Annotated in this window: 105 protein-coding genes and 2 tRNA genes (1 of these 107 only partly in view); 64 read left to right on the top strand and 43 right to left on the bottom strand. The window is 55.5% G+C overall.

The window, feature by feature from the left end:
* Nucleotides 1-58: 58 nt before the first annotated feature.
* The 5 genes from QY332_02280 to QY332_02260 form a co-directional block, all read right to left on the bottom strand.
* Entirely contained in the window at nt 59-460 is a 402-nt protein-coding gene (locus QY332_02280) for a hypothetical protein (protein WKZ36754.1), read from the bottom strand.
* An 18-nt stretch (nt 461-478) separates the two neighbouring features.
* On the bottom strand, nt 479-931 hold the full coding sequence (locus tag QY332_02275) for an SRPBCC domain-containing protein (GenBank protein WKZ36753.1): 453 nt from the start codon (nt 929-931) through the stop codon (nt 479-481).
* A 115-nt stretch (nt 932-1,046) separates the two neighbouring features.
* On the bottom strand, nt 1,047-1,847 hold the full coding sequence (locus QY332_02270; protein ID WKZ36752.1) for a sigma-70 family RNA polymerase sigma factor: 801 nt from the start codon (nt 1,845-1,847) through the stop codon (nt 1,047-1,049).
* A gap of 25 nt (nt 1,848-1,872) precedes the next feature.
* Nucleotides 1,873-2,811 carry a lipoyl synthase gene (gene lipA / locus QY332_02265; protein WKZ36751.1) on the bottom strand — a complete coding sequence of 313 codons (939 nt, stop codon included), beginning with the start codon at nt 2,809-2,811 and terminating at the stop codon, nt 1,873-1,875.
* 100 nt (nt 2,812-2,911) lie between these two features.
* Nucleotides 2,912-4,231, bottom strand: a complete 1,320-nt coding sequence (locus QY332_02260) for a nodulation protein NfeD (protein WKZ36750.1) — start codon at nt 4,229-4,231, stop codon at nt 2,912-2,914.
* 48 nt (nt 4,232-4,279) lie between these two features.
* Between QY332_02260 and QY332_02255 the strand changes: the two genes are divergently transcribed.
* Nucleotides 4,280-4,978 carry an isoprenylcysteine carboxylmethyltransferase family protein gene (locus QY332_02255; GenBank protein ID WKZ36749.1) on the top strand — a complete coding sequence of 233 codons (699 nt, stop codon included), beginning with the start codon at nt 4,280-4,282 and terminating at the stop codon, nt 4,976-4,978.
* A gap of 40 nt (nt 4,979-5,018) precedes the next feature.
* On the opposite strand, the gene QY332_02250 is transcribed toward QY332_02255, so the two are convergent.
* Nucleotides 5,019-5,774, bottom strand: coding sequence for a sulfite exporter TauE/SafE family protein (locus tag QY332_02250; protein WKZ36748.1), 756 nt, complete (start codon nt 5,772-5,774; stop codon nt 5,019-5,021).
* A gap of 110 nt (nt 5,775-5,884) precedes the next feature.
* Complete coding sequence (locus tag QY332_02245; protein ID WKZ36747.1) at nt 5,885-6,340, bottom strand: Rrf2 family transcriptional regulator; 456 nt, start codon at nt 6,338-6,340, stop codon at nt 5,885-5,887.
* 154 nt (nt 6,341-6,494) lie between these two features.
* On the opposite strand from QY332_02245, the gene QY332_02240 reads away from it, so the two are divergent.
* On the top strand, nt 6,495-7,277 hold the full coding sequence (locus QY332_02240; protein ID WKZ36746.1) for an SH3 domain-containing protein: 783 nt from the start codon (nt 6,495-6,497) through the stop codon (nt 7,275-7,277).
* 8 nt (nt 7,278-7,285) lie between these two features.
* On the opposite strand, the gene QY332_02235 is transcribed toward QY332_02240, so the two are convergent.
* On the bottom strand, nt 7,286-8,257 hold the full coding sequence (locus tag QY332_02235) for a squalene/phytoene synthase family protein (GenBank protein ID WKZ36745.1): 972 nt from the start codon (nt 8,255-8,257) through the stop codon (nt 7,286-7,288).
* 167 nt (nt 8,258-8,424) lie between these two features.
* Between QY332_02235 and QY332_02230 the strand changes: the two genes are divergently transcribed.
* Complete coding sequence (locus tag QY332_02230; protein WKZ36744.1) at nt 8,425-9,153, top strand: hypothetical protein; 729 nt, start codon at nt 8,425-8,427, stop codon at nt 9,151-9,153.
* 88 nt (nt 9,154-9,241) lie between these two features.
* On the opposite strand, the gene QY332_02225 is transcribed toward QY332_02230, so the two are convergent.
* The 3 genes from QY332_02225 to QY332_02215 all read right to left on the bottom strand — a co-directional run bounded on the left by QY332_02225 (nt 9,242) and on the right by QY332_02215 (nt 11,215).
* Nucleotides 9,242-10,120 carry a hypothetical protein gene (locus tag QY332_02225; protein ID WKZ36743.1) on the bottom strand — a complete coding sequence of 293 codons (879 nt, stop codon included), beginning with the start codon at nt 10,118-10,120 and terminating at the stop codon, nt 9,242-9,244.
* Nucleotides 10,117-11,076, bottom strand: a complete 960-nt coding sequence (locus tag QY332_02220; GenBank protein WKZ36742.1) for an NAD(P)H-binding protein — start codon at nt 11,074-11,076, stop codon at nt 10,117-10,119. Before QY332_02220 ends, QY332_02225 begins: the two co-directional genes overlap by 4 nt.
* 65 nt (nt 11,077-11,141) lie before the next feature.
* A tRNA-Val gene (locus tag QY332_02215) sits at nt 11,142-11,215 on the bottom strand.
* Between the two features lie 92 nt (nt 11,216-11,307).
* On the opposite strand from QY332_02215, the gene QY332_02210 reads away from it, so the two are divergent.
* From QY332_02210 to QY332_02200, 3 genes are all read left to right on the top strand, one after another.
* Nucleotides 11,308-11,730 carry a hypothetical protein gene (locus QY332_02210; protein ID WKZ36741.1) on the top strand — a complete coding sequence of 141 codons (423 nt, stop codon included), beginning with the start codon at nt 11,308-11,310 and terminating at the stop codon, nt 11,728-11,730.
* Between the two features lie 172 nt (nt 11,731-11,902).
* Nucleotides 11,903-12,787, top strand: coding sequence for a dihydropteroate synthase (gene folP, locus QY332_02205; GenBank protein ID WKZ36740.1), 885 nt, complete (start codon nt 11,903-11,905; stop codon nt 12,785-12,787).
* Entirely contained in the window at nt 12,784-14,106 is a 1,323-nt protein-coding gene (locus QY332_02200) for a hypothetical protein (GenBank protein WKZ36739.1), read from the top strand. Before folP ends, QY332_02200 begins: the two co-directional genes overlap by 4 nt.
* 45 nt (nt 14,107-14,151) lie before the next feature.
* Here QY332_02200 and QY332_02195 read toward each other — a convergent pair whose 3' ends face one another.
* The 3 genes from QY332_02195 to QY332_02185 all read right to left on the bottom strand — a co-directional run bounded on the left by QY332_02195 (nt 14,152) and on the right by QY332_02185 (nt 15,544).
* Nucleotides 14,152-14,685 (bottom strand): hypothetical protein, encoded by a 534-nt coding sequence (locus QY332_02195; protein ID WKZ36738.1) that lies wholly within the window; start codon nt 14,683-14,685, stop codon nt 14,152-14,154.
* Entirely contained in the window at nt 14,682-15,011 is a 330-nt protein-coding gene (locus tag QY332_02190; protein WKZ36737.1) for a hypothetical protein, read from the bottom strand. The genes QY332_02195 and QY332_02190 overlap by 4 nt, the downstream gene beginning before the upstream one ends.
* 314 nt (nt 15,012-15,325) lie before the next feature.
* Entirely contained in the window at nt 15,326-15,544 is a 219-nt protein-coding gene (locus QY332_02185) for a hypothetical protein (GenBank protein ID WKZ36736.1), read from the bottom strand.
* Nucleotides 15,545-15,602: 58 nt separating this feature from the next.
* Between QY332_02185 and QY332_02180 the strand changes: the two genes are divergently transcribed.
* Nucleotides 15,603-17,579, top strand: coding sequence for a DUF2075 domain-containing protein (locus tag QY332_02180; GenBank protein ID WKZ36735.1), 1,977 nt, complete (start codon nt 15,603-15,605; stop codon nt 17,577-17,579).
* Nucleotides 17,580-17,606: 27 nt separating this feature from the next.
* Here the strand turns inward: QY332_02180 and QY332_02175 are convergent, their stop codons facing one another.
* On the bottom strand, nt 17,607-17,837 hold the full coding sequence (locus QY332_02175; protein WKZ36734.1) for an AbrB/MazE/SpoVT family DNA-binding domain-containing protein: 231 nt from the start codon (nt 17,835-17,837) through the stop codon (nt 17,607-17,609).
* Nucleotides 17,838-17,987: 150 nt separating this feature from the next.
* Here QY332_02175 and QY332_02170 point away from each other — a divergent pair, with 150 nt between their 5' ends.
* Nucleotides 17,988-20,543: a transglycosylase domain-containing protein gene (locus QY332_02170; protein ID WKZ36733.1), complete on the top strand. Its 2,556-nt coding sequence runs from the start codon at nt 17,988-17,990 to the stop codon at nt 20,541-20,543.
* Nucleotides 20,544-20,570: 27 nt separating this feature from the next.
* Here the strand turns inward: QY332_02170 and pfkA are convergent, their stop codons facing one another.
* Nucleotides 20,571-21,545 (bottom strand): 6-phosphofructokinase, encoded by a 975-nt coding sequence (gene pfkA, locus QY332_02165; GenBank protein ID WKZ36732.1) that lies wholly within the window; start codon nt 21,543-21,545, stop codon nt 20,571-20,573.
* A gap of 1 nt (nt 21,546) precedes the next feature.
* Nucleotides 21,547-22,467, bottom strand: coding sequence for a ribonuclease Z (locus tag QY332_02160; GenBank protein ID WKZ36731.1), 921 nt, complete (start codon nt 22,465-22,467; stop codon nt 21,547-21,549).
* Between the two features lie 459 nt (nt 22,468-22,926).
* Between QY332_02160 and QY332_02155 the strand changes: the two genes are divergently transcribed.
* The gene (locus tag QY332_02155; GenBank protein ID WKZ36730.1) at nt 22,927-25,236 is read left to right on the top strand and encodes a DNA translocase FtsK; all 2,310 of its coding nucleotides are present in this window, start codon (nt 22,927-22,929) and stop codon (nt 25,234-25,236) included.
* 44 nt (nt 25,237-25,280) lie between these two features.
* On the opposite strand, the gene QY332_02150 is transcribed toward QY332_02155, so the two are convergent.
* Nucleotides 25,281-27,590, bottom strand: coding sequence for a response regulator (locus QY332_02150; protein WKZ36729.1), 2,310 nt, complete (start codon nt 27,588-27,590; stop codon nt 25,281-25,283).
* Between the two features lie 236 nt (nt 27,591-27,826).
* On the opposite strand from QY332_02150, the gene QY332_02145 reads away from it, so the two are divergent.
* The 6 genes from QY332_02145 to QY332_02120 all read left to right on the top strand — a co-directional run bounded on the left by QY332_02145 (nt 27,827) and on the right by QY332_02120 (nt 32,440).
* Nucleotides 27,827-28,249: a cobalamin B12-binding domain-containing protein gene (locus QY332_02145; GenBank protein ID WKZ36728.1), complete on the top strand. Its 423-nt coding sequence runs from the start codon at nt 27,827-27,829 to the stop codon at nt 28,247-28,249.
* A gap of 52 nt (nt 28,250-28,301) precedes the next feature.
* On the top strand, nt 28,302-29,309 hold the full coding sequence (gene meaB / locus QY332_02140; GenBank protein WKZ36727.1) for a methylmalonyl Co-A mutase-associated GTPase MeaB: 1,008 nt from the start codon (nt 28,302-28,304) through the stop codon (nt 29,307-29,309).
* Nucleotides 29,306-29,860: a GNAT family protein gene (locus QY332_02135; protein ID WKZ36726.1), complete on the top strand. Its 555-nt coding sequence runs from the start codon at nt 29,306-29,308 to the stop codon at nt 29,858-29,860. The genes meaB and QY332_02135 overlap by 4 nt, the downstream gene beginning before the upstream one ends.
* Entirely contained in the window at nt 29,861-30,850 is a 990-nt protein-coding gene (locus tag QY332_02130) for a ribose-phosphate diphosphokinase (GenBank protein WKZ36725.1), read from the top strand.
* 62 nt (nt 30,851-30,912) lie between these two features.
* Nucleotides 30,913-31,716, top strand: coding sequence for a DNA-formamidopyrimidine glycosylase (gene mutM / locus QY332_02125; GenBank protein WKZ36724.1), 804 nt, complete (start codon nt 30,913-30,915; stop codon nt 31,714-31,716).
* A 4-nt stretch (nt 31,717-31,720) separates the two neighbouring features.
* The gene (locus tag QY332_02120; GenBank protein ID WKZ36723.1) at nt 31,721-32,440 is read left to right on the top strand and encodes a hypothetical protein; all 720 of its coding nucleotides are present in this window, start codon (nt 31,721-31,723) and stop codon (nt 32,438-32,440) included.
* A gap of 5 nt (nt 32,441-32,445) precedes the next feature.
* On the opposite strand, the gene QY332_02115 is transcribed toward QY332_02120, so the two are convergent.
* The 4 genes from QY332_02115 to QY332_02100 are packed head-to-tail and all read right to left on the bottom strand — an operon-like array spanning nt 32,446 to nt 34,961.
* On the bottom strand, nt 32,446-33,291 hold the full coding sequence (locus tag QY332_02115; GenBank protein WKZ36722.1) for a universal stress protein: 846 nt from the start codon (nt 33,289-33,291) through the stop codon (nt 32,446-32,448).
* Nucleotides 33,292-33,297: 6 nt separating this feature from the next.
* On the bottom strand, nt 33,298-33,879 hold the full coding sequence (locus tag QY332_02110; GenBank protein WKZ36721.1) for a chromate transporter: 582 nt from the start codon (nt 33,877-33,879) through the stop codon (nt 33,298-33,300).
* Entirely contained in the window at nt 33,876-34,391 is a 516-nt protein-coding gene (locus QY332_02105; GenBank protein WKZ36720.1) for a chromate transporter, read from the bottom strand. Before QY332_02105 ends, QY332_02110 begins: the two co-directional genes overlap by 4 nt.
* 42 nt (nt 34,392-34,433) lie before the next feature.
* Nucleotides 34,434-34,961: a methylated-DNA--[protein]-cysteine S-methyltransferase gene (locus QY332_02100; GenBank protein WKZ36719.1), complete on the bottom strand. Its 528-nt coding sequence runs from the start codon at nt 34,959-34,961 to the stop codon at nt 34,434-34,436.
* A 236-nt stretch (nt 34,962-35,197) separates the two neighbouring features.
* Between QY332_02100 and QY332_02095 the strand changes: the two genes are divergently transcribed.
* A complete protein-coding gene (locus QY332_02095; GenBank protein ID WKZ36718.1) occupies nt 35,198-36,187 on the top strand; it encodes a prephenate dehydrogenase in 990 nt (329 codons plus the stop codon).
* Nucleotides 36,184-36,423 (top strand): GIY-YIG nuclease family protein, encoded by a 240-nt coding sequence (locus QY332_02090; GenBank protein ID WKZ36717.1) that lies wholly within the window; start codon nt 36,184-36,186, stop codon nt 36,421-36,423. The genes QY332_02095 and QY332_02090 overlap by 4 nt, the downstream gene beginning before the upstream one ends.
* A 32-nt stretch (nt 36,424-36,455) precedes the next feature.
* On the opposite strand, the gene QY332_02085 is transcribed toward QY332_02090, so the two are convergent.
* Nucleotides 36,456-37,007, bottom strand: coding sequence for a phosphoribosyltransferase family protein (locus tag QY332_02085; protein WKZ36716.1), 552 nt, complete (start codon nt 37,005-37,007; stop codon nt 36,456-36,458).
* 87 nt (nt 37,008-37,094) lie between these two features.
* On the opposite strand from QY332_02085, the gene QY332_02080 reads away from it, so the two are divergent.
* The 6 genes from QY332_02080 to QY332_02055 all read left to right on the top strand — a co-directional run bounded on the left by QY332_02080 (nt 37,095) and on the right by QY332_02055 (nt 43,046).
* On the top strand, nt 37,095-37,331 hold the full coding sequence (locus QY332_02080; protein ID WKZ36715.1) for a hypothetical protein: 237 nt from the start codon (nt 37,095-37,097) through the stop codon (nt 37,329-37,331).
* Nucleotides 37,322-37,840 carry a CRISPR-associated protein Cas4 gene (cas4, locus tag QY332_02075; protein ID WKZ36714.1) on the top strand — a complete coding sequence of 173 codons (519 nt, stop codon included), beginning with the start codon at nt 37,322-37,324 and terminating at the stop codon, nt 37,838-37,840. The genes QY332_02080 and cas4 overlap by 10 nt, the downstream gene beginning before the upstream one ends.
* A gap of 29 nt (nt 37,841-37,869) precedes the next feature.
* Entirely contained in the window at nt 37,870-38,733 is an 864-nt protein-coding gene (locus tag QY332_02070) for an NAD(+)/NADH kinase (protein WKZ36713.1), read from the top strand.
* A complete protein-coding gene (locus tag QY332_02065) occupies nt 38,730-39,251 on the top strand; it encodes a hypothetical protein (protein ID WKZ36712.1) in 522 nt (173 codons plus the stop codon). The genes QY332_02070 and QY332_02065 overlap by 4 nt, the downstream gene beginning before the upstream one ends.
* Nucleotides 39,252-39,254: 3 nt before the next feature.
* Nucleotides 39,255-40,991 (top strand): DNA repair protein RecN, encoded by a 1,737-nt coding sequence (gene recN / locus QY332_02060; protein ID WKZ36711.1) that lies wholly within the window; start codon nt 39,255-39,257, stop codon nt 40,989-40,991.
* Between the two features lie 288 nt (nt 40,992-41,279).
* Nucleotides 41,280-43,046 (top strand): hypothetical protein, encoded by a 1,767-nt coding sequence (locus QY332_02055; GenBank protein WKZ36710.1) that lies wholly within the window; start codon nt 41,280-41,282, stop codon nt 43,044-43,046.
* 568 nt (nt 43,047-43,614) lie between these two features.
* Here QY332_02055 and QY332_02050 read toward each other — a convergent pair.
* Nucleotides 43,615-43,689: transfer RNA gene (locus QY332_02050), tRNA-Arg, on the bottom strand.
* A 269-nt stretch (nt 43,690-43,958) separates the two neighbouring features.
* On the opposite strand from QY332_02050, the gene QY332_02045 reads away from it, so the two are divergent.
* Entirely contained in the window at nt 43,959-44,555 is a 597-nt protein-coding gene (locus tag QY332_02045; GenBank protein ID WKZ36709.1) for a class I SAM-dependent methyltransferase, read from the top strand.
* Between the two features lie 96 nt (nt 44,556-44,651).
* Here the strand turns inward: QY332_02045 and QY332_02040 are convergent, their stop codons facing one another.
* The 15 genes from QY332_02040 to QY332_01970 all read right to left on the bottom strand — a co-directional run bounded on the left by QY332_02040 (nt 44,652) and on the right by QY332_01970 (nt 59,472).
* Complete coding sequence (locus QY332_02040; protein ID WKZ36708.1) at nt 44,652-45,740, bottom strand: endonuclease/exonuclease/phosphatase family protein; 1,089 nt, start codon at nt 45,738-45,740, stop codon at nt 44,652-44,654.
* A gap of 246 nt (nt 45,741-45,986) precedes the next feature.
* Nucleotides 45,987-46,382, bottom strand: coding sequence for an SdrD B-like domain-containing protein (locus QY332_02035; protein WKZ36707.1), 396 nt, complete (start codon nt 46,380-46,382; stop codon nt 45,987-45,989).
* A 31-nt stretch (nt 46,383-46,413) separates the two neighbouring features.
* Nucleotides 46,414-47,967, bottom strand: a complete 1,554-nt coding sequence (locus QY332_02030) for an NAD(P)/FAD-dependent oxidoreductase (protein WKZ36706.1) — start codon at nt 47,965-47,967, stop codon at nt 46,414-46,416.
* A gap of 102 nt (nt 47,968-48,069) precedes the next feature.
* Complete coding sequence (locus tag QY332_02025) at nt 48,070-49,032, bottom strand: NAD(P)-dependent alcohol dehydrogenase (GenBank protein WKZ36705.1); 963 nt, start codon at nt 49,030-49,032, stop codon at nt 48,070-48,072.
* A gap of 23 nt (nt 49,033-49,055) precedes the next feature.
* Nucleotides 49,056-49,451: a DUF6326 family protein gene (locus tag QY332_02020; GenBank protein ID WKZ36704.1), complete on the bottom strand. Its 396-nt coding sequence runs from the start codon at nt 49,449-49,451 to the stop codon at nt 49,056-49,058.
* A 2-nt stretch (nt 49,452-49,453) separates the two neighbouring features.
* Nucleotides 49,454-49,828: a hypothetical protein gene (locus tag QY332_02015; protein ID WKZ36703.1), complete on the bottom strand. Its 375-nt coding sequence runs from the start codon at nt 49,826-49,828 to the stop codon at nt 49,454-49,456.
* Between the two features lie 5 nt (nt 49,829-49,833).
* Complete coding sequence (locus QY332_02010; protein ID WKZ36702.1) at nt 49,834-50,481, bottom strand: hypothetical protein; 648 nt, start codon at nt 50,479-50,481, stop codon at nt 49,834-49,836.
* Nucleotides 50,482-50,729: 248 nt separating this feature from the next.
* Entirely contained in the window at nt 50,730-51,671 is a 942-nt protein-coding gene (locus tag QY332_02005; GenBank protein WKZ36701.1) for a hypothetical protein, read from the bottom strand.
* Between the two features lie 73 nt (nt 51,672-51,744).
* Nucleotides 51,745-54,426, bottom strand: a complete 2,682-nt coding sequence (locus QY332_02000; protein ID WKZ36700.1) for a LuxR C-terminal-related transcriptional regulator — start codon at nt 54,424-54,426, stop codon at nt 51,745-51,747.
* A gap of 138 nt (nt 54,427-54,564) precedes the next feature.
* Nucleotides 54,565-56,166, bottom strand: coding sequence for an NAD(P)/FAD-dependent oxidoreductase (locus QY332_01995; GenBank protein ID WKZ36699.1), 1,602 nt, complete (start codon nt 56,164-56,166; stop codon nt 54,565-54,567).
* A gap of 92 nt (nt 56,167-56,258) precedes the next feature.
* Complete coding sequence (locus QY332_01990) at nt 56,259-57,455, bottom strand: aminomethyltransferase family protein (GenBank protein WKZ36698.1); 1,197 nt, start codon at nt 57,453-57,455, stop codon at nt 56,259-56,261.
* Nucleotides 57,456-57,547: 92 nt separating this feature from the next.
* Nucleotides 57,548-57,874 (bottom strand): cupin domain-containing protein, encoded by a 327-nt coding sequence (locus tag QY332_01985; protein WKZ36697.1) that lies wholly within the window; start codon nt 57,872-57,874, stop codon nt 57,548-57,550.
* Nucleotides 57,875-57,993: 119 nt separating this feature from the next.
* Complete coding sequence (locus QY332_01980) at nt 57,994-58,581, bottom strand: DUF998 domain-containing protein (protein ID WKZ36696.1); 588 nt, start codon at nt 58,579-58,581, stop codon at nt 57,994-57,996.
* A gap of 71 nt (nt 58,582-58,652) precedes the next feature.
* A complete protein-coding gene (locus tag QY332_01975; protein ID WKZ36695.1) occupies nt 58,653-58,958 on the bottom strand; it encodes an RNA-binding protein in 306 nt (101 codons plus the stop codon).
* Nucleotides 58,959-59,073: 115 nt separating this feature from the next.
* Nucleotides 59,074-59,472: a hypothetical protein gene (locus QY332_01970; GenBank protein WKZ36694.1), complete on the bottom strand. Its 399-nt coding sequence runs from the start codon at nt 59,470-59,472 to the stop codon at nt 59,074-59,076.
* Between the two features lie 108 nt (nt 59,473-59,580).
* On the opposite strand from QY332_01970, the gene QY332_01965 reads away from it, so the two are divergent.
* The gene (locus QY332_01965; GenBank protein ID WKZ36693.1) at nt 59,581-60,354 is read left to right on the top strand and encodes an enoyl-CoA hydratase-related protein; all 774 of its coding nucleotides are present in this window, start codon (nt 59,581-59,583) and stop codon (nt 60,352-60,354) included.
* Nucleotides 60,355-60,356: 2 nt separating this feature from the next.
* Entirely contained in the window at nt 60,357-61,136 is a 780-nt protein-coding gene (locus QY332_01960; protein ID WKZ36692.1) for an AAC(3) family N-acetyltransferase, read from the top strand.
* A 3-nt stretch (nt 61,137-61,139) separates the two neighbouring features.
* Here QY332_01960 and QY332_01955 read toward each other — a convergent pair whose 3' ends face one another.
* Complete coding sequence (locus QY332_01955; protein ID WKZ36691.1) at nt 61,140-65,060, bottom strand: DNA polymerase III subunit alpha; 3,921 nt, start codon at nt 65,058-65,060, stop codon at nt 61,140-61,142.
* Between the two features lie 140 nt (nt 65,061-65,200).
* Between QY332_01955 and QY332_01950 the strand changes: the two genes are divergently transcribed.
* The 20 genes from QY332_01950 to acnA all read left to right on the top strand — a co-directional run bounded on the left by QY332_01950 (nt 65,201) and on the right by acnA (nt 87,200).
* Nucleotides 65,201-68,419, top strand: coding sequence for a tetratricopeptide repeat protein (locus QY332_01950; GenBank protein ID WKZ36690.1), 3,219 nt, complete (start codon nt 65,201-65,203; stop codon nt 68,417-68,419).
* A 274-nt stretch (nt 68,420-68,693) separates the two neighbouring features.
* Complete coding sequence (locus tag QY332_01945; GenBank protein WKZ36689.1) at nt 68,694-68,837, top strand: hypothetical protein; 144 nt, start codon at nt 68,694-68,696, stop codon at nt 68,835-68,837.
* Nucleotides 68,837-69,433 carry a DUF5317 domain-containing protein gene (locus tag QY332_01940; GenBank protein WKZ36688.1) on the top strand — a complete coding sequence of 199 codons (597 nt, stop codon included), beginning with the start codon at nt 68,837-68,839 and terminating at the stop codon, nt 69,431-69,433. Before QY332_01945 ends, QY332_01940 begins: the two co-directional genes overlap by 1 nt.
* Entirely contained in the window at nt 69,430-69,705 is a 276-nt protein-coding gene (locus QY332_01935) for a hypothetical protein (GenBank protein ID WKZ36687.1), read from the top strand. The genes QY332_01940 and QY332_01935 overlap by 4 nt, the downstream gene beginning before the upstream one ends.
* A gap of 189 nt (nt 69,706-69,894) precedes the next feature.
* On the top strand, nt 69,895-70,857 hold the full coding sequence (locus QY332_01930; protein WKZ36686.1) for an HD domain-containing protein: 963 nt from the start codon (nt 69,895-69,897) through the stop codon (nt 70,855-70,857).
* 28 nt (nt 70,858-70,885) lie between these two features.
* Nucleotides 70,886-71,278, top strand: coding sequence for a hypothetical protein (locus QY332_01925; protein WKZ36685.1), 393 nt, complete (start codon nt 70,886-70,888; stop codon nt 71,276-71,278).
* Nucleotides 71,279-71,530: 252 nt separating this feature from the next.
* Entirely contained in the window at nt 71,531-71,932 is a 402-nt protein-coding gene (locus QY332_01920; GenBank protein ID WKZ36684.1) for a hypothetical protein, read from the top strand.
* A 447-nt stretch (nt 71,933-72,379) separates the two neighbouring features.
* Nucleotides 72,380-73,084 (top strand): hypothetical protein, encoded by a 705-nt coding sequence (locus tag QY332_01915; protein ID WKZ36683.1) that lies wholly within the window; start codon nt 72,380-72,382, stop codon nt 73,082-73,084.
* Between the two features lie 212 nt (nt 73,085-73,296).
* Nucleotides 73,297-73,923, top strand: coding sequence for an ATP-binding protein (locus QY332_01910; protein ID WKZ36682.1), 627 nt, complete (start codon nt 73,297-73,299; stop codon nt 73,921-73,923).
* Nucleotides 73,924-74,070: 147 nt separating this feature from the next.
* Nucleotides 74,071-74,802 (top strand): hypothetical protein, encoded by a 732-nt coding sequence (locus tag QY332_01905; GenBank protein WKZ36681.1) that lies wholly within the window; start codon nt 74,071-74,073, stop codon nt 74,800-74,802.
* Nucleotides 74,803-75,002: 200 nt separating this feature from the next.
* Nucleotides 75,003-75,800, top strand: a complete 798-nt coding sequence (locus QY332_01900) for a helix-turn-helix transcriptional regulator (protein ID WKZ36680.1) — start codon at nt 75,003-75,005, stop codon at nt 75,798-75,800.
* A gap of 201 nt (nt 75,801-76,001) precedes the next feature.
* Nucleotides 76,002-76,196, top strand: a complete 195-nt coding sequence (locus tag QY332_01895; GenBank protein ID WKZ36679.1) for a hypothetical protein — start codon at nt 76,002-76,004, stop codon at nt 76,194-76,196.
* Between the two features lie 294 nt (nt 76,197-76,490).
* Nucleotides 76,491-76,775 carry a type II toxin-antitoxin system RelE/ParE family toxin gene (locus QY332_01890; GenBank protein ID WKZ36678.1) on the top strand — a complete coding sequence of 95 codons (285 nt, stop codon included), beginning with the start codon at nt 76,491-76,493 and terminating at the stop codon, nt 76,773-76,775.
* 8 nt (nt 76,776-76,783) lie between these two features.
* Nucleotides 76,784-77,098 (top strand): HigA family addiction module antitoxin, encoded by a 315-nt coding sequence (locus QY332_01885; GenBank protein WKZ36677.1) that lies wholly within the window; start codon nt 76,784-76,786, stop codon nt 77,096-77,098.
* 260 nt (nt 77,099-77,358) lie between these two features.
* On the top strand, nt 77,359-77,766 hold the full coding sequence (locus QY332_01880) for a hypothetical protein (GenBank protein ID WKZ36676.1): 408 nt from the start codon (nt 77,359-77,361) through the stop codon (nt 77,764-77,766).
* Between the two features lie 438 nt (nt 77,767-78,204).
* Nucleotides 78,205-78,645: a PIN domain-containing protein gene (locus QY332_01875; GenBank protein ID WKZ36675.1), complete on the top strand. Its 441-nt coding sequence runs from the start codon at nt 78,205-78,207 to the stop codon at nt 78,643-78,645.
* Entirely contained in the window at nt 78,642-78,851 is a 210-nt protein-coding gene (locus QY332_01870) for a hypothetical protein (protein ID WKZ36674.1), read from the top strand. Before QY332_01875 ends, QY332_01870 begins: the two co-directional genes overlap by 4 nt.
* 253 nt (nt 78,852-79,104) lie before the next feature.
* Complete coding sequence (locus tag QY332_01865; protein ID WKZ36673.1) at nt 79,105-83,115, top strand: hypothetical protein; 4,011 nt, start codon at nt 79,105-79,107, stop codon at nt 83,113-83,115.
* 13 nt (nt 83,116-83,128) lie between these two features.
* Nucleotides 83,129-84,169 (top strand): adenosine deaminase, encoded by a 1,041-nt coding sequence (gene add, locus QY332_01860; protein ID WKZ36672.1) that lies wholly within the window; start codon nt 83,129-83,131, stop codon nt 84,167-84,169.
* Nucleotides 84,170-84,503: 334 nt separating this feature from the next.
* Complete coding sequence (gene acnA, locus QY332_01855) at nt 84,504-87,200, top strand: aconitate hydratase AcnA (GenBank protein ID WKZ36671.1); 2,697 nt, start codon at nt 84,504-84,506, stop codon at nt 87,198-87,200.
* A 72-nt stretch (nt 87,201-87,272) separates the two neighbouring features.
* Here acnA and QY332_01850 read toward each other — a convergent pair whose 3' ends face one another.
* Nucleotides 87,273-88,190 (bottom strand): CPBP family intramembrane metalloprotease, encoded by a 918-nt coding sequence (locus tag QY332_01850; GenBank protein ID WKZ36670.1) that lies wholly within the window; start codon nt 88,188-88,190, stop codon nt 87,273-87,275.
* Between the two features lie 179 nt (nt 88,191-88,369).
* Between QY332_01850 and lepA the strand changes: the two genes are divergently transcribed.
* The 5 genes from lepA (at nt 88,370) to QY332_01825 (ending at nt 93,818) form a co-directional block, all read left to right on the top strand.
* A complete protein-coding gene (gene lepA / locus QY332_01845) occupies nt 88,370-90,169 on the top strand; it encodes a translation elongation factor 4 (GenBank protein ID WKZ36669.1) in 1,800 nt (599 codons plus the stop codon).
* Nucleotides 90,170-90,250: 81 nt separating this feature from the next.
* Nucleotides 90,251-91,258, top strand: a complete 1,008-nt coding sequence (locus QY332_01840) for a lysylphosphatidylglycerol synthase transmembrane domain-containing protein (GenBank protein ID WKZ36668.1) — start codon at nt 90,251-90,253, stop codon at nt 91,256-91,258.
* Nucleotides 91,259-91,912 (top strand): rhomboid family intramembrane serine protease, encoded by a 654-nt coding sequence (locus tag QY332_01835; protein WKZ36667.1) that lies wholly within the window; start codon nt 91,259-91,261, stop codon nt 91,910-91,912. It abuts the gene before it with no gap.
* Between the two features lie 25 nt (nt 91,913-91,937).
* Complete coding sequence (locus tag QY332_01830; GenBank protein ID WKZ36666.1) at nt 91,938-92,963, top strand: GDP-mannose 4,6-dehydratase; 1,026 nt, start codon at nt 91,938-91,940, stop codon at nt 92,961-92,963.
* Nucleotides 92,964-92,981: 18 nt separating this feature from the next.
* Nucleotides 92,982-93,818, top strand: a complete 837-nt coding sequence (locus QY332_01825; GenBank protein WKZ36665.1) for a mechanosensitive ion channel — start codon at nt 92,982-92,984, stop codon at nt 93,816-93,818.
* Between the two features lie 65 nt (nt 93,819-93,883).
* Here the strand turns inward: QY332_01825 and QY332_01820 are convergent, their stop codons facing one another.
* Together QY332_01820 and QY332_01815 are read right to left on the bottom strand one after the other, a co-directional pair.
* Nucleotides 93,884-94,291: a hypothetical protein gene (locus QY332_01820; GenBank protein WKZ36664.1), complete on the bottom strand. Its 408-nt coding sequence runs from the start codon at nt 94,289-94,291 to the stop codon at nt 93,884-93,886.
* Nucleotides 94,292-94,522: 231 nt separating this feature from the next.
* Nucleotides 94,523-94,933 carry a hypothetical protein gene (locus QY332_01815; protein ID WKZ36663.1) on the bottom strand — a complete coding sequence of 137 codons (411 nt, stop codon included), beginning with the start codon at nt 94,931-94,933 and terminating at the stop codon, nt 94,523-94,525.
* Between the two features lie 136 nt (nt 94,934-95,069).
* Here QY332_01815 and QY332_01810 point away from each other — a divergent pair, with 136 nt between their 5' ends.
* The 13 genes from QY332_01810 to QY332_01750 all read left to right on the top strand — a co-directional run.
* The gene (locus tag QY332_01810) at nt 95,070-96,230 is read left to right on the top strand and encodes a glycosyltransferase family 4 protein (GenBank protein ID WKZ36662.1); all 1,161 of its coding nucleotides are present in this window, start codon (nt 95,070-95,072) and stop codon (nt 96,228-96,230) included.
* Entirely contained in the window at nt 96,227-97,018 is a 792-nt protein-coding gene (locus QY332_01805) for a methyltransferase domain-containing protein (GenBank protein ID WKZ36661.1), read from the top strand. Before QY332_01810 ends, QY332_01805 begins: the two co-directional genes overlap by 4 nt.
* A 137-nt stretch (nt 97,019-97,155) precedes the next feature.
* Nucleotides 97,156-99,285, top strand: coding sequence for a glycosyltransferase family 39 protein (locus tag QY332_01800; protein WKZ36660.1), 2,130 nt, complete (start codon nt 97,156-97,158; stop codon nt 99,283-99,285).
* Nucleotides 99,286-99,324: 39 nt separating this feature from the next.
* Nucleotides 99,325-104,220, top strand: coding sequence for a DUF2298 domain-containing protein (locus tag QY332_01795; protein ID WKZ36659.1), 4,896 nt, complete (start codon nt 99,325-99,327; stop codon nt 104,218-104,220).
* On the top strand, nt 104,217-104,570 hold the full coding sequence (locus QY332_01790; GenBank protein ID WKZ36658.1) for a DUF952 domain-containing protein: 354 nt from the start codon (nt 104,217-104,219) through the stop codon (nt 104,568-104,570). The genes QY332_01795 and QY332_01790 overlap by 4 nt, the downstream gene beginning before the upstream one ends.
* A 2-nt stretch (nt 104,571-104,572) precedes the next feature.
* Entirely contained in the window at nt 104,573-105,178 is a 606-nt protein-coding gene (locus QY332_01785) for an N-acetyltransferase (GenBank protein ID WKZ36657.1), read from the top strand.
* A 38-nt stretch (nt 105,179-105,216) separates the two neighbouring features.
* Nucleotides 105,217-107,673: a DUF2298 domain-containing protein gene (locus tag QY332_01780; GenBank protein WKZ36656.1), complete on the top strand. Its 2,457-nt coding sequence runs from the start codon at nt 105,217-105,219 to the stop codon at nt 107,671-107,673.
* Nucleotides 107,674-107,694: 21 nt separating this feature from the next.
* Nucleotides 107,695-109,374 (top strand): hypothetical protein, encoded by a 1,680-nt coding sequence (locus QY332_01775; GenBank protein WKZ36655.1) that lies wholly within the window; start codon nt 107,695-107,697, stop codon nt 109,372-109,374.
* 4 nt (nt 109,375-109,378) lie between these two features.
* A complete protein-coding gene (gene cmk, locus QY332_01770; GenBank protein ID WKZ36654.1) occupies nt 109,379-110,062 on the top strand; it encodes a (d)CMP kinase in 684 nt (227 codons plus the stop codon).
* Complete coding sequence (locus QY332_01765) at nt 110,053-110,772, top strand: lysophospholipid acyltransferase family protein (protein WKZ36653.1); 720 nt, start codon at nt 110,053-110,055, stop codon at nt 110,770-110,772. Before cmk ends, QY332_01765 begins: the two co-directional genes overlap by 10 nt.
* On the top strand, nt 110,744-111,463 hold the full coding sequence (locus QY332_01760) for a lysophospholipid acyltransferase family protein (protein WKZ36652.1): 720 nt from the start codon (nt 110,744-110,746) through the stop codon (nt 111,461-111,463). Before QY332_01765 ends, QY332_01760 begins: the two co-directional genes overlap by 29 nt.
* A 109-nt stretch (nt 111,464-111,572) precedes the next feature.
* On the top strand, nt 111,573-114,884 hold the full coding sequence (locus QY332_01755) for an ATP-binding protein (protein WKZ36651.1): 3,312 nt from the start codon (nt 111,573-111,575) through the stop codon (nt 114,882-114,884).
* Nucleotides 114,885-114,958: 74 nt separating this feature from the next.
* Nucleotides 114,959-115,343, top strand: the 5' end (the start) of a protein-coding gene (locus QY332_01750; GenBank protein ID WKZ36650.1) for an APC family permease. It continues 1,586 nt past the right edge of the window; the window shows 385 of its 1,971 coding nt (coding positions 1-385); its start codon is at nt 114,959-114,961; the stop codon falls past the right edge of the window.

The raw sequence follows: 115,343 nt of genomic DNA, 5'->3' as shown, positions 1-115,343 counted from the left end.
CGGCTCGGCGTACAACTTGCGATGCGCCACACTCAACGCGCGGACTTGCTATGGATGCCTACTTCGCCCTCATTCGATTATTTCGCGGATTGTGCTCCACTTCAGCCAAGCCCAGCGCCTCCATCAAGGGCGGCATGTACATCGCAAATCTCCCGCGGAAGCCTTTCTTGAGTCCATACCACCCGCCAATTGGATTATTGGGCGAGCGTCCCCAATATTCCACGGTGCCCTGCACGGGTTCCTGTTTTTCGTCCTTGCTTCCCAACTCCATCCAATCGCCGTGTTTCTTCAGCATGGCATACAGGTCGGCGAGACAGCGATAATCGTAGTGCAGGACGGTTGAGCCAACTGTGCAGACAATGATCTCTCTGCCGTCCTTCATATCCACATACATTTCATAGTCCGATGTGAGCGGAGGTGTTTTCAACTTCCAGGGCTTGTCTTTCGTACGCTTTTCCATGTTCTTTCTCCTTAAACATTACTTCTTCGAACGTTGGATGGATTCAGCTTCCTTCTTCAGGTCGGCGGCGAATTTGTCGAACGACTTATCGAAGGAGGGAATCATCCCTGCAAACAGCGGGAACAACGGACCGCCGATTCTCTCGGTCATCGAAAAGTTCACACCGCTTGCCACTTTTTCGATGCTGTACACGCGGCTTCCCATGGCGTCGCCCCACACCAGTCGTTTCTGCGGCTCGAACTCCTTGACCTTCAATTTGAACGTCCGCTTCGCATCCAGCGTCGACTTGAGTTCGATGGTCGCACCTGCCTTGATCTCACCTTGAATAGAAGTGACGGTCGAGTTCCAGCGCGGGTAGTCCGCGGCGTGGGTGAGTAATGCCCATACGGTGGCGGGGTCAGCCGCAATGGACGCGCTGACCGAGGTCTCTCTGCTGAATGTCCTCTTTAAGGTTGTTGCTTTTTGGTTCACGGTTGATCTCCTTTTCTTATTTAGACGATTGGGGATCAGAAAATGATAGGGTGTAGGGCAACCTGTCCAGCAAACCAGCAAAGCAGTGAAGTGAACCAGCCCTGACGGGCGGCCCTTAAGCGTTTTCTTCGAGGTATTTCGCCATCACCTGGCGGTTGTGCTCAAGGTGGTGCAGTTGCAGTTCCGCCGCACCAGAAGTGAACGGATCGAGTTCACGCAGGATATTCATCCGCAAGTCGAGCAGTTCGTCCCGGCTTCGATGTTCTGCTTCCCTCACCAATTCAAGTTTGATCAATTCTTCCTGAGTTTTTTGCTTTGGGTTGAAGATGCCGTTCAACTCGGTGCACTGGTGGCAAATGCCCTCTTTGTTGATGAGTGAACAACGATGATCGAAAATGTCCATCATCTTGGTTCGGCTGGCGTGCAGGTGATATTTTGCCATGGCTTCGGAGAGTTGCAGTATCTGCGCGATCTCCTTGACCTTGAAGTCATAAACCTCTTTTAGCAAAATGACGAGATGTCCCTCCAGCGGAAGCGACTTGGAGATGCATGTAAAACAGAAAGCGATGTGTTCCTTGATTTCAAATTGTCCCTGCGGTGACGTTTGCCGAATGTGCATGGCTTCTTGAAAGAATTCGTGGTTGCCCAGGGATTCTTCCCTGCAAATATCGGTCACAGTTTCGGGCCAGCGTTTTTGTGAACGAAGCAAATCCTTGGCAAGATTGGATGCAATGCTGAATACCCACGTTTTCAACGACGACTCGCCATTGAACGTGTCAGATTTCAATTGGGCTTTGAGATAGGTTTCTTGAACGATATCCTCGGCATCCTGCATGCTTGCGGTGATGCGCAACAGGAAGGATTTTAGTTCCCGTTGAAAAGTTGGGAATTGGGTGGAGAGGTCGTCGATGGACATGGATTACCTGATTACCGTCCACTACTCACTGGGTTTCCCCATACAACTTGCGATGCACCACGCTCAATGCGCGGACCTGCTCCGCCGCATGATACGAAGACCGCACCAGCGGATTCGACTCCACCCACTTGAAGCCGATCTCTTTGCCATACTCGCGCAATTCGGCGAATTCCTCCATGGTGTAATAACGCTGCATGGCAAGGTGTTTCTTGCTCGGCTGTAGGTATTGACCGATGGTCAAAATGTCCACGCCCCAACTGCGCTGGTCGCGCATCACGGCTTTAACCTCGTCCATGGTTTCGCCCAAGCCGAGCATGATGCCGGACTTGGTTAACACCTCGGGGTCGAGTTTCTTTGCATTGGACAGGGTCGCCGCCGCCCATTCGTAGTTATCCTGCGGCTGGACGGCTTTGAACAAACGCGGCACGGTTTCCACGTTGTGATTCAGGATTTCGGGGCGGGCGTCCATGACGATCTTCAAGGCTTCGATGCTGCCCTTGAAATCGGGGATCAACACTTCGATGGAGCAGCCGGGCAGCAGCTCGCGGATGCGGCGGATGACCATCGCGAAGATGGGCGCGCCGCCGTCGCGGCGTTCATCGCGGTTCACGGACGTGATGACGGCGTGCTTCAATTCCATGGCTTTCACGGCCTGTGCCACGCGCTCGGCTTCGTTCCAGTCCAGCAAAGCGGGCTTGCCGTGTTTGATGTCGCAGAAGGCGCAGGTGCGCGTGCAAACGTCGCCGAGCATCAAAAACGTCGCGGTGCCGCTGCCCCAGCATTCGCCGAGGTTCGGGCACATGGCTTCCTCGCACACGGTGTGCAGTTCCTTCTTGCGCATGAGTCCGTGCAGCCATTCGTAGGTCTCGCCCGAAGGCGCGCGGACTTTGATCCAATCCGGGCGGCGCAGCGGACGCGAATCTGTTTGGGGGTTGACTCTGTCTCTCGTCGGGGTAACAGGCATGGGCTCCTCTTGAAGCGTTTATGTCATTGCGCGCGCAGCAAAGCAATCTCCGACTCAACGGGAGGTTGCTTCGGGCTGTCGCCCTCGCAACGACATGTAATTATTTCTTCCTCACAACCAATCTCAATCCTCGAACTTCGACAACCTCGACGGAATCGCCCTTGCGGATATTTTCCGAGTCTGCGGCTTTTTCCGCGCTCCACAATTCACTCCCCACCTGCACCTGTCCCGCGCCTCGCTTGAACAGGACGGCTGTTCCCGTCTGCCCAAGCATGGACTCCTGCCCGATGCGGACCGGCGAACGAAATGCGCGCACGGCGAACATGATGACGGCGAAGGAGATCAAGCCGAAGAAAACGCCCACGCCAACCACAAGTGGAACGGACACACGCTGGAACTCCGGCGTGCCGGGCGAGTTGAACAAGACCAGCGCGCCGACGATGAAGGACGCCGCGCCAGCCGCCGTGAGCGCGCCATACGTTGGCGTATTGAATTCGAGAACGAATAGGACGAAGGCAATTGCCATGAAGATAAGACCGAACCAGTTGATCGGCAGCACGCCCAGACCGTAGATCGCGAGCGTGAGCAATACCGCGCCGAGGAAGCCTGCGAACCATCCGCCGGGGCTGGAGAGTTCGATCAGTATCGCCTGAACGCCGATCGCAAGCAGAAGGAAGGCGATGTTCGGGTTGGTGAGCAGGAGCAGGATCCCCTCGATGAAGCTCATTTCCAGCGGGCGGACGCGGATGTTCTCCGTGTTCAGGGTGCGCGTCTCGCCGCGCACGTCCACCTGCATGCCATCCAATAATTGCAGCAGGCCTTCGGTATCGTCCGCGATGAAGTCGATCAAACCGATCTCCAGCGCTTCGGTTGCAGTGACCGCCACCGCCTCCTCGATCATCGCTTCGGCAAGCGCAACCACGTCGGCACCGCGACGTTCCACCAGTCCGCGCGCAACGGCTTTCAGGTCGTTCACGGCTTTTGCCCTTGCATCCGACCCCAGGTCCTCGCCCGAACCGCCGATGGGGCTTGCCGCGCCGATCACCGTGCGCGGAGCCATCGCGGAGGCGTCTCCCGCCATCGTGATCAACGCACCGGCGCTTGCCGCCTGCGCGTCGCGCGGTGAGACGTACACCACGACCGGCACCCGGCTGTTGCCCATCGCTTCGATGATCTCCAGCATGGTGGCGACACTGCCGCCGGGCGTGTTCAATTCGATGATGAGCAGTTCCGCATTATCGCGTTCCGCGGTTTGGATGCCGCGTTGGATGTATTCCCGCATGGGCGGCATGATCGGTCCCTCGGCAGTCAGCACGATGGCGAGCGGGTCTTCGTTTTGCGCCGCGGCAGGCTGGAAGACCAGCACGAACGAGGCAAAAATTATCAGTAACAAGCCGAATGTCCGGCGGATGTGTTTCATCACTTGTTCTCCGTCATGAGATTATTATAATGGCAGTGGAGGCGAATCATGTCCGATGCTAAGAAAACTATTGCGTTTCGCGTCATTTTCCAGTTGTTGCTGGTTGTGGTCATTGCGCCCTTGCTCCCGATGATCGTCTCCGGCGTGTGGAATTGGTGGCAGGCGTGGGCATATGCCCTTGTGAGCATTCTGTCCTTCGTGGTCAGCCGCGCCCTTGCCGGCCGCCGCCACCCGGATCTATTAAAGGAACGCGCCCGTTTCATGCAGGCAAAGGACACGAAACCATGGGACAAAGTCCTCGCCCCATTGCTTGGGATTGGCTCGATCTTGATTCCAGTCGTTGCGGGGGTGGATAAATATTACGCCCTCTCGCCCGTTTCTCACCCGACCCTACACCTGCTTGCGCTGACCGGCATTCTCCTTGGCTATGGTTTTTCCTCCTGGGCGCTGATCGAGAACCGCTTCTTCTCCGGCACCGTCCGCATCCAAACCGAGCGCGGACATCACGTCATCTCCACGGGACCGTACCGCATCCTCCGCCATCCCGGCTACGCCGGCGGCCTGCTTGGCTATATATGCATTCCCTTGTTGTTGGATTCGCTCTGGGCGTGGATTCCCACCATCCTGTTGATGACGGTCATGATCGTCCGCACCGCGTTGGAGGATAGAACCCTGCAAGCCGAACTGCCCGGCTACAAGGAATTCGCGCAGAAAACGCGGTATCGGTTAATCCCGGGAATTTGGTGAAACTCCCGCAGGGGCGGCCATGTGGCCGCCCCATTCTTTTTTATCTCAACGCAAGCACCAGCGTGCGGATGCTTAACCCAATGATCAAAACGCCGACAAAGATCATCAATACCTTCAAGGGCAATTTCTGCGTCAGTTTTGCCGCAATCGGCGCGGCAACCGCTCCTCCAATGAGCAAGCCAACAATGATCTGCCAGTATTGCCCGAGACTCAGCGTAAGTACGAACAAGATGGATTGTCCCAGGGTGACAAAAAATTCCGAAAAATTGACCGAGCCGATGGTCATGCGCGGATTCTTGCCGCGTGCCACCAGCGTGGATGTAACCACCGGTCCCCAACCACCGCCGCCGATGGCGTCACAGAATCCGCCAAAGAGACCGAGCAGGCTGATGCGCGGACCATGATACCCGTCCGGTTTGTGGCGCGGAACGATGGTGAAGGCTTTGTAGACGATCACGCCGCCCATGATCAGCAGGTATGCTGAGATATAGGGCTTGATGACATCCCCATCGATGGACGTGAGCACATATGCGCCCGCCACACCGCCGATCACACCGGGAATCAACAGCCGTTTTACAAGTTTCCAATCCACATTGCCCAATTTCCGATGCGCCAGGCCGGAAACGCCTGTGGTCACCACCTCCGACATGTGTACGCTGGCGGAAGCCGCCGCAGGGGGGATGCCCAGACTTAGCAGAAAGGTGTTTGAACTGACGCCGTACGCCATGCCCAGGGCGCCGTCGATGAGTTGTGCGATGAACCCCACCAGCACATACAGAAGGATGGAAAGTTCCATGAAGTTCTCCTTTTTGTAGTTTCTTACTCTGGATTGTCAAAGTGAAATATATTCTATAGAATTAGTAGTCTTTATGGATTCAAAAAAAGCGCATGGCATGCGTGCGCCTACTATAACCCCAGCTTTTTCCGGACTGCGCTCTGTCTTTTCGTTACATCCGCCAATGAGGTGTGATCGAGAATATCGACAATGGCATTGCGCACATCACCCATCACCAGCCGCAGGCCGCAGGTCGCTTCATCGGGGCAGCCGCAATGTTCATACGACATCTGGCTGACACACTTGATCGGGGCCACAGGACCATCCAGCACGCGAAAAACTTGCCCGAGCGTGATCTCTTTGGCAGACCTGGCCAGGTAGTATCCGCCGCCAACGCCCATCTTGCTGTGAAGCAGACCCGCGTTCTTGAGCGCCAGCAATATCTGCTCAAGGAACTTGGGGGAGATCTGCTCGCGAAGCGCGATCTCCTTGATCTGCAGCATCTGTGGGGCGCTGCTTTTTTCAGCGGGCTCCGCCAGCGCGATCATTGCCCGCAGGCCGTACTCGCCGCGTTTGGAAAGTCTCATTCCCGATCTAACTCCTAGTAATCCAATAGACTTTATTGGACGCAATCATAATTCAGAGGCTGAATTATGTCAAGGGCATTTTGTTTGGAAACCAGCCTGTTATTTTGTTACAATGTTGCCGATGTACCTTATCCCTGCGATCCATGGACAATATATGAAACTACGCACTCCCTTTTTCATCCTTTTATGTTTGCCGGTCCTGCTTGCGGCCTGCAGTGGAAAATCAACAGCTGCCGTCACTCCGCAACCACCGGTCTTCACCCCCACGCCAGACCTGTGTTCGGATGAAAATTTGCCGGCGGAAGCGGCAAAGGTCAATAAATTGATGCGTGAATTTGACGACTATTCCACACTGGCATCCAATACGCCGCAGGCTCAACTCGTCACGGTCATCCCCGAATTACAGCGTGTCCTGCGCGAGGCGCAGGACCAGTCCGTGCCGCTCTGTCTGGATGGGCTAAAAAAATTACAGATCTCGCACATGACAGTGGTTGTCCAGACTCTGATCGCGTTTATGGGCAGTTCGGATGTGAACCTGATCAATGCCGGCATTTCGCAGGCCCGTGACCTGCATTTACAGTATGACGTTGAGCTCGCACGTTTGCTCGGGGTGACATTGACGGTTCCTCCAGCGCCCACATCTGCCCCGCCAACACCGGGATCCAATCTTCCTCCGGAAATGCCGGCAGGCCCTCCCGTACACACCGTGATAAATCCAGGCCCCAATGTGGTGAACCTGCGCAGCGCGCCGGATTTTAATGCGCCTCAAGTGGGCGTCCTTGCAGTGCAGGGCTCTGTACTTGCGCTTGGAAAAACACAGGATGACCAATGGCTGCTGGTGGAGATGCCGGAACAGCCCGCACAAACCGCCTGGATATATGCCGGGCTATTACAGCTCTCAGCGCCGATCGAAGAACTTGCGGTGGTTACCCCATAGCAGGACGGTCAATCCCTGGCCATGTTCAACTTTTGATAATAACGATCCAGCCACTGGTTCGACCATCCCCACAGGGTTGAATCCAGCACGATTCTTTTTACTTCTTCGCGCGTGATCTTGGTTTCATTGCCAAACACATCCGCATTATTGCGGCTGACCGCCAGTGTGCGGATGGCGAACATCAATGGAAAGATGCAGCCCAGCCGGATGCCGTGCTGCCACCAGGGCAGGGCTTTTACATAGGTCAACGCGTGTCTTAAATGACGTTCGGCCTTCTCCGTCATTCGGTCCAGGACTTGAAGCGCCTGCTGGCGATAGTCCGGGTCGAAGAGCTGGTCGGCGGAGATGCCGGTTTCCGCGAGGAATTTTTTGGGGATGTAGATCCAGCCGCGGTCGTAATCCTCGCGCATGCCGCGGATGACGTTCACGGTCTGCAGGGCCAGCCCAAATTCGCGAGCGAGCGGCATGATCTCCTTTTCCCTGCGGCGGATGGTGACGGAATACCAGGCAAACAACTGCGTCACCAGATATCCAACGCGGCCCGCCACCTCGAACATGTAATCGTCCAGGTCTTTTTCGTCGTTCACCGTGGAGCCTTTTTGCGTCCAGCGCGCCATGCCCTGTGTGCTGTTGATGACGTGATGGACGATGATCTCCTGGACTTGATACGGCAGGGAGAGCAGATGCAGCAGGATCTCCCCTGAATGCTGCGCCACGATCGCATCCGGATTGCCGGTGGCAGAGTCCTTTAGTTGACTGGTGAGACGGATGACATCCTCCTGCTCACGCAGGATGTTGATCCATAAATTCAACAGTCTGACTTTTTGTTCGGCTTCCATCTCGTCATTATCTTCAAGATAGTCCGACACCCTCAGGAGCAGATAGGCGATGGTGGTCGCGTCACACAAAATACGGGGCAGGCGTTCGATGCCAAGCGCGAACGTTCGGCTGGTGATCCTCAGCAGGTCTCGTAGGTTCATCGTCTCTCCTTGAATTATTTATAACCCACTTTGGCGATTTTTGACCCAAATGGTACCGATGGGATGGGGGTTGGAAAGGGGACTGATCCCCTTGACAAATTAGAACATATGTTCTATATTAAGGGCAGACGGCTTTTCCCACCCAGGGTTCCAAAAGGAGAATTCCCATGAACCGTTCCCTTAATTTTCAATTGATCCCATTCCTCAGGGGCGTCTCCCTGAAGCGCGGCGCGATCTTTGGAACTATTCTTGTTGCCGCACTGCTGGCCTTCGAGGTGTCCAATTTTGGCATAACCTCGTACACCCTGCGGGATATCCTCGGCGATCTGCAGTTCGCGGGCATACGCTGGGCATCCATCCTGGCCTTTGCCTTTTGCGGCATCGACTTTGCCGGGATCGCCCGCATCTTCACCCCTGAACAGGGGCGCGACGAACCCGTCGAAGTGTACTATCTCTTTGGCGCGTGGCTGCTTGCGGCTGGGTTCAATGCCATCCTGACCTGGTGGGGTGTGTCTGTGGCCATTAATAACCATAACATCCAGGGCGGCGCCCTGCTGGGTCAGGCGACCATGACAAAGGCCGTGCCGATCTTTGTGGCGACGATGGTCTGGTTGATCCGCGTACTGATCATCGGTACCATCTCACTGGCTGGCGAACGACTCTTCAGTCTCGCGGATGCGCCTGTCCGATACTCCGCGTACCGCAATGAACCCGCCTATTCCGCGCCTCAACCGCGCGCCTCGAACCTGCCCTCCACGAATTATCCCCGTCCCGCGCCCAAGCCGCGGCCGGCTCCCGCTTCCAGCTATGGAGTGAACATTCCCGAGCCAACTTATCATCCCGTCGGCATGAGCGCGATGAACCGTACTCGAAACAATCCTTCCACGCGGAGGTAGTCCTTGTCCTGAACAAGGTTTCGTTTCCTCTCCTCCACGCCCTCTGGGCGAACCGCTGGGACGTCCGCAAGGGCGTCTCATGCGTTAATTATTCAAATTCATCCAGCGTGCTCTTGCCGTGGGTCAATACATACAGTCCGCGCGGACTGCCGTCGTTCTGATCGTGGATGAAATCGGTGACGATGTAGTCTGCCTTGAAGGCGGTTTCAAAGAGTTCGCGGGTGAAGAAGCGCCAGTCACGCGCCAGCGAAAAGTCCCTTGATTTCAAGTCGAGGAAATCGCCGGGGATTTCGGCTAGGAGCAGGCGGTCTTCGAAGGGCGGCACTTGCTCGGGCGGCCGAGGCAGGCCATCCTCCGCATGGTGAAGCGCGTAAAAGGGACGGAGTCCGCTGCGGGCGATGTGGGTCATTTTGAGGGTGGGGCGCGGGCGTTTGCCCAATCTGCTTTCGACGCGGCGTGTGTTGATCCACCAATCCACCTGAAAACGGTCGGAAGGCAGGCCGGCGTTGAGGCCGTCGCGCATTTCGCCGTATTCCGAGCGGCGATAGGTGGTGCAGACCGCGCCGAGTTTGGCGATGTTGAGATAGGCATTGCGGCTGAGCAGGGGATCGTATGTCCATGTGATGTGATCGAGTCCCTGATGCCGCACCATCTGCCATTGCGCACGTTTGAGCGCGAAGCCGATGCCGCCGCTGCGGTGATCGGGATGAATACCCATCATGTGCGAGCAATGTTTCAAGCGCGGACCGTCCGGCGTTTCCTCCAGTCCCGCAAAGCCAAACACAAAACCGGCGATTTTTTCCCCGCTGAAGGCGCCCAGCACAATGCCGCCGTTGTGTACGGCGGTGATGAGCATATGCAGCGGAACGACATCCGTTTCGGAGCCGGGCCAGACATCGCGCTGAAGCTCCTCCACAAGGCGCATCTCTTCGGGGCTTTCAATGAAACGAATGGTGAAATCTGTCATGGCTGGCGGGGACGCAGGGAGGCAACTCGCTTCGTGATGCCCTCCCATGCACGCTGATACCAGGGCCTGCGGATCAGGTAATCGAGGCGGTAGATGAAGCGCGCCGGCATCAGCCCAAAATGGCGCGGCATGGAATCGATGGCACAGGTGCGGTTCACGGCGAAGTAATCGAGCCAGAAGGAGGAGATCGGAAAATTGGGGATGATGCCCTCGAGGAAGACCGTCATGGCACGCAGGGTGACCGGTGATAACGTCAGAAGATAGCGGCGCCTGCGCGTCACATCCATGATGATCTCGATGATCTGCTGCAGGGTGAAAAATTCACTGCCGCCGATCTCATACACCTGGTTGAGCATCCCCTCATTTTCCAGCGACCACAACATGCAGGTCACCAGGTCCTCCACCCAGACGGGCTGTACCACCGCCCGCCCGCCGGACGGGATGGGAAAGACCCCAAAGGAAGATTGGATCAGCCGTGAAAGGTTGTTGGTGAAATGGTCTTCCGGTCCGTAGACGAGCGACGTCCGCAATATCGTGTAGGGCACCTTCCCGTTGCGGATGTGCTCCTCGGCCAGCCCTTTTGCCTTGAAGGCAGGATATGCCGAGGTGCCTGCCGCGCCGATGTGACTGAGATAGACGATCCGATCCACGCCCGCATCTGTTGCGGCTTCGACGAGGTTTTCCGTGCCGCGGATATCCGCTGTCAACAGGTCGCCGCGGCTGCCCTGGTTCTCCGCGCTGGCAAGATGGAAGATGGTTTCCACATCGCGCAATGCTGCGCGCAGACCGCGTGTATCCGCCAGGGAGACTACTGCCACCTCCACAGGGACGCCTTTGGGCAGGCGCGGTGTGCGCGGCGAAGGACGGATCAACGCGCGCAGCGGATGTCCAATGGACGATAACTGGCGCACGAGGGCACGACCGATGAAACCGGTCGCGCCGGTGACGAGAATCATGGGAAGGATTATAGCAGAGGGGGAAAGGCGGCCTGAAAATAAAAAAACGCTTGCGCAGGATTTTGTGGGCGCTGAGGGACTCGAACCCCCGACCCCTTCGGTGTAAACGAAGTGCTCTAACCAACTGAGCTAAGCGCCCGGGAGAACCGCATTATAGCATGCGATTCCAAAATTGAAAAATTACCTTCCCGCGCCTGCGTTATAATCACAGCCAATCAACAGGAGAAACCCATGACCGACTCAAAACCACTTAACTGGACTCCCGCGCCCGATGCGGGATATTCCGTCATCCGCCGCGGCGACGGCGGTATGACCCTGACCTTTACCGATTTATCAGATGCGACCATGGCGCACTGGCACAAGTTCGCACTGGAGCACCTGCTCGGCATGGACCGCCGCACGCGCAACCTGTATGACCTGCGGGCTGTGAAGGAGATCCCGGAGAAAGCCATCCGCATGGCGGTGGATGCGAACAGCGACCCGTCCGCGCGCAACATCCGCGTGGCGGTGGTGGTGGCGGATCAATCCATCGCGGAGGGCATCCGCAAGGTGGCGGCGCTCGCCGAGACGGGGCTGGCCTCCGCGCTGAAGATCTTCACCGATATCAACGAAGCCGAAGCCTGGCTGGCGCGCCCGTTGGATCAGATCCCTTGATGTCATTGCGAGGAGTGGCGCTCCGCGTCACGACGAAGTAATCTCCAACTCGGTGAGGAGATTGCTTCGGGCTGTGTGTGGTTTCGATACGTGGCGCCCAGGCGCCCCTACTCAACCACCAGCCCTCGCAACACTTGCACCTGACGCAAGTGCAGGTGTGACCTGATTGTTTATGAAATCCCCCACTCTTCCGATCGGGAGTTTTACATTCCACTGGGGTTCCCGCACGTATGTGATGGGAATCCTGAATGTGACTCCCGATTCGTTTTCGGGGGACGGCATCATTGCCAAAGGGGATGTGATTGAAATGGCCGTCAAACAGGCTGCGGATTTCCTCGAAGGCGGCGCGGATATTCTGGATGTTGGCGGCGAATCCACGCGGCCGGGCTCCGCACCCGTGAATGCGGAGGAAGAGACGGAGCGGGTCATCCCCGTCATCGAAGCGCTGCATAGTAATTTCCCCAATGCGATCATTTCAATAGATACCTATAAAGCCAGCGTGGCGGAGACGGCGATCCGTGCGGGGGCGCACATCGTCAATGATGTCTGGGGCTTTCGCGCGGATGAGAGAATCGCGTCTGTGGCTGCGAAATATAAAACGCCAGTGATTTTGATGCACAACCGCAGCAACCCTGCCAGCGTGGAGGTACGCGAGAAATTGGGCGGGACGTACCTCGGCGCGGAGTACGGGAATCTGCTCGAAGATGTGAAGCGCGAATTACTCGTCAGTGTGGAGATCGCGAAGAATGCCGGGGTGCGGGAAAATGTTATATTGCTTGACCCAGGCATCGGCTTTGGAAAGACGCGCGAGCATAACCTCGAGCTGATCAACCGACTCGGAGAGATCCGCTCGCTGGGATATCCCATCCTGTTGGGGACTTCGCGCAAATCATTTATCGGATTTACATTGGACCTGCCTCCAGATCAACGAATCGAAGGAACTGCTGCGACGGTGGCGGTGGGCATCACGCGCGGTGCAGACATCATCCGTGTGCATGATGTGAAGGCGATGGCGCGCGTGGCGAAGATGACGGATGCGATGGTGAGGATGAATTGAGCAACTCATACGCCAGGGAACTTCTCCGCACCGGCATCATCGAAGCGAAGACGGGCGACCGGGATGCCGCCCGCCGCTATCTCGACCGCGCCATTTACATGGCGGGTTCGCATGAGGTGCTTGCCGAGGCCTGGTTCTGGATGAGCGCGGCGCTCGACGATGCGGCGGAAAAACGAAAAGCCCTGGAGAACTGCCTTTCGCATGACCTGCATCACACCCGCGCGCGGCGTGCACTGGCAATCCTCGACGGCAAGATCAAAGCCGACGAGTTGGTGAATCCCGACAACCTGCCCCCTGCACCCGATGGATTGCGCAGCGCGGATGCCGAGCGCTTCATGTGCCCCAAGTGCGGCGGACGCATGTCGTTCGCGCCCGACGGCGGCTCACTGGTCTGTGATTATTGCACGCGCGCGCATGCGCTGGGCCTGGGCGCGAAGAAGGAAGATGAAAAGGATTTCATCGTTGCGATGGCAACGTTGAAAGGACACGGCAGGCCTTTGCAGGAGCAGGCCTTCCATTGCAACGGCTGCGGCGCGAAGTTCATCCTGCCGCCCAAACAAATTTCCGCGGACTGCGCGTACTGCGATTCGCCGCACGTCGTTCGGCTTGAAAACTCAAAAGACCTTCTCGCGCCAGACGCGCTCATCCCGCATGCCTTCAGCCAGAAACGCGCCGTGCAATTGCTCGTCGAATGGGTGGAAGGGAATGGCATCACGCCTGAAAAGCAGGTCGAACTTCCGCGCGGCTTGTACCTGCCGCTGTGGACCTTCGACATCGGCGGCACGCTGGATTACACGGCTGAGGTCGTCGAATATGAAGAGCAGGCGTTCGGCAGCCAGCGCGAGCGCAAGGTGAGACGCGTCACGGAAAAATATCCCGTGCTGGTGGACGACCTGCCGCTGCCGGCCTCCCGCAAACTGTCTGCTGTTTTCTCGAAGCTGATCCCCACCTTTGACCTGAAGCCGTTCCAGCCGTACGACCCGCGCTTCCTCGCCTCCTGGCCTGCGGAGATCTACGACGTCCCGATGGCGGATGCCTCGCTCGACGCGCGCAGTCAGGCGTACAACAAATTGAAGCGCGACCTGCCTTCCCTGTTGCGCGGACTCAACATCGTCCACACCTCCTCCGCGAACATGCTGGTGACCTCCTTCAAACTCAACCTGCTGCCCGTGTGGATGACCGAGATCCCCTTCGGCGGGCGCGAACATCTCGTGCTGATCAACGGTCAAAGCGGCATCGTCGCCAGCGACCTGCCCGAAAAGGACGATGACGAGGAAGGCGGCTTGTTCAGTTTTCTCGCAGATCTGTTGAAAGACTGACCGCGGACGATAGACGACAGATCGTCCCTTCCACTGCGTTAGCCATTATGTGGAAAGTCTTTTCTCAAACAAATCGTATTCTTTTTCCTTTCCTTCAACCTTTGACCAGCGCTTGATATCTTTTAACCTCACTGGCTGGTTTTTTGCCACCAGTACCGCTTGTTCCAATCCCTGCAAGTCGTTCCAGAAGTAAAAGGCGCACAGCCTGTCTTTGACACAATCCGTTGCAGACAATATTTTTAACGTCCCTGTTGACAGCGCGAACTCGCTGACTTCCGCCACAGGTTCTTCGCCCACTGAAAGCGGACCATCAGGGAACTCCACAAAATAATCTGTTTCAGGGTGGGTGAAGTACCGCCCCTTTTCCTGAAACGCCAAACTTTCCATCACTGCCTTGATTCTGCCGTGCCTTGCAAAGCCTGCGTTGACCAGGTCCAGATCTTTTGAAACATATTTATCCCCGCTGTAAAACGAGACCGCGCTCCCGCCTGAAAGCACCACATGGATTCCTTCCGCTTGCAGCGCATCCTGAATATATGCCGCCAATTCCGCCTGGCTCATGGACTTGATGCGCTTCATAACGTCTTGCCTCTTGCGCGCGGTCTGCGGCGGTTCATCATCAGTTCATCCCGCTCGGCGGCTGGATAGAACGAGAGCGCCTTCTCCAACAAGGCTTTCAATTCATTCAAAAACGGGTAACGCGGATTGAAAACGTACGGGCGCGTCCGCCCCACCTCGCGGCTGACCAGCACCCCGCCCGCCTCCAGTTTATCCAGTTGATTTTGAATGGATTTCAAATCAGCCTCGAAGAAACGCGCGATCCCCCGCGCATAGCCCTCTGCGCGCGCGAAGATATAGATCAGCACCCGTTCTGCGTTCTTTGAGCCAAGCAATACTTCGATCATGGGAAAGCCTTTCAGCGGCGACGGATAAAAGCCGTCATATGACGTATATTTTCCGTCATTGTATCACAACCTGACCGTGACGACATCGTACCCGGAGGGTATGGACGGTAGACCATAAACTGCGTGTAGATTAACGCCCGCTACCCTTCCCCTTCGTGACCTTGGTGTCCGTCGTGTTTAACGCTCTTTGCACCCTCGCCCCACCCGCGCTGGGACCTTCAACTCGTGTTCCCGCCCCCTCCGCCACTCCCTTCGGTCGGGCACCTACCCAAAGGGCACGCTGTCCCCCAAGTCCGACATGGGGATTGTTGTCTTCATTCAAAATCTAAATTGTCGGACTTGGGGGAGGACGGGAAGGGGCGCAATTGACGTGTGACCTGCCTGTCCCGCTCCACGTTACCCCCTAACTTCTTCTCCCAAAATGGACGGTTGTTCTTCGGCATGGTCGCATGCTGCGGACAGCCATGCCAGAAACAGCCATCCACGAACAGCGCGATTTTTTGTTTGGGGAAAACAAAATCAGGCTTGCCCATCTCGCCTTTTCACTGTATCCTTGTCGTACCAAGCAAATCCACTCAAATAGAGGGATTAATGAGACGAGAATATTATTCGGATACGATTTCAGATTTCCTAAAAAGAAATAACGATGAAATACTCGGCAAACTTGCGCAAGGCAATGATTTTGCTTTGGAACAGATGCAACGGGATGCTTGGTTAGAAGAAATCCGCATTCTGAAAAAGGTTTTACAATCCTATAACGGATCAATTTATTTCGAGTATTCGATTCCAAGAATGGGAAAACGAATTGACGTTGTTTTGGTTGTAAATTCGGTCATCTTTGTTCTTGAATTTAAGGTTGGAGAAAAAGAATTTCCTTCTTATGCGATTGACCAAGTTTGGGATTACGCACTTGATTTGAAAAATTTTCATGAAACAAGTCATGATTTATACATTGCTCCAGTTTTGATTGCTACCCATGCAAAAGCACAGGAAGCTATTATTTCAACTACTGCTCACAATGACAAATTGCTTGCACCAATCAAATGCAATGAAGAATTACTAAAACAGGTGATTTCGGATGTTTTAATTTTCTCTGATGGAGAGGAAATTAATCCAAATGACTGGGAATCGGGGCGTTATCAACCTACCCCAAATATCATTGAAGCAGCAATGGCTTTATACAACGGACACTCTGTTAGTGAAATATCTCGAAGTGACGCAAGTGCAATAAATCTCACTCAAACATCGGATGCGGTTTCTGAGATTATCGAATTCTCTAAACAAAATTCTGTAAAATCTATTTGTTTTGTTACGGGTGTGCCAGGCGCAGGTAAAACTTTGGTGGGTTTGAATATTGCTACAAATCACATAGATAAAGATAGCGACTTGTATAGTGTTTTTCTCTCAGGTAATGGCCCTCTTGTTGCTATTTTGCGTGAAGCTTTAACTCGCGACAAAGTTCGGCGTGAAAAAGAACTTGGAAATAAAGTGAAAAAAGGGGAGGTTATGAGTGAAGTAAAAATGTTCATTCAAAACGTTCATAACTTCCGCGACGAAGGTTTAATTGATAGCCAGAAGCCTCCAATTGAACATGTGACGCTGTTTGATGAAGCACAGCGTGCATGGGATTTACAACAAACAGTTAATTTCATGAGCCGTAAGAGGGGATATGTAAATTTCCATATGTCTGAACCAGAATTCTTGATTTCTTGTCTTGATCGTCATCCTGATTGGGCTGTAGTTGTTTGTCTTGTGGGTGGCGGACAAGAAATTAATACGGGTGAAGCTGGGATCAGTGAATGGATTGATGCTTTGGATCGCTCATTTCCTGACTGGCATGTTTATATTTCCCCACAACTAACAGATAGCGAATATGGTGCTGAAAAAATTCTGCATAAAATTAAGGCTCGAAAAAATGTAACTCACAAAGAAGAATTGCATCTAGCTGTTTCAATGCGTTCTTTCCGTGCCGAAAATGTATCACTGTTAATTAAGCAGATTTTAGATTTACAGCCTGAAGAAGCAAAAAAGACTTTATCGAATATAAGAGGAAAGTATCCAATTGTAATTACACGCGACCTTGCCAAAGCAAAACAATGGCTAAAAACTCAAGCGCGTGGTTCTGAAAGATACGGAATTGTCGTTTCATCGCAAGCCGAAAGATTAAAACCACATGCCATAGATGTTAAGTCTCCCGTTGATCCAATACATTGGTTTCTCGATAGAAAGGACGATGTTCGTTCTTCTTACTATCTTGAAGATGTTGTTACTGAGTTTCAAGTGCAAGGTCTCGAATTGGATTGGGCTTGTGTGACTTGGGATGCCGATTTCCGTTATACAAAGCAGGGTTGGGAACACTGTTCCTTTGTAGGTGATCGGTGGAACAGAATCAGAAAGCCAGAGAGACAAAACTACTTGAAGAATGCTTATCGTGTCCTTTTGACTCGTGCAAGACAAGGTATGGTAATTGTTGTTCCATCAGGAGATGCAGAAGATCACACACGTAAGAAAGAATATTACGATCCAATTTTTGAATATTTACAAGAGATTGGGTTTGATGTTATTTGACACAAAAAAAGAACTCCTAGAATTTCTTTAGGAGTTCTTTTCATATTTCTTCTCAACCATCAAAGCCTTCACCAACCCTTTGCCCTTGTATTTCCCGCGTAGACCATGAATGTACTCGCGTGTTATCGGCGTAAGGATGATCTTCTTTGCGACGGCATCCACTTCAACGTGAAGATACGTTCCATCCGTAATGCCCAACTGCTTACGAATTTTGGATGGAATACGTATCTGTCCCTTTGAATTGGCAATCGTTTCCATTTTGACTCTTTCAAAACCTGAAAGAATTCTACCATTCACCTTCAACCTGCGACTTTCGACCTTCAACCTTCACCCCCCAAACCTTCCAACCCTCCAACCTGCATCCCTTCCCAATCTACCAACTTCCCAAAATTCCTTTACAATCCCCCCATGCCCTCCACCCTGCCCATCCTCCGTGCCCGCCGCGAACGCCGGCTGGACAAACAAAAACGCGGCGAAGACCGTGCCCGCGGCGCGGTCCTCAGCGGGGGAATCGTCCTTTCGATCATTCTGGCAGCCGCCATCCTGCTCGGCGCCTTCGCCTACGCCGACGTCACCCGCGACCTGCCCTCCATCGAGATCCTGCCGCGCCTGCTCAACCCGCCGGATGGCTTGCTGCTCCAGCCCACGCGCATCTATGACCGCACAGGCACGCAGCTCCTCGCAACCTTTGCCCCCGAAGACACCCCGCGCCGTTACATCCCCGTCAGCGACCAGAACCCGCAGCACATCCCCGAAACCCTTGTCAACGCCGTCATCGCCGCCGCCGACCCGCACTTCTGGGATCATTCGGGCTTTACCCTGAATCAAGTTACGAGTTACGAGTTACACGCCACGCTTGCACAGCGGCTCGTTTTTGATTTGCTCCTTTTCGCCGAACCGCCCGACCTCCGCCGCGCCATCCGCGAACGGATTCTCGCCGCACAGATCACCGCGCAATTCGGGCGCACGCAGGTCATCGAGTGGTATCTCAACAGCGCCAACTTTGGAAGTCACGCCTACGGGGTCGAAGCCGCCGCGCAGTTGTACTTCGGCAAACCCGCCAGCGACCTGACCCTCGCCGAATCCGCCATCCTTGCCGCCGTCAGCCAATCGCCCGCGCTCAATCCGCTCGACGCCCCGCAAGTCGCCATTCAACGCGGACGCGAACTGCTGTATGTGATGAACGACCTCGGACTCGCTCCCACCTCCGAAGTGGAATCTGCGCTGTTGGCGACTCCCACCTTCCAAACAACGCCGCAGACTCCGCCCGTAGTTGCTCCTGCCTTTGTCAACCTCGTCATCGCCCAATTGGATTCCTCCATCCCGCGTGAACGCATCGAACGCGGCGGCATCGTCATCATCACCACATTGAGTTACGACCTGCAAAAACAAGCCGCCTGCGCAACCGAAGTCTACGCCGCGCGTTTGGCAGGGACTCCCGACCCCGCAATAGACTGCGACTCGGCGCGGCTGTTACCGTCCCTGCCGCCTGCGGTCACATTTACAGATTCATCCGCCAGCGCATTGATCCTCGACCCAAAGACAGGTCAGGTCCTGGCGTATGTCGGAGAAACCATCAGCGGAGAAGAAACTCCACTGGTCAGTGCACACAAGCCTGGGTCAAGCCTCGATGCGTTTGTTTATCTGACAGGATTCACGCGCGGCTTGAGTCCCGCCTCGTTGACGTGGGACATCCCCCCCTTCGGGGACTTCGCCAGTGAAGTAACCATCCAAAACTTTGACGGCATCTTCCACGGACCCGTCCGCTTGCGGATTGCATTGGCGAACGATTATCAAGTGCCTGTGGAAACGTTGAAGAGACAGATGGGGATCGGGAACGTGACGACCATCGCGTCGTCGTTCGGCCTGGATTTGAATTCGGATGTCTCGATGCTCGACCTCGCGGGCGCGTACGGTGTGTTTGCAAATCAGGGCGTGTATTTTGGCCGGGACTTGAATGATGATTTCACGCCGTCAACCGTCCTGCGTGTGGAAGGCGCCGACCGCGGCGTGCTGCTCGACTGGTCCATCCCGCAGGCGCGGACGGTGGTCACTTCCGCGATGGCCTACGTGATGACACATGTGCTCAGCGACGAACCCGCGCGCTGGGAAACGTGGGGCAGGCAGAACGCGCTGGAGATCGACAGGCCCGCCGGCGTCAAGGTCGGGCAGACGGTGGAGGGGAGTGATGCGTGGGTCATCGGATATACCCCCTCGCATGTGGTGGTTGCGTGGAGCGGTGTGCGTGCCCCCCTTGCATCCCCCCAACAAGTGGGGGGAGAAAAAATCACTCCCCGCTTCCCCGCTGCATTGTGGAATGCGCTGATGCAGGCCGCCTCCGCCGACAAACCCGCCGACGGCTGGGCGCTTCCGCAGGGCGTGGCGGTCATGACCGTCTGCGACCCCTCGGGCCTGCTGCCGACGCGCGAATGTCCGAACCTGGTGACGGAGGTTTTCCTCACCGGCAGTGAACCCACCCAGGCGGATACGATGTTCCGCGAGTTTGCGGTCAACCGTGAAACGGGCCTGCTCGCCACGGTCTTTACCCCGCCCGAATTGATCGATACCCGTGTGTATATGCTCGTCCCTGAGAACGCGCGGGAGTGGGCGCAAAGCGCAGGGCTTGCGGTTCCCCCGGCCACCTATGACGCCATCCAGCCGCCGCCGCTGAACCCGAATGTCAACATCGCCTCCCCGCAGCTCTTCGCAGATGTGAGCGGCACGGTCCGCATCAGCGGCACGGCTTCCGGGGATGATTTTCTCTATTATCGTGTGCAGGTGGGGAGGGGCTTGAATCCGCAGGAATGGATCCAGTTGGGAAGCGATTCGTTCGAACCCGTGGAGAGTGGTCAGCTGGCCGAGTGGGATACGACGGGATTAAGCGGGTTGTACGCCGTGCAGTTGGTGGTGGTACAGAACGACCAGCTGGTGGAGACAGCGGTAATCCAGGTGACGATAAAGTAGGGGCGACGCATGCGTCGCCCCTACGAATTACCTCGCCAAAATCTCCGCCATGTGCACGTATTCCATGTTCACTTTTCGTTTATTCGAGATCACATCCGTCAGCGGGATGAAATCGATGCCCTTGCCTTTGAGGCCGGTCATCACGCCGTGTTTGTCCTGCGCCAGCGCCTCCACGGCTTTGACTCCCATGCGGGCTGCCAGCAGGCGGTCGTAGGCGGTCGGCGAACCGCCGCGCTGGATGTGGCCGAGGATCGTCATGCGCGTCTTGAACCCGACGTCCATCCCGTCGATTTTTTCCGCCAGTTCGGTCGTGCGGATCGCCGACCCCTCCGCGTTGATGATGATGGCGTGCGTCTTGCCGCGCATGTAGGCTTCCTCTATCGCGGTTGCCACTTCATCCACGGTGGCCGGCACCTCGGGGATCAGGACGATCTCCGCGCCGCAGACAATGCCCGCCATCACGGCCAGATAGCCGCTGTTGCGTCCCATCGTTTCGACCAGGAACGCGCGCTGGTGGGAGGAGGCCGTATCGCGCAGTTTATCCACCGCGTCCATGATGGTGTTCATGGCGGTATCCGTGCCGATGGCGATGTTCGTGCCCCAGATGTCGTTGTCGATGCTGGCCGGGATGCCGATCACCTTCACGCCCTGCTGCGCGAGTGCGTACGCTCCGTTCATCGAACCCTCGCCGCCGATCACGATCAGGGCTTCCATGGCGGCTTCGTTCATCCTGCGGATCGCATCGCGCTGGCCGGCCGGTTCCATGAAGCGCTTGCTGCGGCTGGTCTGCAGCACGGTCCCGCCGCGCTGTAGAATGCTGCCCACGTCGCGCGCGCCGAGCGGCTTGAATTCGCCGTTGACCAGCCCCTCAAAGCCGTGCATCACGCCGAGCACATCCATGTTGTTCCCAAGCGCCGTCCGTACCACGGCGCGGATGGCCGCGTTCATGCCGGGTGCATCCCCGCCGGAGGTAAGCACCCCTATCTTGATCTTCTCTGCCATCTTAAATTTCTCTCTTGATTTGAAAGGTGTCGAAATCGCGTGCCACCACGGTGTCGGCAAAAACGGATTGCGCTTCCGCGGTCACGTCTTTTGCGCGGTAGCGGCGCGAAATATGTGTCAGGATCAACTTTTTAACCCCCGCTTTTTGGGCGAGTTCCGCGCTCATGCGCGCGGTGAGATGCGAGAACTGCCCTGCCATATCCTCTTCTTCATCCAGATAGGTGGATTCGATCACAAGCGCATCCGCATCCCTGCAGACCTCGAGCAGGTTGTCCGTCCGGCCGGCATCCCCCACAAGGACGAGCTTGCTGCCCCGTTCCCAGTCACCCAGCACATCGTCCGGACGGACGCGCTTGCCGTCCGCCAGGGTGATCTCCCGGCCGGCAACCAGCTCGCGGCGTTCAGGCCCGAACGGTACGCCAAGCGCATCCGCTCTTTCCGCAAGGAACGGCCGCCGTGCCTTCTCTTCAAATACATATCCAAGGCTGTCTGCCCTGCCATGCGAGACCTCGAAGGCCGTCACCGTAAAGTCATCCGCTTCGAAAATGATCCCGGGCTTGACCTCCACCAGACGCAGCGGCATCGGTGTTTGCTTTCCGCGCAGGACAACATCATAAAGAAGCACCCGCACACGCTCCAAAGCGCGTTTGCTTCCAAAAACCTCAAATTCCTCAATGGCCTCCCAGCGCAGGAACGTGGAAAGCAGACCGCCCAGGCCCAGGATGTGGTCCAGGTGTCCGTGTGTGAGCAGGGCGCGTGTCAGGCGTTTGAAGCCGATGCCGGATTGCAGGATCTGTCTTTGCGTGCCTTCGCCGCAGTCCACCAGGAAGCGATATTCGTTGTGGGATACGATTTGTGCGGATAACCCGCGCTTCGCGGAGGGCGCAGATGCAGATGTGCCAAGAAAAAGGATTTCGAACAATGGTTTGAGTCCTTGCAGCCGGATGATCGCAGAAGAAAAAAAATTCGCGGACGGGTTTAAAAAACCCGTCCCGATCGCATCTTCGGTTCATCGCAAAGAGCGCCGGGTTTTAATTACTTTCAGGTTCTTTGCGGTTGATTATGTGAAACAAAACTTAATAACCCTGTAATTGTACCTTATCGCCTGCCCAAAAAGCACTGATTTTTCCGCGAAATAGCGGGCGGTTTGACATCGTATGTTTGACAGGGACGCGAGAGAGTGACGAAAAGGATGGTCTTTCTTCATGGACCATAAAGGCTCGAAGACTCAAAGGGTTCCTGGTGGCTTTGTGCTTTAGTGCCTTTGTGGTTGGCCCACGAAAGCAGCCACTCCCGGATGCGATCCCCTGCGGGAAAAACAGACCATTTGTGCTATAATGACTTCGCTCTTTTGCGTATTGCGAATCGCGTATTCCGTACAATGCCTCTCCTTAAACCGTCCACCCCACCCGGAAAAAATGCAAAACCTGCGGGAAAAAGCCTGCCATCCAAAAAGGCGGGATCGCCGCGCAGTAAACCTGCGCCGCGAAGCAAGGCGCAGCCTCATGTGCCGCCGCGTGAACCTTCCTGGTGGGAAAGCCTCTCCGATGAACGCAAATTGGATGTGGTCGGCATCCTCCTTGCCTTCCTCGGCATCCTCATCCTTTTGGGTCTGGTCTCCGCCAACCGTTCCGCCTTCATTGGCGGCATCATCTTTTTCCTGACCCAGATCTTTGGCTGGGGCATGTACATCCTGCCCCTGGGCCTGCTGGTCTTTGGCCTCTGGCTGGTCTTCCGCAAGATCGAACGCATCCCCCCGCTTTCCGTTGAACGCGCGACCGGCAGCGTCATCCTTTTCCTCTGGCTTCTGACACTCCTGCATTCCCTCGTTGCCACCGTTGAAACCGCCGAAGTCGTTGCCCTGACAGGCGCGGGCGGCGGCTATTTTGGCGGACTTTTTCAACGCCTCCTGTGGGCCGGGTTTGGTCCCGGCGGGGCGGTTATCGCCATGCTTGCATGGTTTGTCATCGGTGTTGCGGTCATGCTGGATAAACCCGTCACGGATTTGTTCTTCTGGCTCGCGCCGTTGACATCCAGCCTGCGGAAGATGCTGAACATATCCATCCCGCCTCCCGCCCCGTTCGGGCCTGATTCTGTTTCCGAAAACGGGTTCACGCCGATAGATCCATCCGCCATGCCGCAGCTGACAACCTCCCCTGTTCCCGTCCAGCCGCTGCGGACGACGAGCGGTCCCGCCGTCATCCACTGGAAATTACCCGGCGTTGGCGACATTCTCGATTCGGGCAATGCGCCGTCGATCAATGAAGAGTTCATTCAACAGCGTGCGCGATTAATTGAAGATACGCTGGCTTCCTTTGGCGCGCCGGCGCAGGTGGTGGCGATCAGCCGCGGACCGACGATCACGCAATTCGGTGTCGAGCCGCTCTTCGTCGAGACCCGCGGCGGGGTGCGCACACGAGTCCGCGTGAACAAGATCGCCTCCCTGTCCGATGACCTTGCGCTTGCATTGGCCGCGCCGCGCATCCGCATTCAGGCGCCGGTGCCGGGACACAGCTACGTCGGCATTGAGGTGCCGAACGAAGAGATGACGATGGTGGCGCTGCGCGATATTCTGGAAGGCGAGGTGTATAAGAACAACCGGAAGCCGCTCAACTTCGCCCTGGGGCGCGACGTGGCCGGCCTGCCGGTCATCGCCAGCATTGAAAGCATGCCGCACCTGCTGATCGCCGGGACGACGGGCTCCGGCAAGTCGGTGTGTGTCAATTCCATCCTCACCTGCATGCTGCTGTTCAACACCCCCGATGATTTACGGCTTGTGCTGGTGGACCCGAAACGCGTCGAGTTGACCGGTTACAACGGCATTCCTCATTTGCTGGGCCCCGTCGTCGTCGAGATGGACCGTGTCATCGGCGCGCTGCAATGGATGACGCGTGAAATGGACAAACGGTATCACCTGTTTGCCCAGGCCGGCTCGCGCAACATCATTGATTACAACGCGAAGATGAAATTACAGGGACAAAAGAAACTGCCGTACCTCGTCATCATCATCGATGAGCTGGCGGATTTGATGATGATCGCGCCGGATGAAACGGAAAGGACGATCACGCGTCTCGCTCAGCTGGCGCGTGCCACCGGCATTCACATGATCCTGGCCACGCAGCGTCCCTCCGTGGATGTGGTCACCGGTCTGATCAAGGCGAACTTCCCCGCACGCATTGCCTTTGCCGTGGCGTCCAATACGGACAGCCGCGTTATTCTCGACCAGCCCGGTGCGGAACGATTGCTCGGGCGCGGTGACATGCTCTATCAGGCGCCGGATGCTCCCGCGCCTTCGCGTCTGCAGGGTGTCTTTGTTTCCGATAATGAGATCCAGAATTTGGTCGAATACTGGCGCACACAGGCGGGCGGCGCAAGTCCCTATGCGGTGGCGGGGATGCCTGCGGAAGCTGTCCCGCAGAACGTGCCGCTTAAGCAGACCCCATTATGGGAGGACATGGCAAAAGCGGAGGGGGATCCGCTGTTCGATGAGGCGGTGGAGATCGTCCGCAAGGAGGGACGCGCCTCCGTATCCATGCTGCAGAGAAGGCTGCGCATCGGGTATACGCGCGCCTCGCGCATCGTGGATATGATGGAGGATGGGAAGATCGTCAGTCCGCCGCAGGGCGGCACGCAAATGCGCCAGGTGTTGGATTACGGTCCCACAGCGCCGCCAAAGGATGACGGTATGTAATCGTAACGAAAACCGCCTCTTTTTACAGGCGGTTTTCGTTACGATTACAAAAAACGCTGGATTGTTTGCAGGAGTGCTTTCAGGCTGATCGGTTTGCTCATATATTCGTTTGCGCCTGCCTTGAGACAGCGCTCGCGGTCGCCGGGCATGGCAAAGGCCGTGATCGCAATAATGGGGATGGAAACAAAACGAGGGTCTGACCGCAGGCGGCGGGTTGCCTCCAGGCCATCCATGCCCGGCATTTGAATGTCCATCAGGACGACATCTGGAACGCTCTCTTCCATGATCTCCAGCACTTCCAATCCGTTGTGTGCAACGCTCACGTTGAATCCGCGGTCCTCCAGATAATCCTTTATCACGATCACATTGGTTTCATTATCCTCTGCAAGCAGGATGCTCCCCAGCCGGGCAGGCGTGACAGTGGAACCTGTTGCGATCCCGCCCGCATCTTCCTTCAACCGCACGTCAGGCAGGCCTGTGTCGGATGAGGGAATTACCCGGGTCTGCTTCCAGGGCAATACCAAGGTGAAGCGGCTGCCCCCGCCGAGCTTGCTTTCGGCTGCGACCTCTCCGCCGTGCATGTCCGCCAGTTTCCTGACCAGTGCCAGCCCCAGGCCTGAACCTTCGTGGTGGCGCGATAGACTGCTGTCCAATTGAACAAAGGGGTTGAATAATTTTTGCAGGTCCTCCGCTGAAATCCCAATGCCGGTGTCTAGAACCGAGAAACGGATCTGGTTTTGTTCGGTGTCGGTTTGAACCTCCAGTTTTATCTCCCCGTGTTGCGGCGTGAATTTGGCCGCATTATGCAACAGGTTGACCAGCATTTGTTTGAGCCGTTTTGGGTCCGCAACGATGCTTGGTTGTTCCGGCGCAGGTGAATATTCGACGGTGATGGATTTCCTCATGGTCAGTTCATGGATGAAATTCAGGCTTGCTCGGCAGATCTCGTCCACACCGACGGTCTGCGGGATGATGTCGAGTTTGCCGGCTTCGATCTTGGATATGTCCAGGATGTCGTTGATCAGGTCCAGCAGGTGCCTTCCGCTGGAGGCAATGATCTCGATACGGTTTTTCTGGTCATCGTTGAGCGGACCATGCATGCCCTCCAGCAGGGTTTCGGAGAATCCCAAAATGCTGTTGAGCGGCGTGCGCAATTCGTGACTCATGTTCGCCAGAAACTCATTCTTGACCCGGTTCGCGTACGTAAGTTCGGCCGTGCGCTCCTCCACCCGTCTTTCCAGATCACTGGCATGCTGCCTGACCATTCCCTCGGCTTCTTTCCGTTCTGTGACGTCGCGGTAATTGATGACGATTGCATTGACGCTCGGTTCATCCAGCAGGTTGGTCGCCACCACCTCAACCCAGCGCCATGCGCCGCTGGAATGTCTCATACGGAACAAGCCGCGTTCGACGTTATTGGGATTTTTGACAAGCTCCAAAAAGCGGACATGTGCGGTCTCCGCATCCTGCGGGTGCAGCAATTCAAAGATGCTTCGGCCTACGAATTCATCCGCGGCATATCCGAGGGTTCGCATCGTGGCGGGACTTTCCCACAACAGGGTGCCGTCCGCGGCGAGCAGTGAAATATTATCAAGACCATTTTCGATCAGCACGTGCAGGCGTCTCTCGCTGTTTTTCAGGACTTGCTCGGCTCGTTTTCGTTCGGTGACATTGGTGGTGGTGACAATGACTTTGGAGAAATCCTTTTCATGCCCGGGGACAACCGACCAGCCCAGGCTGATCTCAAGCGGCTCCCCCGTGAGCGTTTCATCCGTCCCCTCCCAATAGTTGCCGGTCCTTCCCTCGGCAATTGCAATAAAGTCCTCGTGGATGTGTTCCATTTCACCCCTGCCGAGGATCTGTTTCGTGTTGCGGATCAATTCGTCCTTGCTTTTTGCGCCGTACATGCGCACCGCGGCAATGTTGGCGTCCAGGATCTTGATCATCCCCAGACATTCCACGGCGGCGTTCGGAGCGGAGGTAAAGTGGGCATGGAAATCGGTGATCCCCTGATGCTTCAGGGAGTCGAGGTGTTTTTTGACCCGCGAAAAATCCTCCTCCCATATGGCGACAGGCGTACCTTCAAACAAGGTTCGATAGCGCTGTTCGCTTTTATTAAGCCGCGCGGTATGGCTGTGGATCAGCCAGTACAAAAGGATGGATGTGACGATGATGAATCCCCAGCCTTTGTATATGCTGATCAGGACAAGCGAAGCGCTGTCCGTTGCAACCGCGGCGGCAAACTGGTCGGAGTACAGGATCCACAGCCATCCCACCAGTAAATAGATCCCGGTTATCCTTAAAGCGCTTTGATCCCGTTTGAACAGCGTGATGATGCGGAAACGGTCAGTCATTTGCTGCCTCCGTCCATAAAAGAACATCAAACCTGGTGACCCTCGATCCTTCGCCAGCCGGTTATGCAATGGAATTAAGTATAGCATTTCCGCGTTGATAATTTTAGGCGCAAATACTTGCAAATGGGATACAAAAAAAGGATCCCCGCCGCATGCCTTCACCCTGTTTTCACTTATAAGTGAAGCGGCTTTATGATACATAGTATAATGTCAACGAAATTTCCCTCGGAGGAAAAATGACTGATAAGAAGACCAGTCCTGGGCAAGATCGAAGGATACGTGTGCTCGTGGCAAAACCCGGTTTGGACGGACACGACCGCGGCGCAAAGGTGGTTGCCCGCGCCCTGCGCGATGCCGGCATGGAGGTCATTTACACCGGCCTGCGCCAGACCCCTGAAATGATCGCCGAAGCCGCGCTTCAGGAGGATGTGGATGTGGTCGGGCTCTCCATCCTCTCCGGCGCGCACATGGCGTTGACCCCGCGGGTGATGGAATTGCTGAGAGCCAACGGGCAGACTCACGTGAAAGTCTTTATCGGAGGCATCATTCCGGATGAGGACCTGCATCGCTTGATCGAGATGGGAGTGGCCGGTGTCTTCGGTCCCGGCGCCTCCACCGAAGACATCGTCCGTGACGTGCGGATGGCAATGACAGGATGAAGTTTTCAATAACACAGAGTGCAGCAGGCTCTGTGTTTTGTTCTTAATGTTAATGACATATTCTCAGGCAGTTCTCAACGGTGACCGTCTCGCATTGGCGCGCCTGCTCACACAGGTGGAAAACAATGCGCCCGAAGGGCGCATTGCATTGATCGAACTTTTTCCACACACAGGCAGGGCGCATCTTATCGGCGTGACGGGCGCGCCGGGTACCGGCAAATCATCGCTCGTCAACCAGCTTGCTTTGCTGTACCGCAGAGCGGAGAACAGGCGTGTGGCGGTCGTTGCGGTGGATCCATCCAGCCCGTTCACAGGCGGGGCGGTGCTCGGCGACCGCGTGCGCATGCGCGACCTTTCCGGCGACCCCGGCGTGTTCATCCGTTCCATGGCAACGCGCGGTTCACTGGGCGGGCTGGCGCAGGCAACTGCAAACATTGTGCAAGTTTTCGATGCGGCAGGTTTTGATATTATCATGATTGAAACTGTCGGCGCCGGACAAAGCGAGGTGGATATAGCCCGCCTCGCGCATACCACGCTGGTTGTGGAGGCGCCCGGCCTTGGCGATGATATTCAAGCCATCAAAGCCGGCATTTTGGAAATTGCGGATATCCTTGTCATCAACAAGGCGGACAGGCCCGGCGTGGAAAATACCGAGAAGGCATTAAAGTCCATGCTGGATCTGGCACACCCGAGCGAGCGTGTCTTCCGGCATCACGGTTCCAGCATGCGGACGCCTGCCGCCAAACAGGATGCATCCGCCGCGCCGATGTGGATACCCCCCATTCAAAAAACGGTTTCCACGGAAAGCAAAGGGATTGTGGAACTGGCAGAGTCCATTGCGCGGCATGCGGCGCACCTCCGTCAGGGCGGAGATTGGGCTGTTCGTGAGCGGGCCAGGCTCGAGGTCGAGCTGGAGGCGTTGATCCGCGAATCGCTGCTGGAACGCTTCCATGAGGCTGTGCCTCAAAACGAGTATGAGGATGTGCTCGCGAAGGTCATCCAAAGAAATATTTCGCCGTGGGAAGCGGTAACGAGGTTGTTGAAGGAAAGGTCGAAATGAGCATCATGTATGGCGGACGGGTGCGTTTGCGCGCTGTGGAGCGCGAGGATATAAATAAGTTTCACGAATGGGTGAACGACCCCGAAGTGACCCGCGGACTGGCGTTGTATTTGCCGATGTCCATGACGGACGAGGAGGGCTGGTTCAATGCCCTTGGGCGGCGCGATCAAAAGGAGAAACCCCTGGCGATTGAAGTGCGCAGGGGCAGGAAGTGGAAGTTGATCGGCAATTGCGGTGTGTTTGACCTGGATCCTGTGAACCGTTCTGCTGAACTTGGGATTTTGATCGGTGATAAATCTGAATGGAATAAGGGATACGGTTCGGAAACGATGACCCTGCTTTTGCGTCACTGTTTTGAGACCCTGAACCTGAACCGCGCATTTTTGCGGGTCTATACGGATAATGTCCGGGCTGTGCGCTCCTATGAAAAAGCGGGCTTTGTTTTGGAGGGACGTTTGCGGGAGGCGGTATTTAAATTCGGAAAATATGAGGATGTCCTGATCATGAGCGTTTTACGCCCGGAGTGGACCTCCCGAAAGAAGGAGAAGTAGATGCACCATGTTCATCGCGACTTGAAGGTATATGGCGGGATCAAACTTTTTGCGGGCAGCGGCGCGCCGGAGCTGGCTCAAAAGATCGCGGATTATCTTGGCCAGCCTTTGAGCGGGCGCGAGGTGATCGAGTTCCCGAACGAAAACCTGTTCGTGAAATTGAGCGGCAGCGTGCGGGGACAGGATGTGTATTTGATCCAGACCACCTCCTCGCCTGTGCACCGCAATCTGATGGAACTATTGATCATGATTCAAACCCTGCGGCTGGATTCGGCGGCGCGCATTACGGCGGTTGTGCCGTATCTGTGTTACGGCCGTTCGGATAAAAAAGACCAGCCGCGTGTGCCGATCACCGCGCGTTTGATCGCAGACATGCTTGAAGTGGCCGGTGCAGACCGCTACATGACCCTTGATCCGCACGCAGGACAGGTGCAGGGCTTCTTTTCCATCCCCGGCGATGTGCTGACCGCATCCCACCTGCTGGTGGATCATATCAACACGACACTGCGTCCAAAGATGCAGGACCCGGTGGTCGTTTCCGTGGACCTGGGCTTTGCGAAAAAAGGGCGTAATTACGCGGCGGACATGGACATGCCGATTGCTTTCATTGAAAAGCGGCGTCTGGGAAATGAAGCCAAGGCTGAAGCGTTGACCCTGATCGGGGAGGTGAAAGACCGTGATGTCATCATCGTGGATGATGAGGTGGATACCGGCGGTTCCATTGCCCAGGCTGTGGATGTTGTGAAAAAGAACGGCGCGCGGGATGTGTACCTCGTGTTTGTCCATGCCATTCTCTCAAGTGACGGTGCGGAACGGCTGGCGTCGCTGCCCATCAAACAGATCATTACAACGGACTCCGCTCCGCTCTCGCCTGAAAAAATGAAGCACCTTAAAGGACGGATCACGGTGCTGTCGGTCGCCTCCCTGCTCGGCGAGGTGATCAAACGCGCGCACGAGGGGCGCTCTGTGGGTGAGATGTTCAATGAATAGAATGACTGTTGGCGGTTGGCAGGCAGCCTTTCGCCAACCGATGATGGCCAACCGCTAAAACCATGCCCGAACTTCCCGAAGTTGAAACCATTGCCCGTGCCATAGAACCGCAGATTACCGGAAGGACCATTGTTTCCGCCGATGTGTTCTGGGCGCGGACGCTCGCTGTGCCATCTGTAAAAAAATTCAAGGATCAGGTTAAAGGGCAGAGGATTATGGGGGTTTCACGGCGTGCAAAGTACCTTGTTCTCCAGCTCCAGGATTACAATCTCCTTGTACATTTGCGAATGAGCGGGGATATAATTATCAGGCAGGGTAAAACCAAACCGGAAAAGCACGACCGCCTCCTGCTGAACTTTTCGAACAGCAGGCAGCTTGCCTTCAACGATACCCGCAAATTCGGGCGTGTCTGGTTGACCGACCAGCCTGAAACGATCCTCGGCAGGCTGGGTCCCGAACCGCTGGAAAAGGGGTTCACGCCGCAGTGGCTGTATGAAAACCTGAGCAGTCGCAAACGTCAACTGAAACCGCTGCTCCTGGACCAGACCTTTCTTGCCGGTCTCGGAAACATTTACACGGACGAATGTCTGCACATCGCAAAACTGCATCCGCTGGCCCTGTCGAATGCGGTGACGAAGAGACAGGCTGGGGCTTTGCATGAAGCGATCCGCTCCGTGTTGAGGGAGGGCATCCGCCGCAACGGCGCCAGCATAGACTGGGTCTACCGCGGCGGGGATTATCAAAACCATTTCCGTGTGTATGACCGCGAAGGCAGCCCCTGCCCGGTCTGCGGCACGGAAATAAAAAAGGTCATAGTTGGCCAGCGCGGCACGCATATTTGTCCGAAGTGCCAAGGAGTGAGGTAACGCAATGATCATAGATTTTTCCCCTACGCCCGTTTTTTACATCATCATCGGCCTGCTGGTCGGCATGTTCGTCGGCTGGGTCGGCGGTTTCTTCGACGCCAATAACCGCACGGCCCAAAAAATAAAGACCGCGGAGACAAATGCGGAAATAAAAATGCAGGAAGCCGAATTGAAACTCAAACAGGCCGGGGAACAGCTTGCGCATGGATCCCCGTCTTCCGAGAGTGTGCAGGATGACCCCGGGCTTTTGCGGATAAAGAACAGGGATGGGCGCATCATGCTCGAGATGGACGGTGCACCCGTGACGGGAACCCTCTCTCCCGAGAAGAAGAAACGGCTGATCGAATTGATCACTTTCTTTCGCCCCTGGCTTGAAGGCGGCGGGACTTCCCCCCAGCTGCCGCAGACTCCGCCCATGCCTGCACCTGCTGTTCAGGAACCTGCATCCCGTCCTTTGCAACCCGTCAAGAAACCTGAAGCGGAAAAAAATATCCGTTCTCTCAGCATCGTCCAGCAAATAGATACGGTCCTGCAGGCGCGTCTTATGGATACATCCCTCGATAAAAGAGGGATTCGCCTGCAGGAATCTCCCGAAGGCGCGGTGGAAGTGTATGTCGGCCTGCAAAAATTCCACTCTGTCGACGATGTCCCCGATGAAGTCATCAAAGCGGTGATCCGCGGCGCAATTTCAGAGTGGGAAGACAAGTACACGCCGCGCTTATAGTTTTCTTATTTCCTCTTATACCTTGCCGTCAGTACCGGGCACGGCGCACCGTCGGCGATCTCTGCGGTGACGTTCGGGGAATATAACTGGCGCAATAAATTCGCGCTGTATTGTGAGCCCATGCACAGCAGGTCGTACCCCCCTTCTTTAACCTCAGCCAGGATCTCCTCCACCACATTGCCCTGACGCGCCCTGACCGCTGCGGTCAAGCCGTCTTCTTTTGCGATCTCCAGGGCCTGGCGCAGGCTTTTCCCGACCGGCGTGTCTGTTTCTTCCGGATGCTGCCAATTCTCGCGCAGTGTCCTTGTGGTCGGGTAATCCAAATTCATGGGTGGCATAATATGAAGCAGGGTGATCTCCGCGCGGCTCTTTAGTGCAATTTGCATGGCCAGATGCTCGGCGGTTACCTCGTAGCCGAGTCCGCCCACACAGATCAAAATATTCCTGGGCGGCAGTTTGGATACAGGCACATACAGGATCGGCTGTTCGATCTCTTCCAAAAGTTGACGAATGGAGCGCCCTGCCAGCAGGCGGCGGATTTGCGGACGCCCCAGTGGACCCAGCATGACGATGAAATTTCCCTGTCTTGCCTTGCGCGGAATGATCTCCTCCGCGCTTCCGTTCTGGACCTCGAGGCTGTACGCCGTCCCATTTTGCTGGAACAACCCGACAGCGCGTTCGAAGATATCCTCCAGCGGGTGGTGGTCGTCTATCGCAGCAGGACTCAGGGTTTCGGTCACACCGAGCAGCGAGATCTTCGAGTCAAGCGTCTTTGCCAGCCATGCGCCATATTCGATGGCCTGCCATGTCCCTTTGAATCCGTTGGTTGGAATGAGGATTTCAGGTTTCATTGTTTTCTACCGAAAGATGAATAATCCAAGAGTCCCTGCGCCGACCAGAACATATTGCGGAGGAATGTCCAGGAAGACGAGGGCGATGAAGCTCAAAACGGCGATTAGAATTACGCGCCACTTTATTGATTTTTGACCGGCAGCGCGGAATAACTGCCATGCCACAATCGTCAGCAGCACACCGACTGCGGGTCCCATGCCTTTGATGAAGCCTTTCATCCATTCCTGTCCCTCCATGCGGACGAGGACAAATGCCGCAGTGAACATTAGAAAGGTGGGGGGGATGATCGCGCCCAGGAGTGCCGCAAGCAGCCCGGGGATGCCCCCGCTGGAATAACCGATGAACATTGCCAGTTTGAGCGCTTCACTGCCCGGCACCAGGTTGGAAAAACCAACCGCCTCCACAAATTGCGCCTCGGTCATGATCTTCCCGACGGTTTCCTTGTATAGCAGGCCAACGGATGTGGGGCCGGCGGTGGTCAGCAGGTTGACCTTTAGAAAGATCCAGAACAGCCGCAGGTCCACAATGAACCAGGAGCGGGTTTTTGCCGCGGCTGTTTCCTCGTTGGATGCATGCGCCGGTTTCATCGAAATAAAAAAATCCCTGCAATGCCGCATGCCAGAAGCACCAATGGAGCAGGCGCATCGCGCAGTAATGCGATCAGGCTGATGCCTGCCAGTGTTAGCGCCTGCCAGCCGACCTCCCCGCTTCCGTTGAATATCTTCCATGCAACGGTCAGGATGAGCACCGCGACAGCCGGCGTCAACCCCTCCACAAAGCGGCTGACCCATGCCTCGCGCTGCATGCGGTGAAGCACCAATACCACGCCAAGCATTAACACCGTGGGCGGGAGGATGGCGGCCAGCAGGGATACCAGTCCGCCGGGGATGCCGGCCACGGTATAGCCGACGAACATGGCAAGTTGCAACGCGTCACTACCGGGCAGGAGCGTGGAAAGCCCGACCGCCTGTACGAATTGTTCATCGGTTAGAAACCGTCCCACGGCTTCGTTATAGAGCAGCCCGGTGGATGCCGAGCCGGAGGTGCTGAGCAGGTTGATCTTTAGGAAGATCCAGAAGAGGGTCAGGAGGATGTTCACGGAGAGGTTGGTTATGGATGCTGGTTTGGATGTCCAAGTCTATCATGCAATCACAGCCCCCTCCATTTTCAACAACCATTCCTTCGTGGGCAGGCCGTCCCCGCCGCCGTACCCGTGGAGTTTTCCGTCCCTGCCGATGACACGGTGGCAGGGAATGACAAGCGGCATGGGGTTTGTGGCATTTGCCCGCCCAACGGCGCGGTATGCATGCGGATGCCCAATCTGCGCGGCGATCCCGGCGTAGGTGCGCGTCTCACCGTAGGGGATTTCGTACACCGCTTTGAGCATTTTCTGCTGAAATGGGCGCAAGGTTGACCAGTCAATGGCGAAGGTGAAGCGGCGGCGTTTGCCTTTCAGGTACTCGCCGAGTTCCTTTGCGTAGGGGTGGATGTGTTTTTGGCTTTCCTCCACATTTCCTTTCAGACGGTGGAGCAGGTAGTCGATTAATTGGGGCTTTGCATCTGCCCACTCGACCGCAACCAGACCGAAAGCGGAGACAGCGAGGCGAAAATCGCCCAGTGGGGTGCCGTTTAGTTCGCCAAGATGGATTTTGGAGGAGAAAGATGCCATTTTGCCATCCTTTTTTAAGTGAAACCGATTACAAACTTGTTAATTGTTGGACAATCGTAGGGTAGTCGTAGGTTTTGCGTCAAGTTGTTTTGAGACAATCATGATAAATTTACTGGCGTAAGGTGATTTCTCTTCTCCTCCTTTCAAAGAGAACCGCGGTCGGCGTCCGCGGTTCTCGTACTTTAAGAGGGGACATCCGCAGTATAATCGCGTCATCAAACTCTTGCGAGGGTAACATGCCTGTACAAATCACAATTATTGGTCTGGGCCAAATTGGCGCGTCCCTGGGGTTGGCGCTTGCTTCCCATAAAGATCAGGTTATAACGACCGGTCACGACAAGGATTTCAGCATCGAGCGGCTGGCACAAAAAAACAGCGTTGTGGATAAAACCAGTCATAACCTGCCAGGCGCGGTGGAGAATGCGAACATTGTCGTGCTTGCCATCCCCGTCCATCAGGTTCGTGAAACTTTGAGATATATTTCACAGGATCTGAAAAGAGGCACGGTTGTGGTGGATACCACTCCGATCAAAACCGAGGTGGCAAAGTGGGCGCAGGAAATCCTGCCGGACGGTGTTCACTATGTGGGACTTGTCCCTGCGATCGGGCCTGAATATCTGCATGAGACGGGTACAGGCCTGGACTCAGCCCGGGCGGATCTATTCTCGAAGAGCCTTTTCCTGCTTTCAGCCCCTCGCGGCACGCCCAGCGACGCCCTGGAATTGATATCGGGGCTGGTCGGTTTAACGGGCGGCAACGTAATGATCACCGATTTTGTTGAATCGGATGGTTTGATGGCTTCCGCGCATTTGCTGCCACAATTGGTTTCTGCATCCCTGTTGAATGCGACCATCCCTCAGCCCGGCTGGCAGGAAGTCCGTAAGGCGGCCAGCCGAACTTACTTCGCCGCCACATCCGCCTTGGCAGATCAGGAGGATACCGAGGCATTGCACATGCTTGTCCTGCAAAACCGCGGGAATGTTCTGCAAAAACTGGATGCAATGATCACCGCCCTGCTTGAACTGCGCAATGATATCGAAGATGCCAATGAACAAGCCCTGAAGGACCGCCTGGAACAAGCGCAGGATGGACGCCGGACCTGGCTGAACGAACGTTTCGCGGCAAACTGGACGGGGGTGAAACGCGCGCCCATCGAGAAGATATCCATAAAGGAAAGATTGTTTGGCACGATGTTCAACAAGCCTGATGATAAAAAGACAAAATGACCTGCTATTGTTACATCCTCGAATGTGCGGATGGAACTTACTACACCGGCTGGACAACCGACCCCGAACGGCGCGTAAAACAACACAATAAAGGTGACGGCGCACGTTATACAAAAACAAGGCGGCCTGTGAAACTGGTGTACAGCGAAGCACAGCCGGATAAAAAGTCGGCCATGAAAAGAGAGAGGGCCATAAAAGCCCTGCCACGAAAAAAGAAAATGGAGTTGTTTACGTAGCAGGGGCGACGCATGCGTCGCCCCTGCAGGTTTTAATCGGTGAACAATGGCAGATGCCCCAGCGAGTGGATGTTCATCCACTGGGCGCGGTCGCCTTCAGTGAGGATCGCGGCCTCGCCCACGATCGCTGCGCCGGCTTTATCGAGGATCATGCGCATCCCCTGCAGGGTGGAGCCTGTGCTGATCACGTCGTCCAGGATTAAAGCCTTCTTGCCTTTAATGACCCCGCGGTCCTTTTCATCGAGGATCAGCACCTGCGGCTGGCCGGTGGTGATGGAAAGGGTTTCGGCCTTTAGCGCGTCACCCATGTACGGCTTGTACATTTTACGAAGGATGATATACGGCTTTTTTGTTTCCACGGAAAGCGCATACGCCAGCGGAATGGATTTGGCTTCCGCGGTAACGAGGATATCGTAATCAACAGCCTTTAGTTTTTTGGCAAGTTCATGCGCGCAGGCTTGTACCAATTCCGTATCGCCAAGGATGTTGAGGATGGCGATCCGCAGGCCGGGTTTGATCTTAAAAAGCGGCAGGTCACGTTTTATCCCTGCGATCTCAATGGAATAGACTTCACGTTCGGTCATGGGATTCCTCCATGGGAAATTTGCAGGGGTAGTTTATCACGATTTAACCGCATCCAAGAATTAGAAAATTTGTGCTATACTCTGCCCATGCGTCCGATCCGCTCTTCCGATATTGGCAGCTACCTGTATTGCCGCCGCGCCTGGTGGTATCGCAAGATTGGGACTCCCTCCGAAAACCAGACCGAACTCGCGGCTGGGACCGACCTCCACCGCCGCCACGGACGCCAGGTACTCGCCTCGCTTCTCACGCGGACCGTGGGCTGGGTCCTGTTTCTGGCGGCTGTCCTCACGCTGGTGGCGTACCTTTCCTTTCAATGGCTATGACCCACATTATTTTCCTCCTGTTCCTCCTGTCCATTCTCTTTTTCTGGCAGTCGAACCGCCAGCAGAAGGCCGCCGGTCTGCCCGGCGGGCGCGTCATCTACACCGATACGGACGGCTGGGGCAGGGTGGAGAAGCCTCTTTATTATGCGGTGCTTGGTCTGACGGGCAAACCCGACTATTTGATGGAAAAGAACGGACAGCTCATCCCTGTGGAGGTGAAGTCCGGGCGTGCGCCCGAGGCACCCTATGACTCGCATATTTTTCAACTGGCATCATATTGTCTGCTGGTTGAGAAAACCTACAATAAACGCCCGCCGTATGGGATCATCCATTACGAGAACCGTGATTTCTCGGTGGATTACACGCGGGAATTGGAGTCGGCTTTGATCAGCTTGTTAACGGACGTGCGGCATGATGAAGCGCGGAAAAATGTGCCTCGTTCGCATGAGCAGGCATCCCGTTGTAAGCGATGCGGATATCGTAATGTCTGTGATCAGAGACTGGCGTAACGCAGGCAGACAAAAGGTATAATTTCGGCATGTCTGCATCCTTCATCCCCAGGAGTCCGATTATCGCGGCATACCCAAAGATGCCGGAAGCCTTTGCGGAAGCGGAAGCCATGTCTGGCTTTCTGAAGGAAAGGGGCATGGAAGCGCCGTTCGGTTCCCTGTACGATGAGGCGCTCCGCAGGCGTGTCAAAAAAGGTGAGTTTGACATGCTCATTGCTGTCGGCGGGGATGGCAGCATGCTGCGGGCAGGTCATTTGTGTGCGCCTTCGCGTGTTCCGATTTTGGGTGTAAACCTCGGCAGGCTTGGGTTTTTGATCCAGATTGACCGTCAGGAATGGCGCGCGCATTTTGAAAAATTATTCAAGGGCGAGGCCTGGATCGAAAACCGTATGATGCTGCGCGCGGAGCATATCCGCGCAGGGGAAAGCCTGGGCAGTTCGAATGCGTTGAATGAAGTGGTCGTTGGGCGCGGTCAGAACCTGCGTCCCGTGCGTCTGACGGCTTCGGTGGATAATCGTCAACTGGCCAGTTACGTTGCCGACGGGTTGATTGCATCCACGGCGACAGGTTCCACCGCGTACGCCCTGGCTGCGGGCGGACCCATCCTGCCGCCGGAACTGCGGAATATTTTGCTCGTGCCGATCGCTCCCCACCTTTCCGTCGACCGCGCGGTCGTTTTGTCGGAAGGCTCCTCCGTGAGCATTGTTGTGAAAAGCGAGAACACGGTCTTAAGCGTGGACGGTCAGCCGCCGACACCTTTGATGGAGGATGATCAGGTGATGGTGACCGCCGCCGATGTGACCGCACAGTTCGTCCGCTTTGGAGACCCGGGTTATTTCTATAGGAACATCACTGCACATATGAATGAAAACTCAACAGGATTTCCACGATGACCGAAACTACAACGTTGTATTGTTATGCCCATCCCACACGCGAGACCTCCCTGCGCTGCAAGCGTTGTGATAACCCCATTTGCACATCCTGTGCGGTCCGTATGCCGACGGGCTACATCTGCAAGGATTGCTCCCGCGCCCATAAAAAGGTGTTCGATACGGCGCTCTGGCATGACTTTGTCCTGGGATTTGTGACCGCCGGTATTCTTTCAGCCCTGGCCTCCTTTTTGGTGACCCTGATCGGCGGGATTGGTTTCCTGGGCTGGTTCCTGATCCTGCTTGGCTCTCCCACGGCAGGCACGATCATTGCCGAGGGGGTGCGGCTGGTCACGGGCAGGCGCCGCTCGCGACCGCTTTTTCTTACCGTTGCGGCCGGTGTTGTGCTTGGTGTATTGCCCATTGTTTTGCTGCAGTTGGTCACCATGAATTTCTTCGGCATTCTTTTTCAGGCCATTTATCTAGTGATTGCCGTGCCGTTGGTGTATACCCGCCTTTCCGGAATTCAACTTTTTAGATAAACCATGCTTACCGAACTTCACATCCAGAATTTTGCAATCATAGATAAACTCGATCTGCGTTTCGGGCCGGGACTCATCATCCTGACCGGTGAAACAGGCGCGGGAAAATCCATCATCCTCGATGCGGTGGTCATGCTCATCGGCGGCAAGGCGGACACGACCTTTGTCCGCACCGAGTCGGATGCCGCGTTTGTCGAGGCTGTATTCCAGCTCAAAGGTCCCGAAAAAGAGGCGGTGCACGAGATCCTTGCCCGCGAGGAATTGATGGACGATCCCAATTATGTGGTCTTGATGCGCGAGGTCCGCAAGGAGGGACGCAGTGTGGCGCGTGTCAATGGGCGCACGGTGAATGTTGGCTTGTTGAAGGAGTTGGGTGCGTTGTTGATCGACATCCACGGCCAGGCGGAACATTTGTCCCTGCTGGATCCGCGCGCGCACCTCGGCCTGCTGGACCGTTACGCGGAAGTTGCCAAACCGTTGACAGAGTACCGCCAGACGTACCACGCCTTGTTGAACCTGCGGCGCGAGTTGGGCGACCTGCGCAAGGCGCAGGCGGATGCGGACCGACGCATCGAAACCCTCACCTATCAAGCCGAGGAGATCGAAGCCGCAAAATTGAAAGCCGGCGAGGACGAGCAACTTCGCAAGGAACGCGACAGACTGGCGAATGCCGAGTCGCTGGCGAAGAATGCGCAGGAAGCCCTTGCAGTGCTGGAGGAAGGCTCCCCGGAAACTCCCGCGGCAACGGACCTGGTGGGGCAGGCCGCGCAGGCGCTGGCGGCGCTCGCAAAAATAGATGAAGGCCAGGTTGAGCTGGCGAATCAGGCCGAGGTCATGCTGGATACGATGTCCGACATCATCCATGGTGTGCGGAATTATCTCGAAGAGATCGAGTTTAATCCAAAGAGATTGGATGAGGTGGAGGAGCGTCTGGACCTGATCCACTCGCTCACGCGCAAATACGGCGGGAATATCCCGGCCGTCAACGCGTACGGAGAGGACGCGCGCAAACAGCTGGAGACCATCACCGGTGCGGCAGACCGCATCGATGAGCTGGAAATGCAGGAGGCCAAACTGCTGGAGAAACTCGCCAGGCAGGGCGGCGCGCTTTCCGAAAAACGAAAATCCGCCGCCGCTGAAATGGGCAAGGGCATTGAACTTGAACTCGATGATTTGAAGATGGCATCCGCCCAATTTGGCGTCGACTTCCAGACCAGGCCGGATCTCAACGGCGCGCCTATTGCGGACGGGACGCGCATCGCCTTCGACCAGAACGGTTTCGACCGCGTGGAATTTCTCGTCGCACCCAACCCCGGCGAGGGGCTCAAGCCGCTGGCAAAGATCGCCTCCGGCGGCGAGACCTCGCGCCTGATGCTTGGTTTGAAAAACGTCATGGCGCGCGCCGACGAAGTGCCCGCCCTTATTTTCGATGAAATTGACCAGGGTATCGGTGGACGCGTGGGCATGGTGGTCGGGCAAAAACTCTGGAATCTCTCGCGCACCCATCAGGTGTTCTGCGTCACGCACCTCCCGCAGCTGGCCGTCTTTGGCGAACAGCACTATCAGGTCCAGAAACTGGTCGACAAGGGACGTACCCTCACCCGCGTCGAAGTGCTGGACGGCGAAGCCCGCCTGCTCGAACTCTCACAAATGCTCGGCGAAGTGGGCGAGGGCACGCTGCGCTCGGCACACGAGTTATTGCAGACTGCCCGCCAAATGATAAAAGAGACAAAAAAATAGAATCAAAAAAAAGCGGAGATATCAAACCTCCGCTTTTTTTGTTCGTGTTAGTTACCCCCCCCATGGTTTCGCCGGGACATCTGAAGGCACACTCTACAATAACCTCCACAAACCTGTGCGCTAATTCACGAACTTAAGGGGGATTTTATCGCGGGGCTGTTTGTAATAAATTAAGACCGATTCCAGTAAAACTTAATTTATTTGGGAGGTGACCGCCTGACCAATTTTCACTGCACTCACACCGGGGGAAGGGACCTGTCAGGAACGGAAACCTCAAGGAGGAACCTGATGCAGAAAAAACACGGCGCTCACCCGGTCTTTAAAATCTGTACCACCCCGCCTGCCTTAACGTTCATATTCATTATCGTTGCAGTAATTCTTATCGCTTGTAATTTACCGGCAAATCCACCCGATGGTACGCAGGAGTTCTCCGACCAGAACGCGCGCATGTACCAGATGTATTTCGACTCGTCTGCGGACCCGGCGCTGAACGAACTCCAAAAAAGGCGTTTCATCGGTCATTTGCATCTTACCGATATCGAAGACATCTTTGGCGACATTCAATCCCTGCCGATGGACGAGGACTGCAATTATTTCGGCGGACCGACATTGCATGAAGGTTTGATCTGGTATCTCACAGTCACCGCGGACTTGGTCGGCGTCAATCTGGTCAGTGTGTCTCCCGATGGCACCCGCAGTTCCGCCTTTGACCTGGACGGCGACCGGGTGGTTGACATCCTCGACGTGCGTCTCGGCGACAACCGCCGCTTCTCTTTCTTCACCGAACAGTTGGGGCTGGACGTTTTTAGAAATTGGCTGCAGGGACTGGATCCCTTCTGCAATTCCGAACTGATCCGACAACTTGGACTGCCGGAACTCGGCTGTGACGAGAGAGGCGACGGTTCTTCCGGCGGCGGAGATGGATTTGCGCCCGGCTCCGGCATCATCGATCCCTTTGATATGATTTGTTCCGAATATGATAGCGGGCCGGGGTCTCAGATTATGACCGGCGCAGTGCGCGCCAATATGATTTTTCATAGTGCAAGTAGTTTCGGGTATGGCAATGGATTTAGTCGAACCACTTACACCTATGTCCAAACCGGCAGTGACGGAGAAATAGTAGTGGTAAGCAGGATCATGGTAGATACGTTCGACGATGGTACGGGTGTAAGAACTGTTCAAATAATTTCAGAAACCGTCAATATGGATGGCTATGGTTCTCGCGTCATCACAAAGTTTCATGCCGATGGATCTGAAGCTCAGCGTACCGAAGCATTCACAGTTACTGAGGGAGACGAAGGCAATGCTGGTTACTCATCAGAGGCTACAACCCCACCGCCGCCAGATCCAGTACCGGAAGGCCCTCGAAGTGACCCTCCGCCAAGCAGCGGCGGGACCGAGGGTAACCCCGGCCCGGAAGGGGACGACTCGGCCATCGCAGAATTCTGCCAGCGCCGCGCCAACCACCGCAGCGGTGCGGAACAAGCCGCCAGCACCGACCCCTCCTCGATGAGCGTCAGTTGCGACGACCTGGTCGGCGCGCCAGCCGGCGGCAACTGCACGATCATCGAATGGGCAAGACCGGAGGACTTCCGCAGCGTGCTCCACCCATCCTCCGATAATGGTTGCGACACCTTCCAATCGCCTGATGATAGCCGCCATTGCGAACCGTCCAATATTCAGGAGCGCCTGCGCGGACTGACCTCCCATCTGTGGTCGCTCGATATACCGGAGGTCACCATCTGCCCGGCCGTTGTGTGCGACCCCGCTCAGTCGGCCGACCTTCGCACCTACACCGCAGGCGGGATCGAATTCTCCTGCCCCGTGCCCGTCTTGGAACCTTCTGTTGGGGAGACTCCCACCCTGGTACCTTCGGCCAACACCTGCCCGCCCGGGACCTATTTTGCGCCGGGCAGGGGGCTCTGCATCCAAAATCCCCAGGGCGACGGCGATGGCGGCAGCGCAGGAGGGGGATGCAACTTATCCATTGCAGCCTGCAGCGCCCAGGGACAGTCCTTTGATGGAAACAAATGTGAATGTGTGGATATCCAGTGATTGGATCATACGTTTTGTATGGAAAGATCTGAAAAAATAGAATCAAAAAGCGGACGTGTGAATTCGTCCGCTTTTTTGTTGGTTTTGTCACTTAACCCATAAGTTTGCCACGCCTGGAAGCATAAGTTTGCCGCGATTTACTCATAGCGAATCGTCAAAAATCATGAATTGAAAAAGGAATGGAAGGATAAGTTTGCCGCAAGTACATTCTGGAAGCATAATGTTGCCGAAAAAAAATTACGTATTTTCACACAAAATGGGTCCCAGCTGTGATTAATTGCCTCGAAAAGATCTGAGGCGAGACGCAACTTGATCAAATGCTAACGATTTTGTCCGGAAATCGGTAACTCGCGCTGTTGTGTCAGTTGCAATATCCCCAATCTGGAAGCATAAGTCTGCCAAAGCGGCAGACTTATGGGTTAAGTTACAGGTTTCAATTATAAGATTAAATGATGACCGCCAGGGTGAGGGGGGCACCCTAGCGGTCATCGTTTGCAATAATACTACCACTGCAGTAAATATGCAAGCCTATTTTAATAAGAGAATCATTAAAAGCCGGGGGAATTCATGGTGCCCTGAGTAGGAATCGAACCTACATCTAAGCCTTAGGAGTGCCTTGTTCTATCCATTGAACTATCAGGGCGACGCTGGGATTATACACAAAAGGCGGGAATCCATCCACCGCCTCTTGCAAAACGTTAACGTCCATAGTCCACGAACAATGCTAAAATATCCTCATGAACACCGCACGACCGCCCTGCTAAGCCGTACTCCCCTTAACTTCCAAAAAACCCACACCCGATGACCTCGACGGTGCCTGACGCAGCCGTCTATTCGTATTTAAGCGCGCCCGTGCTCCGCCCCGTTCCAATTTGTCGCACTCCCTCAACTTCGACAAATTGGAGGTTTCAAATGGAAACAATTCGGGGCCGAACGTCCCATACTTTGGATTTAACTGAATTACGCACGCGGCTCGCAAACTATAACCGCATCACACTCGACCTCGGAACGGGTGACGGAACATTTGCCTTCCACCATGCCCGAGCATTTCCCCGTCACTTCGTCATCGGCGTGGACTCGTGCCGCGAGAACCTGCGCGAACATTCGCGCGCCAAGTTGCCGAACCTGCTTTACGTCATCGCCAGCGCTCAATCCCTGCCTCACGAGTTGAGCGGACTGGTCTCGCACATCACCATCAACTTTCCCTGGGGCAGTCTGCTGGAAAGTTTGCTCAATGGCGATCCGCGGCTCCTGTGCGGGCTTGAATCCGCTTTGGGTGGGGCAGGCGGGCTCGAGGTCCGTTTGAACGGAGGCGCATTGGCAGAGGCGGGCTGGGGTCTGCAGGGCGGCGCGGAGCGGGTCCGATTGAGTCTTGAATCTGGGGGCTGGAAAACCAGTTTTCCCACGATGATGGATTCGCGCGTCTTGCGAAATTTCCCCAGCACCTGGGCAAAGCGCCTTGCCTTCGGGCGCGATCCCCGCGCGGTGCAGTTGAGCGTATGTATATAAAAATTGGGGCGCGTCTGGTGGTTTCGACGCCGTACTTGCGTTCGGTGCAAGTGTACGGATTTCGTCCTACTCAACCACCGGACGCGGCTCGAACATTTACGGAAGCGTCACTTCCATGATGACCGGCATGTGATCCGAGATGTGCAGCGTGTCCTCCAGGCGGACGTAGTGCGCGCCCAATTTCACCGAATCCGGCAGGAAAAAGTAATCGAGTATGCGGTCGGGACCGGGGATGGCGGGGTCGTTGGGCCAGCGCGTGAGCCATGCGGCGAAATCCGCGCCGCTGGCCTGCTCGAGGCTCGGCACGGCCTGGTAGCGGTCGAACAGATATTTAATTTCGCTTTGCGTGTTGTAATATTTTTGATGCTCGGGATGCAGGCGGCTGAACGACACGTCATCGGGAGGCAGCAGGTTGAAGTCGCCGCCCAACACCCAGGGAATCCCTGCCGCGCTCAACTCGACAAGGACAGCATCGATCTCGCGCAGTTGAACATCCTTGGTATCCGTGTCGTGGACGTACAGATCAAGGTGGACGGTCAATGCCGTAAATTCGCTTCCGTCCGAGACGGGCATGGTCGCTTTCAACAGCGCAGGCCTGATCTTGAACTGATCCGTGACAAAGTCGCTTTTTGCAAAGGACAGGGCGATGCGCTCTGCATCGGTGATCTTATATTTCGAGAGGATCGCATCCTCCCAGCCGACGCTGCCCTTGATGCGCGGATGCGGCACGTAAGCGGATTTCCAGCTGAAGGTGGATGTCACACACGCGTACTCCGGCAGCATGGCCATCAGGCGCGCAAGTTGATCTTCGTTGTAGGTCCGCCTGCCCCCGTTTTCGATCTCCTGGATCATGATGATATGCGGGTCCTCCGCGCGGATGACGCGCAAGGTCTCTTCGAAGGCCAGCGTAATGTCCTCCTGCGACGGCATGTCATCGGGGCCGTCATTGTTCGGCAGGTCGCTCCAGAAGACGTAATTCTTGCCAAACATGGTCTGGACGTTCCATGTCAACACCTTCAAGGATTGACCCGCCTCCAGCAGCGGCGCGGACTCAGGACACGCCACCGCCTCGGTCTCGACCGGGCCTGGGTGGTAATTCCCAAGCCACAGAAACCCGAGGGAGGCAAGCACAACCGCCAGAATGAAAACGCCAAGCCAACGCATGATCTTCACTGCAACTTTCATATCTCCTCCAAATTGGTCGATAAAACGGAACGATTTTGCATTGTAGCATGGCACTTGTTGATTTTCAACCGGGTAAAAAATTCGCAACGATTTCCTCCCACCAATACCCGGTTTTAATTTTATAACAAGGAGAAGGTCGCGCGGGAAGCGCGACCTTCTCCTTCCTCTACAAACCCTTCATCACATTATGTCCACTCACGCCGCTGACCCCGCCGTCGCCGTGGACACCGCTTCCGCAGATAGTGCCTATGGTTCTCTGATAACCCCAAAATATACCGTCGTTATCATGTCACTGCTTACATAAGCATCCAGGTTCAACTTGGTCGTCGTTCTGTATCCATTGTCAATGGCGACACAATACCTGCCAGGCTTCAGGTCGCTAAAGATCACAGCACCGTTCGAATCAGTGGGAACAAAGTTTAGGGTGCCAGTGCTGGATGTACATCCAACCTGATCAGCAAGTGCCAACCTGTGTGATGAGGCGCCTGTCTCGCCGCCATCCATGATTCCGTTTTGGTTATCATCAAAGAAAACAACAGCCTTGATCTGACCGGGATTTCCATTGTCAGTAAATGGTGGTTCGCTTTCGCCACACGCTGTGAGCAAAACTAGCATTAACCCAAATATCAATAAACGCTTCATTGGCTACTCCTCATGTTTGGTTTTGCCAATTTTACTGTAAAACCTTGACCACATTCCGTCCCGCCGCGCCGCTGACTCCGCCTCCGCCGTGGACACCGCTTCCGCATAGGTAGAGGTTGTCAATCGGTGTCTTGTGGTTGGACCAGCCCGGGATTGGACGCATGAACAGGAACTGGTCGAGCATGAGTTGACCGTGGTGGAGGTCGCCTTCGGTCAAGCCATAGGTTTCTTCAAGGTCTTGGGGAGTGAGCGATTTACGATTGACGATTGACGATTTCAGATTGGGGAAGTATTCCGCCAGAGTATCAACCGCCAGTTTTTCAACTTTCAAACCTTCAACCTGCCAACTGCTATTTTTCAACACGTACGGCGCAAATTGCAAATGGATGGAAACCGTATTACCCGAAGTCGTCACTTCGAGATAAGGCTTTTCGGAAATCTCGCCATACTTTGTCGTGTCGTAGGCTTTTTCCAAATATCGAATGGACGGGGCGACCGCCAATGTCCCTGCCGGGATGCCGTGATTGCCCTCTGTGAGCAGGTGAATCTTCGCCACCGAGCCGCGCATTTTGATGGACTGCGTGTGCCAGACGAATTCAGGCGGCAACTCCCGCGGACCAACGAGTTTGAGCAGGGTGTGTTTCGGGTCGGCGGAGGAGAGAACTGTTTTCGCGAAAATCTCTTCGCCGCTTGCAAGGACAACACCCTTTGCAATTTGATCTTCAACTTTGATGCTGGCAACTTCGGCGCCGGTTCTGATCACACCGCCGAAGGATTTCACGGCATTTGCCAGCGCCTGTGTGATTTCGCCTGCTTTGCCGACATTGACGTGTGCCAGTTCGCCGCGATTCATCCAGTTATGGATCAAGGTGTAGCCCGTGCCTGCGGACATCGGTCCCAGTGTGGAGCCGTGGATCGCAACCGAAGCAACCGCCGCTTTGACAACTTCGGATTCGAAGTATTCCTCCCCGAGTTCCTGCGCGGTCATCGGCAGGGCGCGGATGAAGTTGAGCATGTCCTTGCGCCCGGCGAGGCGCAGTTCGAGTCCGAGTTCGAGCAAGCCGTAGCCTTCGCGGATGTTCATGCTCTTTGGAAGTCGTGGCATGATCGTGGAGTAGGCGGCGTCAAGGATGTATGCCGCCTTGTCCATAAAGCGGACAAATTCGCTCCAGCGCGCTGCGTCCTTTGCGGAGATGCGTTTGATGGACTCGGTGTCGAGTGTAATGTGGTTGCCATCAGGTTGCAGGGATATAAACGCTGGTCTCGCGCCGAGCGGAGGGTTAAGTAGGCGGCGCTTGTCGACCGTATCGAAACCCGAAGTCGAAGCGGGGAGTGAGAGCTTCAAGTCTTTGACAATATCCGGGCGGAGATTTCCGCCGGTGAAGACCGAATCGACGGTGAAACCGTCGCCGAAGGATTCGGTCACGGCAGAACCGCCGACGATGGCGCGGCGTTCGAGTACCAGAACCTTTTTGCCCTGTTTGGCGAGATACGCGGCGGCGACCAGTCCATTGTGACCCGCGCCGATGATGATGGTGTCGTAGTGATTGGATGTCATTAATGATTCCTCTCCTTTTTTGCGCATTTTTCCTTTCTTCAGGTATGTTAACTTTCGTTCACATGATACCTTAGACGATGTACCGGGGCAACAATCCGTTTGCAACGGCAAGATCAAAGTCCATAATATCTATTTGATACGAATGATAATTTTTCCCGCAGCATGACCTGCGCCAACATGGCGGACCGCCTCCGCCGTGTTTTCAAGCGGATAGATTTGGTCAATAACCGGGGTGACCTTACCCGCCTCGATCAGGTCTTTGACAAAAGCCAGGTCAGCAGCATTTGGAGATGCGAAGAGATTCGTCACCGTCTGCCCGCCGCGCCGGGAGACAAGCGGGCCCATCATCAGCGACTCGAAAATTTGCCTGCCTTCTCCGCCAACCATAACATACGTCCCCTGCGGTTTGAGCGCGCGACGATAGTCCGCGAGCGGGCGATAGCCGTTGACCGCCAGAATCAAATCGTAACGCTGACCACTGCGAGTGAAATCTTCGTGGGTGTAGTCAATGACATGGTCAGCGCCCAAAGCACGCAGCCCTTCCATTTTTTTCGTGCTGGATATTGCTGTGACTTCCACACCGAAGGATTTGGCAATCTGCACCATAAACGTCCCCACGCCTCCAGACGCGCCGACAATTGCCACTCGGTTTCCAGGCTGGACGCCCCCCTTGCGCAGTCCCTGCAATGCCGTGACCGCCGCCATCGGCACCGCTGCCGCTTGCTCAAAGGTCAGGTTGGCGGGCTTCTTCACCAGCACAGACTCGCGCGCGCAGGCAAATTCTGCGAAGCCGCCAAAGCCCGTGGCAATATCACCGAAGACCTCGTCGCCCGGCTTGAAGCGGGTGACGTTTTTCCCCACAGCCTCGATGCGCCCGGCAATATCCGCGCCCATGATCTTGTCTTTCGGTCTCAAGAGACCAAAGCCCATCAGGCGTGGAACGGGTCCGCTCAACAGACGGCAATCGGCAGAGTTGACCGAGACAGCATACACTTTGACCAACACTTGGTCATCTTTCGGTGTGGGCACGGGAACCTCTGCCAGTTTCAAATGTTCGGGTCCGCCATATTGGGTTAATACAATTGCTTTCATTTCAGATTCCTTTTTTATACAGGTTAATTTTCGCTGTTCGACCATTTCAATGCATTCCAGAAAATGAACAAAAGACAGATCACTTCCACCGTTGCGAGAAAAATGTAATGCGGATACAACGTGCCTCCGCCCACAATGTAGAGTATGTAAAGAGGGCTGACGATCAGGTTCACCCGGCGATTCGCGCCATGTTCTAAGACACGGGAGAGGAAAATCATGGCGAATCCAACCGTCCCCATCACTGCGCCGAAAAGCATCAACTGCGGAATAGAAGCACCAGTGATGACTGAAGTCTGCGCCAGTTCCTCTGCTATACCGGGGATGAACAGGGAAAGGACATCTGTTTTGATGACGCTGAGCATGACCACGATCCACAAGGTAGAGAGCAGATCTCGGTTGTCGATTCTTTTGGTATTCATGCTTATTTCTCCTTCAACGTTTTGAATTGAATGACGATCAGTACAAAAATAATGATTATTTCACCTAACAGGTAGAGTGTGCCTAAAACGGTGGGTCGATATTCCGGATATAACTGTACAGTGGCGCTAATGAGCATAAACAAAGTGTTGAATACGATCAGAAATCCCACTTTGGGCTTCCTGTTAACATCTGCCATGCGCCGACAATGGATGTCGTACATCAGCAGGAAAGCCGCATACACGATCAGACCACCAATGCAGAGGGGATGAAAGCCGAACAAATTGTTCAAGGGTAGCAGCAGGACCAATGCCAGCACCAGAGAAATGCCCGTGCCAGTTCCATCCAGTTTGAAGAGCGATTTAGGGGACACTGACATGCGCTTTATGAAGCAGGATTCGGCAGGGTATTGGATAGCGCAACGATCAGGCTGCATGACAGCATGAGAAAAGCGACTGGCGCCCAAATGGCGCGTTCGCCAGCGCTGGGTGTAATGAGATTAAGAATCAGGCTCAGCGTCGAAAATGCAACAATGACCCACATCATCCACCGCGAAGCTTGTGCCCAAGCGGGCAGAATCAGGTCGGCGCGGGAGAGCGCGACCAGCGCAAAACCAACCAGCAGCACCGCTTGAAATAAGGCGGCGACGCGCAACGCAGGTGGGAATGTGCCGGGGTAGGCTCCGCCCATGGCGTATGCGCCCCAAGGCGCCCCGGCTGCCAAGGCGACCTGAAACGCGGCGGCGCCTGATGCGATGACCGCAAATCCGATTGCGGCGTACTGTGTGATTGACATAAGATTTCCTTTTGGTTTGAGGTTTGGTTTTGATTCTTCCACGCGGTTGACCGACACCAGCGGCAGACCGAGGTCACGCATCCGGCGCAGGATTCCGTACAGGGCGGGCTGATCAGTCACAGGTCCAGAAAGAAGCGTGGTTCCATCCTCTTCCAGCGTGATGGATATGCCGTCGAACCAGTCCTGCCAGCGATCATCCAAATGCCCTTCGAGCCGAATTTCGTAGAAGTGAGTCATCGTCAATGCACACAAATATACTGGCAGGGTTAGACTGTGTTCCTGACAGCAATAGATTGTTCAACGTAGTTTGTAGACTGTCGCTGTTCATAATTTACTTTCTCCTGTCTTTCTGCAATTAAATTAATTTTTGCGAAAAACAATATTTATAACGAGTAATTAGCAAAAGAAGCATTACTTCTACAACAGCCCCAATTGCAACCTCCTTCCTTTCGCTAACGAGCGCCACCTATAGGGCGATGTCAGCACTATCCACGAATGAGCCGTAGGCCGGTGACAACCAGCCAGACGAGCCACGTAGCCAGGCCCAGAACCCCAACGAACACCAGTGGCGACCCATTCGCGATGGCGAGGTTTCCGACCCCGGCCAAGATGGGCAAACTGCCGCCCACCACGCCTAACAGCCGCTGCCATGGTCGCGTCAAACCGCTGGCGTGGGTGGCTAACGCCGCGCCGATGAAGGTCGCCCCGAGCGCGGGCAACGCGAGCGCGAATGCCGCGGCATGGAGTTGCCACATCAACTCGAAGGCGGGGGGCGGCTCGGACAGGCCATCCGCGGCGAGCACGACCGCGATGTGCGTGGCAATGGTGAGGGCGAATAACGCCGAGAGCGCCGCTCCGGCTGCTACCGCGAGCCGCGACCAGTCCGCCCCTGCGCCGCCACGGCGTTGAATGAGCCCGTGCAGCGCCGTGACGAATAACAGGAGCAACACCATATTCACGGACTCCAGACCCGAAGTGACTGCCAAGGCGCCCTGGTTCTCGGCGTGGTAGGTGAGGACCACACCAAGAGGATCGCTGTAGTTAGGCGCACCAGTGACCGCAAACACCGCGTTCTGAAAAATCATTGACGCGGCGTAGGCGAGCGCGACGACGCCGACGATTCGCGTCGTGGACACCCTGTATTCCATTTCAGTGGTCGTGTTGTTTGTATTCATTTTTGTATTACTCCTTTTTTTATTTAGAATTTGTTGATTCAAAGTGACTGTTATCTGGTTCACCGAAACGAGCGGAAGACCGAGGTCACGTACCTTTCGCAGCAACCCATATAGGGCGGGCTGATCAGGCACAGGTCCAGAAAGAAGCGTGGTTCCATCTTCTTCCAGCGTGATGGACATGCCGTCGAACCAGTCTGCCCAATGGGCATCCAGATGCCCTGCGATCCGAATTTCGTAGAAGTGAGTCATCATCAACGTGCGCGAATATAACGGCAGGAGAGTATTGCCGTTAGGACCAAAAGTATTGTTTTGAGTATTGTTGGGGTTAGAGCAAGCCCAGTTCGCGGGCGCGAGCGACGGCTTCGGTGCGGCTTTTGGCTTGCAGTTTGGCGAAGATGCGCAGGTTGTGCCCCTTGACCGTGCTAAGCGCGACGACCAGTTTTTGGGTGATCTCCTGGTTGGAAAGCCCCTGCGCAATGAGGCGCAGCACTTCGAGTTCGCGGTCGCTCAAAGGGTCAATTAAAGGCTGAATGATGAATGATGAAGGATGAATAGAGGGGGTGAGTGCAGCCAAAATTCTGTTTGCGTATTGCTGTAACTTACTGCTCTTGAACTTGGACAACAACTCTGCCATGGGTTTGCCCTCATCGACAAAGAGGCGCAAATAACCTTCGGGTTCTGCCAGGGTCAGCGCTTGTTCAAGGGCAGCGAGGGCTTTGGCGGAATCCTTTGCAGAAAACGCCAGCGCTTGCGTGATCAGAATATCGATGCGGCTGCGCAGGCGGTTTTGACTCCCTGCCTGTTTCAAGAGAGACTCCAACATTTGCAGCATGGTCTGAAAATGTTGGTCGTTCTGATTTTCAGCGAGCATGATCCGGGCGAAGGTGAGATACCCGAACTCGTTCAGGAAGATGGGTGTATCTTGCAATGAAAGCCCGCTCTGGTGTGCCCAGGCCTGTGCTTTGTTCAAGTGGTTTTGCTTGATGTGAATACGAGCCTGCATGGCTTCCACCGGGCGCAGGTTGGGGATCGGCGTGCGGACGTAAAAACGCTGTGCGTCGTTCAGCAAGTCCAGAGCACTGCGCAGGTCGCCTTCTGATTCTTTGAGGTACGCCTGCGCCAGAGTCTTGCGATACATCCAATCCACGATGGTGGTTTGCCTGCCAAGTTCAAATGCTTTTTGCAAATGAGGCGCGGCGGGTTCATCTTCGCCCATTTCGTGATGCAGCAGCCCCAGCCCCAAATGATGGTGCGCTGTGTGCTGTTCTGCGCCGTGTTCTGCCGCCAAACTCAACGCCGTTTGATAGACCTGCATGGCATCGCGCAAGCGACCCTGGGTGATGAGAATATCCGCTTTGCCGAATGATGCCGCCACCGCAAACACAATATTGCCCGCTTGCTGAGCTGCATTCACCCAGTTGCTCATTAACTCGAAAGACTTATCCAACTCGCCGCTCGCCCAATACGTAGTGCCTAAGATCGACGATGCCTGCGCCTGCATGTACTGGTCTTCATGCGGGATGATATCCAGCGCCGTTTCGACGTATCTGACCACATCGTCAAAACGATTCTGCGTTTGCGCATTGTATGCGCGGGCGAACGCGATGCGCGCGGGCAGGGTGCGGAATTGCTCGGCTTCCACGATCACCAATTCTTCGCGAGGGCGCTTCAATGAATTTTCGGCATCCCGCAAACTGGACTCGCTCAGCATGACATTGCCCGCATCCATGTATGACCAGCCGATCTGAGTCAACAGAACGGGACGCACACGCCTCACATTCAACGGAAGTTGGTTTGCCCACCCAAGCCAGGTGCCCGTCTGAAAGGTTTCATCCATGCCAAGCCAACTGTTTTCCAGCAGGCGGGCGGCACGGTCAACATCCGCAGCGGACATGGCGTGCTGGAACGCCTCACCAATTTCGCCATGTTGCTCGAACCACTCACTGGCGCGGGTGTGCATCCCCGCGACTTCTTCCTTGCTGTGCTTTTGATTCAATCGATGACGAAGCAGATCGCGAAAAAGATGATGATAGCGATACCAGCGTCTCTCGGTATCGAGCGGAATGACAAATAAATTATTGTGTTCAAGGGTTTCCAGCGTTTCCTGCGCCGAAGTGTCTTCATCCTGCCGCAGGGCATCGCACAACCCGCCACTTAATCGCTCCAAGATGGATGTGTGCAGTAAAAATCCCTGCACATGCTCTGGCTGTTTGTGCAGCACTTCTTCCAGTAGATAATCCAACACAAAGACATGCGTTCCGCTAAATGAGCGGATGAACGCGGCAGAGTCTTGAAGTCCCTGCATGGAGAGCGCCGCCAATTGCAGCCCTGCCACCCAGCCTTCGGTGCGCTTATCCAACACGGCAACTTCTTCCGCGGAAAGCTTCAACCCCATAACCTGATTGAGAAATTCGGCGGCTTCACTTTCAGTAAAGCGCAAGTCCGCGGCGCGAATTTCGGTCAGTTGATTTCTGGCGCGCAAGCGGGCAAGCGGCAATGCGGGGTCTTCACGGGTGGTGATGACCAAATACATCTGTGGCGGCATGTGCTCCACTAGAAATGCGAGCAGTTCCTCCATCGCTTTGGAATCTATCGCGTGATAATCATCGAGAACAAGGATGAAATTATCTTCTGTTGAAGATAGTTCGTTGAGCAAGGTGGTGAGCAGTTCTTTGGCAGAGATGGGTTGCGATGATTGAAGCGCCGCCAATACACCGTCACCGACACCAGTGATCAGGGTTTGCAGAGCAGCTATGAGGTAGGTCAGGAAGCGGGAAGGGTCGCTGTCGCCCTCGTCCAGTGAGATCCACGCCGCAGGGATGTCGCCCGAATCGATCCATTCACTCACGAGGGTGGTTTTGCCAAACCCTGCAGGCGCGGAGACAAACGTTAATCTGTGCCCCTGCCTGATCCCATCGGATAACAGGATGATGAGGCGTTTGCGGGAAACCAGATCACGGCGAAGCGCTGGCGGGTTGATTTTTGTTTTGATGATTGGATTGGGCATAAGGGTTCTTCCAAAACGATCTTCCTGCCATTGGTCAGGCTGCATGTATGTACGTTTTGGACTCAACGCGGTTGTTTTGAAACTGGAACTATACCATTAAGGACGATGGGCGATAGTCTATCGCCCATCGTCTATCTTCTAAAACCCATCCTTCAACATTTCCTTCGCCGCCAACATGCCGGGCGCGCCCATCACACCGCCGCCGGGATGCGCGCCGCTCGCGCCGAAGTAGTAGCCTTTGAGCGGGGTGCGGAAGTCCGCCCATTGCGGTGCCGGACGCAGGAAGAAGATCTGGTGCAGCAGCAGTTCGCCGTGGAAGATATTGCCGCCGGTGATGCCGGCGATGCGTTCGATGTCTTTGGGTGAAATAACTTGCATGCCCACGATGCACTCGCGGATGTTCGGCGCGTATTCTTCGATGGTGGCAATGACCGCTTCGCCGAGTTCGTCGCGGCGCTGGTCGGTCCAACCGCCTTCTAGGTCGTACGGCGCGTATTGCACGAAGCAAGACATTACGTGATGTCCGGGCGGCGCCATGTCGGGGTCGATCATCGATGGGAAGATCATGTCGATGTAGGGGCGTTTGGAAATCTGCCCGTACTTTGCGTCGTCGTAGGCACGTTCGATGTAATCAATGCTCGGGCTGATCGAAACCGCGCCGCGATGCAAAACCGAGTTCGCGCCGTTGCCTGTATATGGCAGCGCGGTGAAGTTCGGCAGTTTGCTCAGAGCAATATTGACCTTACCCGACGAGCCGCGCGCGCGGAAATTTTGAATCGACGTGACGAAATCATCGGGCAGATGTTTACCCTCAACGAATTGCAGGAAGGTGCGCTTCGGGTCGGCGGCGGACATCACAACTTTGGATGTGAGTTCATCTCCGTTTTCGAGGATGACACCTACGGCGCGTCCACCCTTGACCTTGACCTGCTGCACGCTAGCGTTGACTCTGACCTCCACCCCGAGCGCTTGGGTCGCGTTAAAGATCGCGCCGCTGACTCCGCCAGAGCCGTTCTTGGCAAAACCCCACGCACGAAACGCGCCGTCAATTTCGCCCATGTAATGATGAAGCAAAACATACGCGGTCCCAGGCGAGCGCGGACCAAGGAAGGTGCCGATGATTCCGCTGGCGGCCTTGGTGCCTTTGAGTGCATCGGTCTCGAACCACTCTTCGAGCAAGTCCGCCGAGGATTGGGTGACGAGTTTGGCGACCATGTACAGTTCTTTTTCAGAAAGCCCTGCCGCATATTGACCGAGTTTGAGCAAGCCAAGCATGTCAGGCATGCTCAAAGAAGTTGGGTCAGGTGGAATCAAATTGATGATCGGCTTGATCGCCTTTGCCGCACGCGCCATGACGCGGGCATACCCGTCGTATGCTTCCGCATCCTTGGGCGAGTGACGGTAGATCTCGCGGCGGGTCAGGTCGTGGTCATCCCATGCAGCGAGATAATCGCCATTTTCCATGGGGGTGAAGGTGGAGGGCAGCGGAAGGATTTTCAATCCGTGTTTGGGCAGTTCCAAATCGCGGATGATCTCCGGGCGCAACAGGCTCACCACGTACGAAAACTCGGTGAATTTATAGCCGGGGAAGATCTCCTCAGTCACTGCCGCGCCGCCGACGATATGTCGGCGCTCGAGCACGACCACTTTTTTGCCAGCAAGAGCGAGATATGCGCCAGCCACAAGTCCGTTGTGACCGCCGCCGATGATAATTGCGTCGTACGTGTTGGATGATGTCATGGGTTTTCTCTGTTTGAAGGTTGACAAGTTTGAACGTTTGAAAGTTTCAGGTTGGCGGGTTCAACTTTCCAACCTTCTACCCTTTAAACTTGTCAACGTTTTTTCCATTCTGGTTCATAAAACGGAAGGTTGACCACCTTCGCAGGCGCGTGTTGACGGTGATGCTCCACCGTGATCTCCATTCTCACATCCGTGCCGATTTCATAATACGGTCTCTGCAAGTGCGCAAGGGCGATGTAGCGCTTCAACACGGGCGACCATGTGGAAGTGGAGGCATACCCAACCTGCACGTTGCCAAGGAAGATCGGCAGGCTTCCGCGCACTGCCATGCCGGGGATCTGCGGCGGCAAGCCGACCTTGCCGAATATTTTTTCCATGCCGACCCAATCCACTGCCAAACCGACCATCTTCCACGCGGATCCTTCGCGCTTTTCTTTTTCCAAGGCGCGGCGACCGACAAAATAGCCGGGTTTGTCGAGCGCGACCGTCCAATCAAGTCCCAATTCATAGGGAGAAGATTTCTGCGGCTCGATCCACGCATGGCTGGTGGAGGTGTAATCCACATCGAGCATGAACAGACCCGCTTCCACGCGCGCCATGTCCATTGCCAGAATGCCGACGGGCGTGATGCCGTAGTCCGCGCCTGCTTCCATGAGCGTGTCCCAAACGTTGAGCGCGTCTTTGGCATCCATCCAAATCTCGTAACCAAGGTCGCCTGTATAGCCCGTTCTTGAAATGGTGACTTCGATTCCATTGATTTTATTTTTCATCATGCGGAAATATTTCAATTCAGCCACTGGAGTTTCTGTCACTTTATTCAAAACTTTTCTGGTGTTTGGACCTTGAAAACTGAGCGCGGCAATTTCATCCGTCACTTCGGTGATGAAGACCTCCATGCCGACAGCGTTCATCGTCAGCCAGCGCAGATTCGGTTCCGCGGCAGTCAGGCGGAAGGTCTGCTCTTCGAGTCGCGAGACGGTGCCGTCGTCGATCAGCTTGCCTTCTTCATCGCACCAGCCGGTGTAAGCAACCTGTCCCACTTTCATTTTGTGAATGTCTCGCGTGGTGACGCGGTGCAGCAGCGCCGCCGCATCTTTTCCTTTGATGATGTATTTGATCAGCGGCGAGATATCGATCAACGCCGCCGAGTTGCGGATCGCCCAATACTCGCGGTCGAGCGTGTGCTCGTACGAGCCAGCGGCGAAATAACCCGCCCACTTGCGCCAGTTCTGCGGCTGGCACAACGCGGACGTCCGTTCGTGGAAGGGGGTGGTTTTTAGGTTGAGCATAACATTCCTTTTTGAACCGCCAAGCATGTGAAGATCGCTAAGAAAACCTTTTTAAATCTTCGCGTTCCTGGCGTTCTTCGCGGTAAATTTGTTTATTTGTTCGAATACTCCGCCGGCGCGAAGAAGACGATCACTGTCAGTTCTTCTTTAATCGAGTGGAATTTGTGCTCGACATTCTTTGCAACATAGACAATTGAGCCTGCCTGCACGGAGCGGTCTTCGTCCGCGACTTGAATCTTCGCCCGTCCGCTCACCACATAATAGACCTCATCCTCCGTGTGCGGTTGTTGTGGATCAACTCCGCCTGCGGGGAGGGCATACAGTCCCATGCTCAAGTCGGGGACGTTGAGGAATTCGACGTAGGGTTCGTCCGAGGCTTTTTGCCGGGAAATGAGTTGGGTCAGTTCGTAGGCTTGCATGAGACTCCTCCGATTGGCGCGGATTGTACATTATATATAATTTTATGACAACCAAGGTTTGGGATATTAAAGACAAAACGGGTCAGAAACTCTCTGACCCATCAAAATTGACTTCTTTCTCATTGACTTCTGTTCAACCGTATTGCCACGACCTCATTCCACACCAAAATCGCCAGCAGGAACATATAAAATGCCGCGCCTTTGAGCGCAAAGGCGGGAGCCGCGAGCGCGAGCGTTCCCCATGTGTAGAGCGAAAGGTTCTTCCATTTTTCATCGTTGCGGAAGGCGAAGCCGAGCACGATCATGGCGGGGAAGAGTGTCAGCCCGAGCGCCACGAATGACAGGTCGTGCAGACGTCCGTGCCTGGTGGCGGGAGTGTCGCGGATGGTCGGGTCGGTGGTAAAGGACAGGGCGGCGAGGGCGAGCCCGGCGAACATCATCAGCGTGGAACCCATCCTGGAGGCAGGAGCAGGGTTGAGGTCGAAAAAGAGGCGCACGGCAAGCGTCATCATGAGCATCCCGCTGATGATGAATGTCGCGGTCATGATCCAGCCATATCTGCCGAGGGCGAGGCCGCTGGGCCAGTCGAAGGTCGGGTCGTTAATGGGATGCCAGCCGAGGCTTTTTAGAAAATCGAATTTCACAAACGTGAGGATGGTTGTAACGCCTGCAAAAAGAACGGGGCCGAGCAGAAGGATTCGTTTCATCGCCTAATGATAACAGCCCCGCGCGTGCGGGGCTGTTGATTACCTTCAAGGTTCAGGGCTGGAGGTTTTTGCTAGTAGCGGTTCCGCCCGCCGCCGTCGCGATTTCTGTCGAAATTACGAGGGCGCTCTTCGCGAGGCTTGGCGACATTGACGGTGATGGCACGTCCCATGAAATCCTGTCCATTGAACATGCTGATGGCTTTTTGCGCCTCTTCATTGGTTTCCATTTCCACGAAACCAAATCCTTTGGCGCGTCCTGATGCGCGGTCCTTGATCAGCGCAACAGAGGTGACATTTCCGGCCTGGCTGAAGTGAGCTTTGAGATCATCCTCAGTGGCGGAGTAGGGCAGGTTGCCTACATATAACTTGTTTTCCATCTCTTCTCCAATGTATCCACGTTCCAGCCTTGAACGATATGGAAGTTTATCATGGATTAATATTTTCTGAGAAACAAAAAAGGGATGAAAAACCCGTCCGTTTCGCCCTGCGCCCCTACCGGCTCCACCCGCCGGGCAGGCGCATCACCCCGAGGTAGACCAGCAGCAGCGCGCCAAGGATGCAAAACAACCCGTTGCGAAAGCGGATGCCATCCGCGGCATGCTTCCAGCGCGCGGGCAGGTGCGCAACGGACGCGGCAATGAGCATCGTGACGGCGTGTTCGATGCGGTACATCGGGAAGCCCAAGCCTGTCACCCCCATCCAGATAAAGAGGATGAATCCAAGCGTGGCCTGCAGGTCCATCACGCCGCTGAAGGCGGAGGTCAGACCGCGGTCCATGCCTTTGAATTCCCCGCCGCGCAGCCAGCCGATCGCAAATTTGACCACAGCAATGGCGGCGACCAGCAGGACCAGCCAGCGCAGGTGAGAGTGACCGATAAATAGAATGTCCATGTTGTTCTCCAATTCCGCGAATTATACAGCATGGATGGCGCTATGCGCTGATCTCAATGGTTGAGTTTATAATCAATCAGAATTAATCGAAAATCCTTCGGAGGAAACATGACCCATACCACCATCCTGACGGAAATCCGCGGGCGCGTGGGGATCGTCACGCTCAATCGTCCGCAGGCGATGAACGCCTTCAATATCGCCATGCTCACCGAACTCTTTGACGCGCTCGAAGAGTTCGATACATCCGAAACCATTGGCGCGATCGTCGTGACCGGCAATGAAAAAGCCTTCGCGGCCGGCGCGGACATCAAGGAAATGGCGGATGCCTCCTATGTCCAAATGGTCACGCAGGGGCGCGTGGAGATCTGGGACCGCATCCGCGGCATCGGGAAACCGGTCATCGCGGCGGTCTCCGGCTGGGCATTGGGAGGCGGATGCGAGTTCGTGCTTTCGTGTGACATGGTCATCGCATCTGAATCTGCAAAATTTGGCCAGCCTGAAATTACGATTGGTGTCATCCCCGGCGCGGGCGGTACACAACGCCTTGCGCGCCTGCTCGGAAAACAGCTTGCCATGGAAATGGTCATCAACAACCGCACGCTGACCGCCGCCGAAGCGCTGCAGTTCGGCCTCGCCAACCGCGTCGTTGCGGTGGAAGGGTATCTCGATGCCGCAGTTGCCTTCGCGGAGGAGGTCGCCTCGCGCGCGCCGCTGGCGGTGCGCATGGCCAAGGATGCGGTCAATGCCGCCTTCGAGACCACGCTGACCGAAGGCCTCAAAACCGAGAAGCGTAATTTCTATCCGCTGTTTGCAACGCAGGATCAAAAGGAGGGGATGCAGGCCTTCATCGAAAAACGCAAAGCGGCCTGGAAGGGAAAATAGAGTTGCCCGCCTCGGCAGCCGGATTCAAAACTGCCTTTTCCAAATTGGGCTTGCGTAAAAATCCGGTCATTGCCCATGCTTCCCTGCGCGCCTTCGGTTCCGTGGATGCGGAGACCATGCTGTCGGCCCTGCTCGATTCCACGCGCGGGCTGATCATGCCGGCCTTCACCTACAAGACGATGTTAAACCCGGAGATCGGTCCGCCGCGCAACGGCCTGACCTACGGCAGTCAAACGGACCTGAATAAAATGGCGGAGCCCTATCACCCCGGCATGCCCGCGGATAAAACCATGGGTGTTTTGCCTGAAACATTGCGCAGGCACCCGAAGGCAAAACGATCGTCCCACCCCATTCAATCCTTTGTGGGCATCAATATGGATGCGATCCTCAACACACAGACCTTCTACGAGCCCTTCGCGCCCATCGCCGCGCTTGCCGAACAGGACGGCTGGGTCTTGCTGCTCGGTGTGGACCAGTGCGTCAACACCAGCATTCATTATGGGGAGAAACTGGCGGGACGCATGCAGTTCATCCGCTGGGCCTTGACGCGGGACAAGGTGGTCGAATGTCCCGGCTTTCCCGGGGACTCGGAGGGTTTCAATGCCATCGCCTCCGACCTGGAAATTTATACGCGCCGCGTGGAGATCAGCGGCGCGCCGGTGCAGGCGGTTCATTTAAAGAGTCTGCTAAAAGTTGTGGTGGAAAAGATCCACGAAAACCCCCATGCCCTGCTGTGCGGCAGGGCGGAGTGCGAAAGGTGTGAAGCGGTACGATGGGGGTGAGATTCACTGAAACGTGATCGGTTCCACGCGCCAGCTTTCCTCACCCATCAGTTTTTTAAGCCGCTCGAATAACTCGGGGCAGATGCGCGTGGTGTCGTTGGGGAAGTCGATCAGGTGTCCCTTGCCGTTCTCGAAGATCTGAAAACTGAACTTGTCGCGCCCGTGGTGCGAGATCAGCGTGCCGTACAACGTCTTGATGCGGCGCTTGTCACGCTCCTTGTCGCCCGTGTGACGGAGCATGACCGTGATCTGCTGCGGCGGATGGTCCTTGTCCCGGTCCTCCTTGACAAGGGGGACATACAGGGACGGGATGAGCGCTTCACGCGGCTCCCCGGCCTGCCCGGTCTCTTCGACATTCGCCAGCGCCTCAACAGCGCGGGTGACGAGAGGGGGAGTGACCTCTTCATTCTTCCTGAACTTCGGCTCCGGCTTGGACGCGATGGCCGCATCGTCAAAGGACGGCTGCCATTCACTGTCCCAGCCTTCAGGGAAGTTATCGGGCGGCGGCGGCATGTCACCATCCACATCATAGGCGGAGGCCTTTTCTGCAACCTGCGGCTGGGGCACAGGCTTGGGTGGAATCGGTGCAGGCGGGGGAGCCGCCTTTGAGGATGAGACAACTGCCGGCCTGGGCTGCGAGGCGGCCGGGCGGAGGGGGGCGGCCTCCTCTGTCCGCGCGAGGACGGGCTTGGGCGTTGAATCCTGTTTGGCGTACGGGTCATCCGCCGCCACGACCACCTTGATCTCGGTCTTGATCGTGTCCACCAGGATCTTGGGCGGGGTGTTGCTCTGGTCCACCTTGCCTTCGACGATGATGATCTGCCCGACGGTCAGTTGCGTGCGATAATTCTCCCAGGTCTTGGGGAAGAGCACGAGCTCGATGTTGCCCTGGATATCCTCCATGGTGACGAAACCCATAGCCTTGCCTGTTTTCGTGGTGTACGGGCGGACGAGTGTGACCAGCCCCGCAACGCGAACCCTTTCCTCGTGATCCGCTTCGGGCAGCTGCCCCGAAAAATAACTGACGATCTGTGCGAGCTGGATCTGGAATTCGTTGAGCGGATGGTCGGAGATGTACAGGCCGATCAGCTCGCGCTCCCAGTTGAGCATGTCTCTTTTTTCGACATCCTTTACTTCCGGCAGGCTGATCTCTTCGACGATGCCCGTGGATGAGCCGAAGAGACTCATCTGTCCCGCATCGGCTGCGCGGAAGTGATTACTGCTGATGGCGATGATGCGGTCGAGGGAGGCGAGCAGGGAGGCGCGGTTGCCGAACTGGTCGAGCGCACCGACCTTGATGAGGCATTCCAGCGAGCGTTTGCCGACCCCGCGCAGGTCCACGCGGCGGGCGAAATCGTTAAGGTCGGCGAATTTCCCGTCCCTGCGCGCTGCGACGATGACATCCACCGCGCCCTCGCTGACGTTCTTCACCGCGCCGAACCCGAAGCGGATGGAAGGTTTTCCGTCGATATCTTCGATCTCGAAATCCCAGCCCGGGGTGTTGATGTCCGGCGGGAGCACGGGCACGCCCATGGTGCGGGCGTCGGCAACATAGAGCGCCACCTTTTCGGTCTGTCCCGCCGAAGCGGACATGAGCGCCGCCATGTATTCGGCCGGGTAATGAGCTTTTAGAAACGCAGTTTGAACGGCGATAACGCCGTAATCCGCGGCATGGCTCTTGTTGAACCCGTATCTCGCAAACTCCTCCCAATCCGTGTAGATCGCGTCGGCGGTGGACCGCTCCATGCCTTTTTCCACCGCGCCTCTCACGAATTTGGCGCGATGCTTTTCAATATCGTCCTTGTTCTTCTTGGAGATGGCTTTACGCAGGTCATCGGATTCAGACGGCGTATACCCCGCCAGTTCCACCGCGGCGCGCATCAGTTGTTCCTGATAGACGGGGATGCCGTAGGTATCCTGAAAGATCGGCTGCATGGCGGGGTGGCGGTATTCCACCTGCGCCTTGCCGTGCATGCGCGCGATATAGGACGGGATGAATTGCATCGGGCCCGGCCGGTACAGCGCGACCATGGCGATGATGTTGTCCAGGTTCTTTGGTTTCATCTCCACAAGCCAGCGCGTCATGCCCCCGCCTTCCACCTGGAAGACCCCGGCCGTCTGTCCCGCGCCCATTAATTCGAACGACTTGGGATCGTCAATCGGGATGTTGCTCAGGTCATAGCGGATGCCGTGGCGTTTTTCGATCATGTCACAGGCGCGCGCCATGACGGTCAATGTGATCAGCCCGAGGAAATCCACCTTTAACATGCCGAGCGAATCGAGGATGCCCATTTCGAACTGGGTCACCGATTTGATGGGCGTATCCTCTGAATTCGAGGTCGGGCGGTGGAGCGGGAGATACTCCTCGATCGGCTTGTCTGAGATGACCACGCCCGCGGCGTGCGTGCCGGCGTTGCGGACCGTACCCTCCATCTTCGCGGCGATATCGATCACCTCGCGCATGCGCGGGTCGGTGTCGTAGATCTGTTTGAATTCCCTGATCGCCATCGCATCCCCCATGGAGGAGCCTTTGCCGGGTGAAAAGGGCACAAGCTTTGCAACGCGGTCCACTTCGGGCAGCGGCACTTCCATCACGCGCGCCACATCGCGGATGGCGGCTTTCGTCCCCATGGTGCCAAAGGTGATGATCTGCGCCACCTTGTCCGCACCGTATTTGTTCGCGCAATATTCCAGCATCTCGGAACGGCGGTCGTCGCGAAAGTCGAGGTCGATATCGGGCATCGAGATGCGCCCGGGATTCAAAAAGCGTTCGAAGATCAGGTCGTGTTCGAGCGGGTCGACGATCGTGATCTCGAGGGTGTAGGCGATGATCGAGCCGGCGGCCGAGCCGCGGGCGTTGTACCAGATCCCGTTCTCGCGGGCGAAGCGGCACAGGTCCCACACGATCAGGAAGTAGGCGTCGAATCCCATCTCGTGGACGACTCTCAGCTCATAGTCGAGTCTTTCACGGACCTCGGGCTTGTCTGCGTCATCCCCGTACTTTTTTCCCGCCCCGGCCCGGCACAACGAACGCAGATGGGTCTCTGCTGTGTATCCATCCGGCACGGGGAACTCGGGCAGGTGGTATTCCTTGAACTTGATGTTGACGTTGCAGCGCTCGGCGATCAGCAGGGTGTTGGATAACGCGCCCGGCACCTCGGCAAAGATGCGGTTCATTTCCTCGGGTGAGCGCAGGTAATACGAGTCGTCGCTCATGCGCATGCGGTTCGTGTCCGAGAGCACGGTCTGGGTCTGCATGGCGAGCAGGATCTCCTGCAAACGCGAATCATCCTGGTTGACGTAATGCACGTCGTTGGTGGCGATGTATTTTGCGGAATAGCGCGCGCCCAGCTCGAGCAGTTTTTTATTTAATTCCGTGATCTCCTTGATGTTGTGCTGCTGCAGTTCCACAAAGAAACGGTCGGGACCAAAGACATCGTAATACCAGTTCCATTTTTTGAGCGCTTCCTGCGGGTTTTCGGAGAGCAATGCGCGCGGGATCTCGGCGGACATGCAGCCCGAGGTGCAGATCAATCCGTCCGCATGGGCGGCGAGGAACTCGCGGTCGATGCGCGGGTAATAATAGAAGCCGTCCATTTGCGCGGCGGAGGCGATCTTGAGCAGGTTCCTATAGCCGGTTTCATTCTCGGCCAGCAGGAGCAGGTGATAGGACTGGCGGTCCAGCTTGGAGTCCTTGTCCTTCATGCCGCGCGCCGCCATGTAGGCTTCGAGCCCGATGATCGGCTTGACCCCCGCCTCATGCGCGGTTTTGTAAAAATCGATCACCCCGAACATCGTGCCGTGGTCGGTGATCGCCACCGCGGGCATGTTCATTTCCTTGACGCGCTGGACCAGCTTGCGGATGTTCGAGAAGCCGTCGAGCAGGGAATATTCGGTGTGGACGTGCAGGTGGGCGAAGGACATGGCTTAAAAAAGATTATAGCACGCATGTTCAAGAGTTCGCCCGCGGGATGCTTAAAAAATCGATTTACGGATAAAATACAGAACGCCCCATACTATTTTCCCTGCCCGGGCTTTATTTGTTGGATCGGTAGTGCAACACCATGTCACCCATCCCTGTCAGCAAAGCCAAGATCATCCCGCCGCGCCGCCGTGACGAGCTGCTTACGCGCCAGCGCCTGCTGGACATGTTGTTCGATGCGCTCGATAGAAAACTCGCGCTTGTTTCCGCGCCTGCGGGTTATGGAAAGACCTCGTTATTGATCGATTTGGTCGATCAGAGCGAACTGCCCTGCTGCTGGCTGGCTTTGGATGAGCTCGACCGCGACCCTCAACGCTTTGCCGCCTATTTCATTGCCGCACTGGCGGAGCGCTTCCCGAAATTTGGCAGCCAGTCGAAAAGCGCGCTGGAGGGCATGTCCTCCTTCGAGCAGGATATGGAGCGCCTGCTGGTGACCCTGTGCAACGAGATCTACGAAACGATCCACGAGCATTTTATTTTCGTGCTGGACGATTTCCACCTGCTGGACGGGGTCCAACCCATCCAGTATTTCATCAACCGTTTCCTTCAACTGGCGGATGAGAACTGTCACCTGGTGATCGCTTCGCGCATCCTGACCAGCCTGAACGACCTGCCCCTGCTGGTGGCGCGCGAGCAGGTCGGCGGCTTGAGCTTTTCCGACCTTGCCTTTCAACCGCATGAACTTCAGGCCCTGCTGGCGCAGAACAACAACCTGCAGATCTCCGATGAACAGGCGCAGCACCTGATCGAAGAGACGGAAGGCTGGATCACGGGCTTGCAGTTCTCCGGTGCGGACGTTTTGCGCAAGCATACCGCGCACGCACTGGTGGACGGCGGTGCGGGACTGTTCGACTACCTCGGCCAGCAGGTATTGGAGCGCCAGCCCGCCGACCTGCAGGAATTCATCCTGCGCACCGCCCTGTTCGATGAATTCGACTCCTCGCTTTGCGAGTCGGTCCTGGCTCCGTTCTATGCCGAAGCGCAGGACTGGCAGGATTGGATCAAGGTCATCTCGCGCAACAACCTCTTCGCCCTGCCGGTCGGCGCGGATGGGCGCTGGCTGAGATATCACCACCTCTTCCGCGATTTCCTGCGGGAGCGCTTTAAGCGCGAACGCCCGCAGGAGGTTGCGCCCGTGCTCACCCGCCTCGAGGCGGCCTATGAAGAACTGGGCGAATGGGAGAAGGCCCATCATATCTGCCGGCAGCTCAATGACATGGACCTGCTGGCCGCGATGATCGAGCGGGCAAGCACGCCCATGCTGCAGCACGCCATCCTCACGCTTGAATCCTGGCTGAACGACCTGCCGCCCTCCATGCTGCGGAGACGTTCCGGCCTGCTTTCGATTCGCGGCACGATCACATATACAAAGGGCGACCTGAAGGAGGGTTTGAGACTATTGTCGCAGGCGGTGCAGATCTGCCGCCAGGAAAATGACATCCACGGCCTTAACCTGACCCTGGTGCGGCGGGCGACAGCGTACCGCTTTCTTGGCGATTATGCCGCCTCCCTGCGCGACGCCGAGCAGGTCATCCAGTCCACGGAAGCCAGCGATGATATGCAGGCGATGCATGCCGAGGCGCTGCGCATCAAGGGACTGGCTTTCCATCGTTTGGGGAATACAAGACAGGCAGTCTCATTTTTGGAGCGTTCGCTGGAGCTGTTTCAGGCGGGCGATCCGTCCGGCGTCCCCATATTATTAATGGAAACCGGGATGGCATACCGCGCCATCGGGGATTTCACGCAAGCCCGAAACGCCTATGAAAAAGCCCTGCAGATCTGGCGGCAGGAGGGCAACCTCTCCTGGCAGGCAAGTTTGCTGAATAATCTGGGTGTTCTCCATCAATTTCTGGGAGAGTATTCAAAAGCCGCCCAGACTTTCGAGGAAGGCCTGCTGTGCGCCCAGCGCAGCCGCTATACGCGCCTTGATATTCTGATCTCCATCAGCCTGGGCGACCTGTATGCCGAGCTGGAAGATTTCAGCATGGCCGGGCAAAACTTTCAGCACGCCTCGGATGCCCTGCAGGGGATGGATGACCGCTTTGTGTCCCATTCCTTAAAGTTTGCGCAGGCGAACCTGGCGATCCTGCAGGCGGATGCGATAACCGCGCGTACCATCCTTGAGAGCATCGAGAAGGCGGTGCTGTCAGGCGATTCCAGTTACGAGAACGCGTTTTTGCATTTGTTATGCGGGCGTCTTTGCCTGCTGGAGGGGGACGCGCGCGAGGCGGTCCATAAATTGGAACAGGCGCAGGTCGATTTTTCGGAAGACGGGCGCGACCTGGAGGCGGCTGTGACCGATGTTTGGCTGGCGGCCTCCTTTAACCGCGCGGGGAAGCCCGAGGAAGCGGCGCAAAAGATCAAGCGGGTATATGGCGGTGGCAAACAGGTCCCGCATGCGCTTGTGGTTGCCATGCACCAGGCGCGGAAAGGCCTGGAAGGCATGCAGGCTGACGCGGGAATGGAACGCACGCTGGCGGACCTGTTCGCACAGGCGGAGCGCCTGTCTAACAGGCTGCCCGCCATCCGCCGCGAACTGCGCCGGCACGCGCGCGTGGTGCAGACGCCCGCACCGCACATAACCATCCAGGCATTCGGCGGGGCGGTTGTCAGCATTGGCGGCAGGACCTTGACCTCCTCAGACTGGCAGACCCAGTCGGTGCGCGACCTGTTCTTTTACTTTCTGGCAATCCCCAAACCGATGACCAAGGAACAGATCGGCGAGGTCCTGTGGCCCGATTTATACGATGCGTCCAAATTGAGACTGCGCTTCAAAAATGAGATCTACCGCCTGCGCAGGGCGGTCGGGCTGGAGGTGGTTGCCTTCAAGGATGTCACCTATACGTTCAACCGCCGCCTCGATTACGAGTATGACGTGGAGGCCTTCGAATCCTTCCTTGCCAGGGGGAAAGCGGCGCAGGACCCGCAGGAGCAAATCGCGCTGTACCAGAAAGCGGTCGACCTGGTGCACGGTCCCTACCTGCAGGACGTGTATGCCGATTGGGTGCGCCATGACCGGGAACGTTTAAGCCGCGAATTTCTGCATGCGCTGGTCAGCCTGGCCGACCTGTATCAAAAAAATGCACAGCCTGAAAACGCCATCGCCGCCTGCCGCCGCGCAATTGAATATGACCCGGCCCATGAGGCTGCCTATCGGCTTTCGATGCAGGCCTACAGCCGTCTCGGCGACCGCGCCTCCATCAAACGCATGTACGAAGCCTGCCATGAAGCCTTGAAACGCCTGCACAACCTGCCGCCTTCCATGGAGATCGAGGAGCTCTACAGCCGCCTGACGCGCTGAAAAAGCGCATACCACTGCCCGCGAGTACCATGAAACACGCTTCGGGCGGCACTGGGACTTCGCAGTTTGCGCCTTGCAGGGGGCAAAAAACACCAAAATGCTTTGCAAAGGGGCTCTGGGAGCCTGTACCATGATTTTTGCAATGAAATTGCAATGAAAACAGCCCCAAATCGGGCTGTTTTTTAATCTTTTGAAGCCTGTTTTGAAGCCTGGGGGTATGTATAGTAGGGGCATCGTACTTCAACCCGCAAAGCATTCAAAAAGGAGTTATCCCATGAAAACCAAACTTAACCTGATCGCCGCCTCCCTCTCCAGCCTCAACCGCCAGCACATCCAGCTCTTCTTCGTCCTGCTCACCCTGACCATGCTTGTGCTCGGCGCCGGCGCTCCGGAAGATGGCGGCGGGGTCGGCCGGTAGTGATCCTGCTGTTCGCCGTTGCCGCCGGGCTGCTGGCTGGCATCGGTTGGACGCGCCTGCGCGGCGAAACATACCAGCCGCCGGACCTGAAATATCTCTGGCTGGTCTTCATCGCCTTTCTGCCCCAGTTCCTGGCAGTCTATCTCCCCGCCACACGAGAGCGCGTCCCCGAGGCATGGGCGGCCCTGCTGCTGCCCGTCTCGCAAAGCCTGCTGCTCGGGTTCGCCTGGCTCAACCGCCGCCTGCCCGGCATGAAGGTCCTGCTCCTCGGCGTGGCGCTCAACCTCACGGTCATGGCAGCCAACGGCGGCTTCATGCCCATCAGTCCGCAGACTGCCAGCCGCCTGGTGCCGCAGGAAGTCTTGAATGACATCCAGCCCGGCGAGCGCTTCGGCACAAAGGACATCCTCCTGCACCCGCAGGAAACCCGCTTCGAGTGGCTTGCGGATCGTTTCCTGCCCCCGGCCGGGTCCGCCTACCAGGTGGCATTCAGCCTCGGTGACGTTTTCATCGCCCTTGGTGTATTCTGGCTGCTGGCCAGTCAAAAGATACCCGAACATCCATCCATTCCCATTAACAAAGGTGTTTCCATATGATCTCATCATTCGTAAGCTACCAGCCTCAAATCCAATTGAATATTGCGCCGATCCGCACCCCGGACGGATTGAGCCGCATCTTTGCCGCCGCGGTGGTCAACCGCCAGTTCTGCCAGATGCTCCTGCAGGACCCGCACAATGCCCTGCAAAAAGGGTATCTCGGCGAGACCTTCCCGCTCAGCAAGCAGGAGCGTGATGTGATCGTCTCCATCCGCGCCGAAACGCTCGCCGACTTTGCCCGGCAGTTGAACAGCGCCCTGCGCAATCATTAGACTTCATTATTGTGCCCGCGCCGGCCGCTCCCCGCACTTGCCTCACGTGCAAGTGCGGTTGCGTCCCTCGGGTGCGTGACGTTTCGAGAATCGACCCGCCCATTCAATGCGCAGGCCCGCCCGCCACGCAGGGAACCAAAGAAACAGCAATCGGAAAATTGCTGCATATCGGTACGCCTTGGAAATACAATGATTCTGGATATTAATTTGAAAACCCTACCCAATCCCGAACAAAGGCTGGAAGCCATGTTCCAGGCCTTTGACGATATCCTGCTTGTAATGGACCATCAGGGCAGGATCCTGGACTACAAGGCCGGCAATGGCTCCAAAATGAGCACCCCCGCCCGGAAAAAGACCGCGCTTAAGTTCCAGGATTTCGTGCCGGCCGAGGTGGGCAGAAAATATGAGAAGGCGCTCCAGGAGATCCTCAACGGAAGCAAGGTCGTCCTGTTCGAGTACATGCTGCCCCTGCTGACGGGCGAGTCATGGTATGAGTCCCGCCTTGTTTCGTTCAAAAGCGACCAGACCATCATGTTCGTCAGGAACATCACCCGCCATAAAGGGACCTCGGATTCCGAACTGACGCTGGCCTACGACAAGACCATCGAAGGCTGGTCGCGCGCGCTCTACCTGCGCGACCAGGAGACCGAGGACCACACCCGCCGCGTGACGGACATGGCCCTGCGGCTTGCCCGCCGCATCGGCATTCCCGAGACGGATTTGATCCATGTGCGCCGCGGAGCCGTCCTGCACGATATCGGCAAGGTCGCCATCCCGGACAGCATCCTGTTCAAGCCCGGCCCGTTGACGGATGAGGAATGGGTCGTCATGCGCCGCCACCCGTTGATCGCGGTGGAGATCCTCAGGTCGATCCCCTACCTGAGCCCGGCCCTGCCGATTCCCCGTTCGCACCATGAAAAATGGGACGGCAGCGGCTACCCGGACGGGCTGGCTGGCGAAGCCATCCCGCTCTTTGCGCGCATCTTCGCCTTTGCCGATGTCTACGACGCGCTGACCTCCGACCGTCCCTACCGCCGCGCCTGGACGCAGGGCGATGCGCTCGAATATATCCGCACCGAATCCGGCACGCATTTCGACCCGCGGCTCGCGCCGCTCTTCTTCAGTCTGTTCAATGGGCACTGTGAGCATTAATTCCCCGCATCGAAACAAGGATTTCGCAATGGCAAAAAAGATCGAAGCCTGGACGCAGTTCGGTCCACGGCTGGAGACCGCCGCGCCCATGACGCCGCGCCAGCTGGTGGACAAGATCAGCCTGGAATCGAACGAGAATGCAAGCTCGGTGTTGACCGTGCTGACCTTTTTGGACAGTGTGATCGAAGAAGCGCTCAAGGCGGGCCGCATCGTACAGCTGCCCAATGGCACGTATTACAAACCCGTCGGCATGCCGGACGGCTCCATCGAGATCAGCGTGCGCGTCAACCCCGAGGTGATCAAACGCCTGAACGCCGAATTCCGCGGCGGCTGGCAGAACGCGCAGAACATCGGCAAGAGCGAGGCCGAGATCATCGCCCTGTGGAACGCCGCCCACCCGGAAGAACCCATCGAAGCATAACCCGCACGCACCCGGTCTTTGGGTTTAATGTTACGCACCGTCCCGAAGGTGTTTTATCGCTCGAAAAAGCTCTTTTCAGAGAACCTTCGGGACGTTCTGTACAAGGTGAGTTAAGAGGAAAGAAGCCGGTTCATCCATCGGAACGAACGGGGGCGCCATGATGCGCATTTTGGAAGATTCAGCCTGGTTTGCAAGCCGCCTGAGCGGGCAGGGACGACCATCCACCAAACCATTTATAAGGAGGATTCGACCATGGCACAGAAAATCCAAGCGTGGGCTGCGTATGGCCCGAGGATCGCCCTCGGCGACCCGATGAAGAAGGAGGAATTGATCGAGAACATCGTTGCCGCCACCAACCAGAGCAAGGGCTCGGTGCTGGCGGTGCTGGCCGAACTGGACGTCCAGCTCGAGTCGGGCTTGAAGGCCGGGCGCATCGTGCACCTGCCCAACGGCACGCACTTCGAGCCCATCGGCAAGAAGGACGGTTCGATCAACATCGGCGTGCGCGTCAACCCGGAACTGGACAAGCAGGTGAACAACGGCTTTCGCGGGAACTGGGTGAATTCCGCGAATTTCAACAAGAGCGAGGCGGAGATCGTCGCCTTGTGGAACGCCGAACACCCCGAAGACCCGATCCCCCCTGACGGGGAATGACCCCTTTCCACCCTGCCCGCCAGCGCCGCTTTTTGGACGGCTCGACCCCGGTCGAGCCGTCTCTTTCCCGGCTTTTCTGGCTTAACCCGCGGGTTTGTCGGCTTAACGCGAAAGTTTGTTGGCTTAAAATCAAAGTTTGTTGGCTTAACCCGCGGGTTTGTTGGCTTAATTTTGCCCCCGCGCCGCTAGGACAGGCTCAGCCCCCCGCCCGGCGGGAGGCTGGCCGGAGACCCGCCGGGCGTTTTTGGGGCTGCCGGGTGGTTTTTCGGAGAGTCCCGGTTGGGCATGCTAAAATCAGGCAGGTAGGAACGCTGTTTTAACCCGCTGCCGTCTAGAATCCCATATTAATTTCGGCGATCAGGCGGCCGGTCACCGTCCATAAGCCGTTATCCAGCAAGCAGTCTATACACAAGTTGGCAAACCCCTTGCAAAGTATAGGTAAAAACCATGGCAGATGATAAATATCTTCCCCCAGAATCAGACAAAGGTGACGCAGCATATGCGACTGGACGTGCTTTGTTATCGGCAATTCCAGTTGCTGGTGGAGCTGCTGTTGAACTGTTTCAATTTATTATTACCCCTCCTCTTGAAAAACGCAGAAATGAGTGGATGAAGGAAATAGGTCAAGCCGTCCAAAATCTTGAGGAAAACAAAGGCATTGATGTTGAGCAATTAAAATCCAACGATGTATTTATAGATACGTTGCTTCAAGCAAGTCAAATTGCACTGCGGAATAGTCAACAAGATAAACTAACCGCGCTGAAAAACGCTGTAATCAATTCAGCACTTCCGCAGCCAATTGAGCAAACGCTTCAACAAATGTTTTTAGATTGGATTGACACTTTCACAGTATGGCATATTCGCATACTAAACCTTGTTCATAATCCTCCACAATGGGCGATTGACAATAACAAACCATTGCCACAAAATATTATGTCAGGCGGCTTAACAATAATCCTAGAACATGCTTTTCCTGAACTAGCAAAGGATTCAGCGCTTTACCACCAAATTTGGAGAGATTTACATCAAAGAGGACTTATAAATACAAGTTCAGATGGACTAAATACGATGATGACATGGAATGGAATAATAGCCCGCAGGACGACTGATTTAGGTCAGAAGTTCCTCGTGTTCATAAGCGAGCAAAAGTAAAGTTTATTCCATTCCAAAAAGCAAGCCAACAAAGCATGCGCCCCGTCTTCGCTGTGCTCCGCTCGCTTCGGGGATGATACGGCGTGCGCGATTTACAAGTATTTCGCGAAGCCTGGCTTTGAGTTTATACTGCTCCCAAGCACAGTCCACGCTCCGCGGACGCAATACCGTTGGGTTGCCAAATCGTAAAGAGTTAGACGCAAGGAGTTTCAATGATGATTAGAAAATTATCAATTGAGCAAATTCGGGAACTACTTATTGCAACACCCGAACAGGCAGTCTTCGATTGGAAAGTAGATTTTGTTCTTCCCTCCACAGCAGAAGCACAAGGCGAACTCATCAAAGATGTTACCGGGATTGCCAATGCATTGACTTCTGCACCAGGCTACATTTTTTATGGCGTCGACCCGCGACAGCCTGAACCTATTCGAGGGGTATCCAACACATATGACGATTCACGGTTACAGCAGCTTTTCGAGAACAAAGTTCGCCCTGCTGTCGAGTTTGTTTATTATGAGGTAGCTTCTACTGGCAATATCATATCTGTCATCCATATATCACCGACCCGAAAACGCCCTCACATAATTACGGTCAATCTTGGAAAGATGAAAGACGGGCAAATCCCAATTCGTCGCGGCTCATCAACAGACGGGGTGACCATCGAAGATCTTTTCCAGATGTTTTACGGACCGTTCAGTGGTTATTTCGAATCAGTTATCCAAAAAAAGCAACTCCAACTACAGCAACAACAAATCGAGCAGGAAGACCTGCGAATGCTTGATAAGCACGCTGATGAATTACAGCGTCAAATGAGGCGCAGTTTAGGATTACCAGATTGAATTATATGAATGAGAATCACTGTCAGTTCAACCAATAGGCAGCTTAACACCGCGTACACCTCGTCTTCGCGGGCCCAACAGCCTAGCGCCGGGGACGGTGGCACAAGCGGTTAGCTGGCTCTTAGAAAATAGGAATATTGAAGCGCTATGAATACCGACTCCTTGCAGCAACTCACAAAAGCTTATGGTCTAACACAGAGACACTTCACATTGCTGAATCTCGGCTTCTTCTTCGAAGATATCGCCCGCCGCGCTAATCTTTCACGTCTGGCACGAGAGGTTGCTGTCCGGACTCCCGACGGCAATTTGTATAAGCTGCCACCACATGTTGCGAGCGACTTTCTTCAACAAATGTATGACCTTCCGTCAGAACCAACGTTGATGTCACATCTGGTCTTTGTCGCCTCTCTACGTGCAATTACGATGTCAATAGTGACGGCAGTAGATAGTACAGTCGTCGACGGAACTAGTGAAATCGCCGCCGCGTATGAAGCAGATGTCTTTGCTGGCGATGGAGCCGTCACGGATTCATTTCTTGGTATCGCGCGATTTCTTCGGAACGTCCTTTCACATAACATTGAGGATAGACTGAATGTGCAATCTGCCGACTTCGAGGCGCTGAAGAACTACCGCAACAGCAAAGCCAATAAGTTTTCGCCCAGGATGCTCTTCAAGTACGATTACTCGGACGCGGCTTCCACCATACATATCCCAGGCTACGCGCCGAATTTTTCAATCGTGCTTGATTTGAACACAGTCCATGTCGGTCAAATACTTGATGATGTTTTGCCAACCTATCAGGCATTGCTATTCTTAGAATTCTGCTACAACTCGTTGTTCATGCTCAATCGCAAGTATGGCACATCAACTGCCAGCTAACACAGCGTCCCGTAAGAACATCGGGAAGAATTGCACTCCGTACTTTGCGGAGCGAACGGCTGGGCGCTGGGGACCGCCTACAAGTATTTCGTGATGCGTGGCTTTGAGTTTATACTGCTCCCAAGCACAGTCCACGCTCTGCCCGAGGGGCACGAGACCGTTGGGCGGTTAAATCCAAACAAAGAAAGCGTAAACAATCAATGAGCGATGAATTCCCCAAATTACTTAAAGAATTACGGACAAAAGCGCGAATCTCTCAAATGGATTTAGCAGATATGCTAAAGATTAGCCGGGCCCTGGTCAGTTCTTGGGAAGATGGGTCTGATTTACCATCACGAAATATAATAAAAAATATAAGTAAAGAACTAAGATTGAATACAGTTGACATCGACAAGTTATTGTCTTCGGCGGGATATGAAAAACTAACTGGGGAGGAAGTAGTAAACCTCATAAATGAAAATCTATCTTCGGTAGGTCTCGTCATGGGGGGACAATTGAGCGCATCGCATGATGAATTATCACGGCTCTTTAATAGCACTGGTGCAGTAATGGGAGGCACTATTAACTCACTTGATGAAAAAGTGAAATCAATTGAGACTAAATTGGATAGCATATTAGGTCTTGCGCCAAATAAGAATCCTGAAATCATGGAAGAAATTGAAAACAGGATGAGACCGATAATGCTTGAAGTGCAAGCGATTAGACAAGACGTTGTACCCCAACTTGAAACGACTAAAACACAATTATCAAAGACGGATGAGTTCTTACGCAAAAATGCGGATTTCTTCATTACAGCAGTTGAGGGCGAAGGTGCGGTAAAAGTTGTAAGCAAAGAAGTGGATTCGCTAGAAAAACGTTTGAGTAAAGTCGAAGACCAAATCAATGTAACCAGGAACAGGACAATTGCTATGGTTTCTGGCATAGTGGCAACTGTCTCCATGTGCATAGCCTGTATCAGTTTAGGATTATTCGCTTATGCTACATTTGTAACACCATAATGGCAGTTTCTTGGAAAGAAAACCGCCCAACAAAGCCCTCTGTGACTACAATGAATGGACCACACTGGTCTATAATGTAGTGTAGAAGGCGGAGTAGGATGGCCCGATGTGTGGGCGGGTATCCCACTCGCATCGGTCGGGGACGGTGGCGCACACCGTTAGCCCGCGGGGCCAGGACCCGCAATTGTTAAGGAGGCTTAGATGAAGACTTTCCGGTATCGGGTGATCGACGCCGCGGGTGGCGAGATTGGCATCATTAATGACTCTCGCCCGATGATCCAGGTGGGCGAGCGCGTGCAGTTGCCCGACGGCTCGACGGGCACGGTCCTCGACATTTATGACGACGAGGACGGCAAGGAAGGGGACGTGCAGGCGACACTCGCGGTGGAAGAGTAGGCGTCCTGGAACAGCAGTCAATCCCCCTTGCCTCGGGGCGCTTCTTCGGAGCTTTGATCTTGGAGCGGTGCGATTCTACCTGCAGGGGTTTCAGAGTAGGGTGGCGGCGGCCTAACAAAGCGTACCCCGCCTTCGCGGAGCGAACGGCTGGGCGCTGGGGACCGCCTACAAGTATTTCGTGATGCGTGGCTTTGAGTTTATACTGCTCCCAAGCACAGTCCACGCTCCGCCCGCAGATGCAAGCCGTTAGCTTGCCCCTTGCAAAACATTATCGCTTCGTGATATTATCGGGCTATGATTGAGTCCTTCGCCTCTGATGAAACCGAAAAAATCTTTCGTGGTCAAGTTTCAAAAAAGTTCCCGAAAGATATTCAACGAACCGCCCGCCGAAAGTTGATTTATCTGGATGACGCAGAAGGTTTGCAGGATTTACTTGCGCCTCCTGGAAATCGGCTTGAAAAACTAAAAGGTGACAGGGCTGGACAACACAGTATCCGCATTAATGACCAATGGCGAATTTGTTTCAAATGGTCAGCCAACAAGGCGAAAGATGTTGAGATTGTGGATTATCACGGATGAGAGAAAATATGATGGACAAAACTTTATCACCTATTCACCCTGGCGAAATTCTGCTTGAAGATTTTATGAAACCGCTTGGTTTGAGCCAGTATCGTTTGGCGCATGACATCGGCGTTACTCCAATTCGTATCAGTCAGATTGTCAATGGCGGGCGTTCAATTACTGTTGATACTGCCATGCGTCTCGCTCGTTATTTTGGCACAAGTGCAGCGGTTTGGCTTCGTATGCAAGTTCGCTATGATTTAGAAGTTGCAGAAAGCGAATTGAGTGGAAAAATCAATAAAGAGGTAAAAGTATTATCTCAAACGCCAAATCGCGTGTAAGCTGGCAGGCAAGCTAACAAAGCATGACTCCGTACTTCATCGGAACGAACGGCTGGGCCATTCGATACAGCTTCGCCAGTCAGGGCAGGCGCTGGGACTGCCTACAGGCATTTCGCGAAGCGCGGCTTCGAGTTTATACTGCTGCCAAGCAGAGTCCACGGTCCGCCCGAGGCGCAGGTAATGTAAGCCGTTGGGCAGACAAGAAATTGCCTTGAACCTAATCAATCCGTTGGTCTGCTAATAACTTCTGGAGTCTTGTAATGCAAATCATAAATTTACTCTCTGGGATGGTCATTTCATTCTTCTGTATATTCTTGATTGGATTAGCAATTATGATCGTAATCAAACCGCGACGTGCCGAACAATTTCTCGGTTCTTATGCCAGTTCAGCACGTGCACATTACATAGAACAGATTGCGCGCTTGATTGTTGGTACAGCAATGGTTGTTCTCGCTCCCTTCATGTGGTACTCGAATCTATTCAATCTTTTTGGCTGGATTCTCATTGTTACTACCATCGGGTTACTGCTCACCCCTTGGCAATGGCATCACAAACTTGGAGAACGGGTTATTCCGCTAACGCTCCAATATATGAAGTTTTATGCACTTGGTGCTTTCTTGCTTGGCATACTTGTCATCTATAGTTTATCCAGAGTTCTGGTCTCGTGATTAAATCGCAGATAAAATGTAGCCAAGTCGGAAGTACGATTTGTACCCAGCAGGAGAGTCTTGCACAAGCGATGTCTGCCCAACAAAGCATCCCGTAAGAACATCGGGATGATATGCACTCCGTACTTCGCCCCCTTTTGGGATGATACCGCGTGCGCGATTTAGGAGCATTTCGTGAAGCGTGGCTTCGGGTTTATACTGCTCCCAGGCACAGTCCACGCTCTGCCCGAGGGGCACGAGACCGTTGGGCGGGGCGAGTGGCTACTTTCGTGGGCTACCCACAAAGGCACTAAAACACAAAGCCACTAAAACACAAAGCCACCAGGAAACCTTTGAGTCTTCGAGCCTTTGTGGCTTCGTGATCTATGAAGAAAGCCCAGCCTTTTAGTCACTCCCTGGGCGGGTACTTTCCAAGTCAAAAAGTGTTAAAATAATAGTGTGAAAATCTACCTCGATTTATGCGCCATTCAGAGACCGCTCGACACCCAAAATCAGGTTCGGATTGTTCTGGAATCGGAAGCCGTCCTCGGGATCATTACCTTCTGTGATAGCGGGCAGGCAGAATTACTTTCATCAGAAGCCCTATTATATGAAGGTGAACAAAGCGCACTGCCAATTCGTCAAGAACATACTCGCTCAGTTCTCGCAAAGGCGAAAGCGAGTCTGAATGTTAGCGAAAAGGAAAAAACCAGAGCGGCAACTTTGATAACATTTGGAATTAGACCGCTTGATGCACTTCATATAGCATTGGCAGAAGCAGGCAGCGCTGATTATTTCTGTACATGCGATGATAAGTTGCTACGGAGTGCAAAGCGAGTCAAAGATTTAATGGTAAAAGTGGCAAATCCTGTTGATTTGGTTCAGGAGATTGAAAAATGATTACAGATGCGAGACCCCTGATCGAAATTAATCAACAAGCCATCAGCCTGCTTTACAAAGAGCTGGGCACTGTTGATGCTGTTCGTTTCCTTAAGCAATTTACGCAAGGGTATGGAAATTACACTCAGGAACGTGAAGCTCTTTTTGCCGACAAATCCCTCGATGATATTGTGAGTGAAATCGAAAAAAGGCGAACGGCAGAGTAACAAGAAGTTTGTGAGCGCAGGCTGATTTTCCAGGCTTGCGCTCTTTCTTAATAACTGAAAGCCTTACGGGTAAAACGCCGCCTAACACAGCGTCCCGTAAGAACATCGGGAGGAATTGCACTCCGTACTTTGCGGAGCGAACGGCTGGGCGCTTCGATACGGCTTCGCCAGTCAGGGCAGGCGCTGGGGAGCCCTGGCGTCACAGTCCCGCCTGTTTTCCCTCTGTTATAATCCCTTCCCTGAAAGGGATTGTATGCTTAAGAACTTCGTAAAACTATTCAGTGGCGACCCCACCCGCAAGACGGTCGAACAATACAGTGCGCTTGTCGAACAGGTCAATGCGCTGGAGGCGGGCTATGCGTCCCTCAGCGACGAGGCCCTGCGCGCCAAAACCGATGAATTCAAGGCGCGCATCGGCGATGCGCTCGAAGGACTGACCCCTCCGCTCGCGGAGCGGGAGGCGGGAGGCGATCAGGCCTATCACAAAGCCGGGCAGGACATATTAAATGAGATCATGCCGCAAGCCTTCGCGGTCGTGCGCGAGGCCTCCAAGCGCACCATCGGCCTGCGCCATTACGACGTGCAGATCATCGGCGGCGCGGCGCTGCACGGCGGGCAGATCGCCGAGATGCGCACCGGCGAGGGCAAGACCCTCGTGGCGACCCTGCCCATCTACCTCAACGCCCTGCTCGGACACGGCATCCACCTCATTACGGTCAACGATTACCTGGCGCGGCGCGATGCGCGCTGGATGGCTCCCATTTACCACGCGCTCGGGTTGAGCGTCGGCGTTCTGCAGATGGCGGCCGTCACCGAGAACGGCAAGAAAGCCTTTCTTGTGGATTTCGAGCGCGAGTCCCCGCATGAAGACCAGGAACACCTGCGCATGGTGGAACGCGTCGAAGCCTACAGCGCGGACGTCACCTTTGGCACCAACTCCGAGTTCGGTTTCGATTACCTGCGCGACAACATGGCCATGCGGCTCGAGAACCGCGTCCAGCGCGGCCACTATTTTGCCATCGTCGACGAAGTGGACAACGTGCTGATCGACGAGGCGCGCACGCCGCTCATTATCTCCGGTCCCGCCTCCGGCGACCTGGAATGGTACGGGCGCATGGCGCAGGTCGTGAAACAGATCAAGCCCGAGGACTGCGAGGTGGATGAAAAGAACCGCAGCGTGGCGCTGACCGAGATCGGCATCAGCCGTGTCGAATCCATTTTGGGCCTGCAGCTGCTCGACCCCGACCGCCCCGAAGACCTGACGCCGGAGCAGGCGCGCCTGACCGGCTATCTCGAACAGGCCCTGCGCGCGCAGTACCTCTTCCATCGCAACAAGGATTATCTCGTGCAGGGTGGCAAGGTCGTCATCGTGGATGAGTTCACGGGGCGTCTCATGCCCGGGCGCAGGTGGAGCGACGGTCTGCACCAAGCGGTGGAGGCCAAGGAAAATGTCAAGGTCGAGCCGGAGTCCGTCACCTACGCCACCATCACCCTGCAGAATTATTTCCGCATGTATCAAAAACTGGCGGGCATGACCGGCACCGCGCTCACCGAAGCCGAGGAGTTCAACAAGATCTACAAGCTTGAAGTCGCGCCGATTCCCCCGAACCTCGAATACCAGGCCTATGGCGCCGGCGCGCCGCTGGTCGAGATAAAAACAAAGGACGAGGAGGGTTATTCGTATTCGTATTTTGCAAAGGCGGGCGAGACCGGGCCTCTCTTCTATCGCAGGAAGGATTACCCGGATGTGATCTTCCGCACGGTGGAGGCGAAACTGCGCGCCATCGCAACCGAGATCATCCGCTATCATGCACTCGGGCGCCCGATGCTGGTGGGCACCACCTCCGTCGAATCATCCGACCGCCTCTCGAACCGGCTCAAGGCGGAACCTGTCCGCCGCCTGATGCAATACACGCTCGTCCGCAGCCAATACCTGCGCGCCAACGACCTGGAGGAGGACGGCCGCCTCATTACGGAGCTCGTGCCGTTCAATGAAGCGATAGACAAGCTCACCCCCGACGCATTGCGCAAGTTCATCGCGCCGCACGGGCTGACCAGCATCAGCCTGGACGACGAGAACAACCTCAACACCCTGCTGGAGATCCTGCAGCTGCCGGAAACGGCAAAGGGCCGCTTGAAGTCCATTTTCCAGGGCGGCGTGCCGCATCAGGTTCTGAATGCGCGCCGCCACACGGAGGAGTCGCAGATCATTGCCGGCGCGGGCGCATTCGGCGCCGTGACGATCGCCACCAACATGGCGGGCCGCGGTGTGGATATCAAACTCGGCGGCGAGATCGCCGAGGAGGTCACCTCGGCGGTCAACCGTGTATTGGGCAGGGCGGGCTACAAGGACGCCTTCGATATGCTCCTTCAGGAACGCCGCGAGGTCTTGAAAAGTACCGACCCCTCCGTGTATGGGATCTACGATGCGGAGGTCAGGCACTTCCTGCAATATTTCGATGACATGGAACGCGTGCGCGAACTGGGCGGTCTGCACGTCATCGGCTCGGAACGCCACGAAGCGCGCCGCATCGACAATCAGCTGCGCGGCCGTGCCGCCCGTCAGGGTGACCCCGGTTCCTCGCGCTTTTATCTCTCGCTCCAGGATGACCTGATGCGTTTGTTCGGCGGCGAGCAGGTCAGCGGCATGATGGAACGCCTCAAGGTGGACGATTCCCTTCCATTGGAAATGCGCATGGTCAGCAATATCATCGAAGGCTCGCAAACCCGCGTGGAAGGCGCCAACTTCGACGTCCGCAAACATTTGCTGGAATATGACGATGTGCTGAACAAACAGCGCTCGCAGATCTACAACCAGCGTGACCGCATCTTCGTCAAGGAGGATTTGAGCGGGGATGTCGCAGACATGCTCGAGTCGGAGGTGGTCAAACGCGTGGAAATGGCGCTCGCCGACGAAGAGGGTCCCTGGAAGCTGATCGCCTGGCTCGATCAGGTCCAGCCGCCGTTCGAGTCGAAGGACGGCCTGTTCCCTTCCTACGGCTTCAAACTGCTGTTGAATGAGATCAAGGATGACGTCCAACAATCCACCTTGAATGTCATCGAAAAATCCATCGAAGCCGAATATGCGCATGCCATGCGCGCCATCGAGTCGCTGATCAACAAGACCGAGGAGACTCTCAAACAGCAGATCAGCGACCGCCAGGATACGCTGGACGCCTACTTCCAGGGCTTGCGCGACCTGGAGGAGATCCCGCGTCCGCAGAAGATCCTGGAGGAGATCAACGGCCTGGTGCATTTGCCGCTGCGCTTTGGCAGTGATATTCAAAAGACCCTCGCGGACGACCCGGAAGATGCGGCGGATGATATTCAGGAACTGGTCGCCAGCCAGCTGACGGTGATCAGCGCGACGCGTGTGATCGGCGCGATCCAGAACCGCGTGGGCGAGCAGATCCAGTGGCAAAATCCCCTGCCTTCGGATTGGAACGATCTGGCGGATATTTTGTTGCATACGGCGCAGGAGGCGCTCGACAGGAAACGCGAGAGGCTGAATGCCCAGGTTGCGCGCGATATGGATGTCCTGTCCCAGCGCGAGAATGCATCCACGGAGGCGGGCAGACTGCGCCTGCTGCTCACGCTGTCACAGGGCGCGCGCACCGCGTTCGACCAGAAGACCCACAAACAGGTGAAGCAGGTCTTCAGCCGCTTTACCTACGTCTTTTTTGCGGCGCAATTGATCGAAGGCATGGAATCCGAGGCGCTTGTTGAAGAGGTGATGGATCATCTTGAGGCGGCGGAGGAGGCCTTGCGCGAGACGTGGGGACAGAGCGAGTTCAACCGTTTGAATCAGAACGCCGTGAAGCTGGCGGACTTCGGTCCCGCAGCGCGGATCGCCTTCGGGGAAGGCCGCCTCAACGAAGCAGTGGCAGGGTTGAGCGAGTCCGAGCGGACGGCGCTGGCCGCGTCAATCGGCAAATATGTATTGAATGAAGTCCATCGCCAGCTGCTGTTGGGCGCCTTCAGTGAGTTGTGGGTGGAATATCTCACAAAAGTGGAGGCTTTACGCGTTTCGATCGGCCTCGAGGCTTACGCACAGCGTGACCCGCTGGTACAATATAAAGGCCGCGCATCCGAAATGTTTTCACAACTTCTTGAGGATGTGCGCGGGCTGGTGATCAGCCGCGCATTTGCGGCGAGACCGCGCAGAGTGGAGATCACCCCGATCGAGACCACAGAGGCAGTCGTTGCGCCGGGCGAAGCCTCGGTGCAAATTGGCGGCAGCAGGAAAAAGAGAAAACGCCGCTGACCCAGAGGCAGAGTTGTTCAAAGACCAAACCGCCCCATTGAACAAGTATTTTGCGCTTCCAAAGGTGGATCTACACCGCCATCTGGAGGGGTCTTTGCGTTTGACGACCATGCTGGATATTGCGCGCCAGCACGGGGTCACGGTTCCCGTCAGCATGTTCAACCTAAGCGGGCTGGTGCAGGTACAGGACCAGGACCCGATGACGTTCACGAATTTCCTGGATAAGTTCAAGACCCTGCGCTTGTTTTACAAGTCGCCGGATGTGATCCATCGCGTCACCCGCGAGGCGGTGGAGGATGCGGCAAAGGACAATTGCCGTTATCTGGAGCTGCGCTTCACGCCTGTGGCGCTCAGCCGCGCGGAGGGATTCCCCCTGCACGATGTCATGGACTGGGTCATCACCAGTTCACAGGAAGCCGCGCAGAAATATAAGATTAAGGTCGGTTTGATCGCTTCGGTGAACCGTCATGAAAGCGCCGAACTTGCCGAGCAGGTGGCGTGGCTGGCGGCGGAGCATGTGAAGAACGGTCTGGTCGGCATGGACCTGGCCGGCAACGAGGCGGAGTTCAAGGCCGATCCCTTTTACGGCATTTTCAAGGAGGCCAAACAGGCCGGCCTGCATGTGACCATCCATGCGGGCGAGTGGGGACCCGCCGAAAACGTCCGCGATGCGATCGAGAATTTGGGCGCCGAGCGGATCGGTCACGGTGTGCGTGTGCTGGAGGATGAAAACGTGACCGCGCTGGCGAGGGAACGCGGCTCGGTTTTTGAAGTGTGCGTGACCAGTAATTTCCAGTCCGGTGTTGTCAATTCCCTCAAGGAACATCCCCTGCCGCGCATGATCGAGGCGGGCTTGAATGTGACGGTCAATACCGATGACCCGAGCGTCTCGCGCATAACATTGGCGCATGAATATCAGGATGTGTGCGAATCCCTGAACGTGCCCTCGGACGTGTTGAAGAAGTCCATTTTGCTTGCGGCACAGGCATCATTTTTGCGGGATGAGGAAAAGACGCAGCTGGTCGTATCGCTTCGGAAGGAATTGAAGTTATAGCACCCTGTCATTGCGAGGGCGTTCCTGTCCCTGGCCCGAAGCACTCTCTTATACAGCGTGAAGGCTGCCTTGCAGGGAGGCACCCTCCCCGCAGCCACAAATCTTTATAAACCCCACCACATGGAATCCCTGGAAATGCACCAGGACGGTGCAAGGATAACAAAAGCGCTCCTTTGCCGTCTCGCAGCGGCGTGCGCCGATGTTTCCGGAACGAACGGTGTGTTCTTCGCAAAGTTGTGGTGTGACACCCTCCCCCCACCCCCTGCTCCCTTCGGGAGTGCTTCGCGAGGAGAGGGGCAAAGCGGTGAGGGGAATCTCACCAAAGGAGTATCCTATGAAAGATCCATTTAAGTCCCGCGACGTATTGAAAGTGGGCAAGAGCAGGTACGTCATCTACCGGCTCGATGCGCTGGAGAAGGCAGGCTTGACGAAACTCAGCAAACTGCCTTATTCCATCCGCATCGTGCTTGAAGCCGCCCTGCGCCAATGCAATGACAGGGAGATCACGCAGAACGATGTGAAGAACATCGCCGCGTGGACTCCAAAAGGCGCGCGCCCCGGCATTCCATTTTTACCCGGCCGCGTGGTCATGCAGGATTTTACCGGTGTGCCGGCTGTTGTGGACCTGGCCGCCATGCGCGCGGCTGTTGCCCGTCTCGGCGGCGACCCAGGGAAGATCAACCCGCTTGTGCCCGTGGACCTGGTCATTGATCACTCCGTGCAGGTGGATTTCTTTGCCACAGCCGACGCGCTCAACCGCAATACGGAGGTTGAATTTCAGCGCAATCGTGAACGCTATGAGTTTTTGAAATGGGGGCAAAAGGCATTTGATAATTTCCGCGTGGTGCCCCCGATGACGGGCATCGTCCATCAGGTCAACCTTGAGAATCTTGCCGAAGTCGTGATGACGAAACGGAATGGCAAAGATGTGCTTGCCTTCCCCGATACCCTCGTCGGCACCGATTCGCACACCACCATGATCAATGGCCTCGGCGTGGTGGGTTGGGGCGTGGGCGGTATCGAAGCCGAAGCCGTCATGCTTGGTCAGCCGATGGACATGCTTCTTCCGGATGTCATCGGCTTCAAACTCAGCGGCAAGCTTAGGGAAGGCGTCACCGCCACCGACCTCGTGCTGACCGTTACCCAAATACTGCGCAAAAAAGGCGTGGTGGATAAATTCGTCGAGTTCTTCGGCGAAGGACTCAACAGCATGTCCCTGCCGGACCGCGCCACCATTGGCAACATGTCCCCCGAATACGGCGCAACCATGGGCTACTTCCCTGTGGATGAAGAGACGCTTCGCTATATGCGCCTGACGGGCCGTTCCGACGAGGTGATCGAACGCACCGAAGTCTACATGCGCGCGCAGGGGCTCTTCCGCGACTCGAACTCACCCGACCCGGAATTTACCGATACGCTCGAACTGGACCTCGGGTCTGTGGTGCCATCGTTGGCGGGACCCAAGCGTCCGCAGGACCGCGTCCCGCTGACCGAGATGAAGGATACCTTTCAAAAGGCATTGACCGCCCCTGTGAAGGAGCGCGGCTACGAACTCTCCGGCGAGGCATTAACCCGCGAAGCGACCTTTGGCACGAACGGCGGCACGCAGAAGATGAAGCACGGCGCGGTGGTCATCGCGGCGATCACCTCCTGCACGAACACATCCAACCCATCCGTGCTGGTCGCGGCGGGGCTGCTGGCAAGGAAAGCCGTGGAAAAGGGTTTGAACGTCAAGCCGTATGTCAAAACCTCCCTCGCGCCCGGCTCCCGCGTGGTGACGGAATATCTCAAGCAGGCCGGCCTGATCGACCCGCTCTCCAAACTCGGCTTCAATGTGATCGCCTATGGCTGCACGACCTGTATCGGGAACTCCGGTCCCCTGCCCGGCGAGGTTGCCAAGGCAGTCACAGGCTCGGACATCGTTGTGGCGGCGGTCATCTCCGGCAACCGCAACTTTGAGGGGCGTGTGCATCCGTTGGTGAAGGCGAACTTCCTCGCCTCGCCTCCGTTGGTGGTGGCGTACGCCCTGGCCGGCACAGTGGACATCGACCTGAATAACGAATCGCTTGGCACAGGGTCTGATGGGGCGGCGGTCTATCTCAGGGACTTGTGGCCCAGCCAGCAGGAGATCAACGAAGCGATTGCGGCAAGTGTCAAATCGGAAATGTTCAGGGATAAATACTCGGATGTGTTCTCCGGTTCCGATATGTGGAAGGAGATCAAGGTCAAAGAGGGCGACCTGTTCGAGTGGAGTGATGAATCCACCTATATTCATCACCCGCCCTACTTCCAGACGCTTACTTTGGACCTGCCTGCCATTCAGGAGATCAAAGAGGCGCGCGTGCTTGGCATCTTTGGCGATTCGATCACCACCGATCATATTTCCCCGGCGGGCAACATCGCCATTGATTCCCCGGCGGGCAGGTTCCTGCAGGAGCGTGGTGTTCAACCCAGGGATTTCAATCAGTATGGCACGCGCCGCGGTAATGACCTGGTGATGGCGCGTGGCACGTTTGCGAACATCCGCCTCAAGAACATCATGGTCGCTCCGAAGGAGGGGAATTGGACGAAACACCAGCCCTCCGGCGAAGTGATGGCCATTTTCGATGCCGCAATGAAATACAGGGATGCAAACATTCCCACCATCGTGCTGGCTGGAAAGGAATACGGCTCCGGCTCCAGCCGCGACTGGGCGGCAAAGGGACCCATGTTGCAGGGCGTGAAGGCCGTCATCGCTGAATCATTCGAACGCATCCACCGTTCGAACCTGGTCGGCATGGGTGTGCTTCCGCTGAGATTCACTCAGGGACAAAACGCCGAGTCCCTCGGGTTGGATGGAAGCGAAGTGTTTACCATCGAAGGCCTGAACGATCAGATCAGACCTCAGAGCGAGGTGACGGTCAAGGCGAAGAAATCCAATGGCAAGCTTGTTGAGTTCAAGGCGGCGTTGTTGTTGAATACCGATGTGGAAGTGAATTACTACCGCAACGGCGGCATCCTGCATACGGTGTTGCGGAATTTGATGAAGTAAGACATGTGTGTGACGTGTAAAGTACAAAAAGAGACCCGCCGCGCGGCGGGTCTCTTTTTCAATCCGTGAGGTTTATCCGCCGCCGGGGATGATCGAGCCGATTGCCAGGAACGAGAAGATCAGCACATCCTGCAAAAAATGGATGAACCACGCCCACCACAAGCCGCGTGTCTCCAGCATGGACTTGCCCAACAGCCAGCCGAGAAAACCAGCCATCAGCACGCCGATCACACCGTAGGGGACTCCATAAAAATGACCGAGCCCAAAATACGCCGCCATCAACCACAAGGCCTGGTGCCTGCCGAGCGGCTGCTCCAGCACGGACAGAAAGGATGCCTTGTAGGTCATCTCTTCGTTGAAGGCATTGAGTGCGGCGGCGATCAGGATGGCGGGCAGAAAAGGCAGGGTGCGCAGGACGATATCCAGCGGGGGACGACCTGCAAGTACAAGAAAAGTCAGCGTGCCAAGACTGATGGCGATCGCAAAGATTCTCCCAGCCTTGTTCCATGTCTCTCCCTCCTTGATCCCCAGCCAGCGGACAGGTTCGAGCGCTGCGTTTACATCCCCTTTGACGAGGAAGAACGCATCGCGCGTGCCTTTCAGCAGGAACAAAACTGCGATGATGACCAGCGTCACGATCAACCGCAGGGACTGCTCCGCCAGCATGAAGACATTGAAGGATGGATTTTTCAGCCATGCTTGGTAGAACGGCAGTTGATCCAATTTTGTGAAGACCAGCCACTCAACAATGATAAGCACGAGGAATAACACAAAGAACGGGCGCAGCGGGCGGATGGCGCTCCATGCAAAAGTCAAACCCAACCCTGTGAGAATGACGATGCCCGCCATTACAGTGCGCATATTGCCTGTAAAGGTTTGATGGAATATCTCCCGCATGACGATCATTGGCAGAATGGATGCCAGCAAAAGAAAGACCCAAGCGGTGATGATCAGCGGCTTGCGGGATAAAACTGGGGCGTTGTTTTTCATTTTTCTCCTTTTTGGATCAAGTCTTATTGTAACGATTCTTGTTGAGAACACAACTCGATGGATGTATGCAATTTTTGGTTTAACTGTCACGAGTCCATTTCCAAATCGGTTATACTTCGTTCGCTTACATGGCGGAATGACCGCCCTGCATGGAATTTACACGAGAAATTGAAAGCAGTATGACCGAACATATCCGTAATTTTTGCATCATTGCCCATGTTGACCATGGAAAATCCACGCTCGCAGACCGCCTGCTTCAATTGACAGGCTCCATCTCCGAGCGTGACATGACCGAACAGGCCCTCGACAGCATGGACCTCGAGCGCGAAAAAGGCGTCACCATCAAGGCCTCGGCGGTGCGCATGTTTTACAACGCCAAAGACGGTCAGCGCTACGAACTCAACCTGATCGACACGCCCGGCCACGTGGACTTCGGCTACGAAGTCAGCCGCGCGCTCAAGGCCTGCGAGGGCGCGATCCTCGTTGTGGATGCCACGCAGGGCATCGAAGCCCAGACGCTTGCCAATCTGTATCAGGCGCTAGATGCCGACCTGGTGATCGTCCCCGTCATCAACAAGATCGACCTGCCCTCCGCCCGTCCCGATGAAGTGGCTGAAGATGTAGGCTCCCTGCTCGGGGTCGATCCTGATGCGGTTTTGCGTATCTCTGCGAAGGAAGGCCTCAATGTCGAGGCGATCCTCGAAGCGATCGTCGAGCGTGTGCCCGCTCCAAAGGACGCGGATGATGAACCCGTGCGCGCGCTGATCTTTGACGCGCATTATGATTCATACAAAGGCGTGATCGCGTATGTGCGCATCATGGAGGGAAAAATCAACTCCACGGATGTGCTGCGCATGCTGGCCACCAAAGTGGATCTGCGTCCTGTTGAGATCGGCATCTTTGTGCCGGGGATGCAGCCGGTGAAATCGCTCGGCTCCGGTGAAGTTGGATACATTGCCACAGGATTCAAGACCGTGCATGAGTGCCGTGTCGGGGATACGCTGACAACTGCCTCTGCCCCTGCGGCAGAAGCCCTGCCCGGATATTTCACGCCCAAACCGATGGTCTTCGCCGGCATCTATCCTGTCGAGGCGGACGATTACACCATCCTGCGCGAATCTCTTGATAAACTGCAGCTCAACGATGCCTCATTAACCTTCCAGCCCGAAACCTCGCAGGCCTTGGGGTTTGGTTTCCGTGCGGGCTTTCTCGGCCTGTTCCACATGGAGATCATCCAGGAACGCATCGAGCGTGAATATGACCTGGATGTGCTTTTCACCGCTCCATCTGTGGAATACGAAGTATTGATGATCGATAATGAAGTGGTACAAGTGGACTCGCCCGCCGAACTCCCCGACCCCGGCAAGATCGTCGAAGTGCGCGAGCCGTGGATGAACATCGAGATCATCACGCCCACCGATTATTACGGCCCCATCATGGAACTGGTGACGAAGCGCCGCGGCATCTTCAAACAGCAGGAATATCCCGCGCCTCACCGCGTACAGCTGGATTTTGAGATCCCGCTCTCCGAGATCATCGTGGATTTCTTCGATCATTTGAAATCGCGCACCAAGGGCTATGCCTCGCTCGATTATCAGTTCCTCGAATACCGCGCCGACAAGTTGCAAAAACTCGAGATCCTCGTCAACGGCGAGCCCGTGGATGCGCTCGCAGCCATTGTCCATGAGAAGGATGCGTTCCACAAGGGACAGCGTCTCATCACCAAACTGAAGGATTTGATCCCGCGCCAGTTGTATGACGTGGCGGTGCAGGCTGCTTCCGGCGGACGCATCATCAGCCGCGCCAATGTCAAAGCCACGCGCAAGGACGTGCTGGCCAAATGTTACGGCGGGGATATTTCCCGCAAGAAGAAACTGCTCGAGAAACAAAAACGCGGCAAGAAACGCCTCAAGATGGTTGGCAATGTGGAGATCCCGCAGGAGGCGTTCATGGCGGTTCTCAAACTGGAAGACGAATAATTTTAACCACAAAGTACACGAAGGGACACAAAGGTTTATACTGTTTTCCTTCGTGACCCTTTGTGACCCTTTGGTGAGTTAATGAAAGATATCAAACGCTGGCTCCCCGGTGCGCTGATCAGCATTGTGCTGATCGCCGCCATTCTGTATTATGTCGATTTCCAAACCATGTGGAACTCGGTCCGCGCGGCAAATTACCGCATTCTGGCGGGCTCGATCATCCTGTCTTTTGTGTGGATGCTCGTGCGCGCCAGGGTTTGGAAAACCTTGTTGCGCGATAGACCAACCTACAAGGACGTCTTGTTCACCACCGCAGAAGGGTATTTGCTTAATAACTTTTTGCCCTTCCGCCTCGGCGAGCTCGGGCGTGCATTTCTTTTAAGTAGAAAGTCGGGCGGGATGAAATTCGGCGAAATTCTGCCGACCATCGTCATTGAACGCGCCGTGGATCTTGTCTTTTCAGCCATGATCTTCCTGTTTTCACTGCCCTATGTCGTCGGCGCAGATGGCTCGGAGCGCATTGGCTATATTGTCGGCGCTGTTGTCATTCTTGGGCTTGTGTTCATGTACATCCTTGCCCGCAATAATCAATGGGCGTTGGACCTCTTCCACAAGCTCAGCGCGCGCTGGCCCTCCCTGCAAAGGTTCGGCGGCAGGTTCCTCGAATCGTTTTTTCAGGGCCTCGGCGTGCTCACAGACGGCTGGCTCTTCCTGCGCTTTTTATTTTGGATGACCCTCAACTGGGCGATTGCGCTCCTCGCCTATTACCTGATCATGCTCGCATTCTTCCCGCAGGCGCAATGGATTTGGGGATTCTTCATCCTCGGTGCGGCGGCATTCGGCGGAGCCATTCCATCCCTGCCCGGCGCAGTCGGCACATTTGATGGCGCGATTGCAGGCGCATTAACCCTGCTCACCGGCGACCAGTCCACGGCCCTGGCGGTGGCCCTGACTGCACGCCTGTACAATTACATCAACAGCGGTGTGATCGGCGGACTCGGCCTCCTGAACGAAGGTCAAACACTTTCGGGCATTTATCAACAACTAATGAATTTAAGAAACAACGCGCAGATGGAAGAAAGCGGGTAAATGTTCCCGCTGTATGACACCCTGCGCTCGCGCAGATTCCCGCTCATCAACTGGCTGTTGATCATCCTAAACGGGATGGTGTTCTACTATGAATTAACGCTGGGTGAAGATGGACTCTTTCGCTTCATCCATGCCTGGGGGCTGGTTCCGCTCCAGTTGACATCCAGCCCGGCTGAGGCATGGCCTGCGATCTTCACCAGCATGTTCCTGCATGCCGGCTGGTTCCACTTCCTGAGCAACATGTGGATTCTCATCATCTTCGGCGATAATGTTGAAGACCGCATGGGAGGCGGACCCTACCTGATCTTTTATTTGTTGAGCGGAACCGCCGCCGCTTTACTGCAGGCTTATTTGTATCCTGCCAGCGTCATTCCCATGATCGGGGCAAGCGGCGCGATCGCCGGTGTGCTTGGCGCATATTTGATCCTGTTCCCTCGCGCGCGGGTTGCGAGCCTTGTGCCCATCTTCTTCATCTTTACGCTGATCGAAGTGCCCGCCCTTATTTTTCTCGGCTTTTGGTTCGTTTCGCAATTGTTTTCAGGCTGGCTGGCCTTGCAGGGCGCGGACATGAGCGGCGTGGCGTGGTGGGCGCACATCGGCGGGTTTGTTTTTGGATTACTGGCGGTCCGTTTGTTTGCACGAAGGCGATATTGAGCAATCACAAAAAGGTAAATGGATCATGGCGAAACAATATCTTGTTACAGGTGGTGCGGGGTTCATCGGTTCGAATTATGTCCAACGGCTGTTGAAACGCGGCGAGAACGTGACGATTTACGATAATTTTTCGCGTGCGGGTGCGCCGCGCAACCTCGACTGGTTGAAACAGGAATTTGGCGAAGGGGCTTTTGATGTAATCGCCGGGGATGTCCGCGATGCCGACAGGATCACAGAGGCAGCCAACAGTGCGGATGTGATCGTGCATCTGGCGGGTCAGGTGGCGGTGACAACATCGGTTGTCAATCCGCGTGGTGATTTTGAATCCAATGCTCTTGGCACGTTCAATGTGATGGAAGCCGCCCGTTTGTCGGGAAGAAATCCCATTGTGATCTATGCGTCCACGAACAAGGTCTATGGCGGCATGGAGGATGTGGAATTGACCGAGGAGCCCACGCGCTGGCGTTACAGGGATCTGGTGAATGGCTGCCCCGAAACGCAGCCGTTGGATTTTCATTCCCCGTACGGCTGTTCCAAGGGCGCGGGCGATCAATATGTGCGTGATTATGCGCGCATGTACGATCTGCCGACGGTTGTATTTCGTCAATCCTGCATTTATGGTCCGCGCCAGTTCGGCATCGAAGACCAGGGTTGGGTGGCATGGTTCATCATCGCCGCGGTGATGGAAAGACCGATCACGATCTATGGCGACGGCAAACAGGTCCGCGATATTTTGCACGTGCAGGATTTGATGAACGCCTATGATCTTGCTGTGGAAAAGAATGATATTGCGCGCGGCCAGGTCTACAACATGGGAGGAGGACCGCATAACGTGATGTCGGTGTGGGCAGAGTTCGGCCCGAAGTTGGAGAAATTGATCGGCACTGCCATTGAAGTTGCGCGCGGCGATTGGCGGCCCGGTGACCAGCGTGTGTTCTATGCGGATATCACAAAGGCGGAAAGGGAATTGGGCTGGAAACCCGCGCTTGGCGTGGAAGAGGGCGTGCAGATGTTGTTCGATTGGGTGAAGCAAAACAGGGCGTTGTTCTAAACTGATGGGAATGAGGTTATGATGCAGGAGTATTTTTCCTGGCTGCTTGATAATATTACGAAGTCCGTTCCAGATCTGTTTGCTGCGATTTTGATTCTGGCCATAAGTTATTATGGCGGTGCTCTATTAAGCCGTTTATTGCAGCGCGTATTGGAACGGCAGAATGCCGAACTGGGGATCACGCATCTTTTATCCCGAACGCTCAAATGGGCGATCATCTCCCTCGGTGTGGTTGCCGCCTTGCAGAGATTTTTCAACGTTACAGCGTTTCTAACGGGTTTGGGCATTATCGGGTTCACCGTTGCTTTTGCGCTTCAAAATATCATGCAAAATTTTGTATCGGGGGTTATTCTGCTTGTGCAGCGGCCCTTCAAGGTGGGGCATAGTGTCGGTATCGCAGGATATGATGGAACGGTGTTGAAGGTCGGTCTGCGCACCACGGAGATCAAAACGCTTGACGGGCGCATGGTTTTCCTGCCCAATGCGGATGTGCTTTCCCAGCCCATCATCAACTACACCCGTGCCCAGTTTCGCCGCGTGGAGCTGCCAATTGGGGTGGCTTATGAGGCCGATCCTGAAAAGGTTCGCATGGTCATCCTGCATGAGGTCACGAAAGTACCCGGCTATGTGGATGCCCCCGAACCGCTCGTCCTGTTCCACACGTTTGGCGACTCTGCCATTGACCTGAATGTATTGTTCTGGGTGGACACGGCGGTTAATTCACCCGTTGCAGCAAAGGACCGTGCCCTTGCCCGCATCAAACAGGCATTTGAAAAGGCAAACATCGAAATCCCCTATCCGATCCAGGTACAGGTGGTTCGGGAACAACCGGGCCGGCGGCGAAAACCAAAATAACCGCAGTCCCTGCATATGGCGAAACCGCCGCAGACTCTGCGGCGGTTTCTTGTCGGTACAGTGGATTAATGACTCAGGATGTATTTCTTTACAAAGTATGCAATTGCCAGGGTCAGCACGATCGGCCCAAGGTAGAAGGAAAAGCCCAGCAGGAAGGATGTGACCTGTAAGACGAGAACGAACTCTGTAGTGGTGGGCAGGGAGCGGGCGGCGGCGGCGAAGATCATGAATCGCAGGCCGATGTTGATCAGATCGTCCGAGTTGAAATAGAAAAGGCCGACGATGATGCCAATGACGACAAATATCCATATCAGATAATTCGGCATTGAAACATCCGGGTTGTTTGCAAGGACATTGGCTGTGCCTGTGGCTACGCCGCCAAGAATGAAGAGCCATTTAAGAAGGAAATTCCAGTTGTCTGCCGCAAGCACTTCCTTTTTTTCCTCGGGTTGAACTTTCTTTTTCTGTGCCATGTTTTTTCCTTTTGAGAATTTATTTTTTATGCAGGAGAATCCGCCCAATTAAACCACAAAGTTTCATTAAGTTGACCGCTTTGGATGCGGCAGCCTGAACCTGATTGGATAATCCGGATGCATGAGGATGGTGCAGACGGGCATAAAAAACAATGTCCGGATGTCCACACAAACCAGTTCAAACATAAAGGAGCCGTCATGAAAATGACGGCTCCTTTATGTTTGAACTGGTTACATGCTTCCGAAATACTTCTTCCAGAAGAACATGATTGCCATGGTGAGAACGATGGGACCGAGGAAGCCAACGAAGCCGCCAATGAAACCCGTAATAAAAGATCCAACGGCCGGGACGGCGTTTAAGGCGCCGGCTACCGCGCTAATGATCAAATAGCGCAAGCCGAAGTTCATCAGGTCGGCGGAGTCAAAATAAAATATGCCGAGTAAAACGCCAAGCAGGAGTAATATCCAGCCAAGATACGGTTCCGCGCCGGTGAAATTCAAGGCGGACACCAGACCTGCAACTACCACGCCTCCAACATAGAGCCACTTCCACATTGCGGTGTTGTCCGTCGCTGCTGCTTTGGGCTGTTCCTTTGGCTGCGACTTGGGCTGGGCTTTGGGTTGTGCTTTCTTTGTAGCCATTTTACTTTTCTCCTTTTAAATAACTGGTTTGGAACTACATACTTAACAACCCCTGAAATGAAGGGAAGGTTTCCAATTATTCGCCCAAATTCCGAAACGTCTATACAAATACCTGCGTTATAATACTCCCCGCCTTATGAAAATCCTGACAGTTCTCACCTATTATCGTCCGCACACCAGCGGACTCACCATCTATGCCGAGCGGCTTGCACGCGCTTTTGTCAAACGCGGGCACCATGTCACGGTGATGACCACGCAATACGATCCATCCCTTCCCAATGATGAAATGCTGGATGGCGTCAGAGTCATCCGCGTGCCTGTTGCGGCGCGGATCAGCAAGGGCGTGCTTGCGCCAACGTTTGGGCTTGTCGCTACCAAACTGGTCTGGCAGCATGATGTTGTGCAATTGCATCTCCCGCAGTTCGATGCGCCCGGCGTCGCATTTCGTGCGCGTCTCCTTGGCAGGCCCGCCATCCTCACCTATCACTGTGATGTGCAGCTTCCCCGCACATTTTTCAACCGCATCGTCAACCGTGTGGTGGATTTTCAGAACAATATGGCGGGATTTCTCGCGAACCACATCGTGACCTACACCCAGGACTATGCGGATCACTCGCCCTTTCTCTCGCGCTTCGCCTCAAAACTGACCCCGATCCTACCTCCCGTTGGACTGCCTGACCCCACGCCGCAAGCGGTTTCTGCCTTCTCAGAGACAAACCTCACCAGGGAGCGGAATCCCGTCATCGGCATGGCGGCGCGTTTTGCATCGGAGAAGGGCGTCGAAGTCCTGCTGGATGCCTTGCCCATAATTCTGAAAAAATACCCCAAGGCGCAGGTCCTTTTTGCAGGGACCTATGAAAACGTAATGGGTGAGCAGATGTATTCAGATAGACTCATGCCGCGCATCCGCACATATGAGATCAGCGGCAACTGGAAATTTCTTGGCAACCTCGATCCCGTGCAAATGGCGGCATTTTATCCCAACCTGGACGTGTTGACGGTTCCATCGCTCAATTCCACCGAAGCCTTTGGGCTTGTGCAAATTGAAGCGATGATGAACGGCGTGCCGTGCGTGCCGTCCGCTTTGCCGGGCGTGCGTCAGCCGGTAACCATGCATGGCATGGGCAGAGTCTCTCAGATTGGAGATCCCGCCTCTCTGGCGGAATCAATTTTGGGCGTATTGGATGAAGCGGAAAAGTATCGCGGTGATATGGACGCCATCAAAAAATCCTATGACCCCGATTCCATTGCGCAGGAATATGAAAAATTATTTGCGAAACTTAAGAGGAAGCAGTGAACAATCGTCCATTGTTAATCCAAAATCGGAAAGCGAAGGATTTTCTCTTTCCCCAGATCAGTTCACTGCCCTATTTTCGCGGTTTGTTGCGCGCGGTGGAGGCTTCCTATTACCAGGATTTGCCGCTGCCCTCCCCGGTGTATGACCTGGGTTGCGGTGACGGTCACTTCGCTTCGCTCACGTTCGCAAACAAACTGGATGTGGGGCTCGACCCCTGGCACAAACCCATTCATGAGGCAAAACGATACGGCGCGTACAGATCCCTGGTGGAGGCGGATGGAGCTAGCGCGCCGTTCCCATCCGATTATTTTTCCAGCGGGCTAAGCAATTCGGTGTTGGAGCACATCCCGCATATCGCTGATGTCTTGAAGGAGACCGCCCGTATTCTGAAGCCGAACGCCCCGTTTTATTTCTGCGTGCCAAACCCAAAACATTTCCATGCACTTTCATTAACAAGGGTTTTCGGCAAACCCTATGAAAACTGGTTCCGCAAAATATCCCGCGTCCATCACGCGGACGAACCGCATGTATGGGAACAGCGCCTTGGGCGCGCAGGCTTCAAGCTTGAGCGCTGGTGGCATTACTTTCCACCCGCATCCACGCGCGTGTTAGAATGGGGCCATTATTTTGGCCTGCCGTCACTGATATCCAGGGTGCTGACGGGCAAATGGATACTCTCCCCCACGAAATGGAATCTCTGGCTGACGGAGCGGTATGTCAGAAAATATGCTTCCACTGCGGCAGCGGAAGATGGTACGTACACGTTTTATGTTGCCGTTAAAAAATAGATGGATTTTGGCGAAACCGATCTTATACTTTGTTGAATTGCCTGCCCTTCCCCCACCTCCCTTTATGAAACCCATCCCATACATCACGGATCGATCATCCCGTACTCCGTAATTCATTAAACCTCGAGTTGAGCCGAATGACAAACGACAACCTTCAGCCACCAGCAGAAAAGGAACCCACAGTTCTGGACTTCTATAAATCCGTTACAAAGGACTGGCGTTCCTTCTTCAACTTTATCCGTTCACTGTGGGATGCGAGAAGGCGTGAAGAGATCAGCCAAACGCTTGCGCAGGAGGCAGCCCAGCCGCTTGAAGAACCGCCGCTCGAGCCTGCGCGTGCGACCTCCTTCCCCTGGCGTTCCCTTCTGGCCTTGTTCCTTGCGCTGGGTGCGCAGGCGCTTGTGGAGCCTCCAAATCGTCAGGGTATATTCGCGCTGGCGTTGTACCTTTTTGCGGTTGGACTGGCAGTCTGGGGAACGTTCAAGAATGAATGGCATTTGCCGGCCCTGCCTGCCGTAAAATACATTCCCGATCCTCTCACCACCCGTCTGCTCCCCCTGATCGTTGCGGTTATTTTGGCACTGATCGCCTTTGTGGATTTCGGCGGCGGGTTGTTCACGCTGACCAACACCCTGCTATGGATTTTATCCATCGGTTTGCTTGCTTATAGTTTGTGGCTCAAAACCCCAAAGAGTGGTGTTGTGGATGCGGAAACACGCCGTAAAAAAATGCTCTGGAACGGGATCGTGCTTGCCGTGTTTGGCGTGACCCTTTTTTTTCGCCTGCATCAACTCCAGTTTGTGCCGGCTGAGCCGTTCAGTGATCATGCTGAAAAGTTGCTGGATGTATATGGAATCACCGAAGGGAACACCTTCATCTTTTTTCAAGAGAACACGGGACGCGAAGCCTTTCAGTTTTATTGGACCCTGCTGGTGTCGAAAATATTCAACACGGGGTTTTCCTTCCTCAGTCTCAAACTTGGCACGGTTTTACTTGGCATATTAACCCTGCCCTTTGTTTATTTGCTTGGCAGGGAATATGGAAATGAGCGGGTTGCCCTCTTCGCCCTCTTTCTTTTCGGGATCGCCTATTGGCCCAACGTCATCTCGCGCATTGGACTTCGTTTTCCGCTCTACGCGCTCTTCCTCGCCCCCACGCTTCTTTACCTGACCCGCGGGCTGCGTTCCCGCAACCGAAACGATTTCATCCTCTGCGGCATTTTCCTGGGAATTGGTCTGCATGGGTACAGCCCGTTCCGCATTGTGCCGCTGTTTGTGGTTGCGGCATTTCTCATTTATTTTCTACACGTCAAGTCGAGGGAGAATCGTCAGCAGGCGCTCTGGTGGCTTGCCATTGTTGTTGTCGTTTCCATCTTTGTCTTTTTACCGCTTATGCGGTACTGGATGGAGCGCCCGGACCTGGTTGGATACCGCGCCCTGACCCGCCTGAGCAGTCTGGAAGCGCCCCTGCCCGGGCCGGCCTGGCAGATCTTCCTTTCCAACATGTATAAAGGTTTGTTGTTATTTAATTGGGATAACGGCAAGATATGGGTGCATTCGGTGCCAAGCCGCCCGGCATTGGACGTGGTGACAGCTGCATTATTTGTGCTAGGCGTCCTATTATTGCTCGTGCGTTATGTGCGGCAGCGGGATTGGCGCGACCTGCTCCTGTTGGTCTCCATTCCAATATTGATCCTGCCGTCGGTGTTTTCGCTGGCTTTTCCCGGTGAAAACCCCTCCTTGAATCGAACGGGCGGCGCGGGGGTGGTGGCCATCCTTGTCAGCGCGCTGGCTCTGGATGGGTTTATATCAAGTTTTGGCGCGGAAAAGAGGCGGCAGTTCATCGCCTATGGGTTGACGGGGGCCCTGTTCGCAGTTTCCGCTCATCAAAATTATGGCATCGTCTTTAACACATTTGGACCGGCCTTCAGGTCTGCCGTTTGGAATACGTCTGAATTGGGCAGGGTGATCACCGAGTTTAGAGAAAAATACGGGCAGACCGATACGGTCAGGATCATACCCTTCCCTCACTGGGTGGATACGCGTCTGCCGGGTGTCTGGGCGGGCATTCCCAACCGTGACTTTGCCATGTGGCAGGATCGCCTTGCAGAGAGCATAAGTATGCCGGCTCCCAAAATGTTCCTCTTTTGGAGCAATGACCCGGAAACTGAGAAGATTCTTAGGGAACTCTATCCAAATGGCAAACTGAGCCGATATACTTCAGCCGTTCCAGGCAAGGACTTTTATATCTTTTTAGTGGAAGATTGATCGCCTCATTCATCCGCGGGGCATGAGGCAGTAACCATTATGAGAAGCAAAAAACACGCATGGGTATACGATTTTCTTTTTATCCTCGTCCTGCTTTTGGCAGGCACGTTGCGGTTAACCGGTGTGAACTGGGGCGAAGGATACCATCAGCATCCGGACGAGCTCTTTCTGATGGGAGTGCTGGATAACCTGCGTACGCAGAGTTGCGAAGATTCGCTCATCCCTGTGGACGCCTGCCCTCCCGAACAAAAGCGCTGGTTGACCTTTCGTGAATATCTGGATGCGGGGACATCCCCCCTCAACCCGTATAACCGCGGGTATGGGTTCTTTGTCTACGGCAACCTGCCCATGACGCTGACGCGTTATGCCATGGACTTAAGCGGCAACGATGACATTGGGAAATCCAAGTTCTTTGCACGGCAGGTGTCTGCGCTGGCGGATCTGCTGACGATTTTCCTGCTTTATTTGATCGTTTCAAGCTTGTATGGACGGAAGGTCGGTCTGTTTGCCGCCGCGTTCTCCTCGCTGGCTGTGATGCAGATCCAGCAATCGCATTTTTTCACGTCGGACCTTTTTGTCAATCTGTTCATGTTTTTGACGCTGGCGTTTGCGGTAAAGATCGCGGGATACAAGGACAACCGCGGTGAGGCTGCGGTCGCTCAACAGGAAGCGGGAGGGGAAACACAGCAGACACCGCGCCGATCGCTGCTCGTCACTCAACTACTCAAAAACCCGATTTTCTATTTCAGCATCGGCTTTGGCCTCGCATTGGGCATGGCCATGGCATCCAAGATCAACGCGGCCGCGCTGGCATTTGCTTTGCCGTTTGTATTTGCCGTTCGCCATCTCATGTACGACCGTAAAAAAACACCCTCCGCCGATTCCTGGACGCTGATCGTTGCCTTCCTCATCGCCGGCGGACTTGCGACCATCCTCTCCTTCCGCATCTTCCAGCCGTATGCGTTCGACGGCATTGGCTTGAACCCGCAATGGGTGAATAACATTGCCGAACAACGGGTGCAGGCCACGGGCGAAGCCGACCTGCCGTGGAATTTGCAATGGGCGCGCCGTTCGCATTTGTATTCATTTGAAAACCTCACCCTCTGGGGACTTGGGCTTCCGCTTGGCATGCTTGCCTGGGCGGGGTTCCTGCTCATGGGCTGGCGAATTCTCAAAGGTGAATACCGCCATTTGTTGTTGTGGGGCTGGACCGCCTTTTATTTCCTCTGGCAATCGCTTCAATTCAACCCCACCATGCGTTATCAATTGCCGATTTATCCCCTCCTGTGCATGATGGCAGCCTGGTTTATCTTCGAACTGGCGGGATGGAAAACCTTAACATTCAAACGGTTTAACCTGCCGGCTGTTTTTGCGGGCCTTCTTGGAATAATCGTCCTATCCCTCACCGCCGTCTGGGCGTTTGCCTTCCATAGCATTTATCTGCGTGATGAGCCCCGCATTGCCGCTTCGCGCTGGCTCTTCCAGAATGCGCCGGGTCCCGTCAACCTGCGCATCGAAACGGAGAGCGACGGCATATACAACCAGCCGTTGCCTGTCCATGCCGATGTGCTGATTCAAGCCGGTGCACCCTTCAACCTGTCGTTTTCTCCGAACCGTGATGGACAGATTTCCGAAATTTTTCTCGGTCATGCGATGGACTCTGTTACATCCCCCTCGACGATTGTTCTGACTCTCTCTTCCGCCTCGCAGCCGGACGTTGTGCTTGCGCGCGCCTCCAGGGTGGTGGATTTCACACAGACGGAGGATCCGCGCGGACCGTCCGTCACGTTGACATTTGACCGCGTAGTGCCTATCACTGAAAACCAATCGTATGTCTTGAAGATGGAAACGCTGGGGACTGCGCTTTCCCTGAGCGGCTCCTACCTTGCCAATGAGACCGATTACGATTGGGGCCTGCCCTTCCGCATCGATGGATACGATGCCTTTGGCGGCATCTATCGCGGCGACCTGATTTTGCAGGTCTATTGGACGGACGACGAAAATAAACTCAACCGCTTTGTCGAGACGCTCTCGCAGGCGGACTACATCATCATCCCCACCAACCATCAATACGCCCAGATCACCCGCCTGCCCGAACGCTATCCGCTGACCACACAGTATTACCGCGAATTGCTCGGCTGTCCGGAGAATGAGAACATCATTGAATGTTACCGCGTGGCGAAGCCCGGACAATATACGGGCAGCCTGGGCTTTGAATTGGTGGAGGTCTTTGAGTCTTATCCGACGCTGGGTCCATTGGTCATCAACGATCAGGCCGCGGAGGAAGGGTTTACCTTCTACGACCATCCCAAGGTAATGATTTTCCAGAAAACCGCGGAGTTCGACCCGTCACAAGTCCATGAGATACTCGGCAGGGTGGATTTAAGCAAGGCTGTCCAACTTAAGCCGACGGAGTTCGCCGATTACAAGACGTTGATGCTGCCGGATACCCGTCTGGCTCAACAGCGCGCGGGCGGCACATGGTCTGATCTGTTTGATTACGACTGGATTCAAAACCAATATCCCATTCTCGGCGTGCTGCTCTGGTATTCATTTATTTTCGTGCTGGGACTCTTCGCCTATCCGATCGCGCGGTTGGCGTTGCCGGGCTTTGGACAATATGCCTATCCATTGGGCAGGGTTGTCGGGCTGGTCCTGCTTGCCTGGATTGCATGGATGGGCGGTTCTGTCGGCGTGCCGTACACACGGACGTCCATCAGTGTGGTGTTTGCCCTGGTGGCGGTGGCAGGCGTCGGGTTGTGGTTGAAGCGCAGAGATAAGTACCGGGATGATTGGAATGCGAATCGCAGATTCTTCGTCACCGTTGAGATCCTCTTTTTTGTCTTCTTCCTGATCGACCTGCTCATCCGCCTTGGCAACTCGGATATGTGGCATCCCGCCAAGGGCGGGGAAAGGCCGATGGATTTTTCGTATTTCAATGCGGTCTTGAAGAGCGAGAGTTTCCCGCCGTATGACCCCTGGTTTGCAGGCGGATACATCAATTATTACTATTATGGCTTTGTGCTGGCAGGCACGCCGGTGAAACTGCTTGGCATTGTGCCCTCGATTGCATACAACTTTATTTTACCGACGTGGTTTGCGCTGGTCGCGATCGGTGCGTTTGCGATTGGCTGGAATTTGATGGAAAGGAAGGATGCGGATCAATCGCCCCTGATCGCCGGTCTGGCCGCCTCCTTCATGACCGTTTTGCTGGGCAATCTTGGGACGATTCGACTTGTCTTTAACGGTTTCCAGCGGGTTGCCGCGCCGGGCGGTGTTGTGCCCGCGGATGCGACCTTCGTGCAGAAGTGGATCTGGGCGGTGCAGGGGCTGTTCATGTCGTTTGGCGGCGATTCCTTCCTGCCCATCGGGCGCGGTGACTGGTATTGGTTCCCCAGCCGGGTGATCCCGGCACCGAATGACGTGGAACCGATCACGGAATTCCCGTTGTTTACCTTCCTGTACAGTGACATGCACGCGCACATGCTGGTGATGCCCATTACCTTGTTCATCATTGCCTGGGCGGTGTCATTTATCAAATCCCGTGCGCACTTGACTCGCGGCGAGTGGATCGCCGTCCTTGGCATTGGGGCATTGATGACCGGCGCATTGAAACCGACGAACACATGGGACTTGTACACCTACTTCCCTCTCGCCGCGATAGCGCTGGCATACACGTTGTATCTTAATTTTGAATGGAGGGATTACCTTAATCTGCCCGCCTGGTTGGGACGCGCCGTCGTTGCGCTTGGCATGGTTGCAGTGCTGTATGGTCTCGGCACTCTGCTGTATTTACCGTTTTCATATTGGTACGGACAGGGGTACGGCGAGGTCAATCCATGGCAGGGCTCACATACGCCGATCTCGTCCTACATCACGCAATGGGGATTATTCCTTTTCATCATCGTAGCCTGGCTGGCGTGGGAAACCCGCAAGTGGATGGCGTCCACTCCGCTTTCACGTTTGGGCAAACTTCGTGATTACGTCCTGTGGATCGAAATTGCGCTGGCTGTGTTCATTGCCCTGCTCGTCTTCCTCGCAGTGGACGGGGTCCGCATTGGCTGGCTGGCGTTGCCGCTTGCCGCCTGGGCCGGGATACTCATCCTGCGCACAGGCATGCCCGATGTCAAACGCGGCGTGCTGTTGATGATCGGCACGGCGCTTGCGCTGACCATCGCTGTGGAGCTGGTTGTGCTGGTCGGCGACATCGGCCGCATGAACACGGTCTTCAAGCTGTATCTGCAGGCGTGGATGCTGCTGGCGGTCAGCGCCGCCGCTTCCTTCGGCTGGTTGGTGGATGCGGTCCCATTCTGGCGGCTGCGCTGGCGCACGGTCTATCAGGCGGGCGTTTACATGCTGTTTGCGGGTGCATTCATGTTCACCCTGACCGCCACCACCGACAAGATCAGTGACCGCATGACACCATCCGCACCGCGCACGCTCGACAGCATGGATTTCATGAAATACTCCTCGTATGCGGATTATGGGCACGACTTTTCCCTGGCGGAGGATTACCACGCGATCCTCTGGATGCAGAAAAACATCCAAGGTTCTCCTGTGCTTCTCGAAGCTGCGCCGGCAGGCGTGCAATACAGATGGCATTCGCGCTTTTCCACCTACACCGGCCTGCCCAATGTGGTTGGGTGGCAATGGCACCAGCAGCAGCAGCGCGCCTTTTTATCAAACGAAGCTGTCCAACAACGCGGCGCGGAAGTGGATGCCTTTTACATGACAACGGAAAAGGATGCGGCACGGGACTTTCTCCGCAAATATGGCGTGCGGTATATTGTCGTTGGACTCCTGGAACATGCAAAATACACGCCGCCTGACCCGAACGCCGCGAATGGGCTGTTGAAATTCGATCGGTTGAACGGTGTCCTATGGAATGAGGTGTATCTTAACGGGAATACGGTTATCTATGAGGTCCTGCCATGATTCTACATATCACCTCCCGCGCGGAATGGGATGATGCGCAGGCACGCGGCGAATACACGGCGCCAAGTCTGGAGAGCGAGGGCTTCATTCATTGCTCCACCGAAAGGCAGGTCCTGCATGTCGCCAACGCTTTTCAGCGCGGGAAAAATGACCTTGTGCTGCTCGTGCTCGACGAGACAAAACTCAAGCCCGGGCTTAAATGGGAGGCGCCCGCGGGACCTCCCGCTGCCGGCATTTCTGAATCTGATTCGTTCCCGCATATTTATGGTCCCATCAACTTAACGGCAGTCGTCTCTGTGCTGGACCTTGAGCCTGACCCTGCTGGAAATTTCATCCTCCCGCCTTTATGAATTTGACTGAGCTCAGTATCCATCCCGCGCGCCAAAAGGATGCCCCGTTCATCGCAGAGATGATAAAGCTTTCGATGGGCAGTCTGGCAGATCATCTCTTTGGCATGGATGATTGGTCCATAAAAAGACAAATTGAAAACCTTGTGCGCAGGAATGCCGGCCGGTTTGGTTTGCGCTTCTCATTCGTTGCGGAAGCCGGCGGGATTTCGAAGGGAGCCCTGCTTTCATATAAAGGCGGAAGCGTTGACTATTTGAATGCTGCCACTTGTCCGCATTTGTTTTCCGTCATGGGCGTTGGGCCAGCCTTGCGCTTTATGATGCGTGGGATCAGCCTGCCCGGCGGGCGAGAGGCCGTGAAGGATGAATACTATATAAGCAATCTGGGTGTCGATCCCGCTTCGCAGGGGCAGGGCATTGGCTCTGCGTTATTGAAGTTTGCTGAAGAATTGACCCGTGATCAAAAACTGGCGAAGTGTTCGCTGATCGTAGGCTTGTATAATCAGGATGCCTTTCGTTTCTACCAACGGCATGGTTATGAGGTCGTTGAGACGGTGCAGGATAAAAACAAAACCCTTGAATATCACCGCATGGTCAAAAAACTATCCTGAACCCCTTTTGACCACTGATCACGGATAACTGGACAATAATGACCGCCTTCTTCATCTGGTACATCCTCCTGACCCTGCTCGGCTGGCTGACTTTCCCGCTGGCATACACCCTGTTCCCTGCTTTGATAGATCGCGGCTATACGCTCGCGCGTGCGGCCGGTTTATTGATCTGGGGATATACCTTCTGGCTGCTGGCATCCCTCGGCGTTACCCAAAATGACACAGGCGGAATCATATTTGCCCTTGTCATTCTGGCCGGCTTGAGCGTCTGGTCCATCGCCCACGCTCGATCACCCGTTGTCGATTTCATAAAATCCAACAAGTCCCTCATCATTGCCACGGAAATCCTGTTCTTCCTTGCCTTTGCCTTTCTTGCCTTTGTCCGCTCCGCCAACCCGGATCTGACCGGCACCGAACGCCCGATGGAACTTGCCTTCATCAACGGCATTTTGCGTTCACCGGCGTTCCCTCCGCAGGACCCATGGCTTTCCGGTTATGCCATTTCCTATTATTACTTCGGCTATGTGATGACCGCCATGCTGACGCGGCTCTCCGGCATTAACGGGAGCATGGCGCACAACCTGATGACCGCGCTTATCTTTGCGCTTGGGGCGGTTGGGTCGTTTGGAATTCTCTATAATCTCCTGGACCGCAGACCGCAGGCTGAAGACGGTCCGCGGTCATCTGTCATCGGCCTTTCCTGCCTTGCCCCTCTTTTCCTCCTGCTGGTTTCCAACTTCGAGGCAGTGCTTGAGATCCTGCATCGCCGCGGGTTGTTTTGGACGAAAGATGCGGGCAGCGGTGAATTTACCAGCACGTTTTGGACATGGCTGGACATGAAGGAACTCTCCCAGCCGCCGCTGGAACCGCTTGCCTGGATCCCAGACCGTTATCTGTGGTGGTGGCGCGCCTCGCGTGTCATTCAGGATTACGACATGCTTGGCGGCCATCGCGAAGTGATCGACGAGTTTCCCTTCTTCTCCTTCCTGCTCGGTGACCTGCATCCACATGTGCTGGCGATTCCCTTCGGCCTGCTTGCGATTTCCGTGGCATTGAATCTCTTCCTCGGCGGCTGGCGCGGAGGGATCAATCTGTTGGGTGCCCGATTGCACATCACCCCCCAGGGCTTTTTATTTTCTGCTCTCGTTCTCGGCGGGCTTGCCTTCCTCAACACCTGGGATATTCTTGTTGCGGCGGCGTTGATCGTTTCATCCTATGTCTTTTGGCGTGCGAGGGAAGACGGCTGGAATTGGCCCCGCCTTGAGGATCTGTTCCTGCTGGGCCTGCCGCTTGGCCTGCTTTCCATTCTTTTGTATTTTCCGTTCTATCTTGGTTTTTCCTCACAGGCGGGCGGCGTGCTGCCGAACTTCATGTACATCACGCGTGGTGTCCATTTCTGGGTCATGTGGGGGACGTTGCTCATCCCCATTTTTTCATACCTGCTTTACCAATGGCTTGGTAAAAAGATTCAAGCAAATTGGAAGCTCGGATTTTCCATCGGACTTGGCTTGACCCTGCTCCTCTTTGCCTTCACTTTTTTGACCGGCTGGATCGCTTCCTTTGCGGATAGGGACTTTGTGGGATACTTCCTGGCCTCCCAGGGCATGACCGCCTCCCAATACCTCGCCGCCACCTCCCTGCGACGCTTGAATCACATTGGCAGTCTTATTACCCTGCTGGCGATCCTGATCCCTGGGCTTTCCTTCCTCTTCCCCAGAATCACGAACCACGAATCACGAAGTACGGATGACGAACCCGCCGTCCACCGTCCACCGTCCACCGTCCACTTCTCTCTCCTGCTGCTCTCCCTCGGTGCCATCCTGGTCCTCGCCCCTGAATTCGTTTATCTGAAAGACCAGTTCGGCTACCGCATCAACACGGTTTTCAAGTTCTATTATCAGGCTTGGATAGTATGGAGCCTGGCCGCGGCATTTGGCGCTGCCGTCCTTTTTCGGAATTTGCAGGGAAAAACGAATATCATCTTCCGCGTGTTGATGGGCGTCGTTATTTTTTCAGGTTTGTTATATCCAACCCTTGGCTTGCTGACGAAGACGAACAACTTCAAGCCCATGTACGGATTCACCCTCGACGACTTCGACCGCATTCTGCGCGAGAACCCGGATGAGGCGGCCGCTATAGACTTTCTGCGCGGTGTCCGCCACGGGGTCGTCGCGGAGGCGGTTGGAGATGGCTACAGCAACTATGCCCGCATCTCCACCCACACCGGCTTGCAGACCGTCCTCGGATGGCCCGGTCACGAAGCCCAATGGCGCGGGACGTTTCTGCCGCAAGGCTCCCGTCGCGAAGACATCATGAAACTATACAGCACCGCCCGCTGGGAGGAAGCGCAAGCCATCATCGAGCAATACAATATCCGCTATATTTACATCGGCATCCTCGAGCGCGTATCCATGCCGGTCAATGAAGAGAAGTTCCAGATCCATCTCAAGCCTGTTTTTCAGCAGGGCGGCACGGTCATTTACGAAGTGCCGTAACTCTTTGATACAATTGCGCCCATGACCTACCGACATTTCAAATACGAAGGCTGGCTGTATGGGCTGGCATTCCTCCTCGCCCTTGGCTTGCGCCTGATCCAGCTCGGTGCCATACCGCTTAACGACGCCGAAGCTGCGCCCGCACTGCAAGCCCTTCAGATTGCGCAAGGCTCCAGGCCTGCGCTTGCCCCCCATCCCCTTTATATTGTATCCACCTCGATCCTTTTCTTCCTCTACGGCGGCGGGACGAATTTCCTCGCCCGACTCATCCCCGCCCTCATCGGAAGCCTGCTGGTTTTTGTGCCGCGCCTCTTTGAGGACCGCCTCAAACCCCGCCCGGGTCTGCTGCTCGCCTTCTTCATTGCCCTGGACCCCGGCCTGACGGCGTTATCAAGACAGGCCGCCAGCCCGATCCTTGCGATTGCCTTTCTGTTCGCCGCCTGGGCATGTATCAGCAAAAACAAAATGCAGCATGCGGGCTTCTTCGCCGCCATCGCCCTGCTCAGCGGACCGTCCATCTGGCCTGGCCTGCTTGGGCTTGGCATCACCTGGGCGATCTTGCAGGGATTGAATTCACGCCGCCCAGCACAAACGAAAGTTGAACATTCAAACTTCGATGTAAAGGCGGCGCTTCCCGCCTTTACCATAACCTTCGTCACCGCCGGCACACTCTTCTTCATCGTTCCCAATGGATTGAGCGCTGTGCTTGCCTCCATCTCTGCATTTATCAATGCCTGGCTTATTCCCTCGGATGTGTCCGCAGGCAGGCTGTTCCTCTCGCTTCTGGTCTATCAACCGCTTGCCCTCCTGCTCGCGTTGATCGCCATCCTGCGCGGCCTGGTCAGGGGGAGTCCCAGAATCATTCCATTAAGTATCTGGCTGCTGGTTTCCCTGTTGCTGGCGGTCTTCCTGCCTTCGCGTCACGTGAGTGACCTGGCATGGACGCTCATCCCGCTTTGCGCCCTTGCCGCGTTGGAATTTGCACGGAGCTTCACCATCTTCCCCGAAGAGCGCAGCGAAGTGATCGGCGTTGCCCTGCTCACTGCGTTCATATGGACGTTTGCCTGGCTGGATTTTGCCGGTATGGTCTGGCTCCCATCAGATTCACAGCAGTATCTTGTGCGGCTCTGGCTTTTGATCGGCGCGCTGGTAATGCTTCTATTGAGCATCCTGCTGGTTGCGGCGGGCTGGTCCGTCCGCACCGCGCGGATCGGCGGCGTGTGGGGCATGGCGCTTGTGCTGGGGCTGCTCGGTTTCGGCGGGACGCTTGGCGCCGCAGGCTTGCGTGGATCGGCAAACCCGGAATTGTGGCGCTCTCCCTCCATTCCTGCGCAGGCGGAACTCCTGCAAAAAACAGTTTGGGATATTTCCGGATATGGGTTGGGGCACAAGACTGCCGCATCTGTCGTGATCGTTGGGTTGGATTCCCCGGCCCTCGAATGGGCATTACGCGGGCACGATGTGAGCGTCGTTGGATCTTTGAACATCTCCAGTTCGCCGCATCTTGTCATCACCCCGTTTCAAATGGACTCTGTCCTTGAAGCCGCCTATCGTGGCCAGGATTTCGGCTGGCGCGAAAACCCGCTTTGGAGCCCGGCCCTCCCGAATGACTGGAGACGCTGGGTTGTCTTGCGTCAAATGCCGCAAGCCGGCGAGACGATCATCCTCTGGGTGCGTGACGATCTTTTTCTCGACAGATAAATCCATGACAAAAACATCCCCTCCTTCCATCATCGCCCTGGACGGTCCGGCCGCATCGGGAAAATCCACCCTCGGAAGAAGACTAGCCGATTCGCTCGGCTATCTTTTTTTTGATACGGGCGTCATGTACCGTGCCATTACATGGATCGCATTACAACGTGACATGAACCTGCGCGACGAAGCGCTCATCACCGAACTGGCGCAGAAGGCAAACCTGGATATTCGCCCGCCCTCGAAAAATGACGGCCGCGCCTGTGACGTGGTCATCGGTGAAAAGGACGTCACCTGGGACATGCGCGACAGCGAAGTGGACGCGAATGTCTCCGTTGTCTCCGCCTATGCGGGGGTTCGTCAGGCGCTGTCCGAACAACAGCGGCGCATCGGCCTGCGTGGACGGGTGGTGATGGTCGGCCGCGATATCGGCACTGTTGTTTTGCCGGAAGCAGACCTGAAGGTCTATCTGGATGCGAGCGCGGAGGAACGCGCCAGACGCCGCTACGAGGAGATCATTGCGCGCGGTGATAAAGCCGACTACGACGAAATCCGGAAAAAAGTGATCGAGCGTGACCATATCGACTCGACACGTGCGGTCGCGCCGCTGCGTCCCGCCGAAGATGCGGTCATCATCCATTCCGACGAATTGGATGCAGACCAGGTCTTTGCGCGCATGCTGGAATTATGCAAATAAAAGAATATCGCATTCCTTTGCACATTCGATTCAACCGAATATTTCTACGTCCGGCATTTCGCGCCTTGTTCCATATGTTGGGACGCATCACGATTTTTGGCGGGGAACATGTCCCGTTTGGCAGGCCGTACGTGATCGCGATGAACCATATTTCGATCTTCGACCCGCCGCTGGTGATTTCCTTCTGGCCCGAACAGCCCGAAGTGATCGGCGCAGCGGATGTGTTCGAGAAAAGGGGACAGGGTCCACTGCTTTCGATGTACGGTGTCATCCCCGTCCATCGCGGCGATTATGACCGCGCCTTGCTTGAAAAGATTTTGGCGATCCTGGAAGCGGGGCGTCCACTGGCTATTGCGCCCGAAGGCGGACGTTCGCATCAGCCGGCCATGCGCCGTGCCAAAGCGGGCATAGGGTACATCATCGAACACGCGCAGGTACCCGTTCTGCCCGTCGGTTTGTTTGGCACCACCGATGATTTCTGGCAGCGTGCGAAATTGCACTGGCGTGGTTTGCCGGGAAAACGTGGCGAAAGACCGCAACTTGAAATGCGTATCGGCAAACCCATTCACTTACCGCCTGTGACCCAAAAGGGCGCGGAGCGCAGGGAGGCGCGCCAGCGCAACGCGGATCTGGTCATGCGTCATATTGCGGGGCTTTTACCTGAGGAATATCACGGTGTCTATGCCGGACAAGCCATCCCCCCCGCCTAAACCTGTCAGCGACATATGGAGGCCTGAACTGGTGCGCCTGCCGAAAATTACCCGCGCGCGCCGCATGTTTCGCGCCTTCTCTCATGCGGTATTGAAGCTTGTTTCAAGGATTTGCCTGGATGTAACCGTGGATGGGATTGAGAATTTCCCGCAAAAGGGGCCTTTGCTCGTCGTTATCAATCATATTGGCGATGCTGATACACCTGCGATCATTGCCGCCCTGCCCTTCCCCCCCGATGCGCTCGGCAAGATCGAATTACATGACCTGCCCATTCTTGGGAAATTAATGGACTGGTATGGCATTATCTGGCTGCATCGTGGACGTCCTGATATACGTGCCTTGCGCGCCGCTTTGGACGGCTTTGCAGAGGGACGCGTGATCGTCATTGCGCCGGAAGGCAGATATTCCGTCACCGGCGCGCTGGAGGTGGGCAGCGGCGGCGCGGCCTTCCTCGCGTATAAATCGCGCGCACCGATTTTGCCGATCTCCGTCACCGGTACGGAGAACGAAATTGTCTATGGTCAGCTCAAACGATTTCGCCGCGCACGGGTGCATGTCAAAGTCGGGAAAATGTTCCGGTTGGATGAGCAGGTTGCGGTGCGGCAGGAGGCGGTGATGCAGGGCACGCGTCGGATCATGGCTGCGCTGGCAGACCTGCTTCCGCAGAAATATCGCGGGGAATATTCCTGATACTCATCGCGTGTCAAACTTTGGGGCTATATAATGCCGTTGTCACAAATTGCGCTTCCCCGCCTCTAAAAAACGCAATTTGTGACAGCGCTGGGTATAATTCAGCGAAATGTATTTTATTCCGACACTCCTTGCAGGCATTTCGTTTCCTGCCCCGCCTACTCTTGCAGGCTGGTTTGTGTGGGTAACCCTGCTGGGATTTCTGGTGTATGCCTTGTCCCGCTGGCGGGTTTATCAGCCGGCATGGAAGGGGCGCGAGTGGGGAATTTTCATCCTTTTTTTTATCCTGATTCCAGGTACGGCTTTATTCATTGGATTAAGACTGACATCCGCTTCCGTCCGCCCTCTGCCGGGTCTCCCGGCCGATGCGCCGGGTTCTGCGCTGATGGTTTTTTCCGCCATCCCCTGGCTCCTGGGAGGCAGCTTGCTTGGACCCATCGGCGCGGCTTTGCTGGGCGCATTTGCAGGTCTTTTGCGCGGGGCATGGGACCTGTATTCGGTCTTTCCCATCCTTGAGTTTGCCTTGCTGGGCGCATGGTTCTCCACAAATACGCGCCAGCGATACCGTACACCAGCATACCGATTGATACGCCAGCCGCTGGTGGGCGCACTGTTGTTGATCCCCTTCCACACATTGTTCTACATCGTGAGCGCGTTGTTCACCCAATGGGGCGCAGACATATCCGGGCCGGCCACCGTGCGGTTGGATTTTGCCCTGAGCAATGCCGGCCCGGTTACGCTGGCGTTTGGCGGCGAGATGCTGGTTGCGGGAGTTGTCATGCAGGTTGTTTCCATGGCATTCCCTGCCATGTCGGGTGCAGAACAGCCCCTGCAACCTTCGCCGGGCGAGAAAAGCCTTGAATCGCGCTTTATCCTTGCAGTCGGTGCGTTCATTTCGCTTTTGTTTTTAACGTTGTTGATCGGGGATTGGGTGGTGGCCGGACGTGCCGCCCGCAATATGCTGGAAGACCGCCTCTCAAGTGCAGCGCGGTCCACTGCGCAGGGAGTGCCGTTTTTTCTTGAGACAGGACAGAACCTGGCGGCGCAGCTGGCTTCCGACCCGCGCCTGCTCGAATCGACCGGCGATGACTTGGATACGATCCTTGGCGCGCGGATGCAGGCTGTTCCCTATTTCGACCAATTCGTTGTGCTGGATGCAAACAACAGGGCTTTGCTGGCAGGTTATCCCAAGCATACAGCTGCAAACTTCCAATTATTCCCGGAGGAGGAATCCGGGATGGTACTGGCTTCCAATGGCGTGCGGACGCAGGTCTATTCCATCCCGCCCCCGGCAATTGGTGATGTTTCACGCGTCACCTTTCTGGCCGCCATTGTGGATTCGTCCGGGCAGGTGCAACGCATTCTGATCGGACGCACCACATTGAAGACCAATCCCCTCAGCCTGCCGCTGATCGAGAGTCTCGATAAGATGCGCAGCCTCAGCGGTACGGGAATGTTGTTGAATGAAAATCACCGCATTCTCCATCATTCGGATCCGTCGCAGGTACTGACCGTCTACACTGGTCAACGCGGCAATGAAGCCTTGTTTTACGACGACACCGCCGCGGACGGCACGCGCCAGATGGTGTATTACCAGCCTGTGACCGGGCGCCCGTGGGCGATTGTGTTAACCGTCCCCGCCCGGCAGGCGCAGCAGATCGCCTTGAATATTGCCATGCCGCTTTCGTTGATGATCATCTTCCTTGCATTGGTTGCGATGGTCTCCTTAAGGCTTGGTCTGCGCGTGGTGACCGGTTCCCTGCGCAGCCTTGCTGTGGAAGCCAACCGTATTGCCCAGGGCAATCTGGATAATCTGCTTGAGGTGGACGGCGTGGATGAGGTCGGGCAGTTGCGGCGGGCGTTCGAACAGATGCGTTCCAGTTTGCAGGCGCGCCTCGAAGAGATCAACCGTCTGTTGCTGGTGAGTCAGGGCGTGGCATCCAGCCTGGAGATGCAGGATGCGGTCAAACCGGTGCTGGAGGCGATCCTTTCCACAGGCGCAAACTCCGTCCGCGTGGTGCTCTCCCCAAACATCCTTCCGGATGCCTTTGTTGAGCTGCCCTCCCGTTTTTCATTGGACTCAACGCAGGATATCCATGCCCATCTTGATGACCAGATCCTCGCGCTGGCACAAAGCCAGGAAAAGATCGTTATTCCGAATCTCAGCCGCTCGCGCGAACTGGACCTGGACCCGTCCCTGCCCCAGCCGCTGGCAGTGCTGGCTGTCGCCCTGCGTGATGAGAACCGCTACTATGGCGTGGTGTGGGCGGGCTATGAACAGCCGCGCATATTCTCGGGTGCAGATATTCGCTTTGTGACCACGCTGGCTGGTCAGGCCGCGCTGGCGGTTGCGAATGCGCATCTGTATTTGAATGTGGAGGCCTCGCGCAGACAACTGGAAGCAGTGCTCAACTCCACGCCGGACCCCGTGCTCGTGACGGATCATCGCAACCGATTACTGCTTGCCAATCGAGCTGCCGCTTCTGCGCTCGGGCAGGCTGCGGATGATACCAGCAGCGGCATGGAGACCGAAAAGGTCGTAAAACTTAAACCCCTTCTGCACCTGTTGCAAAGCACAACCATGGAGAATCGGTCTGCTGAAGTTGTGCTTGCTGATAAAAAGACGTATCTCGCAACCGCCTCCTCGGTGATGTTGGAGGGGCGTCAGATCGGGCGTGTGTGCATCCTGCGTGACGTAACCCGCTTCAAGGAATTGGATTCGATGAAATCGGATTTCGTTTCCACCGTGAGCCACGACCTGCGTTCCCCCCTCACGCTGATGCGCGGGTATGCCAGCATGCTGGACATGGTCGGCGAGCTGAATGAGCAGCAGAACGGTTATGTGGGGAAGATCATTTCTGGCGTGGAGAATATGTCGCGCCTTGTTAACAATCTGCTCGACCTGGGACGCATCGAGATCGGTGTCGGCTTGCAGGTGGAGCGGGTCAATGTGCTGGATATCATCGAACGCGTCAGCAGCGCATTGCAATTGCAGGCTTCCCAGAAGAACATTAACTTGAGCATTGAACTTTCCAGGGATATGCCCCACGCAATCGAAGCGGATCAGGCGCTCCTGCATCAGGCGCTGTACAACCTCGTGGAAAACGCGGTCAAATATACACCTGCGAATGGGCGCGTGGTCATCCACACGCTGTCGCAGCCCGGTGATTTGATCTTTGCCATTGAAGATTCCGGCATCGGCATTGCCGCGGAAGACCTGCCGCATCTGTTCGAGAAGTTCTATCGCGGCAAACAGCGTGAGGCGCGTGCCCAGCCCGGCTCGGGGCTGGGACTTGCCATTGTCAGTTCGATCGCCGCCAATCACGGCGGACGCGTATGGGTGGAAAGCGTGGCCGGCAAAGGCAGCACGTTTTATTTACAGATCCCCCTCGCACAACCCAAAGAATCGAAGCCTGCCTGAAAAACGGATTTGTACTATAATCCACCCTTGTCCTGTTCCAGGGACTGTATGATTTTGCCGGCAGGCTGGTAACGATGATCAACCAAAAAGACAGTTCACAAACTCCCATTATCGAACGCACAACGGCATATAAACCCCGCAGAGGCTGGCGATCCTGGCTGATCGGGCGCCCGTTATCCACAGCAGATGCCCCGCATGAAACCATCGGAAAAATGGTTGGGCTGGCAGTCTTTGCCTCGGATGCGCTCTCGTCGAACGCGTACGCCACGCAGGAGATGATGGTCGTGCTGGCTGCTGCGGGAACGATCGCGTTTGGATATGTGTTTCCAATTTCTCTGGCAATTGTCATCCTGCTTGCCATCGTTTCCATTTCATATATTCAGGTCATTCATGCCTACCCAGATGGCGGGGGCGCCTATGTTGTTGCGCGCGATAACCTTGGTGAATTGGCGGGTCTTG

The organism is Anaerolineales bacterium (assembly GCA_030583885.1).
In the GTDB taxonomy this organism is placed as follows: domain Bacteria; phylum Chloroflexota; class Anaerolineae; order Anaerolineales; family Villigracilaceae; genus Villigracilis.
Note: the sequence above shows the minus strand (reverse complement) of the source record. Positions and strands in the feature narration are given on the sequence as shown.

Excerpts from the sequence above, each read along its gene's own strand:
- QY332_02280 (WKZ36754.1), bottom strand. The coding sequence starts at position 460 with ATGGAAAAGCGTACGAAAGACAAGCCCTGGAAGTTGAAAACACCTCCG.
- QY332_02270 (WKZ36752.1), bottom strand. The coding sequence starts at position 1,847 with ATGTCCATCGACGACCTCTCCACCCAATTCCCAACTTTTCAACGGGAA.
- lipA (WKZ36751.1), bottom strand. The coding sequence starts at position 2,811 with ATGCCTGTTACCCCGACGAGAGACAGAGTCAACCCCCAAACAGATTCG.
- QY332_02260 (WKZ36750.1), bottom strand. The coding sequence starts at position 4,231 with ATGAAACACATCCGCCGGACATTCGGCTTGTTACTGATAATTTTTGCC.
- QY332_02255 (WKZ36749.1), top strand. The coding sequence starts at position 4,280 with ATGTCCGATGCTAAGAAAACTATTGCGTTTCGCGTCATTTTCCAGTTG.
- QY332_02250 (WKZ36748.1), bottom strand. The coding sequence starts at position 5,774 with ATGGAACTTTCCATCCTTCTGTATGTGCTGGTGGGGTTCATCGCACAA.
- QY332_02245 (WKZ36747.1), bottom strand. The coding sequence starts at position 6,340 with ATGAGACTTTCCAAACGCGGCGAGTACGGCCTGCGGGCAATGATCGCG.
- QY332_02240 (WKZ36746.1), top strand. The coding sequence starts at position 6,495 with ATGAAACTACGCACTCCCTTTTTCATCCTTTTATGTTTGCCGGTCCTG.
- QY332_02235 (WKZ36745.1), bottom strand. The coding sequence starts at position 8,257 with ATGAACCTACGAGACCTGCTGAGGATCACCAGCCGAACGTTCGCGCTT.
- QY332_02230 (WKZ36744.1), top strand. The coding sequence starts at position 8,425 with ATGAACCGTTCCCTTAATTTTCAATTGATCCCATTCCTCAGGGGCGTC.
- QY332_02225 (WKZ36743.1), bottom strand. The coding sequence starts at position 10,120 with ATGACAGATTTCACCATTCGTTTCATTGAAAGCCCCGAAGAGATGCGC.
- QY332_02220 (WKZ36742.1), bottom strand. The coding sequence starts at position 11,076 with ATGATTCTCGTCACCGGCGCGACCGGTTTCATCGGTCGTGCCCTCGTG.
- QY332_02210 (WKZ36741.1), top strand. The coding sequence starts at position 11,308 with ATGACCGACTCAAAACCACTTAACTGGACTCCCGCGCCCGATGCGGGA.
- folP (WKZ36740.1), top strand. The coding sequence starts at position 11,903 with ATGAAATCCCCCACTCTTCCGATCGGGAGTTTTACATTCCACTGGGGT.
- QY332_02195 (WKZ36738.1), bottom strand. The coding sequence starts at position 14,685 with ATGAAGCGCATCAAGTCCATGAGCCAGGCGGAATTGGCGGCATATATT.
- QY332_02190 (WKZ36737.1), bottom strand. The coding sequence starts at position 15,011 with ATGATCGAAGTATTGCTTGGCTCAAAGAACGCAGAACGGGTGCTGATC.
- QY332_02185 (WKZ36736.1), bottom strand. The coding sequence starts at position 15,544 with ATGGGCAAGCCTGATTTTGTTTTCCCCAAACAAAAAATCGCGCTGTTC.
- QY332_02180 (WKZ36735.1), top strand. The coding sequence starts at position 15,603 with ATGAGACGAGAATATTATTCGGATACGATTTCAGATTTCCTAAAAAGA.
- QY332_02175 (WKZ36734.1), bottom strand. The coding sequence starts at position 17,837 with ATGGAAACGATTGCCAATTCAAAGGGACAGATACGTATTCCATCCAAA.
- QY332_02170 (WKZ36733.1), top strand. The coding sequence starts at position 17,988 with ATGCCCTCCACCCTGCCCATCCTCCGTGCCCGCCGCGAACGCCGGCTG.
- pfkA (WKZ36732.1), bottom strand. The coding sequence starts at position 21,545 with ATGGCAGAGAAGATCAAGATAGGGGTGCTTACCTCCGGCGGGGATGCA.
- QY332_02155 (WKZ36730.1), top strand. The coding sequence starts at position 22,927 with ATGCCTCTCCTTAAACCGTCCACCCCACCCGGAAAAAATGCAAAACCT.
- QY332_02150 (WKZ36729.1), bottom strand. The coding sequence starts at position 27,590 with ATGACTGACCGTTTCCGCATCATCACGCTGTTCAAACGGGATCAAAGC.
- QY332_02145 (WKZ36728.1), top strand. The coding sequence starts at position 27,827 with ATGACTGATAAGAAGACCAGTCCTGGGCAAGATCGAAGGATACGTGTG.
- meaB (WKZ36727.1), top strand. The coding sequence starts at position 28,302 with ATGACATATTCTCAGGCAGTTCTCAACGGTGACCGTCTCGCATTGGCG.
- QY332_02135 (WKZ36726.1), top strand. The coding sequence starts at position 29,306 with ATGAGCATCATGTATGGCGGACGGGTGCGTTTGCGCGCTGTGGAGCGC.
- QY332_02130 (WKZ36725.1), top strand. The coding sequence starts at position 29,861 with ATGCACCATGTTCATCGCGACTTGAAGGTATATGGCGGGATCAAACTT.
- mutM (WKZ36724.1), top strand. The coding sequence starts at position 30,913 with ATGCCCGAACTTCCCGAAGTTGAAACCATTGCCCGTGCCATAGAACCG.
- QY332_02120 (WKZ36723.1), top strand. The coding sequence starts at position 31,721 with ATGATCATAGATTTTTCCCCTACGCCCGTTTTTTACATCATCATCGGC.
- QY332_02115 (WKZ36722.1), bottom strand. The coding sequence starts at position 33,291 with ATGAAACCTGAAATCCTCATTCCAACCAACGGATTCAAAGGGACATGG.
- QY332_02110 (WKZ36721.1), bottom strand. The coding sequence starts at position 33,879 with ATGAAACCGGCGCATGCATCCAACGAGGAAACAGCCGCGGCAAAAACC.
- QY332_02100 (WKZ36719.1), bottom strand. The coding sequence starts at position 34,961 with ATGGCATCTTTCTCCTCCAAAATCCATCTTGGCGAACTAAACGGCACC.
- QY332_02095 (WKZ36718.1), top strand. The coding sequence starts at position 35,198 with ATGCCTGTACAAATCACAATTATTGGTCTGGGCCAAATTGGCGCGTCC.
- QY332_02090 (WKZ36717.1), top strand. The coding sequence starts at position 36,184 with ATGACCTGCTATTGTTACATCCTCGAATGTGCGGATGGAACTTACTAC.
- QY332_02085 (WKZ36716.1), bottom strand. The coding sequence starts at position 37,007 with ATGACCGAACGTGAAGTCTATTCCATTGAGATCGCAGGGATAAAACGT.
- QY332_02080 (WKZ36715.1), top strand. The coding sequence starts at position 37,095 with ATGCGTCCGATCCGCTCTTCCGATATTGGCAGCTACCTGTATTGCCGC.
- cas4 (WKZ36714.1), top strand. The coding sequence starts at position 37,322 with ATGGCTATGACCCACATTATTTTCCTCCTGTTCCTCCTGTCCATTCTC.
- QY332_02070 (WKZ36713.1), top strand. The coding sequence starts at position 37,870 with ATGTCTGCATCCTTCATCCCCAGGAGTCCGATTATCGCGGCATACCCA.
- QY332_02065 (WKZ36712.1), top strand. The coding sequence starts at position 38,730 with ATGACCGAAACTACAACGTTGTATTGTTATGCCCATCCCACACGCGAG.
- recN (WKZ36711.1), top strand. The coding sequence starts at position 39,255 with ATGCTTACCGAACTTCACATCCAGAATTTTGCAATCATAGATAAACTC.
- QY332_02055 (WKZ36710.1), top strand. The coding sequence starts at position 41,280 with ATGCAGAAAAAACACGGCGCTCACCCGGTCTTTAAAATCTGTACCACC.
- QY332_02045 (WKZ36709.1), top strand. The coding sequence starts at position 43,959 with ATGGAAACAATTCGGGGCCGAACGTCCCATACTTTGGATTTAACTGAA.
- QY332_02040 (WKZ36708.1), bottom strand. The coding sequence starts at position 45,740 with ATGAAAGTTGCAGTGAAGATCATGCGTTGGCTTGGCGTTTTCATTCTG.
- QY332_02035 (WKZ36707.1), bottom strand. The coding sequence starts at position 46,382 with ATGAAGCGTTTATTGATATTTGGGTTAATGCTAGTTTTGCTCACAGCG.
- QY332_02030 (WKZ36706.1), bottom strand. The coding sequence starts at position 47,967 with ATGCGCAAAAAAGGAGAGGAATCATTAATGACATCCAATCACTACGAC.
- QY332_02025 (WKZ36705.1), bottom strand. The coding sequence starts at position 49,032 with ATGAAAGCAATTGTATTAACCCAATATGGCGGACCCGAACATTTGAAA.
- QY332_02020 (WKZ36704.1), bottom strand. The coding sequence starts at position 49,451 with ATGAATACCAAAAGAATCGACAACCGAGATCTGCTCTCTACCTTGTGG.
- QY332_02015 (WKZ36703.1), bottom strand. The coding sequence starts at position 49,828 with ATGTCAGTGTCCCCTAAATCGCTCTTCAAACTGGATGGAACTGGCACG.
- QY332_02010 (WKZ36702.1), bottom strand. The coding sequence starts at position 50,481 with ATGACTCACTTCTACGAAATTCGGCTCGAAGGGCATTTGGATGATCGC.
- QY332_02005 (WKZ36701.1), bottom strand. The coding sequence starts at position 51,671 with ATGATGACTCACTTCTACGAAATTCGGATCGCAGGGCATCTGGATGCC.
- QY332_02000 (WKZ36700.1), bottom strand. The coding sequence starts at position 54,426 with ATGCCCAATCCAATCATCAAAACAAAAATCAACCCGCCAGCGCTTCGC.
- QY332_01995 (WKZ36699.1), bottom strand. The coding sequence starts at position 56,166 with ATGACATCATCCAACACGTACGACGCAATTATCATCGGCGGCGGTCAC.
- QY332_01990 (WKZ36698.1), bottom strand. The coding sequence starts at position 57,455 with ATGCTCAACCTAAAAACCACCCCCTTCCACGAACGGACGTCCGCGTTG.
- QY332_01985 (WKZ36697.1), bottom strand. The coding sequence starts at position 57,874 with ATGCAAGCCTACGAACTGACCCAACTCATTTCCCGGCAAAAAGCCTCG.
- QY332_01980 (WKZ36696.1), bottom strand. The coding sequence starts at position 58,581 with ATGAAACGAATCCTTCTGCTCGGCCCCGTTCTTTTTGCAGGCGTTACA.
- QY332_01975 (WKZ36695.1), bottom strand. The coding sequence starts at position 58,958 with ATGGAAAACAAGTTATATGTAGGCAACCTGCCCTACTCCGCCACTGAG.
- QY332_01970 (WKZ36694.1), bottom strand. The coding sequence starts at position 59,472 with ATGGACATTCTATTTATCGGTCACTCTCACCTGCGCTGGCTGGTCCTG.
- QY332_01965 (WKZ36693.1), top strand. The coding sequence starts at position 59,581 with ATGACCCATACCACCATCCTGACGGAAATCCGCGGGCGCGTGGGGATC.
- QY332_01955 (WKZ36691.1), bottom strand. The coding sequence starts at position 65,060 with ATGTCCTTCGCCCACCTGCACGTCCACACCGAATATTCCCTGCTCGAC.
- QY332_01950 (WKZ36690.1), top strand. The coding sequence starts at position 65,201 with ATGTCACCCATCCCTGTCAGCAAAGCCAAGATCATCCCGCCGCGCCGC.
- QY332_01945 (WKZ36689.1), top strand. The coding sequence starts at position 68,694 with ATGAAAACCAAACTTAACCTGATCGCCGCCTCCCTCTCCAGCCTCAAC.
- QY332_01935 (WKZ36687.1), top strand. The coding sequence starts at position 69,430 with ATGATCTCATCATTCGTAAGCTACCAGCCTCAAATCCAATTGAATATT.
- QY332_01930 (WKZ36686.1), top strand. The coding sequence starts at position 69,895 with ATGATTCTGGATATTAATTTGAAAACCCTACCCAATCCCGAACAAAGG.
- QY332_01925 (WKZ36685.1), top strand. The coding sequence starts at position 70,886 with ATGGCAAAAAAGATCGAAGCCTGGACGCAGTTCGGTCCACGGCTGGAG.
- QY332_01920 (WKZ36684.1), top strand. The coding sequence starts at position 71,531 with ATGGCACAGAAAATCCAAGCGTGGGCTGCGTATGGCCCGAGGATCGCC.
- QY332_01915 (WKZ36683.1), top strand. The coding sequence starts at position 72,380 with ATGGCAGATGATAAATATCTTCCCCCAGAATCAGACAAAGGTGACGCA.
- QY332_01910 (WKZ36682.1), top strand. The coding sequence starts at position 73,297 with ATGATGATTAGAAAATTATCAATTGAGCAAATTCGGGAACTACTTATT.
- QY332_01905 (WKZ36681.1), top strand. The coding sequence starts at position 74,071 with ATGAATACCGACTCCTTGCAGCAACTCACAAAAGCTTATGGTCTAACA.
- QY332_01900 (WKZ36680.1), top strand. The coding sequence starts at position 75,003 with ATGAGCGATGAATTCCCCAAATTACTTAAAGAATTACGGACAAAAGCG.
- QY332_01895 (WKZ36679.1), top strand. The coding sequence starts at position 76,002 with ATGAAGACTTTCCGGTATCGGGTGATCGACGCCGCGGGTGGCGAGATT.
- QY332_01890 (WKZ36678.1), top strand. The coding sequence starts at position 76,491 with ATGATTGAGTCCTTCGCCTCTGATGAAACCGAAAAAATCTTTCGTGGT.
- QY332_01885 (WKZ36677.1), top strand. The coding sequence starts at position 76,784 with ATGATGGACAAAACTTTATCACCTATTCACCCTGGCGAAATTCTGCTT.
- QY332_01880 (WKZ36676.1), top strand. The coding sequence starts at position 77,359 with ATGCAAATCATAAATTTACTCTCTGGGATGGTCATTTCATTCTTCTGT.
- QY332_01870 (WKZ36674.1), top strand. The coding sequence starts at position 78,642 with ATGATTACAGATGCGAGACCCCTGATCGAAATTAATCAACAAGCCATC.
- QY332_01865 (WKZ36673.1), top strand. The coding sequence starts at position 79,105 with ATGCTTAAGAACTTCGTAAAACTATTCAGTGGCGACCCCACCCGCAAG.
- acnA (WKZ36671.1), top strand. The coding sequence starts at position 84,504 with ATGAAAGATCCATTTAAGTCCCGCGACGTATTGAAAGTGGGCAAGAGC.
- QY332_01850 (WKZ36670.1), bottom strand. The coding sequence starts at position 88,190 with ATGAAAAACAACGCCCCAGTTTTATCCCGCAAGCCGCTGATCATCACC.
- lepA (WKZ36669.1), top strand. The coding sequence starts at position 88,370 with ATGACCGAACATATCCGTAATTTTTGCATCATTGCCCATGTTGACCAT.
- QY332_01840 (WKZ36668.1), top strand. The coding sequence starts at position 90,251 with ATGAAAGATATCAAACGCTGGCTCCCCGGTGCGCTGATCAGCATTGTG.
- QY332_01835 (WKZ36667.1), top strand. The coding sequence starts at position 91,259 with ATGTTCCCGCTGTATGACACCCTGCGCTCGCGCAGATTCCCGCTCATC.
- QY332_01830 (WKZ36666.1), top strand. The coding sequence starts at position 91,938 with ATGGCGAAACAATATCTTGTTACAGGTGGTGCGGGGTTCATCGGTTCG.
- QY332_01825 (WKZ36665.1), top strand. The coding sequence starts at position 92,982 with ATGATGCAGGAGTATTTTTCCTGGCTGCTTGATAATATTACGAAGTCC.
- QY332_01820 (WKZ36664.1), bottom strand. The coding sequence starts at position 94,291 with ATGGCACAGAAAAAGAAAGTTCAACCCGAGGAAAAAAAGGAAGTGCTT.
- QY332_01815 (WKZ36663.1), bottom strand. The coding sequence starts at position 94,933 with ATGGCTACAAAGAAAGCACAACCCAAAGCCCAGCCCAAGTCGCAGCCA.
- QY332_01810 (WKZ36662.1), top strand. The coding sequence starts at position 95,070 with ATGAAAATCCTGACAGTTCTCACCTATTATCGTCCGCACACCAGCGGA.
- QY332_01800 (WKZ36660.1), top strand. The coding sequence starts at position 97,156 with ATGACAAACGACAACCTTCAGCCACCAGCAGAAAAGGAACCCACAGTT.
- QY332_01795 (WKZ36659.1), top strand. The coding sequence starts at position 99,325 with ATGAGAAGCAAAAAACACGCATGGGTATACGATTTTCTTTTTATCCTC.
- QY332_01790 (WKZ36658.1), top strand. The coding sequence starts at position 104,217 with ATGATTCTACATATCACCTCCCGCGCGGAATGGGATGATGCGCAGGCA.
- QY332_01780 (WKZ36656.1), top strand. The coding sequence starts at position 105,217 with ATGACCGCCTTCTTCATCTGGTACATCCTCCTGACCCTGCTCGGCTGG.
- QY332_01775 (WKZ36655.1), top strand. The coding sequence starts at position 107,695 with ATGACCTACCGACATTTCAAATACGAAGGCTGGCTGTATGGGCTGGCA.
- cmk (WKZ36654.1), top strand. The coding sequence starts at position 109,379 with ATGACAAAAACATCCCCTCCTTCCATCATCGCCCTGGACGGTCCGGCC.
- QY332_01765 (WKZ36653.1), top strand. The coding sequence starts at position 110,053 with ATGCAAATAAAAGAATATCGCATTCCTTTGCACATTCGATTCAACCGA.
- QY332_01760 (WKZ36652.1), top strand. The coding sequence starts at position 110,744 with ATGCCGGACAAGCCATCCCCCCCGCCTAAACCTGTCAGCGACATATGG.
- QY332_01755 (WKZ36651.1), top strand. The coding sequence starts at position 111,573 with ATGTATTTTATTCCGACACTCCTTGCAGGCATTTCGTTTCCTGCCCCG.